We start from the raw sequence: 113,074 nt of genomic DNA, 5'->3' as shown, positions 1-113,074 counted from the left end.
GCGACCCGCTATCACTTGCAGCACGACAGCAAGGCGGCATGAGCACGCCCGCCGATTTCATCGAAGTCACGCCGGGCGCGCTGTCGGCCGAGGCCTGCGCGGCGATCGTCGCGCGTCTGCGGGCCAGCCCCGACCTGCATGCCGGCGAGATCGGCGGCGGCGTCTATCCCGAACTCAAGCGCAGCCGCGACCTGTCGATCAACGATCGCCCCGACTGGGCCGACGTGGTGCAACAGCTCAATGTCGCGGTCTACGCCGGCCTGATGGCCTACCTGCGCAAGTATCCGCAGACCCTGATCGCCCCGCTGATGCTGCAGCAGCCTGGCAGCGATGGCGCACTGCGCCGACTGGAAGCCGACGACTTCCCGTCGATGGATGACCAGCGGCTCGGCGGCCTGCTGCAGACCTGCCTGCGCCCGGGCGCGATCAACCTGCAGTGGTACGCGGCCGGCGAAGGCGGCTACCCGTACTGGCACTGCGAGCTGTACCCGCGCGACGCCAGCGGCGAAACCCTGCACCGGCATCTGCTGTGGACGATCTATCTCAACGACGGCTTCGACGCCGGCGAGACCGAGTTCCTGTTCCAGCAACGCAAGATCACCCCGCGCACCGGCGATCTGCTGATCGCGCCGACCGCGTTCACCCACACGCATCGCGGCAACCGGCCGCAGAACGGTGACAAGTGCATTGCGACCAGCTGGATCCTGTTCCAGCGGGCGGAGACCTTGTACGGGGGCGGCTGATCCGAGCACCTCTCCCTCCGGGAGAGAGCCTGCCCCGGACTTGATCCGGGGTCGATGCGCGCAGCGCATCGGGTGAGGGATGCTTTAGCTAGGCTTCGGCCTCGGCTTTTGCTTCCGCTTTTGCTTCTGCTTCCGCTTTTGCTTTCGGCTCTTGATCTGAAATCGAGCCGTAAAGCGAGCCGAGCACCGGAGCCTGGCGTGGCCGAAGAGCAGCCCATGTCTGAGCGCAGCGAGTTTGGGCTGCGTGCCGCGTCAGGCGAGGAGCGGAGGGCACCGATGCGGCTCTATCGCATCGGCTCGCGTCCGGCGAAGGGACCTTTTGGTTCCTTTTGGGTCCTTCCAAAAGGGACTCGCACGCGCAAGCGGGCGAAAGCCCTGCACTTGCTCAAGCTTCTTCGCTTGTCGCTTTGCGACCTTGATGTTCGAAGCAAAAGATCAATCGCAAGGCGAAGATCAAAGACAGGGCTTCCGCGCTGTCGCGCGGCTTACTTTTGTCTTGGCAAAAGTAAGCAAAACCGTCTTCGCCGGACGCGATCCGACACGGCTGCGCCGCGCCGGTCCCCTGCGCTTCTCGGTCGACGGGGCACGCAGCCCAAACTCGCTGCGCTCAGACATGGGCTGCTCTTCGACCCCGTCGCCCTGCGATGCTCGGCTCGCTTTACGGCTCGATTGAGATCAAGAACCAGAGCCAGAGCCGAGCAAAAGCAAAAACAGAAGCCAAGGCAAAAGCAGAAACGCGTCTTGTCCGTGCGCGCCCAAAACAGCGCACACGTATTGCGATCTGAAGTTGCTCGCCTCAGCTGAGCCCGATCGCCTCAGCAGTCGACCCCGGAAACAACACCATCACCCCCGCGGGTGATTCAACACCAGCCAGTACAGCCCGATCTGCTTCACCACCTCGACAAACTGCTTGAAGTCCACCGGCTTGCGGATATAGCTGTTGACGCCCAGCGCGTAGCTGGCCTCGACGTCGAAGGGCTCAGTGCTGGTGGTCAGCACGACGACCGGCAAACCGCGGGTCGCGGGATTCGCGCGCAGGGCCTGCAGAACTTCGCGGCCGTCGAGCTTGGGCAGGTTGAGATCGAGCAGCACGATCGACGGCAGGTCGGCCGCATCGCGCGCCGCGTACGTGCCTTGGGCGAACAGGTAGTCGAGCGCCTCGGCGCCGTCACCGACCACCACCAGCTGGCTGTCGATGGCCGCTTCGGCGAAGGCGATGCGGGTCAGTTCGGCGTCGTCGGGGTTGTCTTCGATCAGCAGGATCGTGTGGTCGCTCATGGCGCGGCTGCGTCCTCGTCCGGCACCGCCGGCAGTTCGATGAAAAAGGTGGTGCCGGCGTCCGGTTCCGATTCCACGCGGATGTGTCCGCCCTGCGCACGCGCCAGTTGCTGGGCGATGGCCAGGCCGAGACCATGTCCGGCGCCGTCGTCGGCACTGTGCAGGCGCCTGAACGGGACGAACAGTCGTTCAGCATAACGCATGTCGAAACCGCGCCCGGCGTCGCGCAGGCGTAGCTGCAGGCGGTTCCCGACGCGCTCACCCTCCAGGGTGATGCACACCGCGTCCCGCTGGGCGGAGAACTTCCAGGCGTTGTGCATCAACTTGCCGAGCATCTGCTTGAGCGCGTGTTCGTCGCCCCAGGCCCAAAGGTCCGGGGCGATGTCGATCTCGGCAGTGCGTCCGGGTTCGGCATCCTGGAGTTCGGCGCAGATCCAGTCGCCGAGCAGGCTGATGTCGACCGCCGTCGCCCCGCGCGGCGGACGGGAGGCCCGCATGGTCTCGAGCAGGGCGTCGATAAGTCCGCCGGCGTGTCCGGATGCCTGCTGGATCCGCTGGAGGTGGTCGCGCGTGGTCTGCGGATCGCCGGCGCCGTCCTGCGCGAGCAGACGGCGCGCGAACTGTTCGATCGCGCGCACCGGCGCACGCAGTTCGTGCGAAATGCCGAAGGCCAGGGTTTCCTGCTGGGCTTCGAGCGCCTTCAACGCGCTGTCGTCGTGCAGCTGCAGCAACGCGGTGCCGTCGGCCAGCGGTTGCAGGCTCAGGCGCAGGTGACGACCGGCGCGGTCGTCGGCGACCACGACATCGCGGAGGGCGGCATCGGCGTCTGGAAACCGGGCAAGTGCGTCGTCGATGCGCGCGGCGAGCGCCGGGAGATGCGTGTGGTGGGCGGCGCGGCCGGTCAATGCATCCGGGTCCACCGCGCACAAGGCGCCGAGTGCGGTGTTCGCCCGCAGCCATTGCCCATCGGCCGCCAGCACGGCGAGGCCAGTGGGCAGTTGGTCGATCAGGTCCACGGAAATGCCGGCTTCGGCGGCATTCCGCAGTAGGGCGGTCTCGGACATTGCGACGGCAGGTCTGACGCGGGACCGCGCAGTGTAGAAGACGCGCGCGTTGACGCCAGGTGCAGGCGTCGTGAACGCGACGCTAGGGAACGTCTGAACAACTGCCGTCATCCCCGCAGCTTTCAACGGACGCATGTCCGGTCATCCAGTGACTTCAAGCCTTTGAAAACCAAAGACGCTGGATTCCCGGCCTCGTGGGACGGCCAGAGGCCAAATTGTTCAGACCTTCCCTAGAACAGCTCGCCCTGTGGCGAGGCACGGCGCAGCGGCACGAACCGGTCGGTGCGCAGCGGCGGCAGGCGCGCGAAGCCGTTCGCGCGCTTGGCCCGGGCAAAACGCGCGGCGATCAGGTCGGCGAACGGTCCTTGCCCGCGCATGCGATGGCCGAAGGTGCTGTCGTAGTCGCGGCCACCGTGCAGTTGCTGCAACAGGCTCATGACGTGCGCAGCGCGCTCGGGGTAATGCAGTTCCAGCCATTCCCGCCACACCGCCTTGAGTTCGTTGGGCAAGCGCAGCAGCACATAGCCGGCGCTGCCGGCGCCGGCGTCGCGGGCGGCACCGAGAATCGCTTCCAGCTCATGGTCGGTGATCGCCGGAACGACGGGCGCGACCAGCACGCCAACCGGCACGCCGGCATCGGCCAGCGTCCGCATCGCGCGCAGCCGCGCGTGCGGGGCGGCCGCGCGCGGCTCCATGCGGGCCGAGAGACGGTTGTCGAGCGAGGTGACCGAGAAGTGCACCGTGACCAGGCCCTCGGCCGCCATCGGCGCCAGCAGGTCGAGATCCCGCACCACGTTGGCGCTCTTGGTGACGATGCTGAAGGGGTGCCGGGCCTCGGCCATGACCTCGATCAGCGACCGGGTGAGCCCGTAGCGGCGCTCGATCGGCTGGTAGCCGTCGGTATTGATGCCCAGCGCGATCGGCGAGCAGACATAGCCGGGGCGGGCGAACTCGGCGCGCAGGCGCTCAGCGGCGTTGGTCTTGGCGAACAGGCGGGTTTCGAAGTCCAGGCCTGGTGAGAGATCCAGATAGGCGTGCGAAGGGCGGGCGAAGCAGTAGACGCAGCCATGCTCGCAGCCCCGGTAGGGATTTACCGACTGCGAGAAGCTGATGTCCGGGGAGGTGTTGCGGCTGACGATGCTGCGCGCGCGTTCCTCGGTGACCACGGTGGCCGGCGAGATCGCGTCGTCCTGCTGCAGCTGCAGGGCGTCCCACCCGTCGTCCTCGGCCACGGCCGCCCGCTTCTCGAAGCGTCCGGCGACCCACGAAGCGCTGCCGCGTCCCTTCAGGGCGACCGGAGCAGGAGGCGGTGCGCGCGAACTCATCCCGGCAGTCTGACCCCTGCCGGTCTCAGCCCCTGCGACCGCCCGGGGAATCCGCATGCCCCGCCTGTCCGGCTTCGGACGCTCCCGACGTTGTTCAGGATCAACACGCGGGGGGCATCCAATGGAGAGGGGCATGTTTGACCGTTACATGCCGGCGTTGGCCGGCGCGTCCGCTCGTCCGCGTGGGGCCGCGCCGTGGCCTCGATGACGGCGCCTCGCGTGCAACGCTGCGCGGTGTGGTTCGGAACGCCCGGCGCACGCGACGAAACGGTGTTCGCGGCCAGTGGCTGGCATCTGCGCATCGCCTGTCCAGAAGCCGGCATCCAGGTCGGCATGCGTGGCGGTGATCTGGTGATCGCGGTGATGGATCTTCGCGGCGCGGACGCCGTACGGCTGGCTGCGTTCGAACGCATCCTCGCCGAACACGCCGACCTGCCGAGCCTGGCGCTGGTCGACGATACGCTCGACCCGGGCGATCCCGCCTGCCAGCGCGTACTGGCCCGCTGCGGTGGTCGCCTGCCGCGGCCTCTCGATTCGCAGCGGCTCGATGCCGCGCTCGCCACGCTGCTCGGCCGTCCGCGGCGCGACACCGCCAGCGTCGGCGGCGAGAGCGCGGCGATGCTCGGCGTACGTGCACTGCTGCATCGCTACGCCGATGTCGAACTGCCGGTGCTGATCACCGGTGAGTCCGGCACCGGCAAGGAGCTCGCCGCGCATGCGCTGCATGATCTGTCCAGCCGGCGCACGCGTCCATTTGTGGCGATGAACTGCGGCGCGATCTCGCCGACGCTGGTGCAGTCGGAACTGTTCGGCCACGAGCGTGGCGCGTTCACCGGCGCGGCGGCCCGGCGCATGGGCCTGTTCGAATCGGCCGATGGCGGCACCGTGTTCCTCGACGAGATCGGCGACCTGCCGCTCGATGCGCAGACCAATCTTCTGCGCGTGCTGCAGGAAGGCACGATCGAACGCGTCGGCAGCAATCATGCAATCCGGGTCGATGTGCGCGTGCTCGCCGCGACGCACGTGGATCTGGACGCGGCGATCGCCGCGGGCCGGTTCCGCCAGGATCTGTACTACCGCCTCGACGTGCTGCGCCTGCAGCTGCCGCCGTTGCGCGCACGTGGCGCCGATGTCGAACTGCTCGCCCGCCAGTTCCTTGATGAATTCCGCGCCGGTCACGCGGTGCAGGCGCGCGGCTTCAGCGCCGCGGCGCGGCAGTGCCTGCGCCAGCACGCATGGCCTGGCAATGTGCGCGAGCTGCTCAATCGCGTGCGTCGCGCGGCAGTGGTCGCCGAGCATGCGTTGATCGAACCCGCGGATCTACAGCTCGGACAGTCGAACGCACAGATCGTCGCGCTGGACCATCATCGCGACCGGACCGAACGCGATGCACTGCTGGACGCGTTGCGCGCGACCGGCTGCAACGTCAGTGCGAGCGCGCGCCGGCTCAGCGTGTCGCGCGTGACGATCTACCGGCTGTGCCGCAAGCACGGCGTGTCGCTGGACGCGTTCCGCTGAGGCCGAACTGCGTCTTCCTGTAGGCGCGCGCTTGCGCGCGACGCGCTGTACCGGGAAAGCGCCATCGCGCGCAAGCGCGCTCCTACAGACAGCAGCGCGGCCTGCGCGCCGTCGCGACGATACGCGCTCCGCTACAGTGAGTAGGGCACCTTCACCGTCAGATTGAAATCCGGCGCATCCGGCGTGAGACCGATGCCGAGTACGCCGACGAAGGTCGCATTCGATGTCATCGCATGGGTGACGCCGAGGCTCATCGTCGCCGCGTTCGCATCACTGCCGATCAGCTTCACCCAGTCGCCGCCTTCGTAGCGCGTCCGTGCACGGGCGTTGAGCCGGTCGCTGAAGGAGATGCTCAGGCTGGTGCGCTCATTGAACGCGAATGCGACGCCGGCGCCGAAGTAGAACGCATGACCCAGCTCGACCCGGCCGGGGTTCGTCGTGTCCGGGTTGTTGTCCAGATCACCGAAGTCCTTTGCGAACGACCGCACGTAGCCGACGTTGCCGAACAGGATCGCCGGGTCGGTGGTCTTGACCGCCGACAGTCCGACGGTCGCCTGCCACAGGCCGTTGCCGGTGGGCTGCGCCTCGGGCACGGCGAAGCGGATGAAATTGTCGGAGTCGCGTTCGAGCACACGCCACGGAATGCCGTAGGGCTCGCGGCCCGTCGGTGCGGTAACGCCGACATTGAGCACGGTCTCCGGCCACGGCCCGCGCTCGCCGAAGAGTTTCCAGTTCGCACTTGCGCTGATGTCGCCCAGGCCGTGACCGTCGGTTTCCTCCTGCGCGATCGCAGCCGCCGCGCCGCCGGCGCCGCCCTTCTGATAGACGGTCTTGCGCGCGATGTAAGGCACGTCGAGGTTGAGGCTCAGCCGCGGCGTGACGCCCCAGCGCGCGGCGAAGTTGTAGTTCACCGTGTCCGATTCGACGTTCTCGACCGCGATGTTGCCGAGGAAGATCGCATCCAGCGCAAGAAAGCCGTTGAGCGTGACCTGCTTGCGGTCATAGCGGTTGTAGCTGATGCCGTTCTCGAGCGTGAGCCGGCGGTTGAACAGCGCGGTGCTCTGCTGCTTGACGTCGGCGACGCTGCGCGACTCGGCTTCCTGGGCGCGCTGTGCGTCCTCGGCGGTGCTGGCATAGCCTTCGTCCCCGCGCGACGCCGACGCGGCGGCCGCACTGGCAGGCGGACTCGTCGATGGCGTCGACGACACCGGTGCAGGCGCGACCGTTTGCGCGGCCATCTGCAGCGCGTCACGCGCTGCGATGGCCGGTGCCACGCCGGCGACGCGCGCCTGCAGCGCCTGGATCTGCATGTCCAGTTCGCGCAGCCGGCGCACTTCCTGCGCGTAATCCTGCTTCAGCGACTGCAGCTCCTGCAGCAGCTGCTGCATGCGCGCGCGGTCTTCTGCGGTGATCTGCCCGCTGTCCTGCGCCATGCCGACCACCGGCCACAGCAGCACGATTCCCAGCGCGATGGCCAATGGCCTTCGCACGCGTATCAGTGTCGATTTCAAGGTGCCCCTCCCGCATCGACGCGTGTGTGTGCCTGCCTCAGATACCGCCGGCACGTGTCATGCCGATGGCCTGGGTCAGGTTCTGGTGGATGGTCTGGCTGGACGGCACCGACTGGCGCACGAGATCCAGCTGCAACTGGTTGCCGACCGCCTGGCCGTTGCCGGCGAGCTGGATGCTCTGGCCGATCGAACGTGCATCGATCCATTGCTCGGCGGTGCCCTGGCCGGACACCTGCAGCAGGATCCGTGCGCCGCTGTCCTCGAGCGACGCTCGCGCGTGTGCGCCGTTGAGCGTCATGTCGGCGACCGTCGTGCTGCCGGTGTGCGCGGCCGCGACGGGAACGTCGCCATCGCGCACCTGCAGCGACATGCCGTTGCGCGCGATGTTGCCGTCGCCGGCGACCTGCACGCTCTGCACCAGTCCGCCGACGTTGGCGAGTCCGGACGCGTCGACGTCGCCGGTGCCCGCAGCGACGGCCAGCGCCGGTGTCTGTTCGGTGATCGTGACGCTGGGCTGGAAGCTGACCTCCGGCTTCGCACCGCGCAGATCGAAGCCCAGCTTCACCGCACCCTGTATCGATTGCCCGGCGCTGGTGACCCAGTTCGACACCATGGTCACGCCGAACCAGGCGACGCGGTTGTCGCCGACGATGTAGCGGCCGCGCATCGCGCCGAGTTCGCTGTCGGGAATCTCGCGCAGGACGCTGGCGCGCGGGGAAGTCGTCTGGTCGCTGGACCACGCCGGCGCGACGCTCGCGCCCAGGGCGATGGCCACCAGCCATGTCGTGTAATTGCGCATCTCATGTCTCCTGTCAGAACAGGTCCGCATGGCTGAAGCCGAAATCCAAAAGCTCGGCATCGGTCACCGGTCCCTGACGCGCGAACAGCCGCTTCGCGCTCGGGCGCTCGACCGGCTGCAACAGCGCGCTCGAACGGTCGAAGTCACTGCCTATGACGATGAAAATGGCCCGCGACGGCCATGATTCGAGAAACTCGGCCATCGGCACACTGCGGTTGCCGAGGATCGGATCAGCGACTTCGGCGTAATCACCGCTGACCTGCTTGAGCACGACGAAGTGTCGGAAACCACGCACATCCATCAGCACCAAACCGGGTACGCGCAACGCGCGCAGGCGGTCCTCCTCGATGCGGTAGCCACGGCCGCGCATGCCCAGCGATTCCACGTAGCGCTTGATGTCCAGCAGCGAGAAACCACGTGCCTGCACGATGTCCGGATCGGCCAGGCCCATCATCCCTTCGATGACGGTCGCCTCGTCGACATCGAGCCGGTAGGCGTACTTGAGCACCGTGGCCAGTGACGCCGCGCCGCAGCTGTAATCGGTGTGCTGGCGGACGATGTTGCGGAAGCGCGCTTCGCGCATGCTTTCCACCTTGACCGGCATCACCGCGCCGTTGGGCAGGATGCCGTGGAAGGCCACCTCGGCCGCGCGGACGGGCCCAACCAGAACGAGTACCGCCAATGCGATGGCCGCCATGCTGCGGATCATGGATTCGACTCCTGACACGCGCCGTGCGCGCCGGGTGGCTTCCATTGCCAGAACTGGATGCCAGCCTCCGGCAATGGAAACCACGCGTTTGGAAAGGAAGACCCCGCGCCACGGGGCATGTGGCGCGGGGCTCCCGGGAGACGCCGGCCTGGGGGCAGACCGGACGTCACACCTCGTGGGCGCTTACTCGCCGCCACCGCCCGGGGGCGGGGCTGCTGCGCCCGGTTGCGCGACCGCCATCGCCAGGCTATTGGCCTGCAGATTGCCGGTACCCGCCGCCACGTTCACGCCGATGTTGCCCGACGCCGCACTGAAGGCGCTGCCCGACAGGCTGGCATCGTTGGTGGCCGCGACCGCGACCCACCGCGAGGTGGTGACCGTGCCGCTGAGCGCAGCGTCGAGCTCGGTGTAGCCCAGCTCGATGAAGGCCAGCTCGCCCGATTCCGAACCCTCGTAGGTGCCTTGCGAGTCGGTATCGAACGCGAGACCACCGATCGGGCCGTGCTCGTCGGAGCCGCGGTACGGGTTGTTCACCGCGCCCTGCGAGGCGCCATCGAAGTCCGCGTGTCCGATCACCGGACCGGCCGGGTGCTGCTCGCCCTGCCACATGTCGGCGTAGAAGTTCGACTGCTGGTAGGCGTTGCCCCGCGAGTCTGACGTGCCGCTGGTGCTGCCCTCGTAACCGCCATAACCCACCGCGATCGAGTTACCGCGCATCGTGCCGCTGAGCGACACGTTGACGGTATCGGTGAAGCGCTCGTAGCTGCCGGCGTTGGACGTCACATTGCCGCTGGACGCCTGGTTGGAGCTGACGCTGGCCTGCGCGTAGGCGGCGGTGGCGACCGAGGCGGCCATCGCGTTCTTCTGCGCGTTGTTGTTGCCCGAAGCGACGTTGACGCCGATGTTGCCGGTCGCCGCCGAGAACGCATTGCCGCCGATGCTCGCATCGTTGGTCACGCCCTGGTTCATCGTCATGTTCTGCGAACCGGTCTGGTTCACGAACACTTCGGCATCGGCGAGGCCGAACGCGAAGCCCGCGTCCGCGGCCGACAGTGCTGCAGCGTTGTCCTGCACGTTGTTGTCGCCCGCGGCGACGTTGAACAGCAGGTTGCCCGAGGCTTCCGAGCCCACGTCATCGGCGATGCTGGCGGTGTTCTCGAGCACCTTGTTCAGGCCGGTGTTGCCGCTCACCGACTGGCGGTTGTCGATCACGGCGATCGCGGCCGAGTCCAGATCGATGCTGCCGGTGATCGTCGGATCGCCGCTGAAGGCGATGTCCGAACTCAGCGACAGATCCTTCTCGAGGTTCACCGACACGCCGTGCTCGTTGCGTTCGCGACGGATGTCGGAACTCACGTTCTCGGTGCGGTCGATGTTCTCGTACACCTGGTTGGTGCGGATGCGATGGGCCTCGTCGAGGCTCTGGTCGATGGTCACCGCGCGGTCGAAGGAGTCGCTGGAATCCACCGTATGGGTTTCGGTCAGGCTGCGCTCGGTGGTTTCGGTCACGCTCTGGTCGAGGCTCTGGCGCAGGTACAGATCCGCTTCGGCCGTCAGCAGGAGGTTGGCCGAGGCGTTCAACTCGAGGTTGACGTCGGTATTGGTGTTGGTGACGTTGGTTTCATAGTTGCGCGTGTCGTCGATGGTGATGTCGTAATCGACGATCTGCCAGTCAACGCTTTGGGCGTGTGCTGCGCCGACACCGGCTGCGCTGACGGCAATCGCCAGCAGGGTGGTCTTGATGGTCTTCATGTCTGTGCTCTCTCTCTCGTCTGCTCGTGGAGTTCCCGTTGAAGTGCCCGGTCACGGCCCCGCCTGGATCGACATCGCCAGCGTATTGCCGGTGTCGTTCCCGGATCCCGCGACCTGGTTGAGCTGCAACACACCTTCGAAGCCCTGCAGTGCAGTGGACTCGACGGACGCCACGCGACGATCGGATGTCGCGCCCCCGTGTTCGAAACCGTGCTGTTGCCCCGCCGACGCGAACGCCGCCGACAACGAACCGTCGTCGTCGGCTTCGCGTATGCCCTGTTGCGCCAGTGCGAGCGACACCGCGTTGAACGACGCGTTGCCGGCCCCACTGGCCTGATTGATCGATGCGATGCCGGATGCACCCGCGAGTGCATTGCCGGCGATGACGGCCGTGGCCGTCTCGGGTGTCGTGGCGAAGTCGCGACGGCGCGACTGGCGTGCGTCGGTGTTGGCGATCGCATGCGTGCCGATCACGATCGCGCGCAGGTTCGCCTGCTGGTTGAGATCGCCCGCGGCGAGATTGATCGCGATCGCGCCGGACGCGCCGACGAATGCATTGCCGTCCACACGCGACTGCGTGAGATAGCCGAGCATCGCCGGGTAGTCGTCGGCAGCGAGCGCGGGCACCGCGGCGAGCACGCCCAGCGCCAGGCAGGCGGCGACGCGGATCACGGCCCGCCTCCATTCCCCGGCTGGGCGAAGGGCATCTGCGACAGCGCACCGGTGATCTGGCTGCCGATGCTGCGGGTCGCGCCAGTGACCATGCCCGAGACGCCGCCCGTCGCCGCACCCAGCGTGCCGGCGCCCTGCACGCCGCTGGCGTCGCGCGCGGTCGCGCCACCGCCGAGTGTGCCGGTCAGGACCTGCGTGACCGGCGCGGCGATGCCGCCGTTGCCGCGCATCGCGCCCTGCACCTGGTGGCCGGTGTCGAGCGCGAGGAAGTCCGCGTCGCTGAGTTCGCCGCCGGGCAGCGACGGCATCAGTTGCCGGTTCGGTGTCGGATCGACGATCAGGCCGATGCCCGGGGGCGCCTGGCGCACCGCATGACGGGCACTGACGTCGCGCAGCAGCACCATCTCGCCGGGCGTGGGATGCACGCCGGTGCGCGCGCCGGCAGCCTGGGCAGCACCTGCGGCCAGGGTCAGGCACGGCAGCAGCAGGATCAGGCCCGTCTGGATTGGTTGGCGCATTGTCGGCTCCCCGGTTCTTCAGCGAGGGAGTCAACGCAGGGCGCGTGCCAAGTCCTTTTATCCTTAAAGATCAGTTATTTGGACGTTCTCCGAGCGAGTGCTGTCACGCACATCGTCGCGTCCTGTTACACGCGCATTCGCCGTGGATGGCCTGCAAGCGCGCCGTGGCGCGGCTGGACCTGTGTTGCGTGGATGCAACACCCGTTTGTCACAGGTCACAGTGCATCGGCACTGCGCTTTTTCGCAGGTCGCCTCTACCCTGTGCGCGGCGCGATCGGCGCTGTTGTCGAGTCCCCCATGTCCACATCCCTGCAGCGCGCCTGGGAGTCGTTCGCGACAATGCCGCATTTCCTGACGCTGCTGGCGGTGGGCTGGGCGCTGTATCTGCTGGTGCTGGGTATGTGGATCGTGCTGCAGAAGCGCGAACCGGTGGCGACCCTGAGCTGGTTGCTGGGCCTCGCCCTGCTGCCCTATGTAGGGTTTCTGATCTATCACGTGTTCGGACCGCAGAAGATCCGCCGCAACCGTCTGCGCCGCAGCCACAGTCGCGCGTCGATGCGCAGCGCGCAGATCGAATCCGAGCAGGGCGAGGGCGCCGAGCTCGTCCGTCTGGGGCAGGCGACCACCGCTCTGCCGGCAACATCGTCGGCGCAGGTCGATCTGCTGATCGATGGCGCGGCGAAGTACACCGCGCTGCTCGCCGACATCGCCCGCGCCGAGCATCACGTCCACCTCGAGTACTACATCTACGAGCCCGACACGACCGGCGCCGTCCTGCGCGACGCGCTGGTCGAACGCGCGCGGGCCGGCGTACGTGTGCGTGTGCTGCTCGACTTCGTTGGCTCGAAAGCCTCGCGCAGGTTCTTCGCACCGCTACTCGAGGCTGGCGGCGAACTCGCCTGGTTCCACCCGATGCGCTTCGGCCGCATCTGGCGCCGGCCGTGGACCAACCTGCGCACGCATCGCAAGATCGTCGTGATCGATGGCCGCATCGGCTACACCGGCGGTATGAACATCACCGACCAACAGGACGAGCGGCTACGCGCGGATGCCTACCGCGACCTGCACATGCGTCTGGTCGGCAAGTCAGTGCGCGTGCTGCAACTGGTGTTCGCCGAGGACTGGGCATATGCGACCGGGCGTCGCGACTTTCTTGCCGAGATCGAACGCCAGACGCCGGTCGCCGACGCTGGGGCGATCCGCACCCAGGTACTGACCTCCGGCCCGGATTCCAACTGGGAGGCGATCCATCGCGTACACGTCGGCGCGATCCATGCCGCGAAACAGCGCGTGTGGATGACCACGCCGTATTTCGTGCCCGGCGAGGCCGCGATGATGGCGCTGACATCCGCTGCCCTCGCCGGTCTCGACGTGCGCCTGCTGGTGCCCAAGACCAGTGATTCGAGGCTGGTGACGCTGGCCGCGCGTTCGTACTTCGGGCAGCTGCTGGTCGCCGGCGTGAAGATCTACGAGTACCGCTCGCGCCTGCTGCACAGCAAGACGCTGCTGGTCGACGATCATCTGGCACTGATCGGCAGCGCGAACTTCGACCACCGCAGCTTCCGGCTCAACTTCGAAGTCTCCGTGCTCTTCGACGACGCCGGCATGGCCGGCGCGCTTGCGCAGTACATCGAACGCGAATTCGCAAATGCACCGCGCGTGCAGCGGGGCCGTCGCCGCCCCCTGCTGACCGCACGGTTGCCCGAGGCACTCGCACGGCTGTGTTCGCCCCTGCTGTAGGCGCAGGGTGTGTCGTGGCCAGCAGCGCCGCGCGCAACGATCAAAATGGGAACCGGGCTAGCCACGAAACCCGGCGAGGCGGACGGCCACGCCGGGTCGAATCTGCGAGTCTTCACGCACGGGGCTTATCGCATCTGGCGCCGCGCAGTGCCGGTGGATGACAGTGCAGTCGCGGGAAGCGCGTGATTCCAGCGCGTCGGTACGTCGCAAGAACCGGCGCTGTTCCCGGCGGCGCGGCGCCAACACCTCGGTGACGCACGCTGCCGTCCGTCGCAGAGCTCGCACGTTCGTCAGGGCAGCGAGATGCGAGCGCGGGTTGCAGCGCGACTGGTTTAGACTCGCTCACACGTCAGGCGGAGCCCGTCCCATGCCCTGGTTGTTCCTGTTGCTCGCGCTCGGCGCGGTCGTCATCGCGTTCACCACCACCTCGGTCCCGCTCGCGGCGATCGCGCTGGTGCTGTCGCTCGTGTTCGTGGTGATCGGCGTCCTGGGCCTCTTGGCACAGCGCGTCGGCAACCAGAGTCGCAGCGAAGCGATGATGGTCGATCCGGTGGAACTGCGCCGGCTGCGCGAGCAGGCCGATGCCCGTCGCGCAGCTGCTGCGGCGCCTATCGACGATCCGGCCCGCACGCCTCCTGCAGGCCCGTGACCCGGCTCAGCGTCAACGTCAACAAGATTGCGGTGCTGCGTAACTCACGCGGCGGCCGCGATCCCGATGTCGTGCGCGCAGCGCAGGCCTGCCTTGATGCAGGTGCCCACGGGATCACCGTCCACCCGCGGCCCGATGCCCGCCACATCCGGGCCAGTGACGTGCAGGCCTTGGCGCGGCTGACGGTCGAGCACGGCGTCGAGTTCAACATCGAAGGCAACCCGTTCGCACCGCCGCGCGAAGGCTATCCGGGCCTGCTGGCGCTGTGCGAGCAGACGCGCCCGGCGCAGGTCACGCTGGTTCCTGATGGCGATGCGCAACTGACGTCGGACCATGGCTTCGATTTCGCGCGTGAGCGCGACGCATTGATTCCGCTGGTCGCCGCGTTCCGCGATCTCGGCTGCCGCGTCAGCCTGTTCGCCAATGCCGGCGCAGACGTCGAGGCGGCGCGCGCCACCGGCGCCGATCGGATCGAGCTCTATACCGGGCCGTGGGCCGAAGCCTTTGAAGCCGGCACGCCGGATGCGGCGCTGCCCGCATTCGTGTCCACGGCACGCGCCGCACGTGCCGCCGGACTCGGGGTCAATGCCGGCCACGACCTCAGCCAAGCCAATCTCGCTGCATTTCTCGTCGCCCTCGGCGATGTCGATGAAGTCTCGATCGGCCACGCGCTGATCGGCGAGGCGTTGTACGACGGTCTGGAACCCACTGTGCGTCGCTATCTCGCGATCCTCGAGAAGGCCGCCGCCCACTGCTGATCCGCGCATTGGGTCTGGGTTCTACTGCTTGATCGATGCCTTGCCTGGCGCGCATTCGCACGTATCGATGCTGCGACCTCATTCCAGGCTGCAGCGGGAGATCGCGCGACCACCATGGTCAGAACCGGCTGACTCGACCCTGCGTTGACCGCTCGCGTTTCCCGCCGCGCACAAAAAAACGCCGCCCGAAGGCGGCGTTCAAATCACTGCATCGTTCACCTGTGCGTGCTGCAGGCCCGCACCGGTGTGGACTGCGATTTACTGGCGCACGAAACCGATCTTCTGCATATGCGCGTTCTTCGCTTCCGCCAACACCTTGGCCAGCACGCCGTAATCGGCGTCGCCACTGGTGTCGATCTCGAGCGTCGGCTGATTGGTCGGGTCACGCTGAACTTCCGACTCCATCATGTTGCGCAGTGCCGAAACTGGCGTCGGGCTGTCGTTCCAGAAGATCTGGCCCGAACCGTCGATGCGCAGCCGGATCGGCTCCGGTGGTTCCACCGGATTCTCCGGCGGCGTCGTTGAACGCTGCGGAAGATCGATGTCGATTGGATAGGAAGCCTTCGGCGCCGTCACCATGAAGATGATCAGCAGCACCAACATCACGTCGCAGAGCGGAATGATGTTGATGTCGGCCATTGGGCCTTCGCCACCGGATGAAAATGCCATGCGTGTTGCTCCGGTTTACCTGTTTTCGACCGTCGCGATGAAGCCGACCTTACGCATGCCCTGGGCCTGCGCAGTGTTGACCACCTCGTTGATCGTCCGGTACTTCGTCGTCGAGTCGCCACGGATGTTGACCGGCGGCTGCGGCGTCTTCTGGGCCTCGACCGAGAAGGCACTCTCCAGCAGCTGGAGCGTCACCGGCTCGTCGTTGAGGTAGATGTCACCGGTTTCGGTGACCGCTACCGTCAACGGCGTCGCGCCGGGGACGTTCTCTGGCCGCTCGTCGAGATTCGCTTCCGGCAGTTCGACCTGCACCTTGTGCGCCATCAGGGGTGCCGTGACCATGAAGATGATCAGCAGCACCAGCATGACGTCGACAAGCGGGACGATGTTGATCGTGGCATTGACCTTGTCGTTGCCACCACCTGAGCTGAAAGCCATATCTGAACTCCGTTGTCGCTACTGACGTGCGCGCTTCTTAGACCTTGGCCGGAGCCGGCGTCTCGCCGACGCGCGAACCGGTGGCGAAGAAGTCGTGCAGGTCGTGCGCGAAGGTGTCGAGCTTGTTGTTCGTACCGCGGTTCAGACGGACGAAGAAGTTGTAGCCCAGCACGGCCGGAATCGCGACGCCCAGACCGATCGCGGTCATGATCAGCGCCTCGCCGACGGGACCCGCCACCGCGCCGATGTCGGCCTGGCCGCTGGCACCGATGCGGATCAGGGCGCGATAGATGCCCCACACCGTACCGAGCAGACCCACGAACGGCGCAGTCGCACCGACGGTCGCGAGAACGGTCAGACCGTCTTCAAGCTTCAGCGATTCGCGGGTCACGGCCTGACGCAGGGCGCGATCGACGAATTCCGAACGGTTCAGCGACTCGACCAGACGCGAACCTTCATGACGCTGGTGATGCGCGGCGGCCTGTGCGGCGTCAAGGGCGACCTTCGAGAAGGGCTCGCTCTTGGGCTGCTCTTCCATGAAGCGGATTGCGTCCTGCGCGTTCGAGGTTTCCCAGAACGTGTTGATCACGCGATCGGTGCTGCCCTTCAGGCGCGCGGCCTTGATCGCATTGAAAATGATCCAGAAGATCGACATAGCCGACATCACGATCAGAACGATGAGCACGGTCCAGTTGACCGCGTCCATGTGCTCGATCATGTCAGCGAAGCCCATCGACTCCAGACCGGCAGCGTTGGACACAGCGGCGTTGGTGGTTTCCTGCAGCATGACGCTTACCTTCTAGATGTAGTGGTTTGAAGAGTGGAACGTTGACGCGTAATTGTCGACGTCCCGAAAGACGCCGGTGCATTCGGATGGAGCGGGTCGATCAACCGAGGTTGAAGTCGACCGGAACGCGGACGCGACCCGCCGCAGGGCGGCCGTCCTTTGTTGCCGGTGTGAACGACCACTTGCGTGCGGCTTCGATCGCGGCGCGATCAAGGTCACGGTTACGGCTGGACTTCTCGACCGACACATTGGTGACGTTGCCATTGGCATCGACATCGATCACCAGGATCACCGTGCCCTCGATCTGCGCGCGTGCAGCGGCAGGCGGATAGCGCGGCGGATTCATGTTCTTCGACGAGATGTCCACGCTGGCGCCGATGTCGGCGGACGGCGCGGGGGGCGACGGCGGCGCGGGCGGCGGCGCAGGCGTATCCATCGGCGACGGATCGTCGAACACGACCGGCGGCGATTCCGGCGGCGGTGGGACCGGCGTCGGACGCGGCGGGGTGAGTTCCTTGATCGGCGTCGGCTTCGGCGGTTCCGGCGGCGGCGGCGGCGGTGGCGGCGGCGGCGGCGGCGGCTCGATGATCACGACACGCGTGGCCGCTTCTTCCTGTGCTGCCGCGTTCGGCGGATTGACAGGCGCCAGCAGCAGCATGATCGCAGCAGCGTGGAACGCGACCACCATCGTGAAGCCGGCGATGCGGCCCCAGTTCAGGCCCTCGTCTTCGTCGTTCCTGTCGGTCGTCGTCGAGCGTTGCGTCATGCGGAGAACTCTGGTGAGGCCGGGTCGAACACCCGGTGGAAAAGTTGAACTGCCGACCTGTCAGGTCGGCAGGAACCCGAAAGCTTATACCAATCCAAGTGACCAGCACCATCCATGGTGAGGTCAAATTTTTTCTTAACGGCCGGAGAGGATGCGCTCCGCGTCGGTATTGGATTTCAGGCCCTTCGCGATGGCCTGACGCGCGGCTTCCTTCGCTTCTGCCGCGCGGCCTTCCTGGTGCAGCGCGCGCGCGAGGTTGAGGTACGTGTCGCCGGTTTCCGCCAGCGGGGCGGCCTTGCGCCATGCCGCGATCGCGGGCTCGATCTGATCGCTGAAATAATTGGCCTGGCCGAGCGCCGCCATCGTGCGGTAATCCTCCTTGAGGATGTTTTTCTGCAGGCCTTCGTTGATCACGGCGATCGCTTCACGCTCCTTGTTGTCGCTGTTGAGATACAGCGCGTAGAGGTTGCGGTACTCGCTTTCTTCGGTGAGCTGGCCCGAGGCGCGCAGACGCTCGAACACCTCGATCGCCTTGTCGTTCTGGTCGGTCTGCAGATACGACACGGCGAGATTGACCTGCGAGCGCTTGTCGTCCGGCGTCGCCTGGGCGACCTGTTCGGCGAGGCGGGTCGCCTCGGCGCTATTGCCCGATTCTGCATACGACGCCATCAGGATCTGGGTCCACTGCGGATCGACGTCGCCACCTGCATCGACCAGCGGCTTGAGCGTCGCGATCGCCTCCGGATACCGCTCGAGGCGATAGAGCAGGTTGCCCTTGAGCGCCTGGTCCTTGGCATCGGTCGAACCCGATTCGGTGATGTAGCGATCGAGCGAGGCGAGTGCCTGGGCGTACTGGTCTTCCTGCGCCTGCAGCTGGGCAATGATCAGCATCGCCTGGAAGTGGTTGTTGTTGTCCAGGCCGCCGAGGTCAATCGCCTGGTTGAGGTAGGCCATTGCGCGGTCGTTGTCCTCGTTGAGGAGCAGCTGGCCCGCGAGCAGCGCGGCCATCGACTTGTCGTAGGCATTGGCCGCGCTGTTGCCGAGGATCTCGTCGGCCACCGGCAGGCCCTTGGCCGCATCCGACGCATTGCCCGCTTCCGACAGGGTGTTGAGCTGCTTGATCAGACGCTGGCTGGCGGACACGCCCGGCTCCTGGCGACTGCTATTGGGATACAGCGCCTCCGCCTTCTGCGTGGACTGTCGCGAGTTGCGGCGTTCGCTGCGATCGGCGCTGCGTGCGGACCGGTCGGCGCGGCTGCTGCGGTCGCTGCCTTCATCCTGCGCGAGTGCCATGGACGGGGCAGCGAATGCGATCAGGGCGGTGGTCAGGGCAGCGGCAAGCGCCTGCTGGGACATGCGGGACTTCGACATGGTGCACCTCGATTGGCAGGAGGCCCGCGGTACGCCGGGGGCCGGAGTCTGGAGATGGCGATTATCGCCGGATGGTTGCGGAGATGCGTGCAGGGGCCGGTGAAAACATGCTCAACCGCAGCGGGGTCGCTTGCCTGCGGCCTGGGCCTGCTCGTAGGTCGGCACGAGGCGGGCCGCGCGTGTCTGCAGTTCGCTGATGCGGTTCTCGGGATTGGGATGGGTCGAGAGCCACTGCGGCGGACGATTGCCGCCACTGGCGGCGATCATGTTCTGCCACAGGCCCACCGCAGCGCGCGGATCGAAGCCGGCCTTGGCCATCAGGTCCTGGCCGACCACGTCGGCCTCGGTTTCCTGGACGCGGGTGCCGGGCAGCAGAAAGGTCGTCTGCAACGCCGCGCCGCCAAGCTGGTTCGCCGACTGCTGCGCACCTTCGCCGTAGCGGGAGCCCAGCGCAGCGCCAGCGACGCCCAGCAGGCCTTGCGCGCCCATCTGCCGGGTGATGCGCTCATCGTGATGGTTGGCGTAGACGTGGCCGATCTCGTGCGCGATCACCGCGGCCAGCTGATCCTGGTTCTGCGCGACCTTGAGGATGCCGGTGTGCACGCCGACCTTGCCGCCCGGCAGCGCGAATGCGTTGGGGTTGTCGTCGACGAACACCACCGATTCCCAGTTGAGCTGCTGCCAGTTGGCCGGCAGCTCGCGCACGATGTCGGTGACGATGCAGCGCACATACGCCTGCTGCTTAGCATCCGGCGAGGCGCGCATCTGGGTCTTGGTTTCGGCGAACGCCTGCTCACCCATCTGGTTGAGCTGCGCCGCGGTCACGGCACCGACGTACTGGGTACGTCCGGTCGGGGAGGTGGTGGTCGCGCAGCCGGCGAGCAACACGGCCGCCGCAAGTGCAGCGATGGGCGTTTTCATGGGTGTGACTCCCCTGTTCAAGAACCCACCTTTTAGAACGGCGCGGATTAACGTGCCGTCAACCGCGCCTCAGGACGGAGGCGCGGGCTGCCCGCGGGATCACACGTCGAGGTTGGCAACCTTCAGCGCGTTGTCGTCGATGAATGCGCGCCGCGGCTCGACCACATCGCCCATCAGCGTGCTGAAGATCTCGTCGGCGGCGACCGCGTCCTCGATCCGCACCTGCAGCAGGCGGCGGGTTTCCGGGTTCACCGTGGTGTCCCAGAGCTGCTCGGGATTCATCTCACCCAGACCCTTGAAGCGCTGGATCTGGCGACCGCGCTTGGCTTCATCGAGCAGCCAGGCCTGCGCCTCGGCGAAGGATTTGATCGGCTGCGCGCGGTTGCCCCGCACGATCTGCGCGCCCTCGCGAATCAGACCGTGCAACTGCCGGGCCGCCTCGCCGATTGCGCGGAGTTCGCCGGTCTCCAGCGTGGCCAGTGGCACCAGCTGCACGACATCCAGCCCCATATGCTGGCGATCAATCGTCAGCACCGCGCCGCGTGCTTCAGTGGCGGGCTGGATGCCGAACCGGTAGCGCGGACGCCCGAGCCCCTTCTGATTCAGACGCGCCTCCAGGCCGCGCAGCGTCGTGGCGACCTCGTCATCACTACCGATGGCGATCGGCGCCACGTCGAGCAGCAGTTCCATCACCGCCGGATCGTAGCGGTGCGCATTGCGGTTGATGGTTTCTCTCGCCGCCGCGAACACCAGCAGCAGCTTCTCCAGCGCGGAGCCCTCGATCGCGGGCTCGCCAGCGGCAGGCGTCAGCCCGGCGCCCTCGACCGCATTGCCGGCGAGGTAGGCATCGAGCGCGGCGTCGTCCTTGAGGTAGATCTCGTTCTTGCCCTGCTTGATCTTGTACAGCGGCGGCAGACCGATATAGACGTAGCCGCGCTCGATCAGCTCCGGCATCTGCCGGTAGAAGAACGTCAGCAGCAGCGTGCGGATGTGCGATCCGTCCACGTCGGCGTCGGTCATGATGATGATGCGGTGGTAGCGCAGCTTGTCCGGGTTGTACTCGTCCTTGCCGATGCCGGTGCCCAGCGCGGTGATCAGCGTGCCGACCTCGGCGCTGGCGAGCATGCGGTCGAAGCGCGCACGCTCGACGTTGAGGATCTTGCCGCGCAGCGGCAGCACCGCCTGGTTCTTGCGGTTGCGACCCTGCTTGGCGGAACCACCCGCCGAGTCACCCTCGACGATGAATAGTTCCGACAGCGCCGGATCCTTCTCCTGGCAGTCGGCCAGCTTGCCCGGCAGGCCGGCGATGTCGAGCGCGCCCTTGCGACGCGTCAGATCGCGCGCCTTGCGCGCAGCCTCGCGTGCGCGGGCGGCATCGACGATCTTGCCGGCGATGGCGCGGGCTTCGGCCGGGTTCTCGTCGAGGAATTCCTGCAATCGCTGGCCGAATGCGCTCTCGACCACCGGGCGCACCTCGGAGGACACCAGCTTTTCCTTAGTCTGCGAGGAGAAGCTTGGGTCCGGCACCTTCACCGACAACACGGCGATCATGCCTTCGCGCATGTCGTCGCCCGACAGCGCCACCTTGGCCTGCTTGGCGATGCCGTTGCGCTCGATGTAATTCGTCAGCGTGCGCGTCAGCGCCGCGCGGAAGCCGATCAGATGGGTGCCGCCGTCCTTCTGCGGAATGTTGTTGGTGAAGCAGAACATCGTTTCCTGGTAGGCATCGGTCCACTGCAGGGCGACGTCGACCGTGATGCCGCTCTGCTCGCCGGTCACCGAGATCACGTTCGGATGCAGCGGGGTCTTGAGCTGTGCCAGATGCTCGACGAAGGAGCGGATGCCGCCCTCGTATTCGAACAGGTCGCGGCGGCCATCGCCGCGCAAATCGACCAGATTGATCCGGACACCGGAATTGAGGAATGACAGCTCACGCAGACGCCGGGCCAGGATGTCGTAATGGAAGGTCACGTCGGAGAACGTCGACACCGCCGGCCAGAAGCGCAGCAGCGTGCCGCGTTTGGTCGAGGCCTCGCCCTGCTGGACGGGCGCCAAGGCCTCGCCCATCGCGTATTCCTGGTGGTGGTGGTAGCCGTCGCGCCAGATGTCGAGGGTGAGCTTCTCGCTCAGCGCGTTCACCACCGACACGCCAACGCCGTGCAGGCCGCCGGACACCTTGTAGCTGTTGTCGTCGAACTTACCGCCGGCGTGCAGCTGGGTCATGATGACCTCTGCCGCCGAAATGCCTTCTTCCTTGTGGATGTCGACCGGGATACCGCGGCCGTTGTCCGACACCGAGACCGAACCGTCTTCGTGGATCGTGACCACGATGTCGTCGGCGTGACCGGCCAGCGCCTCGTCGATCGAGTTGTCGACGACTTCGAACACCATGTGGTGCAGGCCGGTGCCGTCGTGCACATCGCCGATGTACATCCCGGGACGCTTGCGCACGGCCTCGAGGCCACGCAGGACGGTGATTCGGCTGGAATCGTAATCGGAGTTGGCGGGGGCGCCGCTGGAGATCGTCTCGTCGCTCATTCGGTTCGCTGTCTGGCCGGGAGCGCGGCGTCCGTGCGCGGCGTCCGGAGCACCGGTCGCACGCGGCAGGAATGGGCCGCAAGGGCGGAATTATAGCAGTTCGGGCCGCCCCCTCCGGCCGGTGTTCCACGTGGAACACCAGTGGAGATCAGCGAGGCCGAATCTGCGTCCGACGCTGTTTCACGTGGAACCTGAGACCCCGTCCGGTGAACTCCACGGTGGATTCAAACCTGGCTGACGCGTCCATGTTCCACGTGGAACGTCGTTGCGTTTTCGAGCACCTCTGACGGCCAGTGCTCAGGACGCTCGGTACCGGTGATCAACACCTGCGCGCCCGCGTCCCGCAGATACGCGAGCACCTGTCGCTGGTGATGCCTGTCCAGTTCAGAGGCCAGGTCGTCGAGCGCGATCACCGGCCAGCGTCCTTCGAAGCGGTCGGCGCAGTCCCGGGCCTGCGCGAGCAGGCAACACAGCGCCGACTGTTTGGCCTGACCACGCGACAGCAGCGACTGTTCCGGCCGGTCATCGAAACGGATCCGCCAGTCGGCGCGATGCGGTCCCACGCTGGTATGGCCCGCTGCGCGGTCGCGGTCCCGGGCCACGACGAGGGCATCGGCCAATGAAAGCTCCTGGCGGCGCCAGCCGGGCAGGAACAGGAGTTCCGGCGTGCCGAGCGCAGGCGCGACCTGTGCGGCCACCGCTTGCACAGCGAGTTGCAACCGCTGCAGATAGGCCTCGCGCCGGGTATCGAGCGGGAGCGCTGCATCGGCGAGCTCGTGATCCCACGCGTCGAGCTGCGAGCCACCGGCGCCGGACTTCAGCAGCGCATTGCGTTGTCGCAGCGCCCGGGCATACCGGCGCCATTGCTGCAGAAAGTCCTGTTCCACGTGGAACAGTCCCCAATCGAGAAAGCGGCGGCGGACCTCGCTGCTGCCGGAGATCAGCGCATGGCTGCCGGGTTCGAAGGTGACGACCATCAACGCCGCGCACAGATCTCCGAGTTGGGCGACGTCTTCGCCATCCAGGCGTCCGCTCCAGTCCTGGCCGGTGTGCCGCAGGCCCGCGCGGCGCAGGCGCTCCGGATGGGCCGGATCCTCTCGCCACTCCGCGTAGAGCTCGACCGCTTCGCGGCCGCGCTGCACCAGCCCGTCGCGGACCCGGCCACGAAAGCTGCGGCCGTAGGCCATCAAGTGCAGTCCTTCCAGCACACTGGTCTTGCCAGCGCCGTTGTCACCCAGCAGCAGATTCAAGCGGGGTCCGGGCCGCAGCGAGGTGGGCTGCAGATTACGCACGTTGTGGAGGTCGAAGCGGGTGATCTGCACGGAAGTCCTGAAGACAGGCTAGAACGAAAGACGCCCGGCAAGCCGGGCGTCGTGTTCCACGTGAAACATGTGTGGGCGACGGGCGCCCAGTCTACCGAGCGCGTCAGAGACGCAGCGGCATCACCACGTGACGGCTGCGTTCGTCGGTTGCCTCGCGCACGAGCGCGGACGAATTCGCATCGCGCAGCTTCAGGATCACCTGTTCGCCGCGCAGGGCGGTGAGCGCATCCAGCAGGTAATTCACATTGAAGCCCACCGCCAGGTCGTCGACCTTGGTATCGGCTTCTACTTCCTCGTGCGCCTCTTCCTGCTCGGGATTGTGCGCGTTGATGCGCACAGTGCCCGGCGAGACTTCCAGCCGCACGCCGCGGTACTTCTCGTTCGAGAGGATCGCCACGCGCTGCAAGGCGGCGCGCAACAGTTCGCGATCGATCGTGACCTCGCGGTCGGCGCCGATCGGAATCACCGCCTCGTAATCCGGGAAGCGGCCGTCGATGAGCTTGCTGGTGAAGGTCACATCGTCGCGCTTGACCCGCAGGTGGTTGCGGCCGAGTTCCAGCTCAAGAATCTTGTCGCCGCCTTCAAGCAGGCGCTGCAACTCGGTCACGCCCTTGCGCGGCAGGATGATCTGGCGCTTGGTCTGCACCGCCGTTTCCAGCGTCGTCTCGCACAGCGCGAGGCGATGGCCGTCGGTGGCCACGCAGCGCAGGCGCGTGTCGCCGAGATCGAACAACAGGCCGTTGAGGTAGTAGCGCACGTCCTGTTGCGCCATCGCGAATGCGGTGCGCTCGATGAGTTCCTTGAGCGCAGCTTCGGGTACCGCGATGCGGTCGGTGGCTTCGACCTCGTCCACCGAGGGGAAATCTCCGGCCGGCAGGCTCGACAGCGTGAAGCGGCTGCGGCCGGCCTGCACGGTGATTTTCTCACCCGCCTGAGAGATCACGACTTTGCTGCCGTCGGGCAGTGCGCGAACGATGTCGAACAGCTTCCGCGCCGGAATCGTGGTCTCGCCGTCCTGTGCGTCTTCGACCGCGCGGCGCGAAATCATCTCGACTTCGAGATCCGTACCGGTCAACGACAACTGACCGTCCTGGACCTGGACCAGCAGGTTGGCCAGCACGGGCAGGGTCTGGCGGCGCTCGACGACGTTGACGACCTGGGCCAGCGGCTTGAGCAGTGTTTCGCGTTGGAGACTGAAACGCATGTCGGTGTTATCCCCTTGTCCCGTGCTTTTATAAAAAGGATATAAATCTAAAAATGGTGGTGCTGGGTAAGGCCAAAATCGGTTGGTATCTACTGCAAACCGCTGAATCTATTGTATTTTTTTGACCTTCAAACCCGGTGGACAGTGCGGTGTGGAGGGGTGGATCAAGCTGTGGACAACTTTTGACCCCTCAAGTTGTCCACAGGCTCTCCACCTCCGGTCCCCGTGTTGTGCAGGGCCCGGCGATGCACAGCTTACTCGCTGAGTTTACGGATCAGCTTGTCCCAGTCCTCGCGGAGTTTGCCGTCACTTTCGATCAGGGTGCGGATCTGCCGGCAGGCGTGCAGCACGGTGGTGTGGTCGCGGCCTGCAAAGGCCTCGCCGATCTCCGGCAGGCTGTGCTCGGTGAGTTCCTTGGACAGCGCCATCGCCACCTGACGCGGACGCGCCAGCGAGCGCGTACGGCGCTTGGAGAGCAGGTCCTTGATCTGCAGGCCGTAGTAATCGGCCACGACCTTCTGGATGTTGGACATGCTGATCGCCTGCTGCTGGGCGCGCAGCAGGTCGCGCAGCGTTTCCTGGGCGAATTCGACGGTGATCGCGCGGCCCATGAAGTTCGCGCGTGCGGCCAGCGTATTGAGCGCGCCTTCGAGGTCGCGCACGTTCGAGTGCATCTTCTTGGCCAGCAGGAACGCCACGTCGTCGGGCACCTGGGTGCCGCGCTCGGCAGCCTTGGCCAGTACGATCGCCGCGCGGGTCTCGAAATCGGGCGGGTCGATCGCCACCGACAGGCCCCAGGCCAAGCGCGACTTCAGCCGCGGCTCCAGGCCTTCCACCTCACGCGGATAGCGGTCGCAGGTCATGATGATCTGCTGCTTGCTGTCGAACAGCGTGTTGAAGGTGTGGAAGAACTCTTCCTGGGTGCGGTCCTTGCCGGCGAAGAACTGGATGTCGTCGATCAGCAGCGCGTCGATCTGGCGGAACTGGCGCTTGAACTGGTCCGAGGTCTTTTCCTGGATCGAGCGGAAGAACGCGCTGTAGAACTCCTCCGACCGCAGGTACAGCACGCGCGCACGGGGATTGGCCCGGCGCATCGCGTTGCCGGCGGCGAACATCAGATGGGTCTTGCCCAGGCCCGTGCCACCGTAGAGCAGCAACGGGTTGTGGGCGCGGTCGCCGGGCTTGAGCGCGGCCTGCCAGGCGGCCGCGCGGCCCATCTGGTTACTGCGGCCCTCGACGAAATTGTCGAAGGTGTAGTGGCTGTCCATGTTGCCGCCGAAGGCTTCGATCGGCGCGGCAGGCACAGCCCGCGCATCGCCACCCGAAAACCCGGTCGCAGCCGGTGGCAGCACGGCGCGCGGCATCGAGCCGACCTGCAGGCTCACTTCCTCGACGCCGGCAAAATGCGCCAGCAGTTCGCGGATGCGCGGCATGTAACGCGCCTGCACTTCGTCGCGGACGAAGGCATTGGGCGCGTAGAGCACGGTCGAGCGGTCGTCGGCCTGGGCCTGCAGCGGCTTGAGCCAGGTGTGGACATCCTCGGCCGGAAACTCGGCTTCGAGGCGTTGAAGGCAGCGGGGCCAGGCATCCATCATGCGGCGGAATTCGACAAAGCGGGCGCCACCACGCAGGTGCGCGGCAAGGTCGCCGGGGAAGGGCACGCAGACTATCATGTCGCCACCCGCGGCCCCGCGCCGAGCGGCCTTCGCGGACCCGTTGTACGGACTGGCTTGACCGGACGCGCAGTACGCCGCTAGAATTTCCGGTTCTATTCGTCACGTTGCCCGAAGGGCTCGACCATGGCTACCAAGCGCACCTATCAGCCCAGCAACCTCAAGCGCAAGCGCGATCACGGTTTCCGTGCCCGCATGGCGACGGCCGACGGCCGCAAGATCCTCGCGCGTCGTCGCGCGAAGGGCCGCAAGGTCCTCTCGGCCTGAAGCCCTCCGGGTCGGTGAGTCGCGTCTCCGCACTCCCGACCCGTTCTGCAGCGCTGCTTCCATGACCGCCGGTGTCCGCTATCCGCGGCACGTGCGTGTGCGCGCGCGCGCGGATTTCGATCGAATCTTCGCCAGTGCGACGCGGACCGCGTCGCCGATGCTGGCCGTCCACCTGTTGTCCGAAGAAGGTCCGGCGCGTCTAGGCCTCGCGGTTTCGCGCAAGGTCGACAAGCGCGCCGTCGGTCGCAACCGGATCAAGCGCGTACTGCGCGATGCCTTCCGCCTGATGCAGCCGCAGTTGGCGCCCGGCAGCTACGTTGTCGTGGCCCGTCCGGCCGCGGCGCAGGCCGACAATCCGGCACTACGCGCCGCCTTTCTGACCGTGTTGCGGCGTGCCCGCGCGTTGCCGCCGTCATCTGCGGCCGGCACAATGCCCGCCTCCTCGATTCCATCCACGCCGGTGACGCCCGGCGCATGAGCTTGCCTGCCTGATGAACCAGATTCGTACTTTCCTCGTCCTCGCCTGGCTGATGGTGGCCGTGTTGTTGTGGATGGAGTGGGGCAAGGAAAAGACTGCTGCCGCGACCCAGCCGCAGACCAGCGCGGGCCAGGCGTCGCCGTCAGTCACCGTGCCGGGCGCCACCGCCGGCAGCGCGGCCGTGCCGACCGCCCCCACCAATGCCGCGCCGGTGCCGCCCGCGCCGGGCGCTGCGCCTCTGGGCGCCGAGCCTGGACCGGCCGCGCGGCGGGTCGTCGCCCAGACCGACGTGTTGCGGGTGGTGCTCGACGCCGGCAACGTGATCGAAGCCGACCTGCTGGCGTATCCGCAGACCCGCGACGACGGCGCGCCGCCGGTGCGGATGTTCGACACCGACCCGCTGCACTACTACGCCGCGCAAACCGGCTGGGTCAGCAGCAGCAATGCCGCGCCGAGCCACGAGGGCCAGTTCGTCCCGGAAGGCACCGCCACATCGGCAGCACTCGCCGACGGCGAGAACACCGTCATCGTGCCGTTCCTCTGGACCGGCGCCGACGGCGTCACGATCCGCCGCAGCTTCGTGCTGACCCGTGGCGACTACGCGATCGAAGTCCGCGACGAGATTGTCAACACCGGCACTGCCGCGTGGCAGGGCTTCCCCTACCGTCAGCTGATCCGTACCGCACCGGCGGTCAAGCGCGGCATGACCAATCCCGAGTCCTACAGCCTGGTCGGCGCGACCTGGTTCGGCGGCGAGGTCGGCTACGGCCGGCGCCAGCTCGGTGATTTCGAGGACGATGGTCCGCTCAATGCCAAGGACAGCCAGGTCTGGATCGCGATGGTCCAGCATCACTTCTTCAGTGCGTGGATTCCGCGTCCCGACGACACCGGCACGATCTCGATGCAGGTCGATCGCAGCACCGGCGCGCCGCGGTATCTGATCCGCGAATTCGGTGCGCCGATCGCGGTGCCCGCCGGCCAGCAGGCCTCGACCACTGCGCGTCTGTGGGTCGGACCCAAGCAGGTCGACCTGATCCAGGCCCAGGGCGTACGTGGCCTGGATCGCGTTGTCGATTACAGCCGCTTCTCGATCTTCGCGATGCTCGGCGAAGGCCTGTTCTGGATCCTCGCCAAGCTGCACGGCCTGATCGGCAACTGGGGCTGGTCGATCATCGGTCTGGTGCTGCTGGTCAAGCTGGCGCTGTATCCGCTGTCGGTCGCCCAATACAAGTCCATGGCGAAGATGCGCAAGTTCCAGCCGCGCATCGCCCAGCTCAAGGAGCGCTACGGCGACGACAAGCAGAAGTTCCAGCAGGCGATGATGGAGCTCTACAAGAAAGAGAAGATCAACCCGATCGGCGGCTGCCTGCCGGTGCTGCTGCAGATGCCGGTGTTCTTCGCGCTGTACTGGGTGCTGCTCGAGTCGGTGGAGCTGCGCCACACGCCGTGGATGCTGTGGATCCAGGATCTGACCGCGCGCGATCCGTACTTCATTCTGCCTGTGCTCAACATCGCGATCATGTGGGCGACGCAGAAGCTCACGCCGATGGTCGGCATGGACCCCATGCAACAGAAGATCATGCAGTTCATGCCGCTGGTGTTCGGCGCGATCATGATCTTCTTCCCGTCCGGTCTGGTGCTGTACTGGGTCACCAACGGCGGCCTCGGCCTGCTGCAGCAGTGGTGGATGATCCGCCGCTACAGCGAGGCGCCGGCGAAGGCCTGACGGCCGCGCTGACGCAATCTCCACGAGCCCGCCGCATGGCGGGCTCGTGCGTTGAGGAGGAGCGACATGACCACATCGACCGAAACCATCGCCGCCATCGCCACTGCGCCTGGCGCGGGCGGCGTCGGCATCGTGCGCCTGTCGGGACCGGCATCGCTATCGATCGCACGCACGGTGTGCGGACGCGCGTTGCGCGCGCGCCATGCGCATCACGTGCGTTTCCGCGATGCCGATGGCGCCGTGCTCGACGACGGCCTCGCGCTCGCGTTTCCCGGCCCGGCCAGCTACACCGGCGAGGATGTCGTCGAACTGCAGGCGCATGGCAGCCCGGTCGTACTGCAGCAGCTGCTGTCGCGCTGTCGCACGCTGGGCGCGCGCCTCGCGCGGCCCGGTGAGTTCAGCGAACGCGCGTTTCTCAATGGCCGTCTCGATCTGGCCCAGGCCGAAGCGGTCGCTGACCTGATCGCCGCAGGCGACGAACGCGCCGCACGCGCGGCCCGGCGCGCACTCGACGGCGTGTTCTCCGATCGCTGCGAGGCACTCGCCGCCGAGCTCCTGCATCTGCGCGTCTACATCGAGGCAATGATCGATTTCTCCGACGAGCCGATCGACACGCTCGGCGGCGATGAGGTCGCGCGTCGCATTGACGCACTCGCCGCGTCGCTGTCGCAACTGCTGGCCGAAGCCGAACAGGGCCGACGATTGCGCGACGGCCTGCACGCGGTGATCGTCGGTCCGCCGAACGCGGGCAAGAGTTCGCTGCTCAATGCGCTGGCCGGCGTGGACCGCGCGATCGTCACCGACATCGCCGGCACTACACGCGACCTGCTGCACGAGACGCTGCGCATCGGCGGCGTCGAACTGACCCTGGTCGATACCGCGGGCCTGCGCAGCGCGGGCGACGCGATCGAACGCGAAGGCATGCGCCGCGCACGTGCCGAGTTGCAGCGCGCCGATCTCGCACTGGTGGTGCTCGATGCACGCGATCCCGCCGCCGGGTGGGCGTCGGTACACGATGCGATCCTCGATGTAGCCGATCGCATCGTGGTCCACAACAAGGCGGACCTGCTCCAATGCGGCGCCCCCGGCGTGGCGGACGCCCTGCAGATATCGGCGCACACAGGCGCCGGCCTCGACGCGCTACGCGCTTCGCTGCAGGCGCGGCTCGGCGGTGACCAGCTAGCAGGCGAAGGCGCGTTCACCGCGCGTCAAAGGCACGTCGATGCGCTGCGCGACGCCACCGACGCCGTCGACGACGCCCGCGGCACGCTCGCCGCGCAGCATCTCGAACTGGCGGCCGAATCGCTGCGCGTGGCCCACGATGCGGTCGGCGCGATCACCGGTCGGATCCTGCCCGACGCTCTGCTCGGCCATATCTTTTCGAGTTTCTGCATCGGCAAATAGCCGCCGGCTTGAGCCGCGAACGGGCGCCATCGACGGCGAACCGGCTGGCAAGATGCTGGCTTGATCCGAGTCGCCGATCGGGCTGAATCCATCGCAAGGATTGACAAATCGTCTCCGCTGACGCGTTCTACGCACTCTTGCGGACATGCATCCTTGGGGAAAGATGATGGTCTCGAAGATTCCGACGACCCGTCGCGCGTCTCGCGCGCGGCTGGCCGCCGCCGTGGGTCTCGTCTGTGTACTGGCCGCCTGCGGGCGCAGCGACGACGCGCAGGCGCCGGTCGCGGAGGAGCCGGGCGCGGTCACCGCGCAGGCCAGCCAGCAGGCCGCTGCGCGTCAGCAGGCCGCCGACGACGCGATCGCGGGCCTCTCGGTGGAGGAACTGCGCAGCGCAGGCGCGGTCGCCTACCAGGAGAGTCGGCTGTATGCGCCTGCCGGCGAGAACGCGATGGAGTACTACTTGGCGCTGCGCGAGAAGCAGGCCGGCGACGCCGCTGCGTCGAGTGCACTGATCGATCTGCTGCCGATGAGCGTGATCGCCACCGAACAGAGCCGCGACCGCGGCGATTACGCCGAGGCCCGGCGTCTGCTGGGGCTGATCGAGCGCGCCGACAGCAGCCACCCCGCGCTCGAGCGCCTGCGCGCGAGCATCGCCACCGCTGAAGAGCAGGCCGCGGCCCGCGTCGAGCAGCAGGCCCTGACCGCGGAACAGGAAGCCCAGCGCGCGCAGACCCTGGAACGCGAACGCGTCGCGCAGCAGCAACAGCAACAGGCCGCGGCCGCCCAGCAGCTGGCCCAGCAGCAGTCCGCCAGCGAGCAGGCCGCGCGCGACGAAGCTGCCCGCCAGGCCGCCGCTCGGGAAGAAGCTGCGCGGCAGGCGTCGGCGCGGCCGGCACCCGCGCCTCAGGACACCCCGCCGCCCGCGCCCGCGACCCCGGCGCCCGCCGCCGCTGCGGCGCAGCTCCGTCCACTGAGCACACCGGCCCCCCGCTATCCGGCCGATGCGCTGCGCGCCGGCACCAGTGGTGAGGTGATGGTCGAATTCACCGTCGGCGTCGACGGTTCGGTCAATAACGCACGCGTGGTCCGCGCGGATCCGCCGCGCACCTTCGATCGCGAGGCGCTGGCAGCGGTGCGCCGTTGGCGGTTCGAGCCCGTGCCGGCCCCGGTGACCACGCGGCGGACGATCGGGTTCTCGCCCACGGCCAACTGATCGGATCGCCGTGCGTGCCTTGCGACGGGCGCGCGGCGATACAGCGGGGCGGTCTGGTCGCGCCCCGTTCCACCCGCAGTGGCGAGGCATCCGCAGCGCTGGGCACGCCTGACAGGTTCAGCGCAGGCGCTCGGGCACGTTTATGGATGGCCCCATCCACGCCCGCAGCAATCCTGACGTCTCGACTGGGCGTTCGAGCGGTGGCAGATGCCCGCACGCTTCGAGTCGGTGCAAGGCAGACCCCGCGATGCCCGCATGCAGGGCCGCCGCCTCGATTGGCGGTGTCAGGCGATCCTCCTCGCCGACGACGATCAAGGTCGGCACATCGATGCGCGCGAGCGTGGGTACCGAATCCGGACGTTCGAGAATCGCCGCCTGCTGGCGCAGATAGCCCTCGGCGCCGACCTCGCGTGCCATCGACTGCACGATCTCGCCGATCGGGCCGTCGATGTGCGCCGGGTGCACCAGGCTCGGCAGCAGGTGCCGGGTCACGCCGACAAAGCGGCCGCGACCGATCACATCGATGCCGCGGCGACGCTGCGCGGCGCGCTCCGGAGAATCGGGACGCGCGCTGGTTGCGATCAACGCGAGACGGCTCACGCGCTCGGGCGCGCGGCGCAGGATTTCGAAGGCGACGTAGCCGCCCATCGACAGCGCGGCGAGGGCGAAGCGCGGGGGCGCATCGGCGAGTGCGCGCTCGGCCATCGCGCCGATGCTGTCGTCCTGGCTGAGATCTGCGACGTGTGGGTCGGCGACATCGCCGAGCGCGTCGATCTGCGCCTGCCACAACCGGGCGGTGCATAGCAGGCCCGGCAGCAACAGCAGCGGCGTCTTGCCGGTCACGGCTTCAGTGGAATCGGCTCAAGCCTTCAACAGCGTGAACTGCGCCGCCGTGCCGCCTTCCGAATCCGGCGCGATCCACACGTCGAACAGGCCCGGCTCGGCCGCGAACGCGCCACTGCGCGTGGTGAAGGCGAGCTGCTCACGCTGCAGGGTGAACGACACGGTGGTGTGCTCGCCCGGCGCGAGTGCGACCTTGCGGAAATCCTTGAGCTCGCGGATCGGGCGCACGCGGCTGGCGACGCGGTCGTGGATGTAGAGCTGCACCACTTCCTCGCCAAAGCGCGTGCCGTCGTTGCGCAGCGTCACCGATACGGTCAGCGTGCCGTCCCAGTCCAGCGTGTCGGACGACAGTTCGACGTCGCCGTAGACGAAACGCGTGTACGACAGGCCGTGGCCGAAGGGATACAGCGCGCTGTGCGGCATCTCGCGCCAGCGACTCTTGAACTCCGACATCGTCGGCAGTTCCGGGCGACCGGTGCGCTGGCGGTTGTAGTACAGCGGCTGCTGGCCCGAATCGCGCGGGAAGCTCACCGGCAGGCGCGCGGACGGGTTGTAGTCGCCGAACAGCACCTCGGCTACGGCCGGGCCGGTGGCCGTGCCGAGAAACCAGGTCGCCAGGATCGCCTGCGCATCACGCACCGCGCCGTGCAGCGCGAGCGCGCGACCGTGACGCAGCAATACGACGATCGGCGTGCCGGTCGCGGCGACGGCGTCAGCCAGTGCCTGCTGCGCGGCGGGAATGACGATCTGGGTGCGCGATTGCGCTTCGCCGCTGTAGCCCTGCGGCTCGCCGATCGCCAGCAGCACGATATCGGCGTTGCGCGCAGCCTCGACCGCGGCCGCGACGCCGCCATCGATCGCATCCTCCATGCCGCTCCCGTCGACGACATCGAGCGCGTCGCCGTCCTCGAGCGCAGCACGCAGGCCGTCTTCGAGGTTGACGTGCAGGCGCTTGTCGCCGAACAACGTCCAGCAGCCTTCGATGTTGTCGCGGTCGCGGGCATAGGGCCCGATCAGTGCGAGCTTCTGCCCGGATTTGCGCAGTGGCAGCAGGTCGTCGTCGTTCTTCAGCAGCACGATCGAGCGGCGCGCGGCGTCGAGCGCGAGCGCGCCGTGCAGCGCCTCCGGATCGAGCGCGGCTTCGACCTCGGGATCGAGCGAGCGGTACGGATTGTCGAACAGGCCGATCGCCTGCTTGACCGCCAACACGCGGCGCACGCCCTGGTCGATCACGTCCATCGGCACCTCGCCGCTGGCGACGAGATCGGGCAGATGCGCGGCGTAGAGGCCGCTCTGCATACTCATGTCGACGCCGGCGGTGAACGAAAGCTTCGTCGCCTCGCGGTCGTCGCCGGCAAAGCCATGCGCGACGAGTTCGAAGTCCGCGGTGTAGTCGGAGACCACGAAGCCCTTGAAGCCCCATTCGCCGCGCAGCAGGTCGGTCAGCAGTCCGTCGTGTGCCGAGGCCGGCACGCCATTGATGTCATTGAAGGCGCTCATGACCGTCAGCGCGCCGGCATCCAGCGCGGCCTTGAACGGCGGCAGATGCACGTCGCGTAGGGTGCCTTCGGACATCTCGACGCTGTTGTAGTCCAGGCCGCCCATGACCGCGCCGTAGCCGACGAAGTGCTTGGGGGTGGCGAGCATCGAATCGTTCGCCGTGAGGTCGGCGCCCTGGAAGCCGCGCACGCGCGCCGCGGAGAACGCATTGCCGAGCACCACGTCCTCGCCGGCGGCTTCGGCAACGCGCCCCCAGCGCTGGTCGCGGGCGATGTCGAGTGTCGGCGCGAACGTCCAGTGCAGGCCGCAGGCGGTTGCTTCGATCGCCGCGGCGCGCGCGGTGCGCTGCGCGAGTTCGGGTTCGAAGCTCGCGGCCTCGCCCAGCGGGATTGGAAACACCGTGCGCATGCCGTGGATTACGTCGGCGCCCATCAGCAGCGGAATGCCGAGCCGGCTCTCCTCCACCGCGATGCGCTGCGACTCGCGGCCCTGCACCGCGCCCACGCCATTGAACACCGCGCCCACGCGTCCGGCGCGAATCTGCTCGCGCAGCTCGCCCGCGTTCAACTCGTTCATCTCGGGATTCACGTCGGCCGCGAACGGCCGCAGCATGTCGGCGAAAATGCCGAGCTGGCCGATCTTCTCCTCAAGGGTCATCCGTGCGAGCAGCGCTTCGAGCCGGTCATCCAGGCGCATCAAGTGGTCCCGTGTAAACGATTACAGCCGGCGATTATAGGGCGCACGCCGGGAGGCGGGTCCAGTATCGCCGCGTGCGGCGCGCAGGAACAGCCGCCGACGGCTCAGCGGAGGTCGTCCACTTGGGGCGCGGGCGGCGGGTGGCGCGCCGGCATGAAGGGAGACACCGGATCGCTCGCTGGAAAGGTCTCGTCCAGCGCTTCGTCCTGGGTGTCTTCCACATGCTGCCGATCGGCGTCGGAATCGGGTGGAGACGTCGGAGAGGTCGTGTGCATGCCTCCACCCTCGCCCAGCGGCGCGCGCGTGCGCGTGAATCCCGAGAACCGACTTGCAGTGCATCAGTCTGCAGTGGTCGTTTGACGCGCGTTGCACGGCACCGGTGCAAGCCTCCGAAGCTTATGCGGCCGGCCGCCCCGCGCCAGCGCATCGGAGATCGTCCATGGCACGTCCCATTTGGTCCGGCTCGCTGTCCTTCGGCCTGCTCAACATTCCGGTCTCGCTGATGTCGGGCGAGCGCCGGACCGATCTGAGCTTTCGCATGCTCGACTCGCGCGACAAGAAGCCGATCCGCTTCGAACGCGTCAATGCCGACACCGGCGAGGAAGTGCCGTGGAAGGACATCGTCAAGGCCTTCGAATACGACAAGGGCAGTTACGTCGTCATCGAGAAGGAAGACATCGCCTCGGCCGCGCCGGAATCGCACGAGTCCGTCGACGTGGAGGCCTTCATCGATGCAGGCAGCATCGGCACGCGCTTCTATGAAAAGCCCTACATCCTGGTGCCGGGCAAGAAGGCCGAGAAGGGCTATGTGCTGCTGCGCGAGACGCTGAAGAAGACCGGCAAGATCGGCATCGCCCGCGTCGTGATCCGCACCCGCGAATATCTGTGCGCGGTGATGCCCGAGGACGACGCGCTGGTGCTGATGCTGCTGCGTTACCCGCAGGAACTGGTCGATCCGGCCGATTACAAGCTGCCGACCGGCAAGGCGTCCAGTTACCGCATCGCCGACAAGGAATTCCAGATGGCGACGCAGCTGATCGATTCGATGTCGGCCGACTGGGCGCCGGATGCCTATCACGATGAATTCCGCGAACGCCTGTCGGACATCATCAAGAAGCGCATCAAGGCCAAGGGCGCGAAGACCAAGGTCGTCGACGACGCGCCGCATCGCGAGGACGCGTCGACCAATGTCGTCGATTTCGTCGCCCTGCTGCAGAAGAGCCTCAAGGACAACAAGCGCACCCCCGCCGGCAGCAGCAGCGACAAGGTGCCGGTGAAGAAATCCACCAGCAAGAAGGCCGCGAAGAAGACGACGAAGAAGGCGACCAAGTCGCGCACGACCAAGGCGGCGAAGAAGACCACCCGCAAGGCGTCGTGACGTGTCGCTGACCGAGTACCGACGCAAGCGGAAGTTCGATGCGACCCGCGAGCCGGAACCGGGCAAGCCCGCGCCGCGTGGACGACGCGCGATCTTCGTCGTGCAGCTGCACCACGCCAGCCGGCGGCATTACGATTTCCGCCTGCAGTTCGGGGATGCGCTCAAGAGCTGGGCGGTGCCGAAGGGCCCGAGTTACGACCCGGACGTGAAACGCATGGCGGTCGAGGTCGAGGACCATCCGCTCGATTACGCCGGCTTCGAAGGCGAGATTCCGAAAGGCCAGTACGGCGGCGGTCACGTCGCGCAATTCGATACCGGTGTGTGGGCCGCCGATGGGGACCCCGAAGCCGCTCTGGCCAAGGGTCACCTGCGTTTCGAGCTGTTCGGTCGCAAGCTCAAGGGCCGCTGGCATCTGGTGCGCTCCGGCAAGCCGGCGCGCCAGCCGCAGTGGCTGCTGTTCAAGGACCGCGACGACTACGCCGGCACCCTGGAAGCCGATGACCTGCTCGCCGACGTATCCGCGCCGCCGGCCGAGGACGCCAAGCGCGCCGGCACCGGCAAGGCGCGCAAACGCAAGAAGACCGAAGTCGAACTTCCGACCAAGCCCGCGCGCAACTGGGCAGCTGAAGCGCGCAAGCTGCCCGGCGCGCAACGCGGCCCCGCGCCGACCGGCGCGTTCGTGCCACAGCTTGCGAAGCTCGGCGACACCGCGCCCGACGGCGAGGCCTGGCTGCACGAGCTCAAATGGGATGGCTATCGGCTGCTGGCGACGGTGGCGCGCGGCAAGGTGCAGCTGTGGTCGCGCAATGCACTGGAGTGGACCGGCAAGGTGCCGGAGATCACCGAGGCGGTCTCGCGGCTCGGGCTGAAGTCGGCCGCCCTCGACGGCGAACTGATTGCCGGCCGCGGCAGCCGTGAGGATTTCAACCTGCTGCAGGGCACGCTGTCGGGCGAGCGCCAGGGCGCGCTGGCGCTGGCGCTGTTCGATCTGCTGCACGTGGACGGCGTCGACATCAGCGAGGCGCCGCTGTTCGCGCGCAAGGCGCTGTTGCAGCGCATCCTCGGCGACGCGCCGCCGGCGCATCTGGCTTTCAGCACGCACATCGAAGGCGCTGCGGATACTGCGATCGAGCTCGCATCGGAGTCGGGTTTCGAAGGCATCATTTCCAAGCGCGGCGATCGCGGCTACCGGCCCGGGCGCGGCGACGACTGGCGCAAGACCAAGGAACTGGCCAGCGACGAGTACGCGGTCGTCGGCTACACACCGCCCAAGGGCAGCCGCAGCGGCTTCGGTGCGCTGCTGCTCGCCCGCCCCGATGCCGAGCATGGCTGGCGCTATGCCGGGCGCGTGGGGTCGGGTTTCAGCGATGCACTGCTCGATGAACTCACATCGCACATCGGCCGTGCCGGCCGCAGCGACCCCAGCGTGTACGTGCCGCCCAACGACACCGATCTGCGCGCCGCGAAATGGTTCGCGCCGCGCTTCGTCGTCGAGGTGTTCTCGCGTGGCACCGGAGGACACGGCCTGCTGCGCCAGCCTTCGCTCAAGGCGGTGCGCCCCGACAAGTCGGTGGACGATCTGCACGACAGCGATCGCGATGGAGCGAACGACATGGTCACGCGAAGCAAACCCTCCGCAAGCGCCGCGGCGCCGAAGAAGGCGGCAAAACGGTCTACGCAGGCGGTCTCCAAAGCCGCCGCGAAAACACCTGCGAAGAAGCGTGCGAAGCGCGATCCCGACAGCGAACGCGTATCGCCCACCTTGTCGAGCCCGGACAAGGTGCTGTTCCCCGGCGACGCGCTGACCAAGCGCGATGTCGCCGACTACTACGCCGCCGCGATGCCATGGCTACTGCCCGAAATCGCCGGGCGACCGCTGTCGGTGATCCGCTGCCCGGGCGGCATCGACGGCCCCTGCTTCTTCCAGAAACACCACACCGCCGGCATGTTGCTGGTCGAGACCGTGCGACTGAAGGACGAAGCGGGCGCCAGCGACTATCTGGTCGCCAACGATGCGCCGGCGGTCATGGAGCTGGTGCAGTTCAACGCACTGGAATTCCATCCCTGGGGCGCGCATGCCGAGGCGCCCGACACGGCCGACTGCATCGTGTTCGATCTCGATCCGGGCGAAGGCGTCAGCTGGCAGGAGATCGTCGCCGCCGCGCGCCAGGTGCGTGGTCTGCTGCGGCAACTGGGTTTGGAGTCGTTCGTGCGCACCACCGGCGGCAAGGGCCTGCATGTCGTGGTGCCGTTGAATCCGGGCACCGGCTGGGACGTGGTCAAGCCGTTCGCGCACGCCTTCGCGCAGGGCATGACCGAACTCGATCCGCTCAAGTACGTGGCGACTGCGACCAAGAAATTCCGCAAGCAGAAGATCTTCGTCGACTATCTGCGCAACGGCCGCGGCGCGACCGCGGTCGCGTCGTTCTCGCTGCGCGCGCGCGCCGGCGCACCGGTGTCGATGCCGCTGCGCTGGGAGGATCTGGGCAAGGTGAAGTCCGGCGATGCCTGGACGCTGCGCAACGCGCCGGCCCGGCTCAAGCGGCTCAAGGCGCATCCCTGGGGCGATTTCGCGGCGCTGCGGCAATCGCTCGACGGCATCGTCGACTGAGGCGCGCCCACCCTCCGGTAGCATGGCCAGCCCCTGCAGGTGGCGCGCGTGACCTGTGAACCATCGCTTGCCGACGCACACCCATGCCCATTCCGCACGATCCCTACACGCCCCCGGCGGCCGAAGTCCGCGACACGCCGAGCGAGGCGATGCGTGACGCGCCGTTCTACGTGGTCTCGCCGGTGAAGTTCATCGTGCTCTACATCTGCACGCTCGGCCTCTACCAGCTGTTCTGGTTCTACACCCACTGGGCGCGCTGGCGTATGGGCCGCAACGAAACGATTTGGCCGGCCCCGCGCGCGCTGTTCGCCCTGTTCTATACGCATGCGCTGGCGCGTCGCGTCGAGCGCACTCTCGTCGAGCGCGGCATCGCGCGCCGCTGGTGGCCGATGCCCCTGGCAACGCTCTTCGTGCTCATGGAAGTGCTCAACTACGGCAGCGCGATTGCTTGGCCGTGGCTGGTCTTCCACCTGCCCAATGGATGGCTGTGGCTCGAATGGCTCGGCCTGATGGTGGTGCCTATCAGCTGCGCATGCCTGCTGCGCCTACAGCTGGCGGCGAACGCCGCCTGCGGCGATCCAGACGCACGCAGCAACCGGCGCTTCACGATCTACAACGTCGCCTGGATCCTGCTCGGTGCCAGCGCCACTGTGTGGACTGTTTACGACGGTCTGCGCACCGGCACGCTCTGAGCCACGCTCACTGACATGCCACCAGCCACAACCCATGCGGCATGAGCACGCCTTCGGCCACATCCGGTGCGCCCTGCATCGCCAGGCCTGGTGGTTGCCTTTCCACATTCAGAACCGTTCAAGGCGAACAAACCTGCAGAATCCGGGATTGATCGAGGCCGCGCCTCGATGCTCTGCGATGCGGTGATCGAACACTGCCGCTAGACTTGCAGCAACCACGGAAGCTTCATTGCCATGCACGGAAAGCCAGGCGCTTCAATCATCAACCCATGCGTAAGTGACGCGTCCGATCGGCTCAGTGCCGATTTTGCGGCTGCGGACCCGTTTCCGCATCTGGTCATCGACGACTTCCTCGCACCCGGCTTCGCGGAGCGCCTGCTCGCGGAGTTTCCGGCGTTCGAGCAGGGCAACTTCGTCGGCGACGATGGCCAGCCTGGTGGCAAGTCCACGTCCGACAAGGTGCGTCAGCTGGGTCCAGCCTTTCGCGAGCTTGACGATGCGATCCAGAGCCCGGAATTCCTGCAGACGATGTCGCGCCTGACCGGCATCCACGGGCTGATCTACGACCCCTGGTATCTGGGCGGCGGTACGCACGAGAACCGCAGCGGGATGAGTTTGGACGCACATGTGGATTTCAACTTCCATCCCAGCGAACGTTGGCACCGGCGGTTGAATCTCATCGTGTACCTCAATCCGAAATGGGAGCCGGAGAGGGGTGGTTGTTTCGAACTGTTCCGCGATCCGCATGCCTCTCCGCGACCGGACGTCACCATACCCCCGGCATTCAACCGCTGCGCCCTCTTCGAGACCTCCGAGCGCTCGTGGCACGGCTTCGACATGATCCAGCTGCCGCCGGAACACGCGGGTCTCACCCGCCGCTCGATCGCGCTCTACTTCTATACGAAAGACCGGCCGGCTGAAGAGATTGCCGACCGCCACACCACCTACTACGTCAATCGACAGGTGCCGGAACGCTTTGCCGAAGGCTACGTGCTCGATCCGGTAGATGTTGCTGAGATGCAGGCTCTTGTCGCGCAGCGCGATGCGCATATCCGCATGCTGTACGCGGAGAACACCGCGCTCCGGAAAGCCCAGGACGCTGGGCTTGGTGGTCAGCTGCTCTATCTGGCCAAGCGCGCCTACGTCCGCTTCCGTCGCTGATCGATACGAACGCGATGCTGTGCGCTCGGGCGGCGGACCTGATGCGCGGCGCGATCCGCCCTGTCGTCCGGCGGATCGGGACTAACGGCGCGCAGCCAACCGTAATCCACGCGGTGTGAGCGCGCGCTCGGCGATCTCGAACACGCCCTGCACCGCAAGCGCGAGCAGCGCCGCTGGCACCGCGCCTTCGAGGATCAGGCCGATGTCGTCGAGACGGATGCCGGTCAGGATAGGCTGGCCGTAACCGCCAGCGCCGATCAGCGCGCCGAGCGTCGCAGTGCCGACATTGATCACCGCCGCGGTCTTGATGCCGGCCAGAATCGTGCGCAGCGCCAGCGGCAGTTCGACGCGCAGCAGGCGCGTGCCGGCCGGCAAGCCGATCGCAGCGGCGGTCTCGCGCAACTCGCGCGGAATGCCGGTGAGGCCCGCATGCGTATTGCGCACGATCGGCAACAGGCTGTAGAGGAACAGCGCGGCGATCGCCGGGCCGGCGCCGATGCCGAACAGCGGAATCATGAAGACGAACACCGCCAGCGACGGCAGGGTCTGCAGCACGCCGGTCAGCGCGAGCACGCCCTGGCCGAGCCGCGGCCGGCGCGCGGCGAGGATGCCCAGCGGCAGCGCGACCAGCAGCGCTGCGCCGAGCGAGATGCCGACCAGCGCGAGATGTTCGCGTGTGCGTTGCCAGATGCGTGCGGCGCGGCCGTCGCTGTCGGGCGCTTCCAGCCCCAGCCAGTCGGCGGCCACTGCGGATTCCGCTTCGCGGTCCAGCTTCACGCGTGCGTTGAGCCGCTGCATGGTTGCCGCGTCGATGCGGCCTTCCAGGCCATGCAAGGCGTCGCGCAGCGCCGGCGCACGCTGCGCCAGATCGCTGCGGTAGAGATAGACCGCGGCGTAGGACGGGAAGTACGCGCGGTCGTCGCGCAGCACGACCAGGTCGTGATACGGGATCTCGGCATCGGTGCCATAGAGATCGGTCACGTCGATCGCACCGTTGGCGAGTGCGCGGTAGGCGAGGTCATGGTCGAGACCGTCCGGCGTCTGCGGCAACGCGTAGGCCGTGCGCAGCCCGGGCCAGCCGTCGGCGCGCGACATGAATTCATTGCTCAGGCCGAGCCGCAGCGTCGGATGCGCGCGCAGGTCCGACAGCGTGCGGATACCGAGTTCCGACGCATGCGCCCGCCGCATGCCCAGCGCGTAGCTGTTGTCGAAGCCGAGCGGCGCGGTCATCGCCAGGCCGTCGCGCGCGAGCGCCGCCTGCATCGCCGCGATGTCGGCGCCCGGCATCTGCAGCAGTTCGTCGGCCAGCGTGCCGGTGTACTCGGCGTAGGCGTCGATACTGCCGTCCTGCAGCGCGCGCCATAGGATGCGGGTGCCGCCGAGCTGGCGCTGGTGGCGCACGTCGGCGCCGGCCTCGCGCCCGGCCTGCGTCGCGATCTCGCCGAGCAGCACGCCTTCCGTGAAGTTCTTTGAGCCGACGACGACCGGCGCGGCGACAGCACTGCCGCAGACGAGCATCAGCAGCCACGCGACGGCGCTGCGCACGCCCAGACTCATGCAGCGTCCTCGACGCTGCGCTGGGCGGTCATGAAGGCGCGCACGAACGGCTCGGCCGGCGCATCGAGCAGGGTCCGCGGCGCACCCTGCTGGACGATGCGCCCGTCGCGCAGCAACACGATGGTGTCGGCGAACCACGCGGCCTCGGCGACATCGTGGGTCACCAGCACGACGGTCTTGCCGAGGCGTTCGAACAGCGCGCGCATCTCGGCCTGCAGGTCGAAGCGGACGATCGGGTCCAGCGCGCCCAGCGGTTCGTCGAGCAACAGCACGTCCGGGTCGAGCATCAGCGCGCGGATCAGGCCCACACGCTGGCGCTGGCCACCTGACAGCTCGGCCGGATACCGTCGCAACGCATCGGCCGGCAGACGACAGAGCGCTGCCAGTTCCGCCGCACGCGCTTCGATGCGTGCCGATGACCAGCCCAGCGTGCGCGGCAGCAGACCGACATTGCCAATCGCATCGAGATGCGGAAACAGCCCGCCTTCCTGGATCACGTAGCCGATGCGCCGACGGTGTGCGAGCAGCGCATCGCGGCGGAGCCGCTCGCCTTCGAACCGCACCTCGCCGGCATCCGGCCACTCGAGGCCGATCAGCAACCGCAGCAGCGTCGACTTGCCGGCCCCGCTCGGCCCGATCAACGCCGTCGTCTCGCCCGGCGCGATGCGCAGATCGATGCCGTCGAGACCGACGGTCGCGCCGTAGCGGCGATGTACCTGGTGGAGGTCGAACATTCGGCGACATTAGCGCAGCCGGCGACGGCGACATGTCGCGATCGGACGACTGTCGGCCGCGTTCGACAGGAACTAGGATGCAGACTTCATATTGCAAGGACGCAACAATGCAGGACAGCCGCCCCGACCCCAATCTCTACGCGCCGCCCGCCAGCGAGATCCGCGAAGTGCGGGCAGACGCCCTGCAGGCGCGCATCTTCTACGTCGTGTCCGTTCCGAAGTTCTGCGTGCTTTATGTCGCCACGTTCGGCATCTACGGTCTGTACTGGTTCTACATGCACTGGCAGCGCTACCGCCGCGGCCACGGCCAGCACGAGTCGATCTGGCCAGTGCCGCGCGCATTCTTCTCGATCTTCTTCGCCCACGCCTTGGTCGCGCGTATCGAAGCCGTGCTCGGACCGGGGCGCACCGACGTGCGATGGTCGCCAGGCCTGCTCGCCACGACCTACGTGGTGTTCGAAATCGCCAGCAACATTCTCAGCCGCCTCGACGGCCGGGGGATCGGCTCGCCAACGACGGGCATCCTCGCGATCGCGGCCATTGCGCCGATCACCCTGGCACTGCTGCAGATCCAGGCGGCCGCCAATCACGCCTGTGGCGATCCTGACGGCAGCAGCAACCGTCGTTTCACCTGGGCCAACGTGTGCTGGATCGCGCTGGGTCTTCTCGTCTGGGCATTGGTGGTGATCGGGATCTTCATGCCGGCATGAGGTCTTGAGAACTGCGTGCTACCGTCGCCCTCCCGCACCGGAGCCGCCCATGTCCCGTCCCGTTCTGACCATCGCTTGCGCGTTGTTGCTGGTCGCCTGCAGCGGTCGCGACAGTGATGCTGCGGTACAGGCGCAGACCGCGCCGGGGGCGCCGATGCCGCCCGCGGCCGAGGTCGTCAACGGGACGCCGGCCGGACAACGGATCGAAACCGACGTGCGCGTGCTGGCCGATGATGCGATGGCCGGGCGCGAAACCGGCACGCCGGGCTTCGATCTCGCCGCCGAACACGTCGCGAGCCGCTTCGCCGAGAGCGGACTGCAGCCGGCCGGCGACGACGGTGGCTGGTTCCAGCGCGTGCCGCTGGTGCGCGCGGTCGCGGATCCGGCCGCGGCGACGCTGTCGGTCTCGCGCAACGGGCGCACGATCGCGCTGCGGCCCAGCGACCAGTTCCTGCCGCTGCCGGATTTCAACGCAGCCGAAGCCGAGATCACCGCGCCGGCCGTGTTCGTCGGCCAGGCGATCCACGCGCCGGAACTCGGACACGATGACTTTGCAGGTGTCGAATTGCAGGGGCGCATCGCGATCGTGTTCGGCGGCGCGCCGCGTAGCTTCGAGGCCAATCCGCAGGCCCATTACGCCAGCCTGGGCACCAAGATCGAAGCCGTGGTCGCGCGGGGCGCGGTCGGTCTGGTGCTGGTCAACACCGTCGACGACGAAGCCGGCATGCCGTGGACGCGCAGCGTCGCGCAGGCGGGACGGCCGTCCATGCGCCTGCGCGACGCCGACAACCGACCGATCGATGCGCCCGCGCAGCTACGCGTGAGCGCACGCGTCGCCGCGACCGCGGCCGACCTCGTCTTTGCCGACGGTCCGCAGACGGCCTCGCAGTTGTTCGACGCCGCGCGCGCCGGCACGCTGAAACCGTTCGCGCTGCCGGGCACGCTGACGCTGCGCACGCGGACCCGCATCGACACGCTCGAATCGCGCAACGTGCTCGGCGTGCTGCCGGGTCGCGACGCGGCGCGCGCTAGCGAGTCGATCGTGCATACCGCGCATCTCGATCACATCGGCACTGGTGCGCCGGTGGACGGCGATGCGATCTACAACGGGGCGCTGGACAATGCGCTGGGCGTGGCGATCCTGATCGAGGCCGCGCGCACGATGGCCGAAGGCGATCCCGCACCGGCGCGCAGCACGCTGTTTGCGGCCCTCACCGCCGAGGAACAGGGTCTGCTCGGCGCCGAATGGCTGGCGCGGCATCCGCCGGCCGCGGCCGGCCGGTTCGTCGCCAACCTCAACATCGACATGCCGATCCTGACCGCGCCGACGCGCGATATCGTCGCGATCGGCAGTGAGCATTCGACGCTCGCGGCGGCGATCACGCAGGCAGCGGGCGAAGTCGGCGTCGAGGTGTCGCCGGATCCGTTCCCGGAAGAAGTCGCGTTCGTGCGCAGCGACCAGTACGCCTTCGTGCGCGCCGGCATTCCTGCGCTGTATCTCGATGCCGGCGTCGCGCCCGCCAACGACAACCAAGACCCGAAGATCGCGGCGACCTGGTTCCTGCGCAACTGTTACCACCAGCCCTGCGACCAGGTGGATCTGCCGATCCAGTACGGGGATGCCGCGCGCATGGCGCAGGTGGTGGTCGCGCTGACGCGCATCGTCGGCGACGCCGAGGCGCCGCCGCGCTGGAATGACGGCGACTTCTTCGGCTCCCGTTTCGGCGGTCGTTCCACTCGCTGAGTCTGCGCGGCCCGCGGTTCCTGTCTGGCTGATCTGTGGAGGATCGGCAGCACCGGGAGATCAGCTGTGACGTAAACCCGGATGCTTCAGCCGCCGACAGGCGAGGCGCGGGTATCCTCGGCGCCAGTCCAGAACCGGCGTCTATCGCATGCGTCTCCGCACTCCATTCCGCCATGCGCGTACCGCGCTGCTCGTCGCCGGCCTGCTCGTGCTCGCTGCCTGCGGCCGTGACGACGTGCGTCCGAACCCGCCGGTCGCCGTGCAGCCGACGCCGGCCACGCCGGTCGCACCGCGTCCGCAGCCGGTACGTATCGGGCTCGCCCTCGGCGGCGGTGCTGCCAAGGGCTTCGCCCACATCGGCGTGATCAAGATGCTCGAGGCCAACGGCATCCAGGCCGATGTCGTCGCCGGCACCAGCGCCGGCAGCGTGGTCGGTGCGCTCTATGCCAGCGGCATGGATCCCTTCCAGATGCAGGAGCGCGCGGTCGCGCTCGACGAATCCAGCATCCGCGACGTGCGTTTGTTCTCGGGCGGCCTGGTGCAGGGCGTCGCGCTGCAGAACTACGTCAACCAGGAAGTCGGCAACCGCACGCTGGACCGCATGCGCATTCCGTTCGCGGCCGTCGCCACACGCCTGGAAACCGGCGATCGCATCGTGTTCGTGCGTGGCAATACCGGTCAGGCGGTGCGCGCCTCGAGCAGCGTGCCGGGGGTGTTCGAACCGGTGAAGATCGGCGACCGGCACTACGTCGATGGTGGCGTCGTGAGTCCGGTACCGGTGGATGCGGCCAAGCAGCTCGGCGCGGACCTCGTGATCGCGGTCGACATTTCCAGCAAGGCCAGCGGCACGATGCCCGGCAGCATGCTCGGCATCGTCAACCAGTCGATCGCGATCATGGGCCAGAACCTCGGCCGCCAGGAGCTGGCGCGCGCGGATGTCGTGATCCGGCCCCAGGTCAACGACATCGGCCCGGCGAGTTTCGAGCAGCGCAATGCGGCGATCCTGCAGGGCGAACGCGCCGCGCTCGCGGCGATGCCGCAGATCCGCGCGAAGATCGCTGAACTGGAACGCGCCCGCGTCGCCGCGCGCACGCCGGTCAAGTCGGTGGAACCCGAACCGGTCGACATCGACTGCGGCGACAGCTGGGTGCGGCGCCTCAATCCGTTCGCGAAGGAACGGGCCTGCTGAGGGACTGGTGGTCGGTGACGTTAGGCTTCGCGTTTGCGCACGCGTTCTTTCGCGCGCCGAAGTGCAAGCGATTACGCTTTCAGATCCCCTCTCCCTCTGGGAGAGGGGATGGGGTGAGGGCTGACGCTCGCGGGTTACCTCGCTGCCGCAGTGTTGCCGGCGTTCTGCCGAAGTGTGTCCGGGGACGGATGTCCGAGTTCCGATATGTCAGGATCGAAGTTGGCGTCGCGGTGTGCGCAGCGACCTCCTGATTGCGTTGCAGCAACCAAGCAATATCGGAAGCAGACATTTCCGCGAGGGGCCTACCCTCACCCCACCATTTGCTTCGCAAATGGTCCCCCCCTCTCCCAGCGGGAGAGGGACGTGGGTGTCATCCCCTGCGCGGATGACGCTTTTCAGGGGGGCATCTCGTCGCGGATCCGCATGAACCGTGCGAAGCGCGGCAATCCCGTGGAGGTCAGACCGTTGTATCGGTACGTGACCCAACTGCCGACTGGCGGGGGGTCGGCACGCTGCGCGTCGGTGAAGCCAGTGCCGATGCGGAACTGGCGACCGTCGTGATGCTCGACCACCAGCGCCCCGAGCATGCCGGTGTACTTGCCTTTGCCCGGTACATGCGCGAGCACCCGCGCCTCGGCATCGTCATGCGGCTTGAGTTTGAGCAGGGCGTTGCTGCGGCCGACGCCGTAACGTGCATCGGCGTGGTGCAGCATCAGCCCCTCGCCGCCGGCCGCGACGATCTGGGCCAAGCGCGCATCAAGTGCCGCGCGCGACGCGACGCGCGTCTGTTCGATCATCCGCAGCTGTGGATGCGCGGTCCGCTCGACCAGCGTGCGCATCGCCGCCACGCGCTCGGCGAACGTGCCCGGATGCGCGGGCAGGTCGAACACCATGAAGCGCACCGCCTCCCACGCTGCGGGATCGGGTCGCGTGCTGCGCGCGATGCCGCTGACCACGTCGAAGCGACCGCGCCCGATCCACAGTTCGCCGTCCATCGGCGTGGACGGCCAGCGCTGCACGAAGCCGGGCGGCGTTGCGATGCGATGGCCGCCGCGTGTCCACAGCGCGCGGCCGTCCCAGCGCGCACGCACGCCGTCGAGCTTCTCGCTGACGAAGTACGCCGGCACGTCGATCGGCGTGGTGCCGAGATCGCGGGCGAGCATCAGGGCGGGTGGCGCGGGGGTGGCGGCCTGCAGCGGGACGGAGACCACGCACAGCAGCAGGAGCAATGCGAGGGATGGGCTTGGAAGTGCGTGGCGGAGAGGCATCTGCGGAATCCGGTGGATTCGGTCCGCCAGAGTGCGATGCGGATGCGAGGCGTTGGCATCGCCTCAGGAAGTGAAACGTCGTCGGCGATGCCCCCAGTCCGACGTGGGGTTCTGGGCACGAGACGTTATCGCTGCGTTCGTAGGATGGGGAGAGCGCAGCAAAACCCATCTTCAGTGTTCGACCGATGTGACGCGTCGAAGCGCTTTGTAGCGTGATGGATCTCCTCCGCGAGGGGCCTGCCCTCACCCCACCATCCGCTTCGCAGATGGTCCCCCCCTCTCCCGGTGGGAGAGGGACGTAGGCGTCTTCCGCCGAAGGCGGAAGACGACTTTTAGAAGGGCAACGCCAGTTCGGGATCGATCGCCAGCAGCTGCGCGCGGAAGGTCTGCTGGATGCGCACCAGCGCGTCGCGGCTGTCGGCGTCGAAGCGCAGCACCAGCACCGGCGTGGTGTTCGACGCACGCACCAGGCCCCACCCGTCGGACCAGTCGGCGCGGACGCCATCGATCGTCGACAGGCGCGCACCGTCGAATGCGGACTCGGCCTGTACGCGGGCGATGAAGCTGTGCGGATCGTCGTTGGGCGCGGGCACCTTGATCTCGGGCGTCGAGATGCCGTTGGGCAGCGCCTTGAGGACCGCCGACGGATCGTCGTCGAGGGCGAGGATCTCGAGCAGGCGCGCGGCGGCGTAGATGCCGTCGTCGAAGCCGTACCAGCGCTCGGCGAAGAAGAAGTGGCCGCTCATCTCGCCGGCCAGTTCGGCGCCGGTCTCGCGCATCTTGGCCTTGATCAGCGAATGCCCGGTCTTCCACATCAGCGGGCTGCCGCCATGGCGCAGCACGTGGCCCGGCAGGCGACCGGTGCACTTCACGTCGAAGACGATCATCGCGCCCGGGTTGCGCTCCAGCACGTCGGCTGCGAACAGCATCAGCAGGCGGTCGGCGAAAATGTTCTCGCCATCCTTCGTGACCACGCCCAGGCGATCGCCGTCGCCGTCGAAGGCGATGCCCAGATCCGCGTCGAAGCGCTGCACCGTGCGCACCAGATCTTCGAGATTCTGCGGCTCGCTCGGATCGGGATGGTGGTTGGGGAAGGTGCCGTCGATGTCGCAGTACAGCGGCACGACCTCGGCGCCGATCGCTTCCAGCACGCGCGGGCCGAGTTCGCCGGCGACCCCGTTGCCGGCATCGACGACGATCTTCAGCGGGCGCGCGATCTGGATGTCGTCGGCGATGCGCCGCACGTAGTCGTCGCTGATGTCGCGCTCGGACACCGCGCCCGGCTGCGGCGCGGTGTGCAGGCGGTCATCGGCGACGCGGGTGTGCAGGTCGGTGATCGCATCGCCCGACAGCGTCTCGCCGCCGACGACGATCTTGAAGCCGTTGTAGTCCGGCGGGTTGTGGCTGCCGGTCACCGAAATGCAGCAGCCGGTGCGCAGGTGGTAGGCGCCGAAGTAGATCAGCGGGGTCGGCGCCATGCCGATATCGATGACGTTGCGGCCCGCCTTGCGCAGACCGGCAATCAGGCCGGCGACGAGATCCGGGCCCGACAGGCGGCCATCGCGGCCGACGACGATGTCGGCTAGATCCTGTTCGCGCATCAGTGAACCGACCGCCTGGCCGATCAGTTCGGCGACGCCCGCGTCGAGCGTCGTACCGACCACGCCGCGGATGTCGTACGCGCGGAAGATCGACGGGTCCAGCACCACCGAAGACGGTGTCGCCTTCTTCTTCGATGCCTCGCCGCGCACCGCCGGCGGCGGCGCAATGCCGGTCTCGCCATCGGCGCCTTCCGCCGGCGTCCGCAACGCTTCGGCAAATGTCGGCGTGGTGTCCTCGGCCTTCGCGGCCGAAGCGGCGCCACGCGGCAGGCGCAGCACGACCACCGCGAGCAGCAGGCACAGGCCCGCGCCGGCCAGGAGCGGGATCGCGCCGAGGCCAAACGGGGGCGCATCCACGCTCGGCACCGCAGCGGCGATGCGCAACGGCGTGCCCGGCACCGGCTTGCCCATCCGCGCGGCCACGTTGGACAGGCCTTCGTCACCGCGCGACAGCAGCGTGTGGTTGCCCTGGCGCAGTGCGAGGTAGATGGCGTCATGCAAGGGCGCGGCCTCCAGTCCCGCGGTCGCGCGCGACAGGGGCAGCTGCACCAAGGCGATGCCGGCCAGGTTCTCACCGGCCCGCGCCGGGGCGGCGATCAGCACCCGCGGTGCGCCCTCGATCTGCGCCACCGTCAGCACCGCGCGGTCCTCGACCCGGGCCGCTTCGAGCGCGGCCAGGCGGCCGAAGCCGCCGGTGTCCAGACCGGCGTAGTCGGCCCTGAGGTCGGCGGGCAGGATGTCGGCGGACTCGAGCTGCGGCCAGTCCGCCGCGAGCGCAGCGGCGGCCGCGTCCAGATCGTCCGCGACCAGGGCGCGCTGCACGGGCGCTTCGGCCAGGCGTGTCGTCATGCGCGCAAGCTCGGCGCCCAGCGCCTGCTGCGTCGCCGTGACCGCCGCGTCGCGGCCCTGTTCGGCTGCGGCCGTGCGCTGCTCGCCGCGCAGCTGCTGCCAGCCACTCCAGGCGAACCACAGGGCCAGCACACCCAGCAGCACGGCCAGCAACGGCGCGGCCTGGCGCAGTTGCGCCAGCACCACAGCCGCCTGTCGCGGTTCCTTCTCGCTCATCTGCATTCCCCGTCAGCGCACGCCGGAATGGCCGAACCCCCCGGCCCCGCGCGTGGTCTCGACGAAAGTATCCACCACATTCAAGGTCGCCCGCACGACGGGCAGCATCACCAGCTGCGCAATCCGGTCGCCCGGCTCGATGGTGAAGGCGTCCTTGCCGCGGTGCCAGACGCTGATCATCAGCGGCCCTTGGTAATCCGCGTCGATCAGACCGGTGCCGTTGCCGAGCACGATGCCGTGCTTGTGGCCCAGGCCCGAGCGCGGCAGGACCATCGCGCACAGGCCGGGATCGCCGATATGGATCGACAGCCCCGAGGGCACCAGCGACACGTCGCCCGGCAGCAGGGTCAATGGTTCGTCGAGCGCGGCGCGCAGGTCGAGACCGGCGCTGCCGTCAGTGGCATAGGCCGGCAGCGGCCACTGCTGGCCGAAGCGCGCGTCGAGGATCCGGATGTCGAGGACGTGGTGGGCGGCGGTCGTGCTCATCGGGATTCCTGTGAGAGGCGGGCCGCGACCAGCGCGACCAGACGGTCGGCGATCTCGGCCTTGGAGGCGGGGCCGAGCTGCACATGGCCCGCAGCGTCGTGGACCAGCAGCGTGTTGTCGTCGCCCTCGAAGCCGCTGCCGGCAATGCCCACCCGGTTGGCGGCGATCAGGTCGACGCGCTTGGCGGCGAGCTTGCCGCGTGCATTGGCATCGACATCATCGGTCTCGGCCGCGAATCCCACGACCAGTCGCGGGCGCGGGTTGGCGACGGCGACGTCGGCAAGGATGTCGCGGGTGCGCACCAGACGCAGATCGAGGCCGTCTTCGCCGGGGCGTTTCTTGATCTTGGACGGCGCGATCTGCGCCGGGGTGAAGTCCGCGACCGCGGCGGCGCCGATGTAGATATCTGCCGGCAGCGCATCGAACACCGCTGCATGCATCTGCGCCGCCGAGCGCACGTCGACGCGCTGCACGCCTCCGGGCGTCGGCAGATGCACGGGACCGGCGACCAGCACCACGTCGGCGCCGGCGCGCTGCGCGGCTGCGGCGATCGCGAACCCCATCTTGCCGCTGCTGCGGTTGCCGAGAAACCGCACTGGGTCGAGATCCTCGTAGGTCGGGCCGGCGGTGACGAGCACGCGGCGGCCGGAGAGCGGGTGACTCATGCCGGCAGCGCGGCCACGATCGCCTGCGGCTCGGCGAGGCGACCGGGGCCGGATTCGCCCTCGGCCAGCGGCCCGTCCTCCGGCCCGATCACCTGCACGCCGCGCTCGCGCAACAGCGCCATATTCGCCTGCGTGGCCGGATGCAGCCACATGCGATGGTTCATCGCCGGGCACACGGTCAGCGGCGCCGTCGTCGCCAGGCACAGCGTGGTCACGAGGTTGTCGGCGAAGCCATTCGCGAGCTTGGCCAGGGTGTTAGCCGTCGCGGGTGCCACGACCACGCGGGTCGCCCAGCGCGCGAGTTCGATGTGACCCATCGCAGCTTCCGCGCCCGGGTCCCACAGCGTGGTGCGCACGGCGTTGTGCGAGACCGCCTGGAAGGTCGCTGCGGACACGAAGTGCTGCGCGCTCTCGGTCATCGCCACGCGGACTTCCGCGCCGGCGTCGCGCAACCGGCGGACCAGGTCCGCGGCCTTGTAGGCGGCGATGCCGCCGCAGACGCACAGCAGGATGCGCTGCCCGTGCAGCGGGGTCGATACGGCGCCCATCGTCGGCGAAGTCCTACCGGAAAACCGGCCGACAGCTTACCCGAAGCCATGTGCGCAGCCGCTGCCGCTCTCGCGCTGCGCGCGGTGCAATGGCTGCCTCGCCGGTGCGGGCGCGGCGCGCATCCTTCCCCTGGGACGCGACGCGGCCCACCGGCGTTCTGTCTGGAGCGGGCATGCACATCCACGAATGGCCGGCTGGCGAACGGCCGCGCGAGAAACTGCTGGGCCAGGGCGCGGCCGCGTTGTCGGATGCGGAACTGCTGGCGATCTTCCTCGGCTCGGGCCTGCGTGGGCAGGACGCGGTGTCGACCGCGCGGCAACTGCTCGCCGCGCACGGCCCATTGCGCACGCTGATCGAACGCGGCGCGGCCGGGCTCGCCGCCTTGCCCGGCCTCGGCCCCGCACGCGCCTGCGCGCTGACGGCGGCGCTCGAACTCGGCAACCGTGTGCTCGCGGCCGATCTCGCGCGTGGCGAGGCGATGACCGATCCGGCCGCCGCCGGCCGCTACTTCTCGCAGCGCCTGCGTGGTTTCGCCCACGAGGTGTTCGCGGTGCTGTTTCTCGACACCCGCCATCGCGCGCTGGCGTTCGAGGAACTGTTCCGCGGCACGATCGACGGCGCCGAGGTGCATCCGCGCGAAGTCGTGCGCCGCGCGCTGGCGCTCAACGCCGCCGCGGTGATCGTGGGTCACAACCATCCCAGCGGCAGCCGCGAGCCGAGTGCCGCCGATCGTGCGGTGACCGCGCAGCTCAAGCACGCGCTGTCGCTGGTGGATGTGCGGCTGCTCGATCATTTCGTCGTCGGCGACGGCGCCGCGGTGTCGCTGGCGGCGCGTGGCTGGGTCTGAGCGATGCCTGCAGGGATCGACCGGCACGCGTGGACTTCCGTGCCGGACGCCACGGTGCTCGGCGCGTCCGCATGTGATGCGCGCGGCATCGCACACCGCGCCGAGCTTGGCGACGTCCGATCGCCGCCGCACACTGGCGCGATGCCGACACCACACCTCGAGCCCAGCGCGCCCTGCCCCTGCGGCCGCGCATGTACTTACGCCGACTGCTGCAAGCCACTGCACGACGGCGCGGCCGCGCCCGATGCCGAAGCGCTGATGCGTTCGCGCTACGTCGCCTATGTGCGCCGCGACGCGGACTATCTGCGCGCGAGCTGGCATGCGTCGACGCGTCCGGACGATCTGCGCTTCGACGATCCGCCGCCGGTCTGGCTGGGCCTGGACGTCAAGGCGCACGACGTCATCGACGCCGACCGCGCCGAAGTCGCGTTCGTCGCGAAGTACCGCATCGGCGGCGGCAGCGTGGTGCGCATGCGCGAGCGCAGCCGCTTCGTGCGCGAGGCCGGTCACTGGTTCTACGTGGACGGTGACCTCGGCTGAGCGCCCGGTGAAACCGGGCGAGGCCTGGGGATGCGTCCGCCATGCTGGCTCGTGCACAGTGGTCGCCCCGCACGCGCAGGTCGCCCGCATGTCCCGTCTCCCGATGCATCGTTTTTCGACACCGGCGCGCCTCGCGTTGTCGGGCCTGCTGCTGTGCGCAGGCGGTGCCGCCGCGCAGGCGCCCGCGTCCCCGGCGCCGACCGCCGCACCCGCCTACAACGCCGCCGCGTTCGCGCGCTGCATCGCCGGGATCCGCGGCGACGCGGCCAAGGCGGGAATTCCATCCGCGGCGTTCGACGCGCTCGCCGATGTCACGCCGGACATGACCGTGCTGCCGCTGCTCGACTCGCAGCCCGAATTCACCACACCGTTGTGGGATTACCTCGCCGGTCTCGTCGACGAGGAACGCGTCGCCGATGGGCGCGCGCGTCTGGTGGAGCATCGCGCGCTGCTCGATCGCGTGGCCGCGCAGTACGGCGTCGATGCCGAGACCGTGGTCGCGATCTGGGGTGTGGAGAGCGATTACGGCCGCATCTCCGGCAAACGCCCTTTGCGCGTGTCGCTGGCGACGCTGGCCTGCCACGGCCGTCGCCAGCCGTTCTTCCGCAGCGAGTTCGTCGCCCTGCTCAAGCTGATGCACGACGGCGACCTGCAGAACCGCGACACGACCGGTTCGTGGGCCGGCGCGTTCGGGCATACGCAGTTCATGCCGAGCACGTACGCGCGCATCGCGGTCGATTTCGACGGCGACGGCCGCCGCGATCTGGTCGACAGCATTCCCGACGCGCTGGCGTCGACGGCCAACTACCTCAAGCGTTCACGCGGCGGCTGGAAGACGGGCCAGCCCTGGGGCTACGAGATCAGGCTGCCGGCGGGATTCAACGCCGCGCAGGCCGGCCGCACCAACCGCCGGACTGTCGCCGACTGGACCGCGCGCGGCATCACACGCGTCGACGGCGGCACGTTGCCGGCCGGCAACACGCAGGCCGCGATCCTCGTGCCGACCGGCGTCAAGGGTCCGGCTTTCATCGTCTTCAGCAACTACGACGCGATCTTTTCCTACAACGCCGCCGAGAGCTACGCGCTGGCGATCGCGACGCTCGCCGACCGCCTGCGCGGTGGCCGCGGCCTGCAGACGCAGTGGCCGACCGACGACCCGGGCCTGTCGCGCGCGCAGCGCCGCGAACTGCAGACGCTGCTGCTCGCGCGCGGCCATGCGATCGGCGAGGTCGACGGCATGATCGGCACCGCAACGCGGCGTGCGATCCAGGCCGAACAGCGACGCATCGGTTTGACGCCCGACGACGGCCGCGCCGGCGTGCGCATTCTCGATGCCTTGAAGGCGAACCGCTGACGGACATCGCGAACGCGGGCGGCGCCAGCCCGATGCCCGCGACGGACGGGAATGGAGGGTGTGGACGCGGCCGGCCCGAGCGAAACGCGCAAGGCGCCATCTCGACCGCATGCGGGCCTGCGGTTGGCGCGACGCCGCCCGCAGAGCGCAAACCGTGACCGGCTCCGTGTTTTCGCCGCCAAACCTCGGGTTCCCACCAGATGGCGCGATGGACGTGCGGGCATAGAGTCGGGGTGACTCGAACCGATCGACGGAGCACCCCATGAGCGATGGAAGCGACGGCGCAGGCGGCGTCGGCAATGGCGGCGGCAACAGCGCAGGTGCCGCATCCTCGGCCAGTGATGCGCTTGGTGCAGCGGCGGACGCCCTCGGCGGCGCCGTCGATACTGCGGTCGATGCGCTGGGCGCAGCGATCAGCAACGCGCTCGGCACCGCGACCGATGCGCTCGGACTCGACAACGCGCTCGAAGGCCTGGCCAATGCGCTGGGCATCGATGCCCGGGATCTGCAGGGCATCGTCGGCGCGGCGGTCGTGGGCATGCTCACCGGCGGCCTGCCGGGCGCGGTCATGGGCGTGGTCAACGGTCTCGTGGGCGGCAGCGTGACCGAGGCGGCGCGTGGCGCCATCGCCGACAACTTGCCGGCGGGCATGCAGCCACTGGCCAACCTGGCGCTCGATCAGTTCGCCGGTCGCATTCCGGGCGCGAGCGTGTCGGTGCAGGACGCGCTCGCCGGTCTCGCCAGCGGCGCACTGACCAACGGCCGTGCGCCGGACATCGGCGATATCGGTGCGATCGCGCGTTCGCTGACCGATGTGCAGTCGGCGGCGCGCGGGTTCTTCGACGGCGTCGCCAGTGGCGATTTCCGCAGTGCCGCCGATGCGGCGTCGACGATCGATCGCGCGCTCGGTGGTCAGCTGGAGCAGGCCCGCGACATCGCCAGTGGCGTTGCGAACACGCTGTCCAACGGCGGCGCGGCCTATGCCGCGGGCGGCCACGGCGATTTCGGCAATGCCGTCGAGCAGCTCGCAGTGGAGATCACCCGTCTGGTGGCCAGCCGCCGCTGAGTGCCGTTTGCGAGGCGTTGCGCGATCTGCGATCGTCGAACCTCCATCGCAATCGAGACACCCCATGCGCATTCCGGTCATCGCTGGCGCGGTCCTGCTGCTCGCAGGCTGCGGCTCCTACGAGTACCGCGACACCCACGCCGCAGTCGACGCCAACCCCCTGTGCGCGAGTCGACCCGACCAGCCGGGCGAGCCGGTGTCGCGCGACTGCGAGCGCGAGTCCGGCGGACGCTGGAGCAGCGAACGCGAAGGCCAGCCGGTGGACTTCAAGCGGACTCGCGACGATCGCTGATCGAGATCGTTGGCCGGGGCAGGTGCCCGCAACGCAGAACGCCCGGCTTCGCGCCGGGCGTTCTGGTGTCTGCATTTGAGGGAATGGATCAGCCGCAGCGGAAGCCGGTGATCTTGCCGCTCGCATCGAGATCGATGTTCAGCCGATCGGGGCGGAAATCCATCGTCGCCATGTCGGTCGGGCCCAGCGCACGGTGCGACTTGGCGCCGGAGTCCTGCACGGCCTTGGCGTAGATCGTCTCGCTGCCCTGGGTGCCGATCAGGCTCTGCACCGCTTCGGTATCGCAGGGCGTCTCGCCCGGTGCGTCGACCGGCGGCGCCACGGCTTCGGGCGTGTCGCCGATCTCGGTCCGGGCGGTTTCGGTTTCGATCGCGCTGCCGGCTCCGGTGTCGGCATCGGCCGCGGTCGCGGCGGGCTGCTCTTCTTCGAAGCCTTCTTCAGGCGCCGGCGTGCAGGCCGCCAGGGCCAGCAACGGGACGAGGGCGGCCGCCAGCAGGCAGGGCGGCGCAGTGCGGTAGCGGCGGATCATCGAATGCTCCTGGATGGGGGGACCGGTCGCCACTGTAGCCAATCGGCAGCGGCCCGGGCCACATGCGGCATCATGGCCGGCACCTCGTTCACGGATTCGCCGATGTCCCGACCGCGCCGTCTGACCGCCCTCGCCTGCACGCTGCTGTTCGCTGCCTGCACACCGTCGACGCCTGCCGCGCCCGACGCCGCCACGTCCGCCACCGCGCCTGCGGTCGCCGCCATTCCCGGCGGTGGCATCCAGGCCGACAACCTCGCCCGGCATCTGTCGATGCTGGCCTCGGATGCATTCGAGGGCCGTGCGCCGACCACCGAGGGCGAGCGCAAGACGGTCGACTACATCAGTGCCCAGTTCGCGGAAGCCGGCCTCGAACCCGGCGGCGACAACGGCGGCTGGACCCAGGCGGTCACGCTGGAACGCAGTGTCATCGAGGGCCCGGTGACCGCGCAGTTGCGCGTCGGCGGCGCCACGCGCGCGCTGGCCAACGGCGACGATATCGCGGTGGAAACCCTGCGTCCGGGTACGGGCGTCGATCTGTCGGGCACGCCGCTGGTGTTCGCCGGTTACGGCATCACCGCGCCGGAGCTCGACTGGGACGATTACGCCGGGCTCGATGTCGCCGGCAAGGTCGTCGTCGTGCTGATCAACGACCCGGATTTCGAGGCCGCCGAGCCCGGCCGCTTCGGCGGACGCGCGCTGACCTGGTACGGCCGCTGGACCTACAAGTACGAGGAAGCCGCGAAGCGCGGCGCCGCCGGTGTGCTGATCGTGCACGAGACCGAACCGGCCTCGTATCCCTGGGCGACGGTGCGCAACGGCCGTGCCGGACCGCAGTACGACATCGTCCGCGCGGACGCCGACACGCACCACCTGCCGATGCGCGGCTGGATCCAGCGCGGCGTCGCCGAGCAGCTGTTCCAGGACGCCGGACTCGATTTCGATGCCGAGAAACGTCGCGCGCAGCAGGCCGGCTTTCGCGGCGGCGCACTCGGCGATGCGACGCTCGATCTCGCGTTCAAGGTCAAGCGCGACCGCGTGACCAGCCACAACGTGGTCGGCGTGCTGCCCGGTGCGTCGCGTCCCGACGAGACGGTGATCCTGTCCGGCCACTGGGACAGCTTCGGCGTCGGCGAGCCCGACGACAACGGCGACGCGATCATCAACGGCGCGGTCGACAACGCCACCGCCATCGCCTCGATGATCGAACTCGCGCGCGTCTTCGCTGCCGGCCCGCGGCCCGCGCGCACGCTGCAGTTCATCGCACTGACGGCAGAGGAGAACGGCCTGCTCGGCGCGACCTACTACGCGGCCAATCCGCTGCGTCCGCTGGAGACGACGGCCGCGGTGCTCAACATGGAAATGTGGAGTCCGGACGGCGAAACGCACGACATCTCGTCCTGGGGCAAGGGCCGCGTGTCGCTGGAACGCGATCTCGCCACGGCCGCCGCGGTCGAGGGCCGCGGCTGGTCGCCGGATCCGAATCTCGAAGCCGGCCTGTTCTACCGCGCCGACCATTTCGCCTTTGCCCAGGCCGGCGTGCCGGCGATCACGATCGGCCCCGGCATGGACCAGCTCGACGGCGGCATCGCCGGCGGCAAGGCCGCACGCGCCGACTACTTCGCCCACCGTTATCACCAGCCCGGCGACGCCTTCGACGACAGCTGGGACATGGCCGGCCCCACCGCCGACACCCGCACCGTCTATCGCCTCGCCGAAGCGCTGGCCAATGGCGAGGGCTGGCCGGCGTGGGACGCGGACAGCGAGTTCAGCGCGCGACGGGTGACGAGTGATGCGGCGCGGGCAGCGCCTGTGCGTTGAGGCGCGGCTCCGGCCTGCCACCGTACTGCAAAGCGCGTTGCTGACAGCCGTAGGCTCCATACCTCTCCCTCCGGGAGAGAGCCTGCCCCGGACTTGATCCGGGGTCGACGCGCGGAGCGCGTCGGGTGAGGGTCGGGTCTTTACCCGGCACGCGGGGAAAGCACCCTCATCCGCCCTTCGGGCACCTTCTCCCAGAGGGAGAAGGAAAAATTGGATGCGCTGCGATCCGGTTCTTCAGCCCGCGACCAGCCGCACCCGGGCGAAGTTGCGCTTGCCGACCTGCAGCACGCCCTCAAAGCCGGGCTTGAATTCCAGCCCCGCGTCGTCGATCACCGCGCCGTCGACCTTGACCGCGCGCTCTTTCAGCTTGCGTCCGGCTTCCGAATTGCTCGGCGTGATCCCGGCCGCCGTCAGCAGCGCACCGATGCGCAGACCCTCTGGCGGCACGGTCACGTCCTGCAGCGGCAGCAGCGACACGTCGCCTTCGCCGGAGATCGCCACCTGCCAGCCGCGGATCGCGAGCTCGGCCGCGTCGGCGTCGTGGAAGCGCGTGGCGAGTTCGCGCGCCAGGCGCAGCTTCACGTCGCGCGGGTTCAGCGTGCCGGCCTCGACTTCGGCCTTCAGTGCCTTTGCCTCGTCGATGCCGATGTCGAAGCTCAGCAGTTCGATCCAGTCCCACATCAGCGCATCGCCGATCTTCATGGTCTTGTTGACCATGTCGATCGCCGGCTCGGTCACACCGATGTAGTTGCCGAGCGACTTGCCCATCTTGTTGACGCCGTCGAGCCCGACCAGCAGCGGCATCGTCAGCACGATCTGCGGCGCCTGGCCGTCGCTTTCCTGCAGGCCACGGCCCATCAGCAGGTTGAACTTCTGGTCGGTGCCGCCGCATTCGACGTCGGCCTGCAGCGCCACGGAGTCGTAGCCCTGGACCAGCGGATACAGAAATTCGTGGATCGCGATCGGCTGCTGACCGGCGTAGCGCTTGGCGAAATCGTCGCGCTCGAGCATCCGCGCCACCGTGTGGGAGGACGCGAGCCGGATCATGTCGGCCGCGCCCATTGCGCCGAACCACTCGGAGTTGAAGCGCACTTCGGTCTTGGCCTCGTCCAGCACCTTGAACACCTGCGCCTTGTAGGTCTCCGCGTTGGCCAGCACGTCCTCGCGACTCAGCGACTTGCGGGTCGCGCTCTTGCCGGACGGGTCGCCGATCATCCCGGTGAAGTCGCCGATCAGGAAGATCACCGTGTGGCCGAGATCCTGGAACTGGCGCAGCTTGTTGAGCAGCACCGTGTGGCCCAGGTGCAGGTCCGGCGCGGTGGGGTCGAAACCGGCTTTGATCCGCAGCGGGCGACCGAGCTTCAGGCGCGCTTCGAGGTCCTCGCGCTTGAGGATTTCGTCGGTGCCGCGGGCAATCAGGTCGAGCGGGGGGGGCGCGGTGGGGGGTAGGGACATGGAACGGGCATCTCGACTGGCTGAAAAATGAATACGAACACGCCGGGTTAAGGCTTCGTTATCCGACGGCACGGACAAAAATCCCAATCCGGTCAGGCATTTGACGCATGGACCTCACGTCTCTATGTTACCCCGCTGACACGCCGTTCACGCCATCCGGACCCGACACGATGACGCACTCCGTCCCGCCACCCCAGGCCGACGCGCACCACCAGCAGGTGCTCCACGACAACCTGCAGGCTGCGGCCCGGAACAGGCAGCAGGAGCAGCCCGCGCGCCGGCACCTGTATCCCGGCCGCTGGACGCGCCGCGACTGGGGCCATGCCAGCCTCTTCGCCACGCTCGGGGTGCTGGTCGTTGCCCTGGTGCCCGGCGTCTCGCAGGCGATGCGCGGCGATGGCGAGCCGCAGCACGATCTGGTGACGATGTCGCTGGCCCTGCCGCCGCTGACCGCCACCCAGCGCAGCGCGCAGCAGACCCACGACAACTGGCAGTTGGTCACCGTCGAACGCGGCCAGACCTTGGGCTCGATCTTCTCCGATCTCGACCTGCCCGCCTCGACGATGCACCGCATCCTCGAGCTGCCCGATGCCAAGGCCAAGTTGACGCGCATGCGGCCGGGCACCGAACTGGGCTTCGACCTGGCCCTCGACGGCACCCTCAACAAGCTGCGCTATGACCGCAGCGACACCGAACGCGTCGAACTCACCGTGACCGGCGACGCGATCCGCGAGGACGTGATCGAGCGTCCGGTGGAGATCCGCAACGTCGTCATCAGCGGCGAAGTCGGCCGCTCGCTGTTCCATTCGGCGCGCAAGCTGGGCCTGTCGGGCGCGAACATCAACACGCTGACCGACGAAGTCTTCAAGTACGACATCGACTTCAACACCGACGTCACCCAGACCGACCGTTTCAGTGTCGTGGTCGAGCAGGTCTGGCGCGAAGGCGAACTGATCCGCAGCGGCCCGGTGCAGGCGGCGGTGTTCACCGCGAAGGGCAAGCCCTTCAGCGCGTTCCGTTACGAGCAGGACGGCAAGGCCGAGTACTACAACGCCGAAGGCCGCCCGCTGAAGAAGAGCTTCATCCGCATGCCGATCCAGTACGCGCGCCTGAGCTCGCGTTTCGGCAGCCGCCGCCATCCGGTGCTGGGCACGATGCGCATGCACAAGGGCGTGGACTACGCCGCGCCGACCGGCACGCCGATCATGGCCGCCGGCGATGCACGCGTGCAGTTCCGCGGCGTGCAGGGCGGTTACGGCAACACGGTGGTGCTCGACCATGGTCGCGGCCACACCACGCTGTACGCGCACATGTCGCGCTTCGGCAATATCCGCCAGGGCCAGCGCGTCGCGCAGGGCACGGTGATCGGCTACGTCGGCACCACCGGCCTGTCCACCGGCCCGCACCTGCATTACGAGTTCCGCGTCAATGGCGTGCATCGCAACCCGCTGCAGCACACGATGCCCGAGCCCGATCCGCTCAGCGGCGCCGCGTTGGCGCAGTTCCGCCAGCAGACCGGCCCGGCGCTCGCGCGCATCCGCGAAGTCGAGAATGTGATCTACGCGCAGGTGCCGGCCAAGCCGGATCCCGACCGGCAGGTCGCGAACGCCGCACGGCCCGGCAACGGCCGCGGCTGATCCGCCTCGAACGCCCGGCTCCGGCCGGGCGTTTCGTTTGCACTCTCCTTTCGCCCGACGCTGACGCCATGTCCGACCTGTTCCTCGGCCTGATTTCGGGCACCAGCGCCGATGGCATCGACGCGGCCATCGTCCGCTTCGACGATCGCGCCGACGGTACGCCGGACGCGGAGCTGCGCTTCGGCGCCACCTATCCCTGGGATCCCGCGCTGCGCGCGCGCCTGGTCGCGCTGGGCCAGCAGGCCGCGTCGCTGACGCTCGATGACGTCGGCGAACTCGACGTCCTGATTGCCGATGCGTTCGCCGATGCCGCGCTGGCCGCGATCGCGGACGCCGGAGTCACCGCAGCCGCCATCCGCGCACTCGGTTCGCACGGCCAGACGCTGCGCCACCGCCCCTACGGCCGCGATGGCGATGGCCGCGCGCCGTTCACGCTGCAACTCGGTGACGGTGCGCGTATTGCCGAGCGCACCGGCGTGGTGACGGTCGCCGATTTCCGCCGCCGCGATGTCGCCGCCGGCGGACATGGCGCCCCGTTGCTGCCTGCCCTGCATGCGGCGCTGCTGTCGCGTCCGGGCGAGGACCGCGCGGTGCTCAACCTCGGCGGCATCGCCAACCTGACCCTGCTGCCGGGCGATGGCGGCCCGGTCCGCGGCTTCGACACCGGCCCGGCCAACGGGCTGATGGATGCGTGGTGCCTGCGCCACACCGGCGAAGCCTTCGACCGCGATGGTGCCTTGGCGGCAAGCGGTCGCGTCGACACCGCATTGCTCGCACGGTTGCGGGCCGAGCCGTGGTTCGCCGCGCCGCCGCCCAAATCCACCGGACGCGACCAGTTCCATCTCGGCTGGGTCGACGCCGCGCTGCAGGGCGCCGAATCCGTTGCCGATGTCCAGGCGACGCTGCTCGCCCTCAGCGTTGCGACGATTACCGACGCCCTGCGCGCGACCCAGCCGGGCACCGCGCGGGTGATCGGCTGCGGCGGCGGCGTGCACAACGGCGCCCTGATGCGCGCGCTGGGCAACGCGCTGCCGGGCGTGGTCGTGGAGTCGAGCGCCGTGCACGGGCTCGATCCAGATCATGTCGAGGCGATGGGTTTCGCGTGGCTGGCGCGGCAGACCGTGCTGGGCCGGCCGGGCAATCTGCCCTCGGTCACTGGCGCTGCGGGGCCGCGCGTGCTCGGGGTCGTGCATCCGGTCTGAGCCGTCCGGCGAAACCGGTAGACGTTCTGCCCATCCTGCGGATGGCGCCGCGCCCACGAACCTGTAGCGCGCCTGCGCGCGAGGCGCTCCCTGGGGCAGCGGCATCGCGCGCAAGCGTGCGCCTACAGAAAGCTGATGCTCAGCTTGCTGCGGCAGACTGCGCCGGGCCACGGCCGATCAGCGCGAAGGTGTCGTCGGGGATCTGCTCCAGCGCGCCGATCGCCGCCGCCAGCACGCCGTCCTCGGCCGGGTCCAGGGACACGCGCTCGTCGCCGATGCTCGCCCGCAGACCCTGCTCGAGCAGGAACCGCAACGTGCGTGCCTGGCCCCAGCCCTGCGTGTCCGCATAGGCCGTGATGCGCTCGAGCAGCGCGGGGTCGAGATCCTTGAGCACGATGTCGGTCATGTCGCCGCGGTCCGGGCAGCCGCGTCCTGCGGCGGGGCTTCCTTGATAAACCGCCACAGCCATGCAAGCAAGAGCAGGGTTGGCAGAACCGTCAGGGCGCTGAGCACGAAGAACGTGCTGTAGGACGTCGCCTCCACCAGATAGCCCGACACCCCGCCGGCGAACTTGCCCGGCAGGTTCGCCAGCGACACCAGGAGCGCGAACTGGGTGGCGGTGAAATTGCGGTCGGTCAACGACGACATGAACGCGATCAGCACGACACCGGCGAAGCCCTGGAACAGGTTGTCGGCACTGATCGCCGCGTAGAACGCCCAGATCTGTGCCGGATACTGCGCCATCAACAGGAACGCGAGATTCGACAGCGCCACGCCGATCGCCGCCACCAGTAGCATGCGACGGAACCCGAACGCGGCGACCGCGATACCACCGGCAAATGCGCCCGCGATCCCCATCCACACGCCGAACAGTTTGGACACCGTCGCGATGTCGGACTTGGAATAGCCCGAGTCGAGATAGAACGGCCCCGACATCACGCCGATGACCTGGTCGGGAAACTTGAATAGCCCGACGAACAACAGCAGCGCCAAACCCAGCGCCACCCCGTTGCCGGTGAAGAAGCTCGAAAACGGCTGCCAGAACGCGCCGATGAAATCGATCCGCCGCACCACGGTGGATTCCGGCGCGACGGGCTCGCGGCACAGCAGCGTCGTCGCGATCGGCAACAGCATCAAAGAGGCCATGGCGAGATAGGCCCAGGTCCAGTCCCGATACTCGGCGAGGTACAGCGCGCCCGCGCCGGCCAGGATCAGTCCGAATCGATAGCCCAGCGTGTACGTCGCCGCGAGCGCGGCCTGCGCGTTGGCCGGGGCCACCTCGATCCGGTAGGCATCGACGACCGAATCCTGAGTCGCGCCCGCGAATGAAGCGAGCAGCACCCAGCCGACCAGAGGACCCACGCCGAGATCAGGCCGGGTAAAGGCCAGTGCCACCAGCGCCAGCAACACCACGACCTGCGCGACCAGCAGCCAGGAGCGGCGTCGGCCGAGAAAGGCGGTCAATGGAAACGCATACCGGTCGATCAGCGGCGCCCACAGGAACTTCAGCAGGTAGAAGAAGCTCGCCAGGCTGATCAGGCCGATGCTGCCCAGATCCAGCCCCACATCGCGCAGGCGGGTCGACAGAGTCTGCGAGGCGATCAGCAGAAACGGCAGACCACTGCCGAATCCGAGAAACAGCATCGTCACCGCGGACGGGGTGGCGAACGCGCGGCGGATGCCACGCCAGCCCTTGTACGACGTCGGCGCATCGGCAGCGCCCGCAGACGTGCTCACGCGCGGTAGTCCACGACCAGCGGGGCGTGATCGGAGAAGCGTGGCTCGGGATGGACGGCAACCGAGCGCACGCGGTCACGCAGCGACGGGGTGATGAACTGGTAGTCGATCCGCCAACCGACGTTGTTGGCGCGCGCGGCGCCGCGGTTGCTCCACCAGGTGTATTCGGGCGCATCCGGGCGCAGCACGCGCAGCGCATCGAGCCAGCCGGTTGCGGGCGGCTCGACCAGGCCATCGCCGCAGGCATCGCCGATCATGCCGTTGAGCCAGGCGCGCTCGGGCGGCGTGCAGCCGGAGTTCTTCTGGTTGCTGGTCCAGTTCTTGATGTCGCTGCGCGCGCGCACGATGTTCCAGTCGCCACACAGTACGTAGTCGCGACCACTGGCCAGCCATGCGTCGAGGATGGGTTTCAGCCAGTCCATGACCTCGAACTTGAAGCCCTGGCGCAGCTCGCCCGACGAGCCGGACGGGATGTAGAACGACACGACGCTCAGATTGCCGAAACGCGCCTCGATGTAGCGGCCTTCCTCGTCGAACGGTGCCCAGCCGAGCGACGTGCGGATCTCGTCGGGCTCCTGGCGCGCGTAGATGGCCACGCCGCTGTAGCCCTTCTTGGTCGAAGCGTCGCGGAACCAGGCCTTGTAGCCAGCGGGCAGGAAGTCGGCATGCAGGCCGGATTCGCCCAGCAGTTGGTGTTCCTGCGCCTTGGTTTCCTGCATGCACAGCACGTCGGCGTCCTGCGCCACGAACCAGTCGAAGAAGCCTTTTTTCGCGGCGGAGCGCACGCCGTTGGCGTTGAAGCTGACGATTTTCATGCAGACCGGATCCACGTGTACCGGCGCCAAGCCTACCGGATTCGCGCCGCGCTTCCGGCCTCCGCGGCGCGTATCCTCCGCGCATGTCGTCGGCTCTGCTGCCTTGCGTTGTATTGGCGTCGACCGCACAGGCCGAGGCCGCGCGCTGTCTGGCGCTCACCGCGACGCAGACGATCTACGCAGGCGACATCGTCTTCGCCGTCGACAACGCGATGGCCGCCCCGGATAGCGACGCGATGGTGGTACTGCTGGGCGAGGTCGTCATCGGCTTCTATCGCCTCGATTACCCGACCGCGACCTTCGGCAAGCAGAGCGTGGACCGGCGCACTGCGACGCTGCGGGCGTTCGCACTGGACGTGGCCTGGCAGGGCCGTGGACTCGGCCTGCCGACGCTCGCAGCCTGCTGCGCGGACCTGGCCCTGCGACATCCCGAACGCGTGCTGCTGGCGCTGAACGTGCATGCCGCCAACACCATCGCGCTGCAGCTCTACCGGCGCGCCGGCTTCGTCGACAGCGGCGAGCGCATGCATGGCGGCCGCGGCGGGCCGCAGCACCTGATGCTGCGCGCACTCGGCGTGGGACAATGGACGCCATGACCGACCATCGCACCCGTTTCCTGCAGCTCGCCCTCGAGGCCGACGCACTGCGCTTCGGCGAGTTCACGCTGAAGTCCGGCCGCGTCAGTCCGTATTTCTTCAATGCCGGGCGTTTCGATTCCGGTGTCGCCATCGCCACGCTGGCCGGCTGCTATGCCGATGCGCTGGACGCGGCCGGAGTCGAGTTCGACCTGCTGTTCGGCCCGGCCTACAAAGGCATTCCGCTGGCGACGGCGCTGGCCTGCGAATACGCGCGCCGTGGCCGCGATCTGCCGGTCGCGTTCAACCGCAAGGAAGCCAAGGCGCATGGCGAGGGCGGCCTGCTGATCGGCGCGCCGCTGGCCGGACGCCGGGTGTTGATCGTCGACGACGTGATCACCGCCGGCACCGCGATCCGCGAAGCGCTGGGGCAGATCGCCGACGGTGGCGGCATGGTCGCCGGCATCGTCATCGCGCTCGATCGTCAGGAACGCGTGGGCGAAGACAGCCGCGAGTCCGCCGCGCAGCGCGTCGCGCGCGAGCAGGACGTGCCCGTCGTGGCCATCGCCGGACTGTCCGACCTGCTTGCATTTGTCGGGCAGAGCGCGACACTGGCGGCAGAACGCGAGCGGCTGCTCGCCTATCGTGCACGCCATGGCAGCGAACCCGCACGCTGATTCCACGCTTGGGGCCGTCAGGGGGACGGACGACATGCACCTTTCGATCCGACTGATGGGCGGCCTGCTGCTGGCCTGCATCGCCACCGGCGCGCTGGCGCAGAAGCCCAGCGCCGACCGCAAGGTCTACTGCTGGAACGAGGGCGGCCGCCGCGTCTGTGGCGATGCGCTGCCCGCGTCGGCGGTGGACGCCGAGCGCACCGAAATCAACGCCCGCAGCGGCATGGCCACGGCGCACGTGAGCCGCGCGCTGACCGCCGAGGAGCGCCGCGAAGCGGCCGCCGCCGCCCAGCAGGTGAAGCTCGAGGCCGAAGCCGCCGCGCTGCGCCAGCGCCAGGAGCTGGCGATGGTCGAGTCCTATGCAACCGAAGCCGACCTGCGCCGCGCCTACGGCGAACGCATCGTGCTGGTGGATGAAGCGCTCAAGACCTCGCGCATGGGCGTCGACAACCTGCGCAACAGCCTGCTGTCGCTGCTGCGCCAGGCCGGCGAGCGTGAACTGGCCGGCCAGCCCGTCGCCAAACCGCTGGCCGACAGCATCCGCAGCCAGCATTCCGACCTGCAGCGGCAGATGGCGATCCTCGACCAGCAACTGGTCGAACAGGCCGCGCTGGGCGGCGACCTGCAGGCGGCGCTGGTCCGCTACCGCGAACTCAAGCAGACCGCGGCCACCGCGCGCGACTGACCGCGATACCCCTGCGCGGGTTCGCGCGGGCGCCGACGACCGGTATCCTCGCGGGCTTGCCCCCCGCGCAGCAAAAACGCCGTGTCCGATCCGATCTCCGCACTGCTCCTCGGCATCATCGAGGGGCTCACCGAATTCCTGCCCGTCTCCAGCACCGGCCACCTGCTGATCGCCCAGCACTGGCTGGGCGCGCGCTCGGACTTCTTCAACATCGTCATCCAGGCCGGCGCGATCCTCGCGACGCTGCTGGTGTTCCGCCAGCGCATCTGGCAACTGACAACCGGGCTCGGCAACCGCGAGCACCGCGACTATTCGATGAAGATCGCGGTCGCCTTCCTGGTCACCGCGCTGGTCGGCCTGCCGGTGCGCATGGCCGGCTGGGAGTTGCCCGAGACCGTCACCCCGGTCGCCTGGGCGCTGATCATCGGCGGCATCTGGATGCTGGTGGCCGAGTACTTCGCCGAAAAACGCGGTGACAACACGCACGTAACGTGGACGGTGGCGGTCGCGGTCGGTCTGGCGCAGGTGGTGGCCGGCGTGTTCCCCGGCACCTCGCGTTCGGCGACGACGATCTTCTTGGCGATGCTGCTGGGCCTGAGCCGGCGCTCGGCCGCGGCCGAGTTCGCGTTCCTGGTCGGCATCCCGACGATGTTCGCCGCCAGTGCCTACGCGTTCCTCGAACTGTGGATGGACCAGGGCCTGGGCGAGGAAGCCTGGGGTGATGTCGCGATCGCATTCGTCGCGGCGATGGTCACCGGCTTCATCGTGGTGAAGTGGCTGCTCGGCTACATCAAACGCCACCGCTTCACCGGATTCGCGATCTACCGCATCGCGCTGGGCGCGGGCCTGCTGCTGTTGATGCCTTCGGGCTTCTGAGTCTTACGGCAGCCGGAAGAACGCTGCCGCCGTTGCGGTTGTGGCGTCTGCGGTGACCGCGACATCCTCACCGCGATCGCGTGCGAGTTCTTCGACGATGTGCGGCAGGAACGCCGGTTCGTTGCGACGGTCCTTGGGCAGCGGCTTGAGCGTGCGCGGCAGCAGGTAGGGCGCATCGGTTTCGACCATCAAGCGGTTGGCCGGGATGTTGGGCACCAGTTCGCGCAGATGCTGGCCGCGACGTTCGTCGCACAGCCAGCCGGTGATGCCGATGTGCCAGTCGCGGTCGAGGCACTCGAACAGCTCGCGCTTGCCGGCGGTGAAGCAGTGCACGACCGCCGGCCCGATCTGGCCCTCGAACTCGCGCATGATCGCGACGAAGTCGTCGTGCGCATCGCGCTGGTGCAGGAACAGCGGCTTGCCCATGCCCTTCGCAGCGAGGTCGACAGCGATCTGCAGCTGCCGCTCGAAGGCCTTGCGCTGCGCCGGACGCGGCGAGAAATCGCGGAAATAGTCCAGACCGCACTCGCCGACCGCGACGACTTCCGGATGCGCGAGCAGGGCACGCATTTCCGTATCGCATTCCGCGGTGTACTCGACCGCGTGATGCGGATGTACGCCCGCGGTCGCGTACAGAAAACCCGGATGCGCCTGCGCGAGTTCGAGCGCCTTGGGCGAATGCTCGCGGCTCGCGCCAGTAATCACCATGCGCGTCACACCCGCGTCCCGCGCGCGCTGCAGCACCGCGTCGCGATCGTGATCGAAGCTGTCGTGGGTGAGGTTGGCGCCGATGTCGATCAGCTGCATGGCGGCTTACGGGGAGCGTGGGGGCGTGCATTGTAGACGGCGGACTTTGAAGCCCTCCCCCGCTCACGGGGGAAGGCGCTTTGCCACTGCCTCAATCCAACAACTGGCAACTCGCCGGCGTCGTGCTCTCGAACAGCGCGCGCGTGGCCCATTGCGGCTGGTCGATGAAGGGATTGCGGTTGCCCTGGAAGCTGTAGACCACCTCGTTGCGCTCGCGCTCGCCGGCGTCCGGCGGGTCGGTCTGGTGCCAGGCCAGCAGCGTCGACAGCAGGCCCATGTAGGCCGGCGATGCCGAGGTCGACACGATGCGGCTGCGGTCGTCGGTCAGTTCGAGGTCCGGCTCGCCCTGACCGGTCGTTGGATGCGCGCCGCCTTCGTAGCGGATCGCCATGTACAGCACCGCGCGGGCGATGTCGCCCTTGCGATGGCCCCAGACCTGGAAGCCGCTGGCATTGGTCCAGTTGGAATTCCCCGGGAACAGGCCGGTCCCACCGCCGACGCCCTGGTTCGCTTCGGTCACGCGTTCGCTGCAGTTGGCCGAGGCCGTGCAGTCGGCCAGCGGTTTGTTGCCGCGCGCCGAGTTGTGGTCGGTGTCGCTGAGATAGAGCATGTGCGCGTCAGTGTGCGGCGCGTTCGGCAGGCCCTTGTCGCCGCTGGCCGAGGGGAAGCCGAGCGACTTGGGCCAGGTGTGTTCGCGGTTGTAGGTCAGCCCGCTGCCGGTGCCCGCGCGGCCGCTGCCCTTCGTGTAGCTGCGGTTGCGGTAGACGTCGAGAATCTTGCCGCTGTCGGCCGGATCCTCGTCGGCGATCTCGAGGATCGTCCAGGTGTTCGTCGTGCCGCCGCTGTAGGGATAGGACGTGTGGCCGCGGATCGTCGCGTGCAGCGAGCAGCGCAGCTGGCCAGGGCTGCTGGTGTTCACGCGTGCGTAGTAGTCGCCGCTGTCGCCACCGCTACCGCTGCTGGCCACGTTGAACGGGATGACGGTGTTCGCGGCCGGCGACAGACCCGCGGCATCGGTGACCGCGTTCGCGTGGACCGTCAGCGTGCAGGCCTCACCGCCGTACAGCGCGGTGCCGGTGCCGATCGCGAAGGTGGTGCCGGCATTCGGATGGGACAGCGTCACCGCGCCCGAGGTCGCGCACTGCAGCGCGAATGCGCCGCTGGCGAGGGTGACCGGCTCGCTGAACGTCACCGAGAGGTCGCCGGCAGCGGGGAAGTCGGACGCGCCGCCGACGGGCGTGGTCGCGATGATCGACGGCGGCGTGGTATCGCCGCCGCCGCCACTGCCACCGAAGGTCTGGCCGGTGTTGCAGGCGCCGAAGGTCTGCGTCGATGGCGGTGCCCAGTCGAAGTCGGCGGCGGTGCTGCCGTTGCCGGTCAGTTGCAGCGACGCCCCGACGGGCGCGGTCGCGCTTTCCGCCACCGGCAGGTTCTGGCTGCTCAGTCCAGCGGCCGGGCCGTTGCCGGCGACGATCGTGCCCTCGTAGCTGATGAACTGCACAACGGTGCCGGCGCCATCGACCAGTGCGATGCCGTCGTTGGATCCGTTCTGCAGACCGTCGCGCGGCCAGGTGACGGTGGCGATGCCGACGCTCGCGCCACAGCTGCGCGTCTGCGCAGCCGGCACCGCGGCACTGCCGTAGGTCGTCGCCGCGTTCGGCGCGTTGCTGCCGTTGTAGAGCCACACGCGATAACCCGACAGGTTTTCGCCCGCGGTCGCGACGATCTCCACCGCCTCGCCGACATCCGCGCCCGCATTGTCGTAATGCAGCTCGTTGATGAACACCTCGGCGAACGCGGCAGGCGCGGTCGCGGACAGGCCGCAGAGCAGCAGGAGTTGCGGAAGACGGCGCAGGCGAGCGTGCATGGGACATCCGATGACGGGGACCTGGCGAGTCTGGCGTGCGCCGATGACAGTCGATACCGGGGCAAACCCTTGCCTGCGCGCATCGACGCCGATGCGTGACGTCGTTAGCCTGTGCGCCGTGACGCACGCCGCCGCTCCCGTCTTTCCCATCACGTCGTTGTTGCCGGAGATCGTCTCCAGCCTCGCCGCGCATCCGCGCCTGGTGCTCGAAGCACCGCCGGGCGCGGGCAAGACCACGCAGGTGCCACTGGCGCTGCGCGACGCGGATTGGCTGGCCGGGAAGAAGATCGTGATGCTGGAACCGCGACGCGTCGCCGCGCGTTCTGCGGCGACGTTCATGGCGCGCCAGCTCGGCGACGACGTTGGCGGCCTCATCGGCTATCGCATCCGCTTTGAGCAGCGCGTCAGTGCGCGCACGCGGATCGAGGTCGTCACCGAAGGCATTCTGACGCGGATGCTGCAGGACGATCCGGAGCTCGGCGACGTCGGCGCGCTGCTGTTCGACGAATTCCACGAGCGCCATCTCGCCGGCGATCTCGGCCTCGCACTCGCGCGCGACGTGCAGACGGGTCTGCGCGAAGACCTGCGCCTGGTGGTGATGTCGGCGACGCTCGACGGCGCGCGCATCGCGACGTGGCTCGACGCGCCGCGGCTGTCGAGCGCGGGCCGCAGTTTTCCGGTCGACGTGTCGCATGTACCGCCGAAGCGGGACGAGGCGCTCGAGCACCAGGTGCGTCGCGTGCTCGTCGACGCATTGGCAACGCAGCCCGGCGATGCGCTGGTGTTCCTGCCCGGCCAGCGCGAGATCGCGCGCTGTCGTGCCCAGCTCGAAGCCGCGTTGTCCGCCGATGTCGAGCTGCTGGCGCTGCATGGCGAACTGCCGGTCGACGCGCAGACGCATGTGCTGCAGCCATCCACCGATGGCCGGCGCCGTGTGGTGCTGGCGACCAACGTCGCCGAGAGCAGCGTGACGCTGCCGGGCGTGCGCATCGTTGTCGACAGCGGTCAGGCGCGCGAGCCGCGTTTCGATCCCAACAGTGGCTTCTCGCGGCTGGAGATCGTGTCCATCTCGCAGGCCTCGGCCGATCAGCGCGCGGGCCGCGCGGGGCGCGTCGCCTCGGGGGTTGCGCTGCGCCTGTGGCCGGAATCGCAGCGGCTCGAACCGCAGCGGCGGCCGGAGATCGCGCAGGTTGATCTGGCCGCACTCGCCCTCGAACTCGCCGCCTGGGGCGATCCATCACTCGCGTTTCCGGACGCGCCGCCGGCCGGTGCGATGGGCGCCGCGCACGATCTGCTGCAACGCCTCGATGCGCTGGATACGCGGGGTGCGATCACCCAGACCGGGCGTCGCATGCTCGCGCTCGGGACCCATCCACGTCTCGCGGCAATGCTGCTGGCCGGCGCGGATGCCGACGAACGTGCGCTGGCCTGCGATCTGTGTGCGCTGCTGGAAGCGCGCGATCCGCTGCGGCCGTTGCCGGGCGCGCCGCGTTCGGACGGCGTGGCCGTGCGCCGGCAGGCGCTGGCCGCATTCCGCAGTGGACGTACGCCGGCCGATGCGCAGCGCGGCGCACTCGCCGCGATCGATGCGGCCGCGAAACAATGGCGGCGACGTCTGAAGCTCGACGCCGCGCCGCCGTCATCTGCACCGGCGCACGTGCTCGGGGATCTCCTCGGCCACGCGTTCCCGGATCGCATCGGCTTTCGCCACGCGCGCGACGATGCGCGCTACACGCTCAGCAACGGCCGCATGGCGCGGCTGTTCGACGACAGCACGCTGCGCGGCGAAACATGGATCGTCGCCAGCGAACTGCGCCACGAGACCAAGGACTCACTGCTGCTGCGTGGCGCGCCTATCGACGAGGTACGGCTGCGGCGGCAATGGCCCGAACGCTTCACCGATGCCGACGAGACACGCTGGGATGCCGAGCGTCGCGCGCTGGTCGGCGAGCGCGTGCGTCGTTTCGACGGCATCGTGCTCGATGCGCGCGCCAATGGCCGCGTCGATCCGGCGCAGGCCGCGCAGGCGCTGAGCGATGCCGTCGGCGCGTTGGGCCTCGATGTGCTGCCGTGGCGCGACGGCCTGCGCCAATGGCAGGCGCGCGTGCAGGCGATGCGCGCGTGGATGCCCGAACTCGCCCTGCCGGATCTCTCGGACGCCGCGCTGTTGGCGACGCGCGATGAATGGTTGCGACCCGCGTTCGCCGGCATCACCCGGCTCGACGCACTCGGCGCGGATGCACTGGCCGATGCGCTGCAGAACCAGCTGGACTGGTCCCTGCGCCAGCAGCTCGACCGTCTGGCGCCGGTGCGCATCACCGTGCCATCGGGCATGGCGCGCGCGATCGACTACGCGATCGAGGCCGACGGCACGCCCGCGCCGCCGGTGCTCGCGGTCAAGCTGCAGGAACTGTTCGGCCTGGCCAAGACGCCGACCGTCGCCGACGGCCGTGTCCCGCTGACGATCCACCTGCTGTCGCCCGCCGGTCGCCCGCTGCAGGTCACCCGCGACCTTGCCGGCTTCTGGGAACGCACGTATCCCGAAGTGCGCAAGGAAATGAAGGGGCGGTATCCGAAGCATCCCTGGCCCGAAGACCCCTGGAACGCGCCGGCGACGCATCGCGCGAAACCGCGCGGTACCTGAAGCGCATCGATCCGGGTCCGCATCAGTCGACACGCCACCGCCGCAGCGGCATCGCCACGGCCTGGTTTGCCGAACGTCAGCACAACAGGCGGCACTGGGCCGCACAGTGCTCACGCCAGTTCGACAGCCGGTAACGAAGACTCGTGCTCCCACATCGGACATCCGAGGTCATTCCATGAGCAAGTTCGAAGCGTTGTCCGACAAGGCACTGTCGCTGGTCGGCCAGGCAGGCGACAGTCTGCGTCATGCGATTCCCGATTCCGCCGAGAAGTGGCTGCAGACCGGTGTCGCCATCGGCGCCGCCCGCACCGGCACCAAGCTGGCAGGCGGCTTCCTGCGCCGCAATCCGGCCATCCTCGCCGCGTCGGTGATCGGCGCTGGCCTGGTCTGGGTCGCGGCCCGCCAGTACAAGAAGCGTAAGGAAGGTGGCGCGGTCGAAGGCAGCTCGCGCCGCATCGAGCCGACCCGCGGACCTGCGCGCAAGCGCGGTACGCGTCGCGGCGCCGCAGCCGCGAACAGCAACGATTGAGTCACAGGATCCCCCGCGCTCTGGCCAAGCGGCCAGGCGCAGGTCGACCGGACGCGGGCCGCAAGGTCCGCGTTTTTTAGTGGGCGACGGACGGCGCGTCCCTGCCGGAAAAGCAGAGACATCGGCCGGGTGCCACGCTTGCCGGGTCTGGCCCTGGATTGAGGTTGCCGACTGACGCCTGCGGACCGCGTCGGGACCTGCTCGGTGCATCCGGGGTTTTGGGCGCAGGCGACTGCCCGCGCATGCGTCGCAACGCGACGCGACGGCAATGCCGTCAGCTGCCGGACGATGCCTCGCGTACCGCCGCGCTCTCGGCGTCGACCGGGATTTCCGGTAGCTCGATGACGAACCGGGCACCACCGCCTTCGCGGTCCTCGTACCAGAGCTGGCCACCGAGATCGACGATGATCTGTTTGGCCAGCGACAGCCCCAGACCGCTGGAGCGTCCGTCGTCATTGCCGGCGTGCGCCAGCCGCTGGAACGGACGGAACAGGGCGTGTTGCTGGTCGCGGGCGATGCCGGGGCCGCGGTCTTCGACCAGCAACTGCCAGAAGCCCACACCGCCGCCACGCAGCGAGATGTCGACATTGCTGTCGGGCGCGTACTTGATCGCGTTGGTGATCAGGTTCTCGGCGACCTGGCGCAGCACCAGGCCGTCGATGGCGACCATCGGCGCCGCGTCGGGCGCACGTGCGTGCAGCTGCACGCCCCGGTCCTCGAACTGCATGGCGTAGCGCGCGATGATCCAGTCCAGCACATCCCGCAGGCCCGTGACCTGCGTGGCCTCTGCGGCCTTGCGCGAGGTGTCCTGGGTTTCCAGGTAGCGACGGATGTAGCCCAGCGCGTCTTCCGCGCTCTCGTGGATCATCTTGTGGTAGCGCGGAATGCGCTCGGGCTTGGTCTCGTTCTTGACCAGCATGTCGCTGGCGAACCAGATGCTCGACAGCGGATTCTTCAGGTCATGGGCGACCAGGTTCACCAGCTCCTGGCGCTCGCGCGCGATGCGCTCGAGGCGGTCGCGGGTCTGCTTGAGGCCGACGTGCGCGTTGACGCGCGCGAGCAGCTCTTCGGGCATGAAGGGCTTGGTGACGTAGTCGACTGCGCCGGCGTCGAAGGCGCGCAGCAGCAGTTCGCGGTCCTGGGCCACGGTGAGAAACACGACCGGCAGGCGCAACAGGTCCGGATTCTGCTTGATCTCCGCCAGCAGCGCGAAGCCATCCATGTTCGGCATCAGCATGTCGAGCAGCAGCAGGTCCGGCTGGCGCGTTTCGAGCATCGCCAGCGCCTCTGCGCCGTCCGGCGCGGTCTGCACTTCGTAGCCGTGACGGCTCAGCAGCGAACTGACGACGCGCAGGTTCGCAGGCTGGTCATCGACGACGAGGATGCGACCGCTGGCGTTTGCAGAGTTCGGCATGAGGTTCCGGGAAGGCCCGAACAGGGGGATGGGCAGGGCGCGACAGACCTACGCTGTCCGCCCGGCACGTTACCAGAAACCGGTCAACCGCGGATGCGCGCGGCCTGCTCGACCGGGTCGACGCCCCGCCACGTGCCGGGGACAAGATCGCCCAGCATCCAGCCACCGATCGCTACCCGGACCAAGCGCAGTGTCGGCAGGCCGACCGCGGCGGTCATGCGTCGCACCTGGCGGTTGCGACCCTCGTGGATCACCAGTTCGAGCCAGGCGTCGGGCACGGTCTTGCGAAAGCGCACGGGCGGATCGCGCGGCCACAGTGCGGGGGGCGGATCGAGCAGGGCCACCTGTGCCGGGCGCGTGGGTCCATCGTTGAGCGCCACACCATCGCGCAGCGCCTGCAGTTGGTCCGGCGACGGCGCGCCTTCCACCTGGACCCGGTAGGTCTTGGGCAGCTTGTGGCGTGGATCGGTGATGCGATGCGCCAGCGTGCCGTCGTCGGTCAGCAGCAGCAGGCCCTCGCTGTCGTGATCGAGACGGCCGGCGGCATACACGCCGGCCGGTAGGCCGAACCCGGCCAGCGTGGGACGCGGCGGCGTACTGCGGTCGGTGAACTGGCAGAGCACGCCGTAGGGCTTGTTGAAGGCGACGAGCATGGAACGTGATTGGTGATTGGTGATTGGTGATTGGTGATGACCCGACATTCGTCCGTTGAAAGCGGTGATTCGAAAAAGCGGGTGAGCCGCCACCTTCTTCGTCCTCTGGATCTGTGAGGACACGCTTCGGACTGGCGATAAGCGCAAACGGCCGCAGAAGACCGGCTCTCACGAATCACCAATCACGAATCAACTAATCACCGCATCTCAGGGCTTTACAAACCGCAGTGTCATCCGGTCGCTTTCGCCGATGTCCGTGTACTTCGCCGCGTCCGCGGCATCGTGTCGGTTCGACGGCGGCAGCATCCACACGCCGTTGGGATGGTCGCGGGTGTCCTTCGGATTCGCGTTGACCTCGCTGCTGCCGTCGACGCGGAAACCCGCCGCCTGCGCCAGCGCGATGACTTGCGAGGTGCCGACGTAGCCGCTGCGGTCGTCCGCGGGGACATCGGCCTTCGCGCGATGCTCGACCACGCCGAGTACGCCGCCCGGGCGCAGCACGTCGTAGAAACCCTTGAACATTGCCTCGGCTTGGCCAGACATGCGCCAGTTGTGCACGTTGCGGAACGTCAGCACGACATCTGCGGAGTTCGACGGTCCGAAGCGCGGCGCGGTGGGATCGAATGCCACCATGCGCGCGCGGTCGAACTGCATGGGCGCCGCGTCGAAGCGCGCCTGCAGGCCGTCGCGCTGGCTGGTCTGGTAATCGCGGCCACGGCCTTCGGCGACGCTCGCCGGATCGACCATCGCGGCGATGTAACGCCCGTTGTCGCGCAGATACGGCGCCAGCACTTCGGCGTACCAGGCGCCGCTGCCAGGTGTGACTTCGATGACGGTCTGTTCCGGGCGCACGCCGAAGAAGGCCAGCGTTTCGCGCGGATGGCGATACCGGTCACGCGCACGGTTCTCGGCGCTGCGCCAGTCACCGGCGAGTGCGGCATCGAGGCGGGCGACATTGTTGGAATCGAGATCGGCGGCCGAATCGGCAGGCACCTGCGGCGCACTGGCGCAACCGGCAAGGGCGATCAGGGCGACGGCGCAGAACGACAAGCTGCGTTGCATGGGCGGAACTCCGGACGCGGATGTGGCGCAAGGGTGCCACAAGCGGCGTGGCGAACGTTGCCGTCCGTCGCGCTGTGCGTGAGGCGGGGACGCCGGAACACAGCTTTGCGCGCTCGGTGGTGTCGTGCGCGCGGAACGCCTGCCTATGCTGGGGCCATTCTTTAATGTACGGAGCGGCACATGTCGGAACGCGAACTCGGACGCTCGGGACTCAAGGTCTCGCCACTGGCGTTCGGAGGCAACGTCTTCGGCTGGAGCACCGACGCGGCGACGACGCATGCGCTGCTCGACGAATGCGTCGCGCTGGGGCTCAATCTCGTCGACACCGCGGATGCCTACTCGGCCTGGGTCGACGGCAATAAGGGCGGCGAGTCGGAAACGCTCATCGGCCAGTGGTTACAGAAGACCGGCAAACGCGACCGCGTGGTGATCGCCACCAAGGTCGCCAAGTGGACCCAGCGCAAGGGACTGTCGCCGGCCAACATCCAGGCCGCGTGCGAGGACTCCCTGCGCCGCCTGCAGACCGATGTCATCGATCTCTACCAGGCACATGAGGACGATCCGACGGTGCCGCTGGAGGACACGCTGGGCGCGTTCTCGCGCCTGATCGAACAGGGCAAGGTGCGCGCGATCGGTGCATCCAACTACACCGCACCGCGACTGGCCGAAGCGCTGGACGTCTCCAGGCGCCACCACCTGCCGCGCTACGAAACGCTGCAGCCCGAGTACAACCTCGTCGACCGCGCCGGTTACGAAGCCGCGCTGGAACCGCTGGTGCGCGAGCACGGGATTGGCGTGATCGGCTACTACGCGCTGGCGAGCGGTTTCCTCAGCGGGAAGTACCGCAGCGAGGCAGATGCTGCGAAGAGTTCCGCGCGCGGTGCGCAGGTGGTCGGGCGTTATCTCAATCCGCGCGGCAAGCGCATCCTCGCCGCGCTCGACGATGTCGCATGCAGGCACGCGGCCACCGTGGCCCAGGTCGCCTTGGCGTGGTTGATCGCGCGGCCCGGCGTGACCGCGCCGATCGTCAGCGCGACCAGCATCGTCCAACTGCGGGAACTGGCCGCGGCACGCACGCTGCTGCTGTCGAAGGCCGACATCGCCGTGCTCGACAACGCCAGCCGCGGGGAAGCTGCGCCGGATTGACGGTGTCGCACGGTGGGGTGCGGTATGAAGGGTGCCCACTCGAACAGGCCGGCCCGATGAGCGACTCCACCGCCACCCGCATCGTCCTCGCGTCACGCCCTAAGGGCGCGCCGACCACCGCGGATTTCCGGATCGAAACATGCCAGGTGCCCGCGCCTCGCAACGGCCAGGTGCTGTTGCGCAACCGCTGGCTCTCGCTCGATCCGTATATGCGTGGTCGCATGAACGCCGGTCGTTCCTACGCCGCCCCGGTCGAGATCGGCGAGGTCATGGATGGCGGCACGATTTCGGAGGTCGTGGAATCGCTGCATCCCGCCTGGTCGCCCGGCGATCTCGTGCTCGCGCATGCCGGCTGGCAGACACACGCCGTCGTCGACGGGGAAACCCTGCGCCGCAAACTCGACCCGTCCGGGTTGCCGGTGCAGACCGCGCTGGGCGTCCACGGCATGCCCGGCTTCACTGCGTACGCGGGCCTGCACGAGATCGGCAAGCCGCAGCACGGCGAGACGGTCGTCGTGGCCGCGGCCAGTGGTCCGGTCGGCGCGACGGTCGGCCAGATCGCGAAACTCCATGGCGCGCGCGTCGTCGGCATCGCCGGCGGGCCGGAGAAGGTCGCGCACGTGCGCGATGATCTCGGCTTCGATGTGGCTCTCGACCACCGGGCCGACGATTTCGCCGACCAGCTCGCGGCCGCATGTCCGGACGGTATCGACGTGTACTTCGAGAACGTCGGCGGCAAGGTGTTCGACGCCGTGCTGCCCCTGCTCAATGACTTCGCCCGCATTCCGGTGTGCGGCCTCGTCGCGCATTACAACGACACCGCACCGCCGGCCGGTCCGGATCGCGTGCCGCAACTGATGGGCCTGATCCTGAGCCGGCACCTGACCGTGCGCGGCTTCATCCAGCGCGATTTCATTGCGCTCTATCCCGAGTTCGTGCGCGAGATGGGGCAGTGGCTGCGCGATGGGCGCGTGCGGTATCGGGAGGATGTGGTGGAGGGTCTGGAGAATGCGCCGGAGGCGTTCATCGGGATGCTGGCGGGGCGGAATTTCGGGAAGTTGCTGGTGAAGATCGCGGATTGAGGGGCGTGCGGCCTGTTGTCCGGACGCGCCGTGCGTAGACGACTCGAAGCGTGCGTCCCTGGCGGCACCGTTTTTTTTGCGCAGGTTCACTCGTTCCGTGACGTTTCGTGCTGACGCAGTGAAGATGCTGTCGGTGGCGCCATCGCTTTTGCCGTTGCCGTTGCCGTTGCTTCGTCAGAGCAATGACTCGCCGGCACACCGTCAAGACCTGTAGGGCGCCGCCCATGGATGGGGCGGCGTTTTTCGACCGAGCCATGGATGGCGAGTCGAAAAATCCCGGAACGAACGAAAGGCCGGATGTGCTTCGTCGGGGAGGCCGTTTCTTTTGGTTACTTTTCTTTGGGCCAGCAAAGAAAAGTGACCCGCTCGCCGGCAGGCGAGTGGAAGCCCTGTACTTGCCTGTTTCAGGTATCCAAAGCGGAATCAAACGCTTTCGTCCGCTGGCGCGGCCGAGTTCATTTCTTTTGGTAGACGCCCACGCACGCAGTGCGAACGGCGTAGCCGGCTCCGAAGGGGCGAGCATCGAAGATGCGAGTCAAAGAAACGGAACCAAAGAAAAACGTCTCTCCGAAACGTCCACAGCCCGCGGCGCCGCGGGCACCGCGATTTTCCGACTCGGCATCCTGCCTCGGTCGGAAAACGCCGCACATCCATGTGCGGCGCCCTCCGGGTTTGGGTTCTCGATGAGGCTTCAGCAGAAAGTCAACGGCAACGGCAACGGCAACGACAACGGCCAAAGCAAAGCGAAGCCTCAACGCAACAGGCCCGCCGAAGCGGGCCTGTTGATCACACATTGAAGCGGACGATTACTGCTTGAGCGCATCGATCGCCGCATTGAGCGTCTTGCTCGGGCGCATCGCCTCGACCACCTTGGCCAGATCCGGATGGTAGTAACCACCGATCTCGACCGGCTTGCCCTGCGCACCGTTGAGTTCGGACAGGATCGCGGCTTCGCCTTCCGTCAGTGCCTTCGCCACCGGTGCGAACGTCGCCTTCAGATCGGCGTCGTCGTCCTGGTCGGCCAGCGCCTGCGCCCAGTACTGGGCGAGGTAGAAGTGGCTGCCGCGGTTGTCGAGTTCGCCGACCTTGCGCGCCGGCGAGCGGTTCTCGTCGAGGATGCGGCCGTTGGCGACATCGAGCGCGGCGGCCAGCACCTTGGCCTTCGGGTTGTCGTAGGCGTTGCCCAGGTGTTCGAGCGACGCGGCCAGCGCGAGGAACTCGCCGAGCGAATCCCAGCGCAGGTAGTTCTCTTCGACGAACTGCTGCACGTGCTTCGGCGCACTGCCGCCGGCGCCGGTTTCGAAGAGGCCGCCGCCGGCCATCAGCGGCACGATCGACAGCATCTTGGCGCTGGTGCCCAGCTCCATGATCGGGAACAGGTCGGTCAGGTAATCACGCAGCACGTTGCCGGTGACCGAGATCGTGTCCTCGCCCTTGCGGATGCGCTCGAGCGAGAACGTCGTCGCCTCGACCGGCGGCAGCACGCGCAGGTCGAGACCCGCGGTGTCGTGGTCCTTGAGGTAGGTCTCGACCTTGGCGATCACCTGCGCATCGTGCGCGCGCGACTTGTCGAGCCAGAAGACCGCCGGCGTTTCCGACAGGCGCGCGCGGCTGACCGCGAGCTTCACCCAGTCCTGGATCGGCGCGTCCTTGGTCTGGCACATGCGCCAGATGTCGCCGCTCTCGACCGCGTGTTCGAACACCACGTTGCCGTCGGCGTCGGTGACCCGCACGGTGCCGTCGCCCGGGATTTCGAAGGTCTTGTCGTGGCTGCCGTATTCCTCGGCCTTCTGCGCCATCAGGCCGACGTTGGGCACCGAGCCCATCGTCGTCGGATCGAGCGCGCCGTGCGTCCTGCAGTCGTCGATGACCGCCTGGAACACGCCGGCGTAGCAGCGGTCGGGAATCACGGCCTTGGCGTCCTGCAACTTGCCGTCGGCATTCCACATGCCGCCCGAGTCGCGGATCATCGCCGGCATCGAGGCATCGACGATGACATCGCTCGGCACATGCAGGTTGGTGATGCCCTTGTCGGAATTGACCATCGCAAGCGCCGGGCGCTTGGCGTAGAGCGCGTCGATGTCGGCGCGGATCGCGTCCTGCTGGTCCTGCGGCAGGGTCTGGATGCGGGCGTACAGATCGCCGATGCCGTTGTTGGCATCGAAGCCGACCTGCTTCAGCGCGTCGGCATGCGTGTCCAGTACGTCGCGGTAGAACGCCTGCACGACGATGCCGAACATGATCGGGTCGGAGACCTTCATCATCGTCGCCTTGAGGTGCAGCGAGAACAGCACGCCCTTGGCCTTCGCGTCTTCGATCTGCGCTTCGATGAAATTCGACAGCGCCTTGCGCGACATCACCGCAGCATCGACGATCTCGCCCGCCTGCACCTTCACCGCATCCTTGAGCACGGTCGTCGCACCGTCGCTGCCGACGAGTTCGATCTTCAGCGCACCGGCCTTCTCCAGCGTCGCCGAACGCTCGCTGCCGTAGAAATCGCCCTCACTCATGTGCGCGACGTGCGACTTCGAATCACCCGACCACTTGCCCATGCGATGCGGATGCTTGCGCGCGAATGCCTTCACCGACTTCGGTGCGCGGCGGTCGGAGTTGCCCTCGCGCAGGACCGGGTTCACCGCGCTGCCCTTGGTGCGGTCGAAGCGCGACTTGATGTCGGTCTCTTCGTTGCTCTTCGGCACGTCCGGGTAATCCGGCAGCGCGAAGCCCTGGCCCTGCAGTTCCTTGATCGCGGCTTTCAGCTGCGGCACCGAGGCACTGATGTTCGGCAGCTTGATGATGTTGGCTTCCGGCGTGGTCGCCAGCTGGCCGAGTTCGGCGAGATGGTCGCCGATCTGCTGCGCGTCGGTCAGGGCTTCCGGAAACTGCGCCAGGATGCGGCCGGCCAGCGAGATGTCGCGCGTTTCGACCGCGATGCCCGCCGGTTTGGTGAATGCCTCGACGATCGGCAGCAGCGACTGCGTCGCCAGGTACGGGGCTTCGTCGGTGAGCGTGTAGAGGATCTTCGGCGTATCGGACATGCGGGCGTGTCTCGTCTGGAAGCGGGGGGAATGCGTGGCCGGCGCGCGTCGCGGCATCCAGTGGCCGCGCGTGCCGGCGGGTCCGCGTGGAGACCGGCGAGGGCCGGTGCGTGCGGACGACACAGCCCCTCGATTGTCGCGCGTTTGCGCAGGTCGCGGAAGGCGCCCGCCCGCGTGGAGACATACGGGACAGCATGGTGCGCGCCACTGCGCAGCACGAAAAAACGCGGCCGAAGCCGCGTGTGGGTTCAAAACGATGCGCGCGCTGCGGTTTACTTCACCGAGAACTCGCGCGTCTCCACCACCGTGCCGTCGAGCGAGACTTCCAGCTTGTAGGTGCCCACCGGCCAGCCTTCCGGATGGTGGATGTCGAAGGCGATGACCTGCGGGCCGGCCACGACATCGGCTTCGGTGTTGCGGACCAGTTGGCCTTCGCCGAACGTCCAGCGCGCGGCGAGCTTGGCCGCGCTTTCGCCCTCGGTGCCGACCGACGCGTAGATGGTATCGGTGGTCGCGAACTCCGAGGCCGGTGTCGACACGCGGTTCTGGTCGTCGACGGCGTTGCCGAGTTCGACGCTGGTGACTGTGGCCGGTGCAGGTGGCGCGGGCGCCGGAGGTGGTTCGGGCGCGGTCGGTGCCGGCGGCGCCGCCGGTGTGGGCGCATCGCGATTGCAGCCGGCCAGCAGCAGCACGCCGCCGAGTGCGGCAGCCAGGGTCAGGACGACGGGTCGGGTCATGGAAACTCCTGGAGTCGGGAATCGATCACGCGGCAGGCAGTTGCAGCACCTGGCCGGCGTGGAGAGCATCGGGATCGTCGAGCACGTCGCGGTTGGCGTCGAACAGCTCGCGCCAGCGGTCCTGGGCGCCGAGTTCGGATTCGGCGATCCCGGACAGCGTGTCGTCCTTGCGCACGACATAGGTGCGCATCGGGTGGGCATCTGGAATGCGGGAAGACGTCATGGCCGGAGTTGCGTGGAAGCGACGGGGCAGGCTCCCACGCTGCACGTTAAGAATCCATCGCGCGGGGTGTGCAATTGACTACTGCCGTTCGTCGCGCAGGCGCGCCGGCATCGCGTGGCCGGGCGTCGCGCGCCACGGATTGATGTCCAGCCCGCCGCGGCGCGTGTAGCGCGCCTCCACCGACAGCGCGGTCGGTGCGCCCGCGCGCAGCAGGTCGAGGAAGATGCCCTCCACGCACTGCTCGTGGAAGCCGGCGTGGTCGCGGTAGGAAACGAGGTACCGCAGCAGGCCGGCGGGGTCGAGGCGCGGCCCGTGCCAGTCGATGTGCACGCTGGCCCAGTCGGGCTGGCCGGTGACCGGGCAGTTGGATTTCAACAGCTGCGAGACCAGGCGTTCGCGCACCGGTGCCCCGTCGGCGATACCCAGGTGCGCCGGATTTGGCGGACCGTAGTCGTAGATGTCGATCGCCAGCGCGTCGAGATCCACGATGTCGTCCGCGGCGTCGGTGCCGAACGCCGGCAAGCCGAGCGCGACCTCGACCGTGGCGCCGGCCGCCGCCGAGATGTCGTCGGCGATGCGCGTGCGCACCGTCTCGGCATCGTCGAAACGGCTGGTGTTGAGCGAGTTGAGATACAGCTTCAGCGATTTCGACTCGACCAGATACGGCGACTCCGCCGGCACGGTCAGCGTCGCGGTGGCGACCACCGGCTTGCCGCGGCCGTCGAGCCAACCCAGTTCGTAGGCATGCCAGCGGTCGTGGCCGGCGAACGGCAGCGCGGCGCCGTCGGCAAGGCCGAGCTGCGCCCGCGCGGGCGCGCGCGGGATCGGGAACAGCAGCGTCGGATCGTAATGGTCGGGATAGCCGACACTGCGGCCGAGGCTGGAATCGTGCGGGGTACTCATGCGCGCATTTTAGTCGCCGCGCGCGCGGCGCCTCACGGCACGGGTTCGACGGTCAGGCCGATGTCGAACGTGCCGGTGGTCATCCGCGCCGGCGCGCCCGGCCGCAGCAACATCGCGAAGGGCTCGGACGCGAGATCATCGCGCCCGGGGCGGGACAGGGTGCCCTCGACGCGGATGATCTCGCCCTCGGGCTGCACCACGAGCGTCAGCGCGTAGCCGTCGTCGCCGTCCACCTGCAGGCGACCGGGCGCACCGGCTTCCAGCACGACGGTGGCGCTGCCGAGCGCGTGTCCCTGGTGGTGCAGGTCGGCATCGAGGCGGTAGGACGCGCCGCCGGCGAGGGCGGGCAGTGCCGCACACAGGCCGAGACAGGCGAGCGCGGCGCGGAATCGGATCGTCATCGCAAACCCTCCGTGTCGTGCCGGCTCAACCGGCCGGCGTATCGAGATAGTCGAGCGTCGCCTGCAGCATCGCGCGCAACCCCAGATCCAGCGCGGATTCGTCGAGGTCGAACTGTGGGGAATGGTTGCTCGGTGCAGTCGCCGGGTCCTTGCCTGCCGCCGTCGCGCCGACGAAGAAGAACATCGCGGGGACTTCCTTGGCGTAGTACGCGAAATCCTCGGCGCCCATGTTGAGCGGCGTTTCGACGACGTTCTCCGCGCCGGCGACCGCCTGCAGGCTCGGCAGCAGGCGTGCGGTCAGGGCGGGGTCGTTGACGGTGACCGGGTTGCCGGTGGCGTCGGGCACCTGCGCCTCGACGGTGGCGCCATGTGCAGCGGCGACGTGTTCGGCGACGTTCTTGAGGTCGGCGAAGATGTCGCTGCGCACGTCCTCGTCGAAGGTGCGGATCGTGCCGACCAGCTCGACACTGTCTGGAATGATGTTGTAGCGGATGCCGCCCTTGATCGCGCCGAAGCTCACCACCGCGGGCAGCTCGGAGATATTGGTGCGGCGGCTGACGATCGTCTGCGCGCTGCCGATGAGATCGGCCGCGGCGACGATCGGATCGATCCCGCCCCAAGGCCGCGAGCCGTGGGTCTGCCGGCCGGTGACCTTGATGTTGAAACGGTCCGACGCCGCCATCAGCGGACCGCCGCGCACGCCCAGCTGGCCGGCCTGCAGCGTCGAGAACACATGCAGGCCGAAGATCGCGTCCGGCTTGAAGTCGCGGAAAATCCCTTCGGCCAGCATCATCGACGCGCCGCCGTCTTCATCGTCGGGCGGGCCCTCTTCGGCGGGCTGGAACACGAACAGCACTTCGCCGGCCAGCTGCTCGCGCATGCCGACCAGCGCTTCGGCCACGCCCATCAGGATCGCGACGTGCGCATCGTGGCCGCAGGCATGCATGACGCCGGTGGGTTCCCCGCGATAGGTCGTCGTCACGGTGGACGCGAAGGGCAGGCCGGTCTGTTCGGTGACCGGCAAGGCGTCCATGTCGGCGCGCAGCGCTATCTTCGGGCCGGGACGACCGCCCTTGAGCACGGCGGTCACGCCGGTGTGTGCGATGCCGGTCTTCGGTTCGAGGCCGAGGCTGCGCAGATGCTCGGCGACCAGCGCTGCGGTGCGCGTCTCGCGGTTGCCGAGCTCGGGATGCTGGTGGATGTCGCGGCGCCAGTCGACGAGCTTGGACTGCAGCGCGGTCGCAGCCGTGGCGACTTCAGGACGTTGCGCCTCCTGCGCGTGCGACAGGACGGGCAGGGCGGCACAGGCGCAGAGCAGCGCAGTAGCGAGACGATGCATCGGCGGATCCTCGATTGGAGACCGGTCGATGCTAGTGGATCAGCGGCCTTTCAGGCGCAACCGTGCGGAAGCATCCGGAGATCTGTAGGAGCGCGCTTGCGCGCGATGAGGCCTGTCGCGCGCAAGCCCCATCGCGCGCAAGCGCGCTCCTACATCGGAGCGACGCGTGTTTTCAGCGACCGCACTGCCAGGCACCGAAGCGCTGACTGCCGCCGGCCGGTTCACCCAACGGGCTGATCGTGTCGGCGTTCAGGCCGGGCGCCTCGTTGCGCGCCAGGGTTTCCAGTTCTTCGCGCACGCGCAGCTGGTTGCGTTCGACGAACGCGATGCTGTGCTTGACCGAGACTTCGACCTCGCCACGCTTCTGGCAGTCGGCAGGCGCCGCACTCGTCACACGTACCGCGCTCGCGCCCGGCGCCATGTGTACCCAGGTGCAGCCGACGGCGGACAGGGACAGCAGCATCACAGTCAGGGACTTATGCATTCGGAATGCTCCGGGGATTCGTGGGATGGGTCGCGATGCCCGCCATTGTGGCGGGCATCGGCTGAGCGGGCGATCACTGCCCTTGGCCCCGTTCAAGTCCGCCGCACGCGTCAGCTGCGAGCGCGGCAGGACATTGACAGGCGTCAGCGTGCGACCGGCTTGCCGTCCGCGTCGAGCACCTGCACCTCGCCCAGCTCGAGCGCGCGGATCGGCGCCTCGATCTGCTTGAGATCGCCGACGACGACCCAGGTCAGTGCCTTGGGATCGATCGTCGTCGCCACGCCGGCGAGATCCTGGACCGTCATCGACTCGATCTCGGCCTTGCGCTGGAACACGTAATCGTCCGGACGACCGAAGCGCACGTTGCCGCCGATCGTCGACATCACCGACCACGCAGTCTCGTAGGCGCCGGGCAGGCTCAGGGTCTGGATCGCCTGGGCGCGGGCGAGTTCGGCGGCAGTCGCCGGACGCTCGCCATCGGCGAGGTCGGTCAGTTCGCGCTGGATCTCGGCCATCGCCTCGGCGGTCTTGTCGATCTGCACCGGCGCCGACGCCATCCACGGGCGCTGGCCCAGCGTGCCGCTGGCCGAACTGCGCGCACCGTAGGACCAGTGCTTGTCCTCGCGCAGGTTCATGTTCAGACGTGCGGTGAAGTCGCCGCCGACCACGGTGTTGGCCATGTCGAAACGGGTCGAGGATGCATCGTTGGTCGGCGGGATGACCTGCGCGGCGAAGATGTTCGCCTGCACTGCGCCGGGCTGATCGATCAGGAATACGCGCGCGGCGCTGGGACGTGCGACCTCGGCGACTTCGATCGGCGCGGGCGCCGGGCCGGTGCCGCGCCAGTCGCCGAAGTGCGTTTCCAGCATGGGCACGATTTCCTCCAGCGTGGTGTCGCCGACGACGATCAGCGTCGCGCCTTCCGGACGCACCCAGGCGCGGTGGAAGGCGACCAGCTCGTCGCGCGTGAGCTTCGCGATCGCGTCTTCGTTGCCGCTGCCGGTGAACGGAATCGCGTACGGATGGCCTTCGCCATAGACCAGCGGCGGCAGCACGCGCATCGCCACGCTCGACGGACGCGCCTTCTCCTGCGCGATGCCGGCGATCCACGTCGCCTTGATGCGGTCGATTTCGGTCTGGTCGAAGTTCGGCCGGCGCAGCATGTCGGCGAACAGCGCCAGCGACGGGTCGAGGTTCTCCTTCAGCGCCGAGACGTAGGCATTGCTGCCGTCGAGTGATGCGCCCGCGCCGAGGCTCGCGCCCAGTGCTTCGACGCGATCGGCGAAGTCGAGCGCGCCCAGACCGCCGGCGCCTTCGTCGAGCACGTTCATCGTGAAACTGGCGGTGCCCGGCGTGCGGCCCAGGTCAGCGGTGTAGCCGCCCTTGAACTCGTAGCTCAGCTGCACGACCGGAATCTCCGGCCGGCGCGCGAGAATCACCTGGGTACCGTTCGACAGCGTCGCGCGCTCCTGCGCCGGGAACTTCAGCTCCGGGAACGACGCGGTCTTCGGTACGCCGGCGCTGCGGTCGATGCGGCTGCGCGTGGTGCTGTATTTCCGGTCCGGCGCGGGCGGGGTGAACGGGGCGGGTGTGACCGCCGGTTCCTCGACCAGCGGCGTGCGTGCACCCGGCACGACGGTGATCGTGTGGCTGCCGACGTCGAGCCATTTGGCGCCGGCGGCCTTGACGTCCTCGGCGGTGGTCGCGGCGACGTTCGCCAGGGAGGCGCGGAAGCAGCCCGGATCGCCCTCGTAGACGGTGCACTCGGCCAGCGCGTCGGCCTTGCCGCCGAAGCCGCCGATGCGCTCGATGCCGCGCACGAAACCGGCGCGGAACGAGGTCTTGGCGCGTTCGAGTTCCTCGGCGCTCGGGCCTTCGGCGATCAGACGCGCGAGTTCCTCGTCGATCGCCGCTTCCACCGTCGCCGGATCCACGCCCTGCTTGACGGTCGCCATCACGACGAAGTTCGAGCCCAGCTGCGAGCCGTAGGCGCCGGCGCTGATGTTGTCGACCAGACGGTCGCCGTGCAGCAGGCGGCGGTCGAGACGCGAGGCCTTGGCGCCGCCGAGCACGCTGCCGAGCACCTGCAGGTGATCGATGTCGGTCGTGCCGAGTTCGGCGACGTTCCAGGCGCGGTAGATGCGCACCTGCGGCACTTGGTCTTCCATCGTCTCGCGGGTGTCGGCGCTGCGCTTGGCCACGTCGACGGCGGGCTGCGCCATCGTCGGGCCGGCGGGGATATCGCCGAAGTACTGCGCGACCTTGCGCCGCGCGGTGGCTACATCAATGTCGCCGGCCAGCACCAGCACCGCGTTGTTCGGGCCGTACCAGGTGCGGAACCACTGCTTGACGTCGTCGAGCGCGGCCGCGTTGAGGTCGTTCATCGAGCCGATGACGCCGTGGTGGTAGGGGTGGCCCTTCGGGTACAGCGCGCGGGTGAGCTTGTCCCAGACCTGGCCGTAGGGCTGGTTCTCGCCCTGGCGCTTCTCGTTCTGGACCACGCCGCGCTGCTCGTCGAGGGCGGCCTGGTCGACCGCGCCGAGCAGGTGGCCCATGCGGTCGGATTCCATCCACAGCGCCATGTCGAGCGCGGTGGTCGGCACGTTCTGGAAGTAGTTGGTGCGGTCGGTGTTGGTGGTGCCGTTCTGGTCAGTCACGCCGACCTGCTTGAAGGGGTCGAAGAACTCGCCGTCGTGGTTCTCGCTGGCCTGGAACATCAGGTGCTCGAACAGATGCGCGAAGCCGCTGCGGCCGGCGGGTTCGTCCTTGCTGCCCACGTGGTACCAGATGTTGACCGCGACGATCGGCGCCTTGCGGTCGGTGTGCACCACCACACGCAGGCCGTTGGGCAGGGTGAAGGTCTCGTACGGAATGTCGACGCCGGCAGCCTGGGCGGGCGGCGCGGCCCACGCCACCGGCGCGGCGGCGATGCCGGACAGGGCGAGGCCGGTGGCCAGCGCGAGCAGAGCCGCGCGCGGGCGGGTCGGAGCGTTACGAAGATGGTCAGCGGACATGCCGGTCCTTGGGTTCTGGCGGAGTTGGACCCGCATCGTAGCCAGCCGCAGTCCCTTCGGCACGGGTCGCAGGTCATGGTCGGGGGTCGGGCGCTGCGTTTGTCCTTCTCCCTTTGGGACGACGTACCCACCGGGGTAGAAGGTGCCCGGAGGGCGGATGAGGGTGCGTTTGACGCATGACCGGCGAAGCCCACAGCCCTCACCCGACGCGCTGCCGCGCGTCGACCTCTCCCAAAGGGAGAGGTGTATATCGGACGCTACCCGCCTGATCCTCACCCCGGCGCGACTAGCATCGAAATCTGTTCCTACCCGAGAGCTGCACGTCATGACCCACTGGACCCTCGTCACAGGCGCCAACCGCGGCCTCGGCCTGGAATTCGTCCGTCAGCTGCTCGCCGACGGCGTGCGCGTCGTCGCGACCTGTCGCCAGCCCGGCAAAGCGACCGCGCTCAATACGCTCGCCGCCGAATACCCGGGCCATCTGAAGGTGCTGCCGCTGGACGTCGGCGATGCCCGCTCGCGCGACGAACTGGTGCGCGAGTGGCCGCTGGCCGCAGGCGAGGACGCGCGCATCGGCCTGCTGATCAACAACGCCGGCGTGCTGCACAGCGGCGAGCGCTTCGGCACGCTGAGCGCCGATACGCTCGAAGACAGCCTGCGCATCAATGTCACCGGCCCGCTGCTGCTGACCCAGGCGCTGGCACCGCTGCTCATCGACGGCGCACGCGTCGCCAATCTCTCCTCGCAACTCGGTTCGATCGCCGGCACGTCCCGCTTCGGCACGCCGAGCTACGCGATCAGCAAGGCCGCGCAGAACATGGCGACGGTGCAGCTGGCGCACGCCCTGCGCGAGCGCGGCATCGTCGTCGTCGCCCTGCACCCGGGCTGGGTGCAGACCGACATGGGCGGCGCCCAGGCCAGCGAAGTGCCCGAAGCGTCGGTCGCCGGCCTGCGCCGGGTGATCGCCGGTCTCGGCATCGACGACAGCGGCCGATTCCTCGACTGGACCGGCGCAGCTTTGCCCTGGTGACCGACAATGGCCGGCCCGCAGACCGGTCCGGCCCATGTTCGACGTCATCCTGCACACGCCCGAGATTCCGCCCAACACCGGCAACGCGATCCGCCTGTGCGCCAACACCGGCGCGCGGCTGCATCTCGTGCGACCGCTGGGCTTCGATCTCGACGACCGCAATCTGCGCCGCGCGGGTCTCGACTACCACGAGTACGCGACGCTGCAGGTCCATGACGATCTCGACGCCGCGCTGGCCGCGATTAAGCCCGCGCGGCTGTTCGCGCTGAGCACCCGCAACAGCGTCCGCTTCGACGCACCTGCATTCGCCCCGGGCGACGCCTTCCTGTTCGGCAGCGAGACCCGCGGCCTGCCCGACGACGTGCTCGGCCGCGTGCCGGACGGGCAGCGCCTGCGCCTGCCGATGCAGCCGGGCAACCGCAGCCTCAACCTGTCGAATGCGGTCGCGGTGGTCGTGTTCGAGGCGTGGCGGCAACAGGGCTACGCGGGCGGCGATCTCTGACCCACCTGCGCGGCGCAGCGCCGACCTGAACGGCGCGCCAAAAGTTCCTGTACTTGAGAGTTCAATATTCAGCGCGGGTTGCACGCGCAGGTCGAGAATGCGTCCTACCGGCCCGGGTGATCGTGCTTCCCCTCCCCTCGAAGCGCATCCCCTCCCTGTCACCCGGGCCGGCATTTTCAACCGCGACACCCATAAGAGCCGGACTCCACGCAGGGCCCGGCCGGAGAGAACACCCCGATGAAGCGCCTCCTTCCGATCGCCGCCCTCGCCGCTGCGCTCCCCTTCGCCGCGAACGCCGCCGAAGGCCTGTCCTACAACTATGTCGAAGGCGGCTACTCGGCCAGCAAGTCCGACATCGCGCCGGTCAACCGTGACGTCGATTCCGATGGCTGGTCGATCCGCGGTTCCGCCGCGTTCCACCCGAATTTCCACGCTTTCGGCGATTACACCCGCGAGAGCGTCGACAACAGCTCGCTCGACCGCGACCAGTGGCGCCTGGGCGTCGGCTACAACCACGAAGTGTCGCCGCGCACCGATCTGCTGACGCGTGTCGCCTACCAGAAGCTCGACTTCGGCCAAGGCTTCGATGCCGACGGCTATTCGGTCGAAGTCGGCGCGCGCACCGCGCTGCTGCCGGCGCTGGAAGGCTACGCACTGGCCGGCTACGAAGATCTCGACAGTGGCTTCGACAGCGAGTTCTACGGCCGCCTCGGCGCGCAGTGGAAGTTCAATCCGAACTTCGGCGTCGCCGGCGACATCAAGCTGATCAAGGGTGGCGACACCCAGTGGTTCGTGGGTCCGCGTCTGACCTGGTAAGCGCCACACCGCTCCCCCGCGGTGTCCGGTCCCCAGCGCTTCCCCGGCGCCTCTCTCTCCCGGACACCGTCAGAACCCGGCCAGCAATGGTCGGGTTCTTTTTTTGGTGGGTCGGAACGGCCAAAAGATTCCAGTGGCAGCCCGCGGCGCCCCCTGGTTTGCCCTTCCCCTTGAGGGCCTGACGAGCGTCGTGTCTCAGCTGGCGACTGAAACGTGTGCGTCGTCATTCCCGCGAAGGCGGGGCTTTTCAACGGACGTATGTCCGGTCATCCAAGGACTTTCGTAACGTCCGCACGCACGTCCGTGGACTCCCGCCTTCGCGGGAGTGACAGGTTTTCCTCACCAGACACTTAGCCGTAACCCCTAGCGCTTGGCTGAGACAGGACGCTAATCAGGCCTTGGGGGAAGGTGTCCGGAGAGCGCGTGTGGGTGCTTTCGGCGCTTCTGGCGAGCCCTCGCCGTCACCCGGCGCGCCAGCGCGTCGACCCCGGTCAGGTCCGGGCAGGCTCTCTCCCGAAGGGAGAGGTACTGAGTTTCCGTCAGATGACACCCAGCGCTGATCGAAGTCCGACAGCAGACAGGCATCGGTCGGGGCTACGGCCCGTTATTCAAATTCGGGCTTCTGCTCGCGTGCCATCAGACGCGCCAAGCCTTCGGCCGGCGTCATTTCGCCATGCAGCACGGCGCGGACGTTGCTGGAGATCGGCAGTTCGATGCCGTGACGTTCGGCCAGACGCATGACCTCGTCGGCGGTCTGCACCGATTCGACCACCTGGCCGATCGCGCGGACCGCGTCTTCGAGCTTCTCGCCGCGGCCCAGCGCCAGGCCCAGCCGCCGGTTGCGCGACAGGTCGCCGGAACAGGTCAGGACCAGATCGCCGAGACCGGCGAGACCCATCAGGGTTTCCGCGCGGCCGCCGATCGCCTGGTTGAGGCGCAGCATTTCGTGGAGACCGCGGGTGATCAGGCCGGTGCGGGCGTTGAGGCCCAGCTCCATGCCGTCGGCCGCGCCGGTGGCGACGGCCAGCACGTTCTTCATCGCGCCGCCGAGCTCTGCGCCGCGCATGTCGGTGCCGGTGTAGGCGCGGAACGTCGGGCCGTGCAGCACGTCGGCGACGGTCTGGGCGAAATCGGCATCGTCGGACTGCACGGTGATCGCGGTCGGCAGGCCGGAGGCGACTTCCTTGGCGAACGACGGACCGGTGACGACGGCCAGCGGCACGTCCTCGCCGACCAGGGCGCCCGCGACCTCATGCAGGAATCGACCAGAGCCCGGCTCGAAACCCTTGGTCGCCCACGACACGCCGACGCCCGCCGGACGCAGCGGCGCCAGCAGTGCCAGGGTTTCGGCGAAGGCGTGCGAGGGCACGACGACCAGAATCAGGCCCACGCCGTCGAGGGCATGGGCGAGATCAGTGGTCGCGCGCAGGTTGTGCGGCAGCGGGATGCCCGGCAGGTAGCGCGGGTTCTCGTGTCGCTGGTCGATCGCCTCGATCTGGTCCGCGTTACGGCCCCACAGCGTGGTGGGGTGGCCGTTGCGTGCGATCAATGAGGCGAGCGCGGTGCCCCAGGAGCCCGCGCCCAGTACCGCGACCGCGGTGTTGCGATCGGTCACGCTCAGGCGTTGCCGATCTGATCGGTCGTCGGCTGTTCGGTGCCCGACTGGCTGCGCTGACGCAGGCCTTCGGCATAAAGCGCGTCGAAATTGATCGGCTGCAGCAGGAACGGCGGGAAGCCACCGGCCTGGATCAGCTCGCCGATCAACTGACGTGCGTAGGGATACAGCACGTTCGGGCACTGGGTGCCGAGCAGCGCATCGAGGGTGTTGCCGTCGAAACCGGCCAGGCCGAACACACCGGCCTGCTTCACCTCGGCCACGTACACGGTGTTGGCGTTGTCTTCGCCGGTGGTGCAGGTCAGGGTGATCGCCAGCACGACTTCGAACGCGTTGTCGCCGACGCGCTGCACGCTCTGGTTGAGATTCATGTTGAGCTGCGGCTGGGCCTGCTCGTTGAAGATCGCCGGCGACTTGGGCGACTCGAACGAGACGTCCTTGACGTAGATCTTCTCGACGCTGAACTGCGCGCCGGCCGGCTGTGCCGGGGCTGCGCCATTGGCGCCGTTGGTGGCCTGTTCTTCGGACATGTGAATCGACTCCGGCAAAAGATGTTGGGTGAAACGGATTGCCGATTATGGCATTCCGTCAAGACGGTACCGCTGTGCTCAGCCGCGGCCCTTGGCCAGCGGCAGGTCGGCCTGCAACCAGCCGCCGATGCCGCCGTCGAGCACGTAGACGTTCTCGAAGCCGGCCTTCTTCAGGCGCTTGGCCGCATCGCTGGCGGTGCTGCCGGTCTTGCAGACCAGCACCACCGGCAGGGCCTTGGCGGGCGCGAGCTGCTTGCTCTCGGGATCGAACTGGCTCATCTGCACGTTCTTCGAGCCCGGGATATGACCCTTGCCGAAGTCCGCCGCGGGGCGCAGGTCGACGACCAGTGCGTTGTCGCGGTTGACCAGCACGGTCAGCTCGGCCGGACGCAGGGCCTTGAAGCCGCGGAACAGGCGCGAGATCTCGTTGAAGATGATCGCCACCGTCAATGCGGCGAGGATCAGCGACAGCATCTGGTTGCGGCCCAGGAAGGCCAGAAGTTCTTCGAAATTCACGGATCAATCGCGGTGCGTCGGCGGGCGGCGATTGTCGCACACCACCGCGGCCGGCCGGCGGCGGGTGGCAGAGGCGGGCCTGGCGGGATCATTCGCCGGCCCAGAAGTCCGGCAGACCGTCGACGATCCACCAGGTGCCGGCGGCCGCATCCCAGCGCCAGCGCTCGGTATAGCGCACGGTGCGCTCGGCCATGGTGTGGCGGTTGATCACGCCGATCTGGATCTCGCGCATCGCCTCGTCCGGGCCGGCTGTCGCGTTGGTTTCGCGGTAGCTGGTGACCTGCACCTGCTCGTAGCGGGCGAAATCCAGTTCGCTGATCGGGTGCGCGGTGCGGTATTCGGGGTCGACCAGCTGCCAGGCGGTCTTCATGTCGTTCCAGCGCACCGCGCCGGTCCACGCGTACTGCGCGCGTTCGAGTGCGGTGCCCTGCTTGCGGGTGCTGGCGCAGCCGGGTAGCAGGACCAGCAGCGCGAGCATCAGCAGGGCGACCTGCGTGCGGAACAGGAACGGACGGCCGGAAGTCGCGCGCATGGCAGGGTCTCGAATCGTGAGGCCGCCATCGTAGCCGCCGCGGCCGGCGCATGTGCGGCTGCCGGTATCCTCTGCGCGATGGACGCCGACACTTCTTCCCGGGCCGCCACGGTCAATATCGCCGCCGCGCTGCCTCGGCTGGCGAATGCCGCACCCGATCGCATCGCGATGCGTTGCCCCGGCCCCGACGGCCGCTACGCCGATGCGCACGCGCTGACCTATGGCGCGCTCGACACGCGCAGCGATGCGATCGCCGCCGGACTCGCCGCGCGCGGCATCGTCCGCGGCACGCGCACAGTGCTGATGGTGCGGCCGACGCCCGAGTTCTTCCTGCTGATGTTCGCTCTGTTCAAGGCCGGCGCGGTGCCGGTGCTGGTCGACCCCGGCATTGACAAGCGCGCGCTCAAACAATGTCTGGACGAAGCCGGTGCCGAAGCCTTCATCGGCATTCCGCTGGCGCAGTGCGCGCGCGTGCTGCTGCGCTGGGCGACCTCGGCGCGTGTGCGCATCACCACCGGGCGCTGGGCGCTGCTGAGTGACGCGACGTTGACGCAGGTGGAACGCGCGGGCGCCGGCGCCGGCCCGCAACTTGCCGCGACGGCCGGCGACGACGTCGCCGCGATCCTCTTCACCAGCGGCTCGACCGGCGTGCCCAAGGGCGTGGTCTACCGGCACCGGCATTTCGCTGCGCAGATCGACATGCTGCGCGATGCGTTCGGCATCGGCGCCGGTGGTGTCGACCTGCCGACGTTCCCGCCGTTCGCGCTGTTCGATCCCGCGCTCGGACTGACCTCGATCATTCCGGACATGGATCCGACCCAGCCGGCCAAGGCCGACCCGCGCAAGCTGCACGCGGCGATCGAACGCTTCGGCGTCGACCAGCTGTTCGGCTCGCCGGCGTTGATGGGTGTGCTCGGGACATACGGCAAGCCGCTGCCGGGCCTGCGCCGGGTGACGTCGGCCGGCGCACCGGTGCCGCCGGAGACGGTCGCGAAGATTCTTGAACTGCTGCCCGATGATGCGCGTTTCTGGACGCCTTACGGCGCCACCGAATGTTTGCCGGTCGCCGTCATCGAAGGACGCGAGCTGCTCGAACTGCGTACGCGCACCGAGCACGGCGCCGGCACCTGCGTCGGCCGCCCGGTGCCGCCGAACGAGGTGCGCATCATCCGCGTCGACGACGCCGCGATTCCCACGTGGTCGGATGCCCTGTGCGTGCCCGGCGCGCAGGTCGGCGAGATCACCGTCGCCGGACCCAGCGCCACCGACACCTACTTCAACCGCGACGCGCAGACGCGACTGGCAAAGATCACCGAGACCCTGCCAGACGGCAGCACGCGCATCGTCCACCGCATGGGCGATCTCGGCTATTTCGATGCCGAAGGCCGGCTGTGGTTCTGCGGCCGCAAGGGCCATCGCGTCGTCACCACCACCGGCACGCTGTGCACCGAACAGGTCGAACCCGTGTTCAACGTGCACCCCGAAGTGCGACGCACCGCGCTGGTCGGTGTCGGCCCGAAGGCGAACCAGACGCCGGTGCTGTGCGTGGAGCTGGAAGCCGGCATCGCGAAGACCGAACAGGCGCGCATCGCCGACGCGCTGCGCCACATCGGCGAAGGCTTCGTCCACACCGGGCGCATCGAGTGCGTGCTGTTCCATCCGGGCTTCCCGGTCGATATCCGCCACAACGCCAAGATCGGCCGCGAGAACCTGGCCGCGTGGGCGGCGACGCGTGTCGGCTGACCCCGCGCCTGCGCATTACCGGCTCGACGATCTGCGCATCGATGTCGCGCGGCAACGCGTGGTCCGCGATGACGGACAGGTGCTGGATGTGGCCGGCCTCAGCTTCCGGCTGCTGCATGTGCTGCTGGGGCAGGGCACGCGCGTGGTCGGTTTCGACGAACTGATCGAGCGCGTGTGGTCCCCCGCGCACGTGGGCGAGGAAACCGTCACCCAGCGCGTGCGGCTACTGCGTCAGGCGCTGGGCGACGACGGCCGGCAGCCGCGCTATCTGCGTTCGGTGCGCGGGCAGGGCTACCAGCTGTGCAGCGAGCCCTCGGTCGAGGCGCCGGCGCCGGCGCCGCACGCTGCCCCCGCAACACCAAGATCGCGTGCAACACGCGTCGCAGCGTTGCTGGTACTGCCTGTGCTCGGCGCGGTGGTCTGGTGGCAATGGCCACGGCCGGACGCGCGAATCGCGTCGCCGCTACTGGAACGCGCCGCGTACTACGCCGGCATTGGCCAGCCCGCGAACAACGAACGCGCGATCGCGCTGTATCGGCAACGGCTGCAGGAATCGCCGGACGACAGCGACGCGCAGCTCGGGTTGAGCCGCGCCTATAGTGCGCGCCTGTGTCTCTACAGCGGCAATGCCGACGATGCGGTGCAGGCGCTGGCCCTGGCCGAAGCCGTGATCGCGCGACAGCCTGAGGCGTCCGCCGCGCATGCGGCACTCGGCTATGCGCACGATTGCCGTGGCGGCATCGCAGCGGCGCTGGCCGGCTACACGCGCGCCGTGGCGCTCGATCCCGCGGCCGACGGCAGCCGCGCGTCGGCGGCGTATCTGCAGGCACGACAAGGCCGCATCGCAGAAGCACTGGCCGCGAATTTGGACGTGCGCGCGCCGGAGACCGTGCGCTTTCTGGAATTGCAGATCGCGTCCAACCTCGACCTGCTCGGCTACACCGCCGCGGCCGAGGCGCGGTATCGGCGCAGCTTCCAGCTGTATCCGGACAACGTGTTCTCCAACCTCGCCTGGCCCACGTTCCTCTACGAACACGGTCGCATCGACGAGGCGCAGGCGGCGTTGACCCAGGCGATGTCGCGCGGCACCGCGCATGCCAGCCTGCATCTGCTGGCCGCGGAACTCGCGGTGCTGCGCGGCGAACCCGATGCTGCCCGCGACGCCGTGCAGCAGGCGCGGGCGCTCAAGCCCCATGCCAGCCTGCCGCAGACGATGGCGTGGATCGTCGGCAGCGAGGCGCCGCCCGACGCCGCCGCGCTGCGCGCCCGCGCCGATGCATTGCGCAGCGGCCTGGCCGGCGGTGCCGATCCCTTCGAGGGTGTCGAAGCCGCCTTGTTGCAGACCCTGGCGGGCGACCAGTCCGCTGCATTCGATGCACTCGATGCCGCCGTGGCCGCCGGCTTCCGCAATGCCGGCTACCTGCGTGTCTCACCGCTGTTCGCGGACCTGCGCACCGCGTCGGCGTTTGATGCCGCGCTGCGCCGTATCGATACCGCGCTCGCGGCCGAACGCGCTGCGGTGCAGGCGTCCGGCCGGCTGCCCGACGATGCGGTCACGGCATCGCGCTGAGCACGTAGTCGGCGAACAGTTTCTGAGATTCGGCGTGCATGCTGCGCTGGTTGTAGCGGGTGCGGGTGATGACCACGACCAGCTGTGACTCCGGCACCACGAACACGTAGTTGCCGCCATTGCCCGACATCGCCCAGGCGTGCACCTGCCGGTCGCCTGCCTTGAACGGAAAGCGCCACATCTGGTAGCCGTAGTCGGCATCGAACGGTGTCTGCGCATGCACCTGCGCCATTGCCCGCACCCACTCGGCCGACACGATCCGCCGGCCGTGCCAGCGGCCGCCATCCGCGATCAGTTGTCCGAACTTCGCCAGATCGCGGCTGCGGTATTCCGTGCCACCACCGCCCATGCCGGTGCCGTCGGACGAGCGGTGCCAGCGGGCGGCCTCGATATCCAGCGGGCGCTCGAGCACGTCGGCAGCAAAGCGTTCCAGCGGCATGCCGCTGGCGCGTTCGACGATCGCGCCGAGCAGGAACGCGTTCGCCGTGCAGTAGGCGAAGGCACGGCCGTGCGGACTGTCGGCCGGGCGCGTGGTCCACGCCGGATAGCCCCGCTGCGGCAGATCGAGCGCGAACTGGATCCAGTCCGCGCTGACGTACATCCGCTCCTCGTGGCCGGAAGAGAACTCGTTGTTGTCGTCGCACTCCCACTGCGCGCTCATCGTCAGCAGGTCCTCAACGGTGGTCGAGGTCTTGAACGCGCCGGGATGGGCCGGCGTGCGGTCGGGGAAGAAGCCGAGCACCGGGGCATCGACCCCGTCGATCAGCCCGCGGTCGATCGCCGCGCCGACCAGCAGCCCGGTCACGCTCTTGGTCAGCGAGCGGGTGTTGTGCAGCGTCTGCCGGTCGGCGCCGTTGAAGTAGGTCTCGTGGACCAGCGCGCCGCGATGGACGATCAGCACGCTGGTGGTGTCGGGCGCTTCGCCATCGGCGATGGCGGCGTCCAGTGCGGCGAGACGGTCGGTGTCCCAGCCGCGTGCGCTGGCATCGGCGACCGGCCAGTCGGTGTCGGGCGGAGGTGAGGACGCCCGGACGTTTGCAGCGGACAAGACGAGCAGGGCAGACAGCACGAAGCGGGTGATCGGTTGCATGGACGGACTCCGGTCGAGGAAGCCGCACTGCATCCGGATCCCCGATGAAGTGCCTGACAGGCGAATGAAGAATTCTGAAGTGCAGGCGGATCAGTCACTTGCAGCCGTCGATCGCGGCGGCGCGTCGCCAATCCCGGCCCGCCTCGCTATCGTGGGCGGCCCTGCAGCGTATGGAGTCGGCAATGCGGATCCTGGTCACCGGTGGCGGCGGCTTCCTCGGTCAGGCCCTGTGCCGTGGCCTCGTCGAACGCGGCCATGCCGTCACCAGCTTCAATCGCGGGCATTACCCGGAGCTCGATGCGATCGGCGTGCACCAGATCCGCGGCGATCTTGCCGATGCGGACGCGGTGCGCAATGCGGCCCAGGGCGTGGACGCGATCTTCCACAACGCAGCCAAGGCCGGCGCCTGGGGCAGCTACGAGAGTTACCACCTGGCCAACGTCGTCGGCACCCAGAACGTGCTCGCTGCCTGCGGCGCGCACGGCATCGGCAGGCTGGTCTACACCTCGACGCCCAGCGTGACCCATCGGGCGACGCACCCGGTCGAAGGCGGTACCGCCGACACCGTGCCCTATGGCGAGGGCTTCAAGGCGCCGTACGCGACGACCAAGAAGATCGCCGAACAGGCCGTGCTCGCCGCGAACGGCCCGGACCTCGCGACGGTCGCGCTGCGTCCACGGCTGATCTGGGGTCCCGGCGACCAGCAACTGCTGCCGCGTCTGGTCGAGCGCGCGCGGGCCGGGCGGCTGCGCTTCGTCGGCGACGGCGAGAACCGCATCGACACCACCTATATCGACAACGCCGCGCAGGCGCACTTCGACGCGTTCGACCATCTGGCGCCGGGCGCCGCCTGTGCGGGCCGTGCGTACTTCATCAGCAACGGCGAGCCGACCACGGTGCGCGAGATCGTCAACGGGTTGCTGGCCGCGGCCGGCGCGCCGCAGGTCACGAAGACGATCCCGTTCGGCGCCGCCTATGCGATCGGCGCGGTCTGCGAAACCGTGTGGCCGCTGCTGCGGTTGTCGGGCGAGCCGCCGATGACCCGCTTTCTCGCCGAGCAACTCAGTACCACCCACTGGTACGACATGGCGCCGGCGGCGCGCGACTTTGGCTACGTCCCGCGCGTCTCTCTTCACGAAGGACTCATTCGCCTGAAAGATTCGTGGACAGGTATCTGACCGTCACCTGATCGCGACTCCGCCGGGCATAGGGTGACCCCCGAACCGCTCACGGGAATCAGGAGACCACCCATGCTTCGTTATGCAGTCATTTTTCTTGTCGTCGCCATCATCGCCGGCGTTCTCGGCTTCAGTGGTGTCGCCGGCGCCGCCACCAACATCGCTTGGATCCTCTTTGTCGTGTTCCTGATCCTGGCCGTGATCTCGATGCTGCGTGGCCGCGGACCGTAACGTCCCCGTCCGATACGTGATTCGAAACGCCCGCCTTCCGGCGGGCGTTTTCTTTTGGGGAAACCCGTCTCCGTCTGGCCCGTGAGAGGACGGCTCGCAGTTCGCACGACGACGGCGGCGCTGCGGGATCGGCCGCTACAATGCGGCCATGGCCGGATTCCCTCCTTCTCCTTTCGCGGCACTCAAGCCGATCGCCGGACGCGCGCTGGAAACCGCGCTCAACCAGGCGCTCGCGCTCGATGCCGACACGCGCACTGCGCTCGCCGGACTCGACGGACAACGCATCGCGCTGACCCTCGCATCGCCTCCGATCGCGCTGGAACTGCGCGTCGACGGTGAGCGCCTGCGCGTCGGCCCGGTCGACGACGCCGTCGAGCCTGATCTCGCGGTACGCACGACGATTGCCGGCGTGCTGTCGCAATTGCCGTTCCTGCGCCGCGACGATGCGCCGCCGATCGGCAAGGTCCGGGTGTCGGGCGATGCCGAACTCGCGCGGCGCCTGCAGAAGCTTGCGGGGCGGTTCGACCCCGACTGGCAGAAGCCGTTCGTCGCGGTCTTCGGCGAGATCATCGGCGTGCAGATCGCCAACGCATTCGCCGGTGCCTTGCAGCAAGCGCAGGGACTTGGCCGCACGCTGACCGAGAGCGCGGTGGAGTACGTGACCGAGGAATCGCGCGACGTGCTCGGCCGCGACGAACTCGAGGCCTTCAACGACGACGTCGACGTGCTGCGCGACGATGTCGAGCGGCTCGCGGCGCGCATCTCGCGCCTGTCGCGCGGGCCTGCCGCATGAAGGGATCTCCATGAAGGGCGTGCTGCGCGCCTCGCGCATCGGGCGAGTGCTTTTGAGGTACCGCCTCGACGATCTGTTCGACGGCACGCCAGCCGAGCGCTGGCTCAAGCTCGCGCGCCCGTTCGTGCCGCGCGCCTCGGCCGACATCGCCGCGCAATCGCGCGGCGCGCGCCTGCGCCTGGCGCTGCAGGAACTCGGACCGATCTTCGTCAAATTCGGGCAGATCCTCTCGACTCGCCGCGATCTCGTGCCGCCCGACATCGTCGACGACCTCGCCCTGCTGCAGGACCGCGTGCTGCCCTTCGACGGCGCCCAGGCGCAGGCGATCATCGAGCGCGAACTCGGCATGCCGATCGCGCAGGCCTTCGAAGCCTTCGACACCACGCCGCTGGCATCGGCCTCGATCGCCCAGGTGCACGCCGCGACCTTGCCGGCCGACGAGCGCAACCAGCGCCGCGAGGTCGTGGTCAAGGTGCTGCGCCCCACCATCGAGAAACAGATCGCCGCCGACGTCGCATTGCTGAAGAATCTCGCCGCGCTGGTCGACCGCACCCATCCCAACGCCGACAAGATCCGCCCGCGCGAAGTCGTGGCCGAGATCGAGAACACCCTGGCCGCCGAACTCGACCTGCAGCGCGAAGGTGCGAACGCGTCGGTGCTGCGCCGGTTCTGGACTGGTTCGCAGGATCTGTACGTGCCGGCGCCCGTGTGGGAGCGCACGACCCAGCGCGTACTCACCCTTGAGCGCGTACACGGCATTCCCAGCGACGACATCGCAGCCCTCGACGCCGCCGGCATCGACCGCAAGGCGCTCGCGGCCAAGGGCGTGCGCGTGTTCTACACGCAGGTGTTCCGCGACAACTTCTTCCACGCCGACGCGCACGCCGGCAACATCTGGGTGGACCCGGACCGCAAGACCAATCCGCGTTTCATCGCGCTGGATTTCGGGATCATGGGGCAGCTCTCGCGCGAGGATCAGTACTACCTCGCCGAGAACTTCATGGCGATCTTCCGCCAGGATTACCGGCGCATCGCCGAGCTGCACATCCAGGCCGGCTGGATGCCGTCGCACATCCGCATCGACGAACTCGAAGCTGCGGTGCGTTCGGTGTGCGAGCCGTATTTCACCCGGCCGCTGTCGGAGATCTCGCTCGGCGAGGTGCTCGGCAAACTGTTCCGCACCGCGCAGCGCTATCAGCTGACCCTGCAGCCGCAGCTGATCCTGCTGCAGAAGACGCTGCTGAGCATCGAAGGCATCGGCCGGCTGCTCGACCCGAAGCTCGACATCTGGGCGGTCGCGCGCCCGGTGCTCGAACGCATCCTCGTCGAGCGCTACAGCCCGCAGCGTCTCGGCCGCGAGTTCCGCGACCGCCTGCCGGAGCTGATCACCCAGGCGCCGGACATGCCGCGCCTGCTGCACGGCTGGCTCAAGCAGCAGGTCGAAGGTCGCCACGAACTGCGCATGCGTTCGGACGACCTTGCCGCGCTGACGGCAACGATGCAGGGCATGCAGAAACGCATGGTCGCCGCGATCCTCGGCGTCGGCCTGCTGATCGTCGCTGCGGTGCTGTACGCGCTGGAAGCGGGCGGCCCGAGTTTCGTCGGCCTGCCGGTGGCGACCTGGGTCGCGGGTGTTGGCGGACTGTGGGCGCTGCTCGCGGCCTGGCCGCGGCGTTCGCCGGTGTATCTGCGGGATTGAGCGCCCACCCAACCCTCCCCCGTTCTACGGGGGAGGGTTGGGTGGGGGCAATCCCTCAGCGCAGGCGATATCGAATCGTGCGCTAGATCGAGGTTCGCTTCGATCATTTCGATGCATACGGATAGTTCGCCCCCTCCCAACCCTCCACCCGTAAAGGGCGCAATGCCCCGCGTGCGGGGGAGGGCTCAAGCAATGCCCCGCGCCCGACACTCCGCCGCACGCGCACCCAACCAGTCCCGCTCCCGCGGATTGCGCGCCAGCGAGGCCGCGCGTTCGAACGCCTCGGCCGCATCCGCATGCCGCCCCAGCTTCGCCAGCAGATCGCCGCGCACGCCCGGCAGCAGGTGGTAGCCGGCCAGCGTGTCGTCGTCGGCCAGCGCCTCGACCAGCGGCAATGCGGCGGCCGGCCCTGCGGCCATGCCGATCGCCACCGCGCGGTTGAGCGCGACGACCGGCGAACCTGTCAGCGCCAGCAGTTGCCCGTACAGCGCGGCGATGCGTGCCCAGTCGGTGTCGCCGGCGGTCGGCGCGAGCGCGTGGCAGGCGGCGATGGCGGCCTGCAGCTCGTAGCCGCCGGGCGGCGCGTTGCTGCGCGCGGTCTGTGCCTGCGCCAGCGACGCTAGGCCCGAATCGATCAGCCCGCGATCCCAGCGCGCACGGTCCTGGTCGGGCAGCAGCACGGGCTGTCCGTCCGCATCCAGGCGCGCAGCGAGCCGCGAGGCCTGCAGCGCCATCAGTGCGACCAGCGCATGCACGCCGGCCTCGCGTGGCATCAGGACTGCCAGCACGCGCGTCAGTCGCAACGCTTCGGCGCACAGGTCCGGCCGCGCCCAGTCGTCGCCGCTGCTGGCGGCGTGGCCTTCGTTGAACACCAGATACAACACGTGCAGCACCGCCGACAGCCGCGCCGGCAACGCCGCGCGCTGCGGCACTTCGAACGGCGTGCCGGCCTTGGCGATGGCTTTCTTGGCGCGGACGATGCGCTGGGCGATCGTCGCCTCCGGCACCAGAAACGCACGCGCGATCTCGTCGGTGGTCAGGCCACCGATCAGGCGCAGCGTCAATGCGATCTGCGATTCGACCGTGAGCGCTGGATGGCAGGCTACGAACATCAGCCGCAGCACCTCGTCGCCGATCACGTCGTCGAGTGCGTCCTGCGCGCGCCCATCGCACTCGCGCTGCGCCTCTTCGATCTCGCGCGCCAGTTCCGCGTGGTGCGCATCGAACCGCTGGCCGCGGCGCAGGCGGTCGATGCCGCGGTTACGCGCGGTCGTCATCAGCCACGCGCCCGGGTTGTCGGGCAGGCCGTCGCGCGGCCAGCGTTCGAGCGCAGCGACCAGCGCGTCCTGCGCCAGTTCCTCGGCGAGATCGAGATCGCGCACCACACGCATCAGGCCGCCAATGATCTTCGGCACTTCCTCGCGCCAGAGCGTTTCGATCGTGCGATGCAGGGTGGCCGTGTCCATGGGCGGCGATGACAGCACCCCGGGCGCCGCCGGGCAAGGCGCGCTGCGGCGCGGGCGTGCAAGACGTTGCGGCGACGCGCACGACACCGCGCTCACGTCGCGGAGAACGCGGCCATGTCCATGTGCATCACTTCCCACAACTGACCGTCGGGATGTTCGAAGGCGTGCTGGTACATGAAGCCGTGATCGACCGCCGCGGTCGGCACCGTGCCGCCAGCGGCACGCGCCTTCGCGACGATCGCATCGACCGAGGCGCGGTTGGGCTGCGACAGCGCGATGATCGCGCCGACGTGGGTCGGCGCACCCAGCGGCTTGGCGGTGAAGGTCTGGAAGAACGGGCGGACCAGCAGCATGACGAAACTGTCCTCGCCGATGATCATCGCGGTGGCGTTTTCGTTGGTGAATCGTGGATCGAAGGCGAAGCCGAGCGCGGTGAAGAAACGCACGCTGCGGTCGAGATCCTCGACCGGCAGGTTCACGTAAATCTGGGGACGGTGCATGGCGCTATGCCTGTGTAGTGGACGAGGGGGACGACTCAGCAGCCCTGCTTTGAACGCATCACCATCCAGCCGGTGCCGAAGCGGTCGATGACCATGCCAAAGCGGTGTGCGAAGAAGGTCTCGGCCATCGGGGCACGGACTTCACCGCCTTGCGACAGCGCGGCGAAGATGCGCTCGGCCTCCGCGTCGCTGTCGACGCCCAGATTGACGAACGCATGTGGTGATGCTGGCAGCGGCGTGCCTGGCGGCACGTCGGAGGCCATCAGGAACTGGTCGCCGATCGCGAGATGGCCATACATGATGCGATCGGGCGCGGTGGCCTCGCTGTCGGGGCAGGGCGGCGCGTCGCCGTAGGGCATTAGCATCGGCTCGCCGCCCAGAAGCGCGGCGTAGGCCTGGAAGGCTTCGGCGCAGGTGCCGTCGAAATACAGATAGGGATCGATGCGCATCGGGATGTCCTCGAAAGGCCGCCGGCTGGCGGTGTCGCTGGAACGACGCACCAGCGCTCTGGAAATCGACATCGCTGCGATCAAGGCATGCACATCCGCCCACACGGGACGTTCCGGGTCGCCCCGGTAAGCTGCCCGTCCAGTTCCGCACCGAGGAGACGCCGATGCGCCGCCCCCTGATGTTGCTGTTGCCGCTCGCCCTGGCCGCCTGTGGCGGGTCCACGCCGTCCGAAGACGGCGCCGCGCCGTCCACGCAGGCCGCCGCCGACGCGATTCCCGATGCCGCGCCCGCCGATCATGCGCAGACGCTCGAGGCATACCACTGGCGTCTGGTCGATGCGACGGGAACCGGTGGTACGCGCATCGACGCGTTGCTCGACGGCGACGGCGCGCCGCTGCAGCTGGACTTCGCCGACAGCGGATTGAGCGTGTCCAACGCCTGCAACCGCATGGGTGCGAACGTGTCGCTCGATGACGATCGCCTGACCGTCGACCAGGTGATCTCCACGATGATGGCCTGCACCGACGCACAGCTGACCGCGCGCGAGCGCGAGATCGGCCAGCGTTTGCCCGGCACGCATCGCATCGCGTTGACCGGCGGCGAGCCACCGCGACTCACGTTGCAGCTCGACGATGGCGGCGTGCTTGCGTTCGAAGGTGTGCCCACGCCGGCCACGCGCTATGGCGGCGACGGCGAGACGGTATTTCTGGAGATCGCGCCCGAGCGCGTGGCCTGCAATCACCCGCTGATTCCTGATCAGCGCTGCCTGCAGATGCGCGAGGTGCAATACGACGACGAGGGCGTGCGCTCACCGGGCGATGCCGCGTGGGCGCCGCTGTACCAGGACATCGAAGGCTTCACCCACGAGGACGGTGTGCGCAATGTCGTGCGCGTGCAGCGCTTCGACGTGGCGGATCCGCCGGCCGATGCGCCGTCGCAGGCCTACGTGCTGGACATGGTGGTGGAGTCGGAGAACGTGGGTCGCTGAGTCGGCGCGTTTGCCCACGACGCGCGACGGGGCGCGCTCGATGCCGGGTTCAAGCGACCTGTTGCCCTCACCCCCACCCCTCTCCCCGTGGGAGAGGGGCTCTCGGGCTCAGGTGGGCGGCTGGCTGGGAGCAACCAGGCAATGCGCGTGGTTGATCAGACCGCCGCAGCCTTCGGATGCAGCGCATAGCTGCCCCAGGTCGTGGTTTCCGCCAGCACATGGCCCTGCACCGCGCGCAGCACGTCGCCGGCGGTGAAGCGCTCGGGCACGTCGAGTCTGGCGACATCGAGCGCGAACAAGCGGAAGAAATACCGGTGCGTGCGCAGGTCGTTCGGCGGCGGATACGGGCCGTCGTAGCCGAACCAGTCACCGGCCAGATCCGCATCGCCGGCGAACCAGCCGGTGTAGTCGTTGAGGCCCTGGCGCGCGCCCTCGGGGCCGGGCGGATTGCGCTTGCCGCCCTTGGTCACGCCGTCGCTGGCACTGCCTTCGGCGATCGTGCGCAGATCGGCCGGCAGATCGACCACCGCCCAGTGCACGAAGCTGCCGCGCGGGTGGTCGACCGGAATCTCGACGCCGGCCTTGCCCGCCAGTGACGGATCGGTCGGGGCGTCGGGATCGAGGCACAGCAGCGCGAACGATTGCGTGCCTGCGGGCACGTCGTCCCAGGCGAGATGCGGATTACGGTTGCCGCCGAAGCCGTCGGGCGCGCCGACGGCGAAGGTCGACGCGATCGGCTGGCCCTGTTCGAAACTGTCGCTGTGAAGTCGCATGATGTCTCCGCGGGTGGAAGGTCAGTCCTGACGGTAGCCCAGGCGCACTGCGACCGGCGTCAGCGTGGCGAACGGGCCGGCCAATGCCTCGCGATACGCGAGCCAGCGACCGGCCGGAATGCGGTCGGGGCCCAGCAGTTCGCGCGGCGGGGTGGGGAACGCGGGCACGCCGAGCGCCTCGGCGAACCGGGTGGCCAGGCGTTCGAGGTCCTCGCCGGGCGCATCGGTGCGCACGACCGTGTGCGGGAACAGGTCCTGCTCGATGATGTCGGCGATCTGCGACAGGTGCGCGGCCAGCCACTGCGCGGCGCTGTTGGCATCGGTGACGCGCAACGCCATCGGCGCGCCGAATGCGAACCACTCCAGCAGCATGTCGCGCGGATCGCGCAATGCGAGCAGCAGTCGCGCGTGCGGCAGCTGCGGGCGCAGCGCCAGCAGCCAGGCGTTGTCCCAGAACGGAATCCAGTCGATGACCGCGCCGTTGGGCCCGATGCCGCGTGCAGGCAGCTGCGAAAGCCAGCCGGCGGCGACCTGCTCGGCGGTGAACTCGCCCTGCGCCAGGCGCGCGGGCACGTTGGTGTCCTGGAACGGATCCTGGACCGCGGTCGAGAAACGGTCGCCGCGAAATTCGGGCAGCGCGCGCTGCAGCACGTTGGCGATGCGGTCGACCTGGGCACCCGGCGCGCCGTAGAGGAACACCGCCGGTGCACGTGCGCCTTCGACGACGGTGCCCATCTCCGGCCAGCGCGCCGGTGGCGTTGTCGGTGCGGGCGGCGGACCCACCTGCGCGGTTTCTTCGGCAGTGGACGCGAGCCACGTGGCGATCGCATCGGCCGGCCGATCCGCCGCGTCCTGAGCCATGCCGACCCAGCGGCGCAGCATCAGTCGCGCCTGTGGGCTGGCAGCCGGGAGCAGGCCCTCGACGAAGGTGACGGCGGCAGCGGGATCGCGCGCCAGCAGTCGATTGAACAGCAGTTCGTTGGCGTTGCCGTGGCCGGGCTGCAGCGAGGTGATCCTGCGCGCGGTGACTTCCGATGCTTCGTGCGCGCCGGTGCCCGATTCCAGCGCGAGCTGCGCCTGAAGGGCCGGCAGATGGTCAGGACGCGCGGTGTTCCAGCGCGAGACGACCGTAGCCGCCGCCTCGCTGCCGAACGCTTCCATCGCCAGGCGCGCGATCCAGACGTGATCCCACTGCGCGTCCTGCTCGAGCGCGCCATCGAGCATGGCCTGCGTCTCCTCGGTGTTGCCGGTCGCCTCCCACAACAACAGCAGACCATTGGTCGCGCGACGCGAGTCGGGATGCGCGGTGAACGCGGCCTGCAGCAGCGGCTTCGCGCGGTCGAAGCGCTTGGCCTGCAGCTCGAGTTCGCCTGCGAACGCCTGCAGCGAAGGCGTGGCGTGTGCGGGGTCGGCCAGCAGCACGGCGAGTGCGTCGGCCGCTTCGGCCGGGCGGCCCTGCTGCAGCACGATCTGCGCGAGCAGGCCGTGCAGCTGCACTTCGCCGGTCTTCTCGATCAGGCGCCGGAACGCCTGTTCGGCGAACGCCAGGTGACCCTTGGCGAGGTAGGCGAAGCCCAACGCACTGATCACCTGCACGTCCTCAGGCGCGTCCTTCGACGCCGCCGACAGCAGCGTCAGCGCGCGGTCGTGGTCCCCGCGGCGCGAGGCCAGCACGCCTTCGAGCATCAACGTCCACGGATGCTCCGGTGCGACGCGCGCGGCGAGTTTGGTCTGGCGCTCGGCCTCGTCGAGATCGTTGCGGCCGATCGCCATCTGCGCCTGCACCACGTAGGCGCCGTACTGGTTGGGATCGAGCGCGATCGTCTGCGCCAGCGCGGCCTGCGCGCCGCCCAGGTCACGCGTGTCGAGCAGCATGCCGGCGCGCAGGAAGTGCAGTTCCGCGTCGTCGGGCATCTGCGCGATCGCCGCATCGATGGTCGACAGCGCGGTCTCGCGCTCACCGATCGCACGGAACGCGAGCGCAGCCGCGCTCAGCGTCCCGGTGTCCTTGTGCCCCTCGGCCAGCGCCTGGCGCGCGAGCGTGGCGGCTTCTGCATTCGCGCCGCGGCGCAGGGCTTGGTAGATCTGTTGCGACATGCTGGATATCCCGGCGCGAAGCCGACCAAAGGCAAGGCCGGGCATTGTAGCGGGCGAGTCGAGGCGGGCTTCGCCGATCAGGTGCGTCCGCCGCCGCGCCCGCGCAGGACGCGCAACGGCACTCGCCGCCGAGCGTGCCGGACGTGTTCCGAATTTGCATCCGCACAGGCGCGGCGGCGCGGGGATCGGGCTGGCCCGGCCGCAGGCCAGGGATCGGACGTTTCCGGACGCGGACCCGGCGATGCGTTCGTCGGCGGAGGTACCTGGTGACGCCGTGCGCTCGGACACGGAACAGGCAAGGCCCGCCGCGCTGGTTCAGGCGCCCGGAGCGCGCGTGCCCGCGTGGATCGCCTTGGCCAGCAGCGTGCGCTCGGACGAGGTCCGCGCGGCATCGGCGTGGGCATCCAGGCGCCCGGCGACCCAGCGCTCGGCAAACCCGTCGAGGTGACGGTCGAGCAGGAAGCCGCAATGGCCGCCCCAGCGGCTGATTTCCAGCCGCGCATGCTCCGGCAGCGCCAGCGCGTGGAACGCATCGAGCGGAATCACCGGATCGTCGGCCGACATCAGAATGTCCACCGGCACCTGCAATGACGACAGGCGGTCGCCGGCCACCGAGTAGCCGTCGAAGTAGTCATCGAGCGTGCCGAAATCGGTATGCGTGCGCACCAGCCAGTCGGTCAGCTCGCGCATGCCGAGCTGCAGCGTGGCGTCGTCGAAGGCGAGGTGGTCGGGAAACAGTTCGCGCTTGCGCCGCAGCGAGGCACGCCAGGTGCGCTCGAAGTGGCGGAGATAGAGACGGTGGCCGCGCTCCATCTGCAGCATCGTGCGCGCCGGGTCGATCACCGGACAGACCGCGGCGACACCGGCCAGATGCAGCCCCGCCGCGGGCGCCCGCAGCGCGAGGCGCAGCGCGAAATTGCCCCCCAGCGAGTAGCCGGCCGCGATCATCGGACGCGCGTCGAAACGCGCTGCAATGTCGACCGCCGCATGCACGACTTCGTCGATGCGGTTGGAGTGGAAGATCGCTTCGTTGAGATGGTGGCTGTCGCCGTGGTCGCGGAAATTCAGGCGGAACACCGCATAGCCGAGCGCCAGCATCTGCGCGGCGGTCTGACGCATGTAGCTCGATTCGCTGCTGCCTTCCCAGCCGTGCAGCAGCAGGACGAGTCCGCGCGGTTCGCGTCCCGGCACCAAGCTGTGCAGCCCGCGCAGACGCACGCCTTCGCCGCCGTCGACAAGATGCTCGGTGGTCACCGCGCCGGTGGCGGCGAGTGCCTGCGCGCCGCGGCGGCGTCGCCACTGGCTGCTGCCCAGCGCTGTCTGCAGATGCGGATTGCGCAGCCACAGCGGCGGTGCATAGTCGCTGCCACCCACGCGCATGTCGCCCGGGACGACAGGTGTGTGCGGTTCGGGCGACGGATGCATGGAATTCAAGCGCGTGCGTCCAGCGCTGCGACGATCCGCTCGCGCGACACCTCGGCCAGATGCCGGCGCCCTTCCGCGTTGCCGGGCAGGATCGGCTCGAGGAACATCACCTCGGCATCGCGCGCCGGCTCGCCGAGCAGACGCATGAAGTTGGCGAAGAAGGATTCGCGCGGACCGAAGGCGACGATCGCCTGCGCCGAGCCGTGGCGTCCGTAGCGCAGCGCGACCGGTTGCACTGCGACGTTCGCCTCGACGGCCGCCAGGAAGATGCGCGCATGGAACGGGCCGACCTGGTGTCCATCGCGCGTGCGTCCTTCCGGAAACACCGCGACCGGACGTCCGTCGCGCAGCCGCGCGACCATTTCATCGAGCACGCCACCCAGCGATTCGGTACTGCCGCGCTGGTGGAAGATCGTCTCGCCGCGCGCGGCCAACCAGCCGATCACCGGCCAGCCGGCGATCTCGCGCTTGGCGACGAAGCCCACCATGCGCTGGCTGTGCAGGGCGACGATGTCGACCCAGCTCACGTGATTGGCCACGAACAACACCGCACCCGGCAGCGGTGTGCCGGTGCGCGAGAGACGGAATCCGAAGACCCACATCAAGCCACCCTGCCACCAGCGGATCATGCGGTGATCGACGCGCTCGCCGCTGCGCAGCCTGCGACGGCCGATCGGTGGCAGCATCGACAGCAACAGGATCGGCAGATGGATGCACAGGTGCCACACCAGCACCGGCACGCGCACGCAATAACGCAACACGCGCGCCGGCATGTCGCCGGCGTCGGCGCGAATGGAAGAAGAACTCATCGGTGCACGATACCCAAACCCGGCGCCGCGCGCTGCGCGTGCAGGCTCACGGTTTGGGCACCACCGCGAGCGTGAGCCGCGAAATGCAGACCAGCTTGCCCTTTGCATCTTCGATGCGGATCTCCCACACCTGGGTGCTGCGGCCGACGTGCAAGGGGCGCGCGGTGCCGGTCACCAGGCCGGCGCGCACGCCGCGCAGATGATTGGCGTTGATCTCGATGCCGACGACGCCGTGGCCGTCGGGCGCCGACAGACCGCCGGCGCTGCTGCCAAGCGTTTCGGCCAGCAGCGCGGATGCACCGCCGTGCAGCAGTCCGAACGGCTGATGGGTGCGGGCGTCGACGGGCATCGTCGCGCGCAGATAATCGGGGCCGATTTCGGTGAAGACGATGCCCAGCGCGGCAATCGCCGTGTTGGCGGACATCGCGTTGAGCTGGTCGAGCGTCGTGTCGCTGCGAAACATGCGCAGAAGGCTCCGGGGGGAAACCCGGCAGCTTAGGCCGTTGCGCGAGGTCGCGCAGCGCGACCGGCGGAATGGCGCGTCGCGATCACGGGCGTAACCGTCGCGGATTGGCGATAAGCAGTTGCCGCGGATCAGACAACGTGGAAGCGCGTCGGCATGGCGCTGTCGCGGACTTCGACGCGGAACGGGCTATCGGCGTGGCTGCGCGCGGCGCGGACCTGGGCATGAAAGCGCGCAGGCTGGGCGATGCAGGCCGGAACCGGGCCGTGTGTCTCGATGGAGCGGTGGGCGTGGATGCAGAACATGGCGGAACTCCTGAGGAATCGCGGGACGCTTCAGGCGCCGGAGCTGATCAGGTGATTGCGGATCAGGCGATGCGGAAGCGCGAGGGGCTGGCGGTGGTGACGTAGCTGCGCGGGGCGCCGTAGCTGCTGCTGGTGCCGTAGCCGGTACCGGTCTGGCGTGCGGGCCGGGTGGCGGCCGCGGGGACGAGATGGGCGGCGGCTTCGACGATGGCGTGCATGCGGGTCATTGCGGATCTCCTGAGG

At 68.4% G+C, this 113,074-nt stretch carries 105 protein-coding genes and 1 pseudogene (1 of these 106 only partly in view); 46 read left to right on the top strand and 60 right to left on the bottom strand.

Annotated features, from left to right (window positions below):
• From J2X52_RS01035 to J2X52_RS01025, 3 genes are all read left to right on the top strand, one after another.
• Positions 1–42 carry the 3' portion of a class 1 fructose-bisphosphatase gene (locus tag J2X52_RS01035; RefSeq protein ID WP_310147541.1) on the top strand. Its footprint begins 993 nt before the window's first position, so 42 of the gene's 1,035 nt are visible here — the last part of the coding sequence; its start codon lies beyond the left edge, outside the window; its stop codon occupies positions 40–42.
• Entirely contained in the window at positions 39–743 is a 705-nt protein-coding gene (locus J2X52_RS01030) for a 2OG-Fe(II) oxygenase (RefSeq protein WP_310147539.1), read from the top strand. The genes J2X52_RS01035 and J2X52_RS01030 overlap by 4 nt, the downstream gene beginning before the upstream one ends.
• Before the next feature lie 644 nt (positions 744–1,387).
• Positions 1,388–1,528 (top strand): hypothetical protein, encoded by a 141-nt coding sequence (locus tag J2X52_RS01025; RefSeq protein ID WP_310147537.1) that lies wholly within the window; start codon positions 1,388–1,390, stop codon positions 1,526–1,528.
• Positions 1,529–1,586: 58 nt separating this feature from the next.
• Here J2X52_RS01025 and J2X52_RS01020 read toward each other — a convergent pair whose 3' ends face one another.
• From J2X52_RS01020 to J2X52_RS01010, 3 genes are all read right to left on the bottom strand, one after another.
• The gene (locus J2X52_RS01020; RefSeq protein ID WP_310147535.1) at positions 1,587–2,021 is read right to left on the bottom strand and encodes a response regulator; all 435 of its coding nucleotides are present in this window, start codon (positions 2,019–2,021) and stop codon (positions 1,587–1,589) included.
• On the bottom strand, positions 2,018–3,085 hold the full coding sequence (locus tag J2X52_RS01015; RefSeq protein WP_310147534.1) for an ATP-binding protein: 1,068 nt from the start codon (positions 3,083–3,085) through the stop codon (positions 2,018–2,020). Before J2X52_RS01015 ends, J2X52_RS01020 begins: the two co-directional genes overlap by 4 nt.
• A 230-nt stretch (positions 3,086–3,315) precedes the next feature.
• Positions 3,316–4,410 (bottom strand): PA0069 family radical SAM protein, encoded by a 1,095-nt coding sequence (locus tag J2X52_RS01010; protein ID WP_310147532.1) that lies wholly within the window; start codon positions 4,408–4,410, stop codon positions 3,316–3,318.
• Between the two features lie 204 nt (positions 4,411–4,614).
• Between J2X52_RS01010 and J2X52_RS01005 the strand changes: the two genes are divergently transcribed.
• The gene (locus J2X52_RS01005; protein ID WP_310147530.1) at positions 4,615–5,928 is read left to right on the top strand and encodes a sigma-54 dependent transcriptional regulator; all 1,314 of its coding nucleotides are present in this window, start codon (positions 4,615–4,617) and stop codon (positions 5,926–5,928) included.
• Between the two features lie 131 nt (positions 5,929–6,059).
• Here J2X52_RS01005 and J2X52_RS01000 read toward each other — a convergent pair whose 3' ends face one another.
• The 6 genes from J2X52_RS01000 to J2X52_RS00975 all read right to left on the bottom strand — a co-directional run bounded on the left by J2X52_RS01000 (position 6,060) and on the right by J2X52_RS00975 (position 11,889).
• Positions 6,060–7,361 (bottom strand): hypothetical protein, encoded by a 1,302-nt coding sequence (locus J2X52_RS01000; RefSeq protein ID WP_310148773.1) that lies wholly within the window; start codon positions 7,359–7,361, stop codon positions 6,060–6,062.
• A 115-nt stretch (positions 7,362–7,476) separates the two neighbouring features.
• Positions 7,477–8,238: a hypothetical protein gene (locus J2X52_RS00995; RefSeq protein WP_310147529.1), complete on the bottom strand. Its 762-nt coding sequence runs from the start codon at positions 8,236–8,238 to the stop codon at positions 7,477–7,479.
• A gap of 13 nt (positions 8,239–8,251) precedes the next feature.
• The gene (locus J2X52_RS00990; RefSeq protein WP_310147528.1) at positions 8,252–8,947 is read right to left on the bottom strand and encodes a C39 family peptidase; all 696 of its coding nucleotides are present in this window, start codon (positions 8,945–8,947) and stop codon (positions 8,252–8,254) included.
• A 183-nt stretch (positions 8,948–9,130) separates the two neighbouring features.
• Positions 9,131–10,699, bottom strand: a complete 1,569-nt coding sequence (locus tag J2X52_RS00985; RefSeq protein ID WP_310147526.1) for an adhesin — start codon at positions 10,697–10,699, stop codon at positions 9,131–9,133.
• A gap of 51 nt (positions 10,700–10,750) precedes the next feature.
• Complete coding sequence (locus tag J2X52_RS00980) at positions 10,751–11,368, bottom strand: hypothetical protein (protein WP_310148771.1); 618 nt, start codon at positions 11,366–11,368, stop codon at positions 10,751–10,753.
• A complete protein-coding gene (locus J2X52_RS00975) occupies positions 11,368–11,889 on the bottom strand; it encodes a hypothetical protein (RefSeq protein ID WP_310147524.1) in 522 nt (173 codons plus the stop codon). Before J2X52_RS00975 ends, J2X52_RS00980 begins: the two co-directional genes overlap by 1 nt.
• Positions 11,890–12,186: 297 nt before the next feature.
• Here J2X52_RS00975 and cls point away from each other — a divergent pair, with 297 nt between their 5' ends.
• The 3 genes from cls to J2X52_RS00960 all read left to right on the top strand — a co-directional run bounded on the left by cls (position 12,187) and on the right by J2X52_RS00960 (position 15,036).
• Positions 12,187–13,629, top strand: a complete 1,443-nt coding sequence (gene cls / locus J2X52_RS00970; RefSeq protein WP_310147522.1) for a cardiolipin synthase — start codon at positions 12,187–12,189, stop codon at positions 13,627–13,629.
• 367 nt (positions 13,630–13,996) lie between these two features.
• Positions 13,997–14,278, top strand: coding sequence for a hypothetical protein (locus J2X52_RS00965; RefSeq protein ID WP_310147521.1), 282 nt, complete (start codon positions 13,997–13,999; stop codon positions 14,276–14,278).
• On the top strand, positions 14,275–15,036 hold the full coding sequence (locus tag J2X52_RS00960) for a pyridoxine 5'-phosphate synthase (RefSeq protein WP_310147519.1): 762 nt from the start codon (positions 14,275–14,277) through the stop codon (positions 15,034–15,036). The genes J2X52_RS00965 and J2X52_RS00960 overlap by 4 nt, the downstream gene beginning before the upstream one ends.
• Before the next feature lie 258 nt (positions 15,037–15,294).
• Here J2X52_RS00960 and J2X52_RS00955 read toward each other — a convergent pair whose 3' ends face one another.
• The 10 genes from J2X52_RS00955 to dnaA all read right to left on the bottom strand — a co-directional run bounded on the left by J2X52_RS00955 (position 15,295) and on the right by dnaA (position 26,644).
• Complete coding sequence (locus J2X52_RS00955) at positions 15,295–15,705, bottom strand: biopolymer transporter ExbD (protein ID WP_310147517.1); 411 nt, start codon at positions 15,703–15,705, stop codon at positions 15,295–15,297.
• Between the two features lie 15 nt (positions 15,706–15,720).
• A complete protein-coding gene (locus J2X52_RS00950) occupies positions 15,721–16,143 on the bottom strand; it encodes a biopolymer transporter ExbD (protein WP_310147515.1) in 423 nt (140 codons plus the stop codon).
• A 37-nt stretch (positions 16,144–16,180) separates the two neighbouring features.
• The gene (locus tag J2X52_RS00945) at positions 16,181–16,876 is read right to left on the bottom strand and encodes a MotA/TolQ/ExbB proton channel family protein (RefSeq protein WP_236551143.1); all 696 of its coding nucleotides are present in this window, start codon (positions 16,874–16,876) and stop codon (positions 16,181–16,183) included.
• A 154-nt stretch (positions 16,877–17,030) separates the two neighbouring features.
• Entirely contained in the window at positions 17,031–17,696 is a 666-nt protein-coding gene (locus tag J2X52_RS00940) for an energy transducer TonB (RefSeq protein WP_310147513.1), read from the bottom strand.
• Between the two features lie 135 nt (positions 17,697–17,831).
• A complete protein-coding gene (locus J2X52_RS00935; RefSeq protein ID WP_310147511.1) occupies positions 17,832–19,067 on the bottom strand; it encodes a tetratricopeptide repeat protein in 1,236 nt (411 codons plus the stop codon).
• Between the two features lie 111 nt (positions 19,068–19,178).
• Positions 19,179–19,988: a M48 family metallopeptidase gene (locus tag J2X52_RS00930; protein WP_310147510.1), complete on the bottom strand. Its 810-nt coding sequence runs from the start codon at positions 19,986–19,988 to the stop codon at positions 19,179–19,181.
• Positions 19,989–20,087: 99 nt separating this feature from the next.
• A complete protein-coding gene (gene gyrB / locus J2X52_RS00925; protein WP_310147508.1) occupies positions 20,088–22,526 on the bottom strand; it encodes a DNA topoisomerase (ATP-hydrolyzing) subunit B in 2,439 nt (812 codons plus the stop codon).
• Between the two features lie 224 nt (positions 22,527–22,750).
• Complete coding sequence (gene recF / locus J2X52_RS00920; RefSeq protein ID WP_310147506.1) at positions 22,751–23,848, bottom strand: DNA replication/repair protein RecF; 1,098 nt, start codon at positions 23,846–23,848, stop codon at positions 22,751–22,753.
• A 103-nt stretch (positions 23,849–23,951) separates the two neighbouring features.
• Positions 23,952–25,052 carry a DNA polymerase III subunit beta gene (gene dnaN, locus J2X52_RS00915; RefSeq protein ID WP_310147504.1) on the bottom strand — a complete coding sequence of 367 codons (1,101 nt, stop codon included), beginning with the start codon at positions 25,050–25,052 and terminating at the stop codon, positions 23,952–23,954.
• Between the two features lie 254 nt (positions 25,053–25,306).
• Positions 25,307–26,644: a chromosomal replication initiator protein DnaA gene (gene dnaA, locus J2X52_RS00910; protein WP_310148768.1), complete on the bottom strand. Its 1,338-nt coding sequence runs from the start codon at positions 26,642–26,644 to the stop codon at positions 25,307–25,309.
• A gap of 207 nt (positions 26,645–26,851) precedes the next feature.
• Here dnaA and rpmH point away from each other — a divergent pair, with 207 nt between their 5' ends.
• The 5 genes from rpmH to J2X52_RS00885 all read left to right on the top strand — a co-directional run bounded on the left by rpmH (position 26,852) and on the right by J2X52_RS00885 (position 31,813).
• The gene (gene rpmH, locus J2X52_RS00905; RefSeq protein ID WP_047138036.1) at positions 26,852–26,992 is read left to right on the top strand and encodes a 50S ribosomal protein L34; all 141 of its coding nucleotides are present in this window, start codon (positions 26,852–26,854) and stop codon (positions 26,990–26,992) included.
• Positions 26,993–27,053: 61 nt separating this feature from the next.
• The gene (rnpA, locus tag J2X52_RS00900) at positions 27,054–27,470 is read left to right on the top strand and encodes a ribonuclease P protein component (protein WP_310147496.1); all 417 of its coding nucleotides are present in this window, start codon (positions 27,054–27,056) and stop codon (positions 27,468–27,470) included.
• A 13-nt stretch (positions 27,471–27,483) separates the two neighbouring features.
• Positions 27,484–29,196 (top strand): membrane protein insertase YidC, encoded by a 1,713-nt coding sequence (gene yidC, locus J2X52_RS00895; protein ID WP_310147495.1) that lies wholly within the window; start codon positions 27,484–27,486, stop codon positions 29,194–29,196.
• Positions 29,197–29,262: 66 nt separating this feature from the next.
• Positions 29,263–30,600, top strand: coding sequence for a tRNA uridine-5-carboxymethylaminomethyl(34) synthesis GTPase MnmE (gene mnmE / locus J2X52_RS00890; protein ID WP_310147492.1), 1,338 nt, complete (start codon positions 29,263–29,265; stop codon positions 30,598–30,600).
• A gap of 166 nt (positions 30,601–30,766) precedes the next feature.
• On the top strand, positions 30,767–31,813 hold the full coding sequence (locus J2X52_RS00885; RefSeq protein WP_310147490.1) for an energy transducer TonB: 1,047 nt from the start codon (positions 30,767–30,769) through the stop codon (positions 31,811–31,813).
• Between the two features lie 117 nt (positions 31,814–31,930).
• Here J2X52_RS00885 and J2X52_RS00880 read toward each other — a convergent pair whose 3' ends face one another.
• Together J2X52_RS00880 and bglX are read right to left on the bottom strand one after the other, a co-directional pair.
• The gene (locus J2X52_RS00880) at positions 31,931–32,656 is read right to left on the bottom strand and encodes an alpha/beta fold hydrolase (RefSeq protein WP_310147489.1); all 726 of its coding nucleotides are present in this window, start codon (positions 32,654–32,656) and stop codon (positions 31,931–31,933) included.
• Positions 32,657–32,674: 18 nt separating this feature from the next.
• Entirely contained in the window at positions 32,675–34,852 is a 2,178-nt protein-coding gene (gene bglX / locus J2X52_RS00875) for a beta-glucosidase BglX (RefSeq protein ID WP_310147486.1), read from the bottom strand.
• 439 nt (positions 34,853–35,291) lie between these two features.
• On the opposite strand from bglX, the gene J2X52_RS00870 reads away from it, so the two are divergent.
• From J2X52_RS00870 to J2X52_RS00855, 4 genes are all read left to right on the top strand, one after another.
• Complete coding sequence (locus J2X52_RS00870) at positions 35,292–36,230, top strand: Ku protein (RefSeq protein WP_310147484.1); 939 nt, start codon at positions 35,292–35,294, stop codon at positions 36,228–36,230.
• 1 nt (position 36,231) lies between these two features.
• Positions 36,232–38,841 (top strand): DNA ligase D, encoded by a 2,610-nt coding sequence (gene ligD, locus J2X52_RS00865; RefSeq protein ID WP_310147482.1) that lies wholly within the window; start codon positions 36,232–36,234, stop codon positions 38,839–38,841.
• An 83-nt stretch (positions 38,842–38,924) separates the two neighbouring features.
• Complete coding sequence (locus tag J2X52_RS00860) at positions 38,925–39,533, top strand: hypothetical protein (RefSeq protein WP_310147480.1); 609 nt, start codon at positions 38,925–38,927, stop codon at positions 39,531–39,533.
• Between the two features lie 234 nt (positions 39,534–39,767).
• Entirely contained in the window at positions 39,768–40,694 is a 927-nt protein-coding gene (locus J2X52_RS00855) for a 2OG-Fe(II) oxygenase (protein ID WP_310147478.1), read from the top strand.
• Positions 40,695–40,775: 81 nt separating this feature from the next.
• Here the strand turns inward: J2X52_RS00855 and J2X52_RS00850 are convergent, their stop codons facing one another.
• Positions 40,776–42,251: a glycine betaine ABC transporter substrate-binding protein gene (locus J2X52_RS00850; protein WP_310147476.1), complete on the bottom strand. Its 1,476-nt coding sequence runs from the start codon at positions 42,249–42,251 to the stop codon at positions 40,776–40,778.
• Positions 42,248–42,985: an ATP-binding cassette domain-containing protein gene (locus tag J2X52_RS00845; RefSeq protein ID WP_310147474.1), complete on the bottom strand. Its 738-nt coding sequence runs from the start codon at positions 42,983–42,985 to the stop codon at positions 42,248–42,250. The genes J2X52_RS00850 and J2X52_RS00845 overlap by 4 nt, the downstream gene beginning before the upstream one ends.
• A gap of 107 nt (positions 42,986–43,092) precedes the next feature.
• Between J2X52_RS00845 and J2X52_RS00840 the strand changes: the two genes are divergently transcribed.
• The 3 genes from J2X52_RS00840 (at position 43,093) to J2X52_RS00830 (ending at position 46,628) form a co-directional block, all read left to right on the top strand.
• Positions 43,093–43,695 (top strand): hypothetical protein, encoded by a 603-nt coding sequence (locus J2X52_RS00840; RefSeq protein WP_310147472.1) that lies wholly within the window; start codon positions 43,093–43,095, stop codon positions 43,693–43,695.
• A gap of 49 nt (positions 43,696–43,744) precedes the next feature.
• Positions 43,745–45,439: a M28 family peptidase gene (locus J2X52_RS00835; RefSeq protein ID WP_310147471.1), complete on the top strand. Its 1,695-nt coding sequence runs from the start codon at positions 43,745–43,747 to the stop codon at positions 45,437–45,439.
• Positions 45,440–45,587: 148 nt separating this feature from the next.
• Complete coding sequence (locus J2X52_RS00830) at positions 45,588–46,628, top strand: patatin-like phospholipase family protein (RefSeq protein WP_310147469.1); 1,041 nt, start codon at positions 45,588–45,590, stop codon at positions 46,626–46,628.
• A 395-nt stretch (positions 46,629–47,023) separates the two neighbouring features.
• Here J2X52_RS00830 and J2X52_RS00825 read toward each other — a convergent pair whose 3' ends face one another.
• The 4 genes and pseudogenes from J2X52_RS00825 to coaBC all read right to left on the bottom strand — a co-directional run bounded on the left by J2X52_RS00825 (position 47,024) and on the right by coaBC (position 52,261).
• On the bottom strand, positions 47,024–47,896 hold the full coding sequence (locus J2X52_RS00825; RefSeq protein WP_310147467.1) for a DNA ligase: 873 nt from the start codon (positions 47,894–47,896) through the stop codon (positions 47,024–47,026).
• Positions 47,897–48,228: 332 nt separating this feature from the next.
• A complete protein-coding gene (locus tag J2X52_RS00820) occupies positions 48,229–50,562 on the bottom strand; it encodes a phosphomannomutase/phosphoglucomutase (protein WP_310147465.1) in 2,334 nt (777 codons plus the stop codon).
• 12 nt (positions 50,563–50,574) lie between these two features.
• Positions 50,575–51,048 carry a dUTP diphosphatase gene (dut, locus tag J2X52_RS00815; RefSeq protein ID WP_310147463.1) on the bottom strand — a complete coding sequence of 158 codons (474 nt, stop codon included), beginning with the start codon at positions 51,046–51,048 and terminating at the stop codon, positions 50,575–50,577.
• Positions 51,045–52,261 (bottom strand): annotated as a pseudogene (coaBC, locus tag J2X52_RS00810) (bifunctional phosphopantothenoylcysteine decarboxylase/phosphopantothenate--cysteine ligase CoaBC). Before coaBC ends, dut begins: the two are co-directional and overlap by 4 nt.
• Positions 52,262–52,434: 173 nt before the next feature.
• On the opposite strand from coaBC, the gene radC reads away from it, so the two are divergent.
• From radC to J2X52_RS00785, 5 genes are all read left to right on the top strand, one after another.
• Positions 52,435–53,109 (top strand): DNA repair protein RadC, encoded by a 675-nt coding sequence (gene radC, locus J2X52_RS00805; protein ID WP_310147462.1) that lies wholly within the window; start codon positions 52,435–52,437, stop codon positions 53,107–53,109.
• 141 nt (positions 53,110–53,250) lie between these two features.
• Positions 53,251–53,649 (top strand): YchJ family metal-binding protein, encoded by a 399-nt coding sequence (locus J2X52_RS00800; protein ID WP_310147460.1) that lies wholly within the window; start codon positions 53,251–53,253, stop codon positions 53,647–53,649.
• A 103-nt stretch (positions 53,650–53,752) separates the two neighbouring features.
• Positions 53,753–55,003, top strand: coding sequence for a lytic murein transglycosylase (locus J2X52_RS00795; RefSeq protein WP_310148766.1), 1,251 nt, complete (start codon positions 53,753–53,755; stop codon positions 55,001–55,003).
• Positions 55,004–55,265: 262 nt separating this feature from the next.
• Positions 55,266–56,069, top strand: a complete 804-nt coding sequence (locus J2X52_RS00790; RefSeq protein ID WP_310147458.1) for a hypothetical protein — start codon at positions 55,266–55,268, stop codon at positions 56,067–56,069.
• Between the two features lie 64 nt (positions 56,070–56,133).
• Entirely contained in the window at positions 56,134–56,361 is a 228-nt protein-coding gene (locus J2X52_RS00785) for a hypothetical protein (protein ID WP_310147456.1), read from the top strand.
• Positions 56,362–56,449: 88 nt separating this feature from the next.
• Here J2X52_RS00785 and J2X52_RS00780 read toward each other — a convergent pair whose 3' ends face one another.
• The gene (locus J2X52_RS00780; RefSeq protein ID WP_310147454.1) at positions 56,450–56,890 is read right to left on the bottom strand and encodes an I78 family peptidase inhibitor; all 441 of its coding nucleotides are present in this window, start codon (positions 56,888–56,890) and stop codon (positions 56,450–56,452) included.
• Positions 56,891–56,992: 102 nt separating this feature from the next.
• Between J2X52_RS00780 and J2X52_RS00775 the strand changes: the two genes are divergently transcribed.
• Positions 56,993–58,708 (top strand): M28 family metallopeptidase, encoded by a 1,716-nt coding sequence (locus J2X52_RS00775; RefSeq protein ID WP_310147452.1) that lies wholly within the window; start codon positions 56,993–56,995, stop codon positions 58,706–58,708.
• Positions 58,709–58,942: 234 nt separating this feature from the next.
• On the opposite strand, the gene tyrS is transcribed toward J2X52_RS00775, so the two are convergent.
• Positions 58,943–60,163: a tyrosine--tRNA ligase gene (gene tyrS / locus J2X52_RS00770; RefSeq protein ID WP_310147450.1), complete on the bottom strand. Its 1,221-nt coding sequence runs from the start codon at positions 60,161–60,163 to the stop codon at positions 58,943–58,945.
• 170 nt (positions 60,164–60,333) lie between these two features.
• Between tyrS and J2X52_RS00765 the strand changes: the two genes are divergently transcribed.
• Both J2X52_RS00765 and J2X52_RS00760 read left to right on the top strand, forming a co-directional pair.
• Complete coding sequence (locus tag J2X52_RS00765; protein ID WP_310147448.1) at positions 60,334–61,800, top strand: peptidoglycan DD-metalloendopeptidase family protein; 1,467 nt, start codon at positions 60,334–60,336, stop codon at positions 61,798–61,800.
• 68 nt (positions 61,801–61,868) lie between these two features.
• Positions 61,869–63,002 carry an anhydro-N-acetylmuramic acid kinase gene (locus tag J2X52_RS00760; protein WP_310147446.1) on the top strand — a complete coding sequence of 378 codons (1,134 nt, stop codon included), beginning with the start codon at positions 61,869–61,871 and terminating at the stop codon, positions 63,000–63,002.
• Positions 63,003–63,141: 139 nt separating this feature from the next.
• Here the strand turns inward: J2X52_RS00760 and J2X52_RS00755 are convergent, their stop codons facing one another.
• The 3 genes from J2X52_RS00755 to J2X52_RS00745 are packed head-to-tail and all read right to left on the bottom strand — an operon-like array spanning position 63,142 to position 65,554.
• Positions 63,142–63,408 carry a hypothetical protein gene (locus tag J2X52_RS00755; RefSeq protein WP_310147444.1) on the bottom strand — a complete coding sequence of 89 codons (267 nt, stop codon included), beginning with the start codon at positions 63,406–63,408 and terminating at the stop codon, positions 63,142–63,144.
• The gene (locus J2X52_RS00750; RefSeq protein ID WP_310147442.1) at positions 63,405–64,739 is read right to left on the bottom strand and encodes an MFS transporter; all 1,335 of its coding nucleotides are present in this window, start codon (positions 64,737–64,739) and stop codon (positions 63,405–63,407) included. The genes J2X52_RS00755 and J2X52_RS00750 overlap by 4 nt, the downstream gene beginning before the upstream one ends.
• The gene (locus tag J2X52_RS00745; protein WP_310147440.1) at positions 64,736–65,554 is read right to left on the bottom strand and encodes an exodeoxyribonuclease III; all 819 of its coding nucleotides are present in this window, start codon (positions 65,552–65,554) and stop codon (positions 64,736–64,738) included. Before J2X52_RS00745 ends, J2X52_RS00750 begins: the two co-directional genes overlap by 4 nt.
• An 83-nt stretch (positions 65,555–65,637) precedes the next feature.
• Here J2X52_RS00745 and J2X52_RS00740 point away from each other — a divergent pair, with 83 nt between their 5' ends.
• The 4 genes from J2X52_RS00740 (at position 65,638) to J2X52_RS00725 (ending at position 68,367) form a co-directional block, all read left to right on the top strand.
• Complete coding sequence (locus tag J2X52_RS00740) at positions 65,638–66,150, top strand: GNAT family N-acetyltransferase (protein ID WP_310147438.1); 513 nt, start codon at positions 65,638–65,640, stop codon at positions 66,148–66,150.
• Positions 66,147–66,806: an orotate phosphoribosyltransferase gene (gene pyrE, locus J2X52_RS00735; RefSeq protein ID WP_310147435.1), complete on the top strand. Its 660-nt coding sequence runs from the start codon at positions 66,147–66,149 to the stop codon at positions 66,804–66,806. Before J2X52_RS00740 ends, pyrE begins: the two co-directional genes overlap by 4 nt.
• A 34-nt stretch (positions 66,807–66,840) precedes the next feature.
• Positions 66,841–67,491: a hypothetical protein gene (locus J2X52_RS00730; RefSeq protein WP_310147433.1), complete on the top strand. Its 651-nt coding sequence runs from the start codon at positions 66,841–66,843 to the stop codon at positions 67,489–67,491.
• Between the two features lie 81 nt (positions 67,492–67,572).
• On the top strand, positions 67,573–68,367 hold the full coding sequence (locus J2X52_RS00725; protein ID WP_310147431.1) for an undecaprenyl-diphosphate phosphatase: 795 nt from the start codon (positions 67,573–67,575) through the stop codon (positions 68,365–68,367).
• 3 nt (positions 68,368–68,370) lie between these two features.
• Here the strand turns inward: J2X52_RS00725 and J2X52_RS00720 are convergent, their stop codons facing one another.
• Positions 68,371–69,174: a TatD family hydrolase gene (locus J2X52_RS00720; protein WP_310147430.1), complete on the bottom strand. Its 804-nt coding sequence runs from the start codon at positions 69,172–69,174 to the stop codon at positions 68,371–68,373.
• Between the two features lie 91 nt (positions 69,175–69,265).
• Positions 69,266–71,041, bottom strand: a complete 1,776-nt coding sequence (locus J2X52_RS00715) for an endonuclease (RefSeq protein ID WP_310147428.1) — start codon at positions 71,039–71,041, stop codon at positions 69,266–69,268.
• Positions 71,042–71,132: 91 nt separating this feature from the next.
• Here J2X52_RS00715 and hrpB point away from each other — a divergent pair, with 91 nt between their 5' ends.
• Both hrpB and J2X52_RS00705 read left to right on the top strand, forming a co-directional pair.
• Positions 71,133–73,685 (top strand): ATP-dependent helicase HrpB, encoded by a 2,553-nt coding sequence (gene hrpB, locus J2X52_RS00710; protein WP_310147426.1) that lies wholly within the window; start codon positions 71,133–71,135, stop codon positions 73,683–73,685.
• Between the two features lie 175 nt (positions 73,686–73,860).
• Positions 73,861–74,214, top strand: coding sequence for a hypothetical protein (locus J2X52_RS00705; protein WP_310147425.1), 354 nt, complete (start codon positions 73,861–73,863; stop codon positions 74,212–74,214).
• A 274-nt stretch (positions 74,215–74,488) separates the two neighbouring features.
• On the opposite strand, the gene J2X52_RS00700 is transcribed toward J2X52_RS00705, so the two are convergent.
• The 3 genes from J2X52_RS00700 to J2X52_RS00690 all read right to left on the bottom strand — a co-directional run bounded on the left by J2X52_RS00700 (position 74,489) and on the right by J2X52_RS00690 (position 77,343).
• Positions 74,489–75,628: a HAMP domain-containing sensor histidine kinase gene (locus J2X52_RS00700; protein WP_310147423.1), complete on the bottom strand. Its 1,140-nt coding sequence runs from the start codon at positions 75,626–75,628 to the stop codon at positions 74,489–74,491.
• A gap of 83 nt (positions 75,629–75,711) precedes the next feature.
• On the bottom strand, positions 75,712–76,281 hold the full coding sequence (locus tag J2X52_RS00695; protein ID WP_310147421.1) for a pseudouridine synthase: 570 nt from the start codon (positions 76,279–76,281) through the stop codon (positions 75,712–75,714).
• A 207-nt stretch (positions 76,282–76,488) separates the two neighbouring features.
• Positions 76,489–77,343, bottom strand: a complete 855-nt coding sequence (locus J2X52_RS00690) for a methyltransferase (protein WP_310147420.1) — start codon at positions 77,341–77,343, stop codon at positions 76,489–76,491.
• 180 nt (positions 77,344–77,523) lie between these two features.
• Between J2X52_RS00690 and J2X52_RS00685 the strand changes: the two genes are divergently transcribed.
• From J2X52_RS00685 to J2X52_RS00675, 3 genes are all read left to right on the top strand, one after another.
• Positions 77,524–78,489: an aldo/keto reductase gene (locus tag J2X52_RS00685; RefSeq protein ID WP_310147418.1), complete on the top strand. Its 966-nt coding sequence runs from the start codon at positions 77,524–77,526 to the stop codon at positions 78,487–78,489.
• A gap of 56 nt (positions 78,490–78,545) precedes the next feature.
• The gene (locus tag J2X52_RS00680) at positions 78,546–79,571 is read left to right on the top strand and encodes an NADP-dependent oxidoreductase (RefSeq protein ID WP_310147416.1); all 1,026 of its coding nucleotides are present in this window, start codon (positions 78,546–78,548) and stop codon (positions 79,569–79,571) included.
• A 224-nt stretch (positions 79,572–79,795) separates the two neighbouring features.
• Positions 79,796–80,368, top strand: a complete 573-nt coding sequence (locus tag J2X52_RS00675) for a hypothetical protein (RefSeq protein WP_310147414.1) — start codon at positions 79,796–79,798, stop codon at positions 80,366–80,368.
• A 9-nt stretch (positions 80,369–80,377) separates the two neighbouring features.
• Here J2X52_RS00675 and J2X52_RS00670 read toward each other — a convergent pair whose 3' ends face one another.
• The 8 genes from J2X52_RS00670 to J2X52_RS00635 form a co-directional block, all read right to left on the bottom strand.
• Positions 80,378–82,609: an NADP-dependent isocitrate dehydrogenase gene (locus J2X52_RS00670; RefSeq protein WP_310147412.1), complete on the bottom strand. Its 2,232-nt coding sequence runs from the start codon at positions 82,607–82,609 to the stop codon at positions 80,378–80,380.
• 272 nt (positions 82,610–82,881) lie between these two features.
• Positions 82,882–83,346 (bottom strand): hypothetical protein, encoded by a 465-nt coding sequence (locus tag J2X52_RS00665; RefSeq protein WP_310147409.1) that lies wholly within the window; start codon positions 83,344–83,346, stop codon positions 82,882–82,884.
• 25 nt (positions 83,347–83,371) lie between these two features.
• The gene (locus J2X52_RS00660; RefSeq protein WP_310147407.1) at positions 83,372–83,569 is read right to left on the bottom strand and encodes a LysM peptidoglycan-binding domain-containing protein; all 198 of its coding nucleotides are present in this window, start codon (positions 83,567–83,569) and stop codon (positions 83,372–83,374) included.
• A gap of 78 nt (positions 83,570–83,647) precedes the next feature.
• On the bottom strand, positions 83,648–84,472 hold the full coding sequence (queF, locus tag J2X52_RS00655; RefSeq protein WP_310147405.1) for an NADPH-dependent 7-cyano-7-deazaguanine reductase QueF: 825 nt from the start codon (positions 84,470–84,472) through the stop codon (positions 83,648–83,650).
• Between the two features lie 32 nt (positions 84,473–84,504).
• A complete protein-coding gene (locus J2X52_RS00650) occupies positions 84,505–84,873 on the bottom strand; it encodes a hypothetical protein (protein WP_310147403.1) in 369 nt (122 codons plus the stop codon).
• 25 nt (positions 84,874–84,898) lie between these two features.
• Positions 84,899–86,212: a M20 family metallopeptidase gene (locus J2X52_RS00645; RefSeq protein WP_310147401.1), complete on the bottom strand. Its 1,314-nt coding sequence runs from the start codon at positions 86,210–86,212 to the stop codon at positions 84,899–84,901.
• Positions 86,213–86,384: 172 nt separating this feature from the next.
• Positions 86,385–86,696 carry a DUF4156 domain-containing protein gene (locus J2X52_RS00640; RefSeq protein ID WP_310147399.1) on the bottom strand — a complete coding sequence of 104 codons (312 nt, stop codon included), beginning with the start codon at positions 86,694–86,696 and terminating at the stop codon, positions 86,385–86,387.
• A 143-nt stretch (positions 86,697–86,839) separates the two neighbouring features.
• The gene (locus J2X52_RS00635; protein WP_310147397.1) at positions 86,840–89,710 is read right to left on the bottom strand and encodes a pitrilysin family protein; all 2,871 of its coding nucleotides are present in this window, start codon (positions 89,708–89,710) and stop codon (positions 86,840–86,842) included.
• A 325-nt stretch (positions 89,711–90,035) separates the two neighbouring features.
• On the opposite strand from J2X52_RS00635, the gene J2X52_RS00630 reads away from it, so the two are divergent.
• From J2X52_RS00630 to J2X52_RS00620, 3 genes are all read left to right on the top strand, one after another.
• Positions 90,036–90,740 (top strand): SDR family oxidoreductase, encoded by a 705-nt coding sequence (locus J2X52_RS00630; RefSeq protein WP_310147395.1) that lies wholly within the window; start codon positions 90,036–90,038, stop codon positions 90,738–90,740.
• 34 nt (positions 90,741–90,774) lie between these two features.
• Positions 90,775–91,242 (top strand): tRNA (cytidine(34)-2'-O)-methyltransferase, encoded by a 468-nt coding sequence (locus J2X52_RS00625; RefSeq protein ID WP_310147393.1) that lies wholly within the window; start codon positions 90,775–90,777, stop codon positions 91,240–91,242.
• Between the two features lie 237 nt (positions 91,243–91,479).
• The gene (locus J2X52_RS00620) at positions 91,480–92,058 is read left to right on the top strand and encodes a diffusible signal factor-reguated Ax21 faimly protein (protein ID WP_310147391.1); all 579 of its coding nucleotides are present in this window, start codon (positions 91,480–91,482) and stop codon (positions 92,056–92,058) included.
• Between the two features lie 604 nt (positions 92,059–92,662).
• Here J2X52_RS00620 and J2X52_RS00615 read toward each other — a convergent pair.
• The 4 genes from J2X52_RS00615 to J2X52_RS00600 form a co-directional block, all read right to left on the bottom strand.
• A complete protein-coding gene (locus tag J2X52_RS00615; RefSeq protein ID WP_310147388.1) occupies positions 92,663–93,673 on the bottom strand; it encodes an NAD(P)H-dependent glycerol-3-phosphate dehydrogenase in 1,011 nt (336 codons plus the stop codon).
• Positions 93,674–93,675: 2 nt separating this feature from the next.
• On the bottom strand, positions 93,676–94,203 hold the full coding sequence (gene secB, locus J2X52_RS00610) for a protein-export chaperone SecB (RefSeq protein ID WP_310147386.1): 528 nt from the start codon (positions 94,201–94,203) through the stop codon (positions 93,676–93,678).
• A gap of 78 nt (positions 94,204–94,281) precedes the next feature.
• Complete coding sequence (locus J2X52_RS00605) at positions 94,282–94,719, bottom strand: rhodanese-like domain-containing protein (RefSeq protein ID WP_310147385.1); 438 nt, start codon at positions 94,717–94,719, stop codon at positions 94,282–94,284.
• Positions 94,720–94,807: 88 nt separating this feature from the next.
• Positions 94,808–95,251: a hypothetical protein gene (locus J2X52_RS00600; protein ID WP_310147383.1), complete on the bottom strand. Its 444-nt coding sequence runs from the start codon at positions 95,249–95,251 to the stop codon at positions 94,808–94,810.
• A 78-nt stretch (positions 95,252–95,329) separates the two neighbouring features.
• Between J2X52_RS00600 and oleC the strand changes: the two genes are divergently transcribed.
• Positions 95,330–96,994, top strand: a complete 1,665-nt coding sequence (gene oleC, locus J2X52_RS00595; RefSeq protein WP_310147381.1) for an olefin beta-lactone synthetase — start codon at positions 95,330–95,332, stop codon at positions 96,992–96,994.
• Positions 96,984–98,564: a winged helix-turn-helix domain-containing protein gene (locus tag J2X52_RS00590; RefSeq protein WP_310147378.1), complete on the top strand. Its 1,581-nt coding sequence runs from the start codon at positions 96,984–96,986 to the stop codon at positions 98,562–98,564. The genes oleC and J2X52_RS00590 overlap by 11 nt, the downstream gene beginning before the upstream one ends.
• Here J2X52_RS00590 and J2X52_RS00585 read toward each other — a convergent pair.
• The gene (locus J2X52_RS00585; protein ID WP_310147376.1) at positions 98,548–99,654 is read right to left on the bottom strand and encodes a serine hydrolase; all 1,107 of its coding nucleotides are present in this window, start codon (positions 99,652–99,654) and stop codon (positions 98,548–98,550) included. The genes J2X52_RS00590 and J2X52_RS00585 overlap by 17 nt on opposite strands.
• Before the next feature lie 182 nt (positions 99,655–99,836).
• On the opposite strand from J2X52_RS00585, the gene oleD reads away from it, so the two are divergent.
• From oleD to ubiB, 4 genes are all read left to right on the top strand, one after another.
• Positions 99,837–100,832: a 2-alkyl-3-oxoalkanoate reductase gene (gene oleD / locus J2X52_RS00580; RefSeq protein ID WP_310147374.1), complete on the top strand. Its 996-nt coding sequence runs from the start codon at positions 99,837–99,839 to the stop codon at positions 100,830–100,832.
• A 72-nt stretch (positions 100,833–100,904) separates the two neighbouring features.
• On the top strand, positions 100,905–101,063 hold the full coding sequence (locus J2X52_RS00575; RefSeq protein WP_082387634.1) for a DUF1328 domain-containing protein: 159 nt from the start codon (positions 100,905–100,907) through the stop codon (positions 101,061–101,063).
• A gap of 148 nt (positions 101,064–101,211) precedes the next feature.
• Positions 101,212–101,856, top strand: coding sequence for an SCP2 sterol-binding domain-containing protein (locus tag J2X52_RS00570; RefSeq protein ID WP_310147368.1), 645 nt, complete (start codon positions 101,212–101,214; stop codon positions 101,854–101,856).
• 10 nt (positions 101,857–101,866) lie between these two features.
• Entirely contained in the window at positions 101,867–103,555 is a 1,689-nt protein-coding gene (gene ubiB / locus J2X52_RS00565) for a ubiquinone biosynthesis regulatory protein kinase UbiB (protein WP_310147367.1), read from the top strand.
• 185 nt (positions 103,556–103,740) lie between these two features.
• Here the strand turns inward: ubiB and J2X52_RS00560 are convergent, their stop codons facing one another.
• The 3 genes from J2X52_RS00560 to J2X52_RS00550 form a co-directional block, all read right to left on the bottom strand.
• Complete coding sequence (locus J2X52_RS00560) at positions 103,741–105,021, bottom strand: RNA polymerase sigma factor (protein ID WP_310147365.1); 1,281 nt, start codon at positions 105,019–105,021, stop codon at positions 103,741–103,743.
• Between the two features lie 92 nt (positions 105,022–105,113).
• Positions 105,114–105,521, bottom strand: a complete 408-nt coding sequence (locus tag J2X52_RS00555) for a VOC family protein (RefSeq protein ID WP_310147363.1) — start codon at positions 105,519–105,521, stop codon at positions 105,114–105,116.
• Between the two features lie 35 nt (positions 105,522–105,556).
• A complete protein-coding gene (locus J2X52_RS00550) occupies positions 105,557–106,042 on the bottom strand; it encodes a VOC family protein (protein WP_310147361.1) in 486 nt (161 codons plus the stop codon).
• Between the two features lie 92 nt (positions 106,043–106,134).
• On the opposite strand from J2X52_RS00550, the gene J2X52_RS00545 reads away from it, so the two are divergent.
• A complete protein-coding gene (locus J2X52_RS00545) occupies positions 106,135–106,959 on the top strand; it encodes an META and DUF4377 domain-containing protein (protein ID WP_310147359.1) in 825 nt (274 codons plus the stop codon).
• A gap of 155 nt (positions 106,960–107,114) precedes the next feature.
• On the opposite strand, the gene J2X52_RS00540 is transcribed toward J2X52_RS00545, so the two are convergent.
• The 7 genes from J2X52_RS00540 to J2X52_RS00510 all read right to left on the bottom strand — a co-directional run bounded on the left by J2X52_RS00540 (position 107,115) and on the right by J2X52_RS00510 (position 113,058).
• Entirely contained in the window at positions 107,115–107,732 is a 618-nt protein-coding gene (locus tag J2X52_RS00540; RefSeq protein WP_310147357.1) for a YbhB/YbcL family Raf kinase inhibitor-like protein, read from the bottom strand.
• A 21-nt stretch (positions 107,733–107,753) separates the two neighbouring features.
• Positions 107,754–109,829 carry a tetratricopeptide repeat protein gene (locus tag J2X52_RS00535; protein ID WP_310147356.1) on the bottom strand — a complete coding sequence of 692 codons (2,076 nt, stop codon included), beginning with the start codon at positions 109,827–109,829 and terminating at the stop codon, positions 107,754–107,756.
• A gap of 315 nt (positions 109,830–110,144) precedes the next feature.
• A complete protein-coding gene (locus tag J2X52_RS00530; protein ID WP_310148764.1) occupies positions 110,145–111,203 on the bottom strand; it encodes an alpha/beta fold hydrolase in 1,059 nt (352 codons plus the stop codon).
• A 56-nt stretch (positions 111,204–111,259) separates the two neighbouring features.
• Complete coding sequence (locus J2X52_RS00525; protein ID WP_310147355.1) at positions 111,260–112,063, bottom strand: lysophospholipid acyltransferase family protein; 804 nt, start codon at positions 112,061–112,063, stop codon at positions 111,260–111,262.
• Positions 112,064–112,109: 46 nt separating this feature from the next.
• On the bottom strand, positions 112,110–112,526 hold the full coding sequence (locus tag J2X52_RS00520; RefSeq protein ID WP_310147354.1) for a hotdog fold thioesterase: 417 nt from the start codon (positions 112,524–112,526) through the stop codon (positions 112,110–112,112).
• Between the two features lie 131 nt (positions 112,527–112,657).
• Positions 112,658–112,831, bottom strand: coding sequence for a hypothetical protein (locus tag J2X52_RS00515; protein WP_310147352.1), 174 nt, complete (start codon positions 112,829–112,831; stop codon positions 112,658–112,660).
• A 62-nt stretch (positions 112,832–112,893) separates the two neighbouring features.
• Positions 112,894–113,058: a hypothetical protein gene (locus J2X52_RS00510; protein ID WP_310147350.1), complete on the bottom strand. Its 165-nt coding sequence runs from the start codon at positions 113,056–113,058 to the stop codon at positions 112,894–112,896.
• Positions 113,059–113,074: the final 16 nt, after the last annotated feature.

This window comes from Luteimonas sp. 3794, from assembly GCF_031456825.1.
Lineage (GTDB): Bacteria > Pseudomonadota > Gammaproteobacteria > Xanthomonadales > Xanthomonadaceae > Luteimonas.
This window is presented reverse-complemented; position numbering and strand designations above follow the sequence as displayed.

Coding starts and splice junctions, on each gene's coding strand:
- rpmH (WP_047138036.1), top strand. CDS start 26,852: ATGGCTACCAAGCGCACCTATCAGCCCAGCAACCTCAAGCGCAAGCGC.
- J2X52_RS00855 (WP_310147478.1), top strand. CDS start 39,768: ATGCACGGAAAGCCAGGCGCTTCAATCATCAACCCATGCGTAAGTGAC.
- J2X52_RS00850 (WP_310147476.1), bottom strand. CDS start 42,251: ATGAGTCTGGGCGTGCGCAGCGCCGTCGCGTGGCTGCTGATGCTCGTC.
- J2X52_RS00635 (WP_310147397.1), bottom strand. CDS start 89,710: ATGTCCGCTGACCATCTTCGTAACGCTCCGACCCGCCCGCGCGCGGCT.
- J2X52_RS00935 (WP_310147511.1), bottom strand. CDS start 19,067: ATGTCGAAGTCCCGCATGTCCCAGCAGGCGCTTGCCGCTGCCCTGACC.
- J2X52_RS00570 (WP_310147368.1), top strand. CDS start 101,212: ATGGCCGGATTCCCTCCTTCTCCTTTCGCGGCACTCAAGCCGATCGCC.
- oleD (WP_310147374.1), top strand. CDS start 99,837: ATGCGGATCCTGGTCACCGGTGGCGGCGGCTTCCTCGGTCAGGCCCTG.
- J2X52_RS00720 (WP_310147430.1), bottom strand. CDS start 69,174: ATGCAGCTGATCGACATCGGCGCCAACCTCACCCACGACAGCTTCGAT.
- J2X52_RS00745 (WP_310147440.1), bottom strand. CDS start 65,554: ATGAAAATCGTCAGCTTCAACGCCAACGGCGTGCGCTCCGCCGCGAAA.
- J2X52_RS01015 (WP_310147534.1), bottom strand. CDS start 3,085: ATGTCCGAGACCGCCCTACTGCGGAATGCCGCCGAAGCCGGCATTTCC.
- hrpB (WP_310147426.1), top strand. CDS start 71,133: ATGCGTGACGTCGTTAGCCTGTGCGCCGTGACGCACGCCGCCGCTCCC.
- J2X52_RS00715 (WP_310147428.1), bottom strand. CDS start 71,041: ATGCACGCTCGCCTGCGCCGTCTTCCGCAACTCCTGCTGCTCTGCGGC.
- gyrB (WP_310147508.1), bottom strand. CDS start 22,526: ATGAGCGACGAGACGATCTCCAGCGGCGCCCCCGCCAACTCCGATTAC.
- J2X52_RS00930 (WP_310147510.1), bottom strand. CDS start 19,988: ATGAAAACGCCCATCGCTGCACTTGCGGCGGCCGTGTTGCTCGCCGGC.
- J2X52_RS00555 (WP_310147363.1), bottom strand. CDS start 105,521: ATGCACCGTCCCCAGATTTACGTGAACCTGCCGGTCGAGGATCTCGAC.
- cls (WP_310147522.1), top strand. CDS start 12,187: ATGTCCACATCCCTGCAGCGCGCCTGGGAGTCGTTCGCGACAATGCCG.
- oleC (WP_310147381.1), top strand. CDS start 95,330: ATGGACGCCGACACTTCTTCCCGGGCCGCCACGGTCAATATCGCCGCC.
- J2X52_RS00640 (WP_310147399.1), bottom strand. CDS start 86,696: ATGCATAAGTCCCTGACTGTGATGCTGCTGTCCCTGTCCGCCGTCGGC.
- J2X52_RS00795 (WP_310148766.1), top strand. CDS start 53,753: ATGCATCGTTTTTCGACACCGGCGCGCCTCGCGTTGTCGGGCCTGCTG.
- J2X52_RS00535 (WP_310147356.1), bottom strand. CDS start 109,829: ATGTCGCAACAGATCTACCAAGCCCTGCGCCGCGGCGCGAATGCAGAA.
- J2X52_RS00730 (WP_310147433.1), top strand. CDS start 66,841: ATGCACCTTTCGATCCGACTGATGGGCGGCCTGCTGCTGGCCTGCATC.
- mnmE (WP_310147492.1), top strand. CDS start 29,263: ATGACCACATCGACCGAAACCATCGCCGCCATCGCCACTGCGCCTGGC.
- J2X52_RS00975 (WP_310147524.1), bottom strand. CDS start 11,889: ATGCGCCAACCAATCCAGACGGGCCTGATCCTGCTGCTGCCGTGCCTG.
- J2X52_RS00680 (WP_310147416.1), top strand. CDS start 78,546: ATGAGCGACTCCACCGCCACCCGCATCGTCCTCGCGTCACGCCCTAAG.
- rnpA (WP_310147496.1), top strand. CDS start 27,054: ATGACCGCCGGTGTCCGCTATCCGCGGCACGTGCGTGTGCGCGCGCGC.
- J2X52_RS00780 (WP_310147454.1), bottom strand. CDS start 56,890: ATGATCCGCCGCTACCGCACTGCGCCGCCCTGCCTGCTGGCGGCCGCC.
- J2X52_RS00515 (WP_310147352.1), bottom strand. CDS start 112,831: ATGTTCTGCATCCACGCCCACCGCTCCATCGAGACACACGGCCCGGTT.
- J2X52_RS00835 (WP_310147471.1), top strand. CDS start 43,745: ATGTCCCGTCCCGTTCTGACCATCGCTTGCGCGTTGTTGCTGGTCGCC.
- pyrE (WP_310147435.1), top strand. CDS start 66,147: ATGACCGACCATCGCACCCGTTTCCTGCAGCTCGCCCTCGAGGCCGAC.
- J2X52_RS00660 (WP_310147407.1), bottom strand. CDS start 83,569: ATGACGTCTTCCCGCATTCCAGATGCCCACCCGATGCGCACCTATGTC.
- J2X52_RS00650 (WP_310147403.1), bottom strand. CDS start 84,873: ATGACGATCCGATTCCGCGCCGCGCTCGCCTGTCTCGGCCTGTGTGCG.
- J2X52_RS01025 (WP_310147537.1), top strand. CDS start 1,388: ATGCTCGGCTCGCTTTACGGCTCGATTGAGATCAAGAACCAGAGCCAG.
- J2X52_RS00870 (WP_310147484.1), top strand. CDS start 35,292: ATGGCACGTCCCATTTGGTCCGGCTCGCTGTCCTTCGGCCTGCTCAAC.
- queF (WP_310147405.1), bottom strand. CDS start 84,472: ATGAGTACCCCGCACGATTCCAGCCTCGGCCGCAGTGTCGGCTATCCC.
- J2X52_RS00520 (WP_310147354.1), bottom strand. CDS start 112,526: ATGTTTCGCAGCGACACGACGCTCGACCAGCTCAACGCGATGTCCGCC.
- J2X52_RS01005 (WP_310147530.1), top strand. CDS start 4,615: ATGACGGCGCCTCGCGTGCAACGCTGCGCGGTGTGGTTCGGAACGCCC.
- J2X52_RS00995 (WP_310147529.1), bottom strand. CDS start 8,238: ATGCGCAATTACACGACATGGCTGGTGGCCATCGCCCTGGGCGCGAGC.
- J2X52_RS00860 (WP_310147480.1), top strand. CDS start 38,925: ATGCCCATTCCGCACGATCCCTACACGCCCCCGGCGGCCGAAGTCCGC.
- J2X52_RS00645 (WP_310147401.1), bottom strand. CDS start 86,212: ATGCATCGTCTCGCTACTGCGCTGCTCTGCGCCTGTGCCGCCCTGCCC.
- J2X52_RS00940 (WP_310147513.1), bottom strand. CDS start 17,696: ATGACGCAACGCTCGACGACGACCGACAGGAACGACGAAGACGAGGGC.
- J2X52_RS00950 (WP_310147515.1), bottom strand. CDS start 16,143: ATGGCTTTCAGCTCAGGTGGTGGCAACGACAAGGTCAATGCCACGATC.
- J2X52_RS00820 (WP_310147465.1), bottom strand. CDS start 50,562: ATGAGCGAGAAGGAACCGCGACAGGCGGCTGTGGTGCTGGCGCAACTG.
- J2X52_RS00740 (WP_310147438.1), top strand. CDS start 65,638: ATGTCGTCGGCTCTGCTGCCTTGCGTTGTATTGGCGTCGACCGCACAG.
- J2X52_RS00685 (WP_310147418.1), top strand. CDS start 77,524: ATGTCGGAACGCGAACTCGGACGCTCGGGACTCAAGGTCTCGCCACTG.
- yidC (WP_310147495.1), top strand. CDS start 27,484: ATGAACCAGATTCGTACTTTCCTCGTCCTCGCCTGGCTGATGGTGGCC.
- J2X52_RS01010 (WP_310147532.1), bottom strand. CDS start 4,410: ATGAGTTCGCGCGCACCGCCTCCTGCTCCGGTCGCCCTGAAGGGACGC.
- J2X52_RS00575 (WP_082387634.1), top strand. CDS start 100,905: ATGCTTCGTTATGCAGTCATTTTTCTTGTCGTCGCCATCATCGCCGGC.
- J2X52_RS00790 (WP_310147458.1), top strand. CDS start 55,266: ATGAGCGATGGAAGCGACGGCGCAGGCGGCGTCGGCAATGGCGGCGGC.
- J2X52_RS00945 (WP_236551143.1), bottom strand. CDS start 16,876: ATGGGCTTCGCTGACATGATCGAGCACATGGACGCGGTCAACTGGACC.
- J2X52_RS00785 (WP_310147456.1), top strand. CDS start 56,134: ATGCGCATTCCGGTCATCGCTGGCGCGGTCCTGCTGCTCGCAGGCTGC.
- J2X52_RS00955 (WP_310147517.1), bottom strand. CDS start 15,705: ATGGCATTTTCATCCGGTGGCGAAGGCCCAATGGCCGACATCAACATC.
- J2X52_RS01030 (WP_310147539.1), top strand. CDS start 39: ATGAGCACGCCCGCCGATTTCATCGAAGTCACGCCGGGCGCGCTGTCG.
- radC (WP_310147462.1), top strand. CDS start 52,435: ATGCACATCCACGAATGGCCGGCTGGCGAACGGCCGCGCGAGAAACTG.
- J2X52_RS00800 (WP_310147460.1), top strand. CDS start 53,251: ATGCCGACACCACACCTCGAGCCCAGCGCGCCCTGCCCCTGCGGCCGC.
- dnaA (WP_310148768.1), bottom strand. CDS start 26,644: ATGGATGCCTGGCCCCGCTGCCTTCAACGCCTCGAAGCCGAGTTTCCG.
- dnaN (WP_310147504.1), bottom strand. CDS start 25,052: ATGCGTTTCAGTCTCCAACGCGAAACACTGCTCAAGCCGCTGGCCCAG.
- J2X52_RS00510 (WP_310147350.1), bottom strand. CDS start 113,058: ATGACCCGCATGCACGCCATCGTCGAAGCCGCCGCCCATCTCGTCCCC.
- J2X52_RS00525 (WP_310147355.1), bottom strand. CDS start 112,063: ATGAGTTCTTCTTCCATTCGCGCCGACGCCGGCGACATGCCGGCGCGC.
- J2X52_RS00695 (WP_310147421.1), bottom strand. CDS start 76,281: ATGCTCGTCGCCTTCAACAAGCCCTACGGCGTGCTCTGCCAGTTCACC.
- J2X52_RS00990 (WP_310147528.1), bottom strand. CDS start 8,947: ATGATCCGCAGCATGGCGGCCATCGCATTGGCGGTACTCGTTCTGGTT.
- J2X52_RS00885 (WP_310147490.1), top strand. CDS start 30,767: ATGGTCTCGAAGATTCCGACGACCCGTCGCGCGTCTCGCGCGCGGCTG.
- J2X52_RS00550 (WP_310147361.1), bottom strand. CDS start 106,042: ATGTCGATTTCCAGAGCGCTGGTGCGTCGTTCCAGCGACACCGCCAGC.
- J2X52_RS00670 (WP_310147412.1), bottom strand. CDS start 82,609: ATGTCCGATACGCCGAAGATCCTCTACACGCTCACCGACGAAGCCCCG.
- J2X52_RS01000 (WP_310148773.1), bottom strand. CDS start 7,361: ATGGCGCAGGACAGCGGGCAGATCACCGCAGAAGACCGCGCGCGCATG.
- J2X52_RS00560 (WP_310147365.1), bottom strand. CDS start 105,021: ATGGACACGGCCACCCTGCATCGCACGATCGAAACGCTCTGGCGCGAG.
- J2X52_RS00620 (WP_310147391.1), top strand. CDS start 91,480: ATGAAGCGCCTCCTTCCGATCGCCGCCCTCGCCGCTGCGCTCCCCTTC.
- J2X52_RS00840 (WP_310147472.1), top strand. CDS start 43,093: ATGCAGGACAGCCGCCCCGACCCCAATCTCTACGCGCCGCCCGCCAGC.
- J2X52_RS00585 (WP_310147376.1), bottom strand. CDS start 99,654: ATGCAACCGATCACCCGCTTCGTGCTGTCTGCCCTGCTCGTCTTGTCC.
- J2X52_RS01020 (WP_310147535.1), bottom strand. CDS start 2,021: ATGAGCGACCACACGATCCTGCTGATCGAAGACAACCCCGACGACGCC.
- J2X52_RS00760 (WP_310147446.1), top strand. CDS start 61,869: ATGTCCGACCTGTTCCTCGGCCTGATTTCGGGCACCAGCGCCGATGGC.
- J2X52_RS00600 (WP_310147383.1), bottom strand. CDS start 95,251: ATGCGCGCGACTTCCGGCCGTCCGTTCCTGTTCCGCACGCAGGTCGCC.
- J2X52_RS00765 (WP_310147448.1), top strand. CDS start 60,334: ATGACGCACTCCGTCCCGCCACCCCAGGCCGACGCGCACCACCAGCAG.
- J2X52_RS00675 (WP_310147414.1), top strand. CDS start 79,796: ATGGATGGGGCGGCGTTTTTCGACCGAGCCATGGATGGCGAGTCGAAA.
- J2X52_RS00665 (WP_310147409.1), bottom strand. CDS start 83,346: ATGACCCGACCCGTCGTCCTGACCCTGGCTGCCGCACTCGGCGGCGTG.
- J2X52_RS00755 (WP_310147444.1), bottom strand. CDS start 63,408: ATGACCGACATCGTGCTCAAGGATCTCGACCCCGCGCTGCTCGAGCGC.
- J2X52_RS00830 (WP_310147469.1), top strand. CDS start 45,588: ATGCGTCTCCGCACTCCATTCCGCCATGCGCGTACCGCGCTGCTCGTC.
- J2X52_RS00965 (WP_310147521.1), top strand. CDS start 13,997: ATGCCCTGGTTGTTCCTGTTGCTCGCGCTCGGCGCGGTCGTCATCGCG.
- secB (WP_310147386.1), bottom strand. CDS start 94,203: ATGTCCGAAGAACAGGCCACCAACGGCGCCAATGGCGCAGCCCCGGCA.
- bglX (WP_310147486.1), bottom strand. CDS start 34,852: ATGCGCCTGGATGACCGGCTCGAAGCGCTGCTCGCACGGATGACCCTT.
- ubiB (WP_310147367.1), top strand. CDS start 101,867: ATGAAGGGCGTGCTGCGCGCCTCGCGCATCGGGCGAGTGCTTTTGAGG.
- J2X52_RS00705 (WP_310147425.1), top strand. CDS start 73,861: ATGAGCAAGTTCGAAGCGTTGTCCGACAAGGCACTGTCGCTGGTCGGC.
- J2X52_RS00540 (WP_310147357.1), bottom strand. CDS start 107,732: ATGCGACTTCACAGCGACAGTTTCGAACAGGGCCAGCCGATCGCGTCG.
- J2X52_RS00690 (WP_310147420.1), bottom strand. CDS start 77,343: ATGCAACGCAGCTTGTCGTTCTGCGCCGTCGCCCTGATCGCCCTTGCC.
- J2X52_RS00845 (WP_310147474.1), bottom strand. CDS start 42,985: ATGTTCGACCTCCACCAGGTACATCGCCGCTACGGCGCGACCGTCGGT.
- J2X52_RS00985 (WP_310147526.1), bottom strand. CDS start 10,699: ATGAAGACCATCAAGACCACCCTGCTGGCGATTGCCGTCAGCGCAGCC.
- J2X52_RS00775 (WP_310147452.1), top strand. CDS start 56,993: ATGTCCCGACCGCGCCGTCTGACCGCCCTCGCCTGCACGCTGCTGTTC.
- J2X52_RS00625 (WP_310147393.1), top strand. CDS start 90,775: ATGTTCGACGTCATCCTGCACACGCCCGAGATTCCGCCCAACACCGGC.
- J2X52_RS00630 (WP_310147395.1), top strand. CDS start 90,036: ATGACCCACTGGACCCTCGTCACAGGCGCCAACCGCGGCCTCGGCCTG.
- J2X52_RS00700 (WP_310147423.1), bottom strand. CDS start 75,628: ATGCCGAACTCTGCAAACGCCAGCGGTCGCATCCTCGTCGTCGATGAC.
- tyrS (WP_310147450.1), bottom strand. CDS start 60,163: ATGTCCCTACCCCCCACCGCGCCCCCCCCGCTCGACCTGATTGCCCGC.
- J2X52_RS00825 (WP_310147467.1), bottom strand. CDS start 47,896: ATGCCTCTCCGCCACGCACTTCCAAGCCCATCCCTCGCATTGCTCCTG.
- dut (WP_310147463.1), bottom strand. CDS start 51,048: ATGAGCACGACCGCCGCCCACCACGTCCTCGACATCCGGATCCTCGAC.
- J2X52_RS00545 (WP_310147359.1), top strand. CDS start 106,135: ATGCGCCGCCCCCTGATGTTGCTGTTGCCGCTCGCCCTGGCCGCCTGT.